General features: G+C 73.3%; 99 protein-coding genes and 1 riboswitch (2 of these 100 running past the window's edge). Of the genes, 49 read left to right on the top strand and 50 right to left on the bottom strand.

Annotated features, from left to right (window positions below):
• Positions 1-377, top strand: partial view of an LGFP repeat-containing protein gene (locus tag HS048_RS16845; protein ID WP_196467420.1) — the 3' portion only. Its footprint begins 226 nt before the window's first position; the window shows 377 of its 603 coding nt (coding positions 227-603); its start codon lies beyond the left edge, outside the window; it ends in the stop codon at positions 375-377.
• 37 nt (positions 378-414) lie between these two features.
• On the top strand, positions 415-1020 hold the full coding sequence (locus tag HS048_RS16840; protein WP_196467419.1) for an LGFP repeat-containing protein: 606 nt from the start codon (positions 415-417) through the stop codon (positions 1018-1020).
• Between the two features lie 166 nt (positions 1021-1186).
• Here HS048_RS16840 and HS048_RS16835 read toward each other — a convergent pair whose 3' ends face one another.
• The 10 genes from HS048_RS16835 to HS048_RS16790 all read right to left on the bottom strand — a co-directional run bounded on the left by HS048_RS16835 (position 1187) and on the right by HS048_RS16790 (position 11778).
• On the bottom strand, positions 1187-1678 hold the full coding sequence (locus HS048_RS16835; RefSeq protein ID WP_196467418.1) for a cupin domain-containing protein: 492 nt from the start codon (positions 1676-1678) through the stop codon (positions 1187-1189).
• A gap of 10 nt (positions 1679-1688) precedes the next feature.
• Positions 1689-2708, bottom strand: coding sequence for a UDP-glucuronic acid decarboxylase family protein (locus tag HS048_RS16830; RefSeq protein ID WP_196467417.1), 1020 nt, complete (start codon positions 2706-2708; stop codon positions 1689-1691).
• A complete protein-coding gene (locus HS048_RS16825) occupies positions 2705-3916 on the bottom strand; it encodes a glycosyltransferase family 9 protein (RefSeq protein WP_196467416.1) in 1212 nt (403 codons plus the stop codon). Before HS048_RS16825 ends, HS048_RS16830 begins: the two co-directional genes overlap by 4 nt.
• 28 nt (positions 3917-3944) lie before the next feature.
• Entirely contained in the window at positions 3945-4634 is a 690-nt protein-coding gene (locus tag HS048_RS16820; RefSeq protein ID WP_196467415.1) for an SDR family oxidoreductase, read from the bottom strand.
• 17 nt (positions 4635-4651) lie between these two features.
• Entirely contained in the window at positions 4652-6028 is a 1377-nt protein-coding gene (rfaE2, locus tag HS048_RS16815; protein WP_196467414.1) for a D-glycero-beta-D-manno-heptose 1-phosphate adenylyltransferase, read from the bottom strand.
• Positions 6025-6576, bottom strand: a complete 552-nt coding sequence (locus tag HS048_RS16810; protein ID WP_068893891.1) for an SIS domain-containing protein — start codon at positions 6574-6576, stop codon at positions 6025-6027. The genes rfaE2 and HS048_RS16810 overlap by 4 nt, the downstream gene beginning before the upstream one ends.
• 6 nt (positions 6577-6582) lie before the next feature.
• Positions 6583-7785 carry a glycosyltransferase gene (locus HS048_RS16805; protein ID WP_068893892.1) on the bottom strand — a complete coding sequence of 401 codons (1203 nt, stop codon included), beginning with the start codon at positions 7783-7785 and terminating at the stop codon, positions 6583-6585.
• On the bottom strand, positions 7782-8945 hold the full coding sequence (locus HS048_RS16800) for a glycosyltransferase family 9 protein (RefSeq protein WP_307832552.1): 1164 nt from the start codon (positions 8943-8945) through the stop codon (positions 7782-7784). Before HS048_RS16800 ends, HS048_RS16805 begins: the two co-directional genes overlap by 4 nt.
• A 158-nt stretch (positions 8946-9103) precedes the next feature.
• Positions 9104-10141, bottom strand: a complete 1038-nt coding sequence (locus HS048_RS16795; RefSeq protein WP_068893893.1) for a glycosyltransferase family 2 protein — start codon at positions 10139-10141, stop codon at positions 9104-9106.
• Positions 10138-11778: a carbamoyltransferase C-terminal domain-containing protein gene (locus tag HS048_RS16790; protein WP_196467412.1), complete on the bottom strand. Its 1641-nt coding sequence runs from the start codon at positions 11776-11778 to the stop codon at positions 10138-10140. The genes HS048_RS16795 and HS048_RS16790 overlap by 4 nt, the downstream gene beginning before the upstream one ends.
• Positions 11779-11967: 189 nt before the next feature.
• Between HS048_RS16790 and HS048_RS16785 the strand changes: the two genes are divergently transcribed.
• The 5 genes from HS048_RS16785 (at position 11968) to HS048_RS16765 (ending at position 17408) form a co-directional block, all read left to right on the top strand.
• Positions 11968-12528: an HAD-IIIA family hydrolase gene (locus HS048_RS16785; protein WP_307832512.1), complete on the top strand. Its 561-nt coding sequence runs from the start codon at positions 11968-11970 to the stop codon at positions 12526-12528.
• Entirely contained in the window at positions 12525-13484 is a 960-nt protein-coding gene (locus HS048_RS16780; RefSeq protein ID WP_196467411.1) for a glycosyltransferase, read from the top strand. The genes HS048_RS16785 and HS048_RS16780 overlap by 4 nt, the downstream gene beginning before the upstream one ends.
• Before the next feature lie 51 nt (positions 13485-13535).
• Positions 13536-13931 carry a hypothetical protein gene (locus tag HS048_RS16775; RefSeq protein WP_196467410.1) on the top strand — a complete coding sequence of 132 codons (396 nt, stop codon included), beginning with the start codon at positions 13536-13538 and terminating at the stop codon, positions 13929-13931.
• Between the two features lie 96 nt (positions 13932-14027).
• Positions 14028-14702, top strand: a complete 675-nt coding sequence (locus tag HS048_RS16770) for a DUF6766 family protein (protein ID WP_196467409.1) — start codon at positions 14028-14030, stop codon at positions 14700-14702.
• A gap of 120 nt (positions 14703-14822) precedes the next feature.
• Positions 14823-17408 (top strand): ATP-binding protein, encoded by a 2586-nt coding sequence (locus tag HS048_RS16765; RefSeq protein ID WP_196467408.1) that lies wholly within the window; start codon positions 14823-14825, stop codon positions 17406-17408.
• A 15-nt stretch (positions 17409-17423) separates the two neighbouring features.
• On the opposite strand, the gene HS048_RS16760 is transcribed toward HS048_RS16765, so the two are convergent.
• Together HS048_RS16760 and HS048_RS16755 are read right to left on the bottom strand one after the other, a co-directional pair.
• Entirely contained in the window at positions 17424-18833 is a 1410-nt protein-coding gene (locus tag HS048_RS16760) for a DUF2254 family protein (RefSeq protein ID WP_196467407.1), read from the bottom strand.
• An 86-nt stretch (positions 18834-18919) separates the two neighbouring features.
• Positions 18920-19462, bottom strand: coding sequence for a cysteine hydrolase family protein (locus HS048_RS16755; protein ID WP_191898298.1), 543 nt, complete (start codon positions 19460-19462; stop codon positions 18920-18922).
• A 100-nt stretch (positions 19463-19562) separates the two neighbouring features.
• Here HS048_RS16755 and HS048_RS16750 point away from each other — a divergent pair, with 100 nt between their 5' ends.
• Positions 19563-19979, top strand: a complete 417-nt coding sequence (locus HS048_RS16750; RefSeq protein ID WP_068893901.1) for a CBS domain-containing protein — start codon at positions 19563-19565, stop codon at positions 19977-19979.
• 248 nt (positions 19980-20227) lie between these two features.
• Positions 20228-21775, top strand: coding sequence for a cache domain-containing protein (locus tag HS048_RS16745; protein WP_196467406.1), 1548 nt, complete (start codon positions 20228-20230; stop codon positions 21773-21775).
• Between the two features lie 133 nt (positions 21776-21908).
• On the opposite strand, the gene HS048_RS16740 is transcribed toward HS048_RS16745, so the two are convergent.
• From HS048_RS16740 to HS048_RS16720, 5 genes are all read right to left on the bottom strand, one after another.
• Positions 21909-22850, bottom strand: a complete 942-nt coding sequence (locus HS048_RS16740; protein ID WP_196467405.1) for a carbohydrate ABC transporter permease — start codon at positions 22848-22850, stop codon at positions 21909-21911.
• Complete coding sequence (locus HS048_RS16735) at positions 22847-23872, bottom strand: carbohydrate ABC transporter permease (RefSeq protein ID WP_196467404.1); 1026 nt, start codon at positions 23870-23872, stop codon at positions 22847-22849. The genes HS048_RS16740 and HS048_RS16735 overlap by 4 nt, the downstream gene beginning before the upstream one ends.
• Positions 23869-25281 carry an extracellular solute-binding protein gene (locus tag HS048_RS16730; protein WP_196467403.1) on the bottom strand — a complete coding sequence of 471 codons (1413 nt, stop codon included), beginning with the start codon at positions 25279-25281 and terminating at the stop codon, positions 23869-23871. The genes HS048_RS16735 and HS048_RS16730 overlap by 4 nt, the downstream gene beginning before the upstream one ends.
• A 200-nt stretch (positions 25282-25481) precedes the next feature.
• Positions 25482-27143 carry a catalase gene (locus HS048_RS16725; RefSeq protein WP_068893903.1) on the bottom strand — a complete coding sequence of 554 codons (1662 nt, stop codon included), beginning with the start codon at positions 27141-27143 and terminating at the stop codon, positions 25482-25484.
• A gap of 184 nt (positions 27144-27327) precedes the next feature.
• Positions 27328-27720, bottom strand: a complete 393-nt coding sequence (locus HS048_RS16720) for a ChaB family protein (protein ID WP_196467402.1) — start codon at positions 27718-27720, stop codon at positions 27328-27330.
• A gap of 180 nt (positions 27721-27900) precedes the next feature.
• On the opposite strand from HS048_RS16720, the gene HS048_RS16715 reads away from it, so the two are divergent.
• The gene (locus HS048_RS16715; RefSeq protein ID WP_191898295.1) at positions 27901-28173 is read left to right on the top strand and encodes a hypothetical protein; all 273 of its coding nucleotides are present in this window, start codon (positions 27901-27903) and stop codon (positions 28171-28173) included.
• A gap of 21 nt (positions 28174-28194) precedes the next feature.
• Here HS048_RS16715 and HS048_RS16710 read toward each other — a convergent pair whose 3' ends face one another.
• Positions 28195-30483 (bottom strand): ATP-binding protein, encoded by a 2289-nt coding sequence (locus HS048_RS16710; protein WP_196467401.1) that lies wholly within the window; start codon positions 30481-30483, stop codon positions 28195-28197.
• 92 nt (positions 30484-30575) lie between these two features.
• Positions 30576-31745: an ROK family transcriptional regulator gene (locus tag HS048_RS16705; RefSeq protein ID WP_191898294.1), complete on the bottom strand. Its 1170-nt coding sequence runs from the start codon at positions 31743-31745 to the stop codon at positions 30576-30578.
• Between the two features lie 143 nt (positions 31746-31888).
• On the opposite strand from HS048_RS16705, the gene zwf reads away from it, so the two are divergent.
• From zwf to eda, 4 genes are all read left to right on the top strand, one after another.
• On the top strand, positions 31889-33373 hold the full coding sequence (zwf, locus tag HS048_RS16700; RefSeq protein ID WP_068893906.1) for a glucose-6-phosphate dehydrogenase: 1485 nt from the start codon (positions 31889-31891) through the stop codon (positions 33371-33373).
• A 65-nt stretch (positions 33374-33438) separates the two neighbouring features.
• The gene (edd, locus tag HS048_RS16695) at positions 33439-35445 is read left to right on the top strand and encodes a phosphogluconate dehydratase (RefSeq protein ID WP_230881674.1); all 2007 of its coding nucleotides are present in this window, start codon (positions 33439-33441) and stop codon (positions 35443-35445) included.
• The gene (glk, locus tag HS048_RS16690; RefSeq protein WP_196467400.1) at positions 35442-36407 is read left to right on the top strand and encodes a glucokinase; all 966 of its coding nucleotides are present in this window, start codon (positions 35442-35444) and stop codon (positions 36405-36407) included. Before edd ends, glk begins: the two co-directional genes overlap by 4 nt.
• Complete coding sequence (eda, locus tag HS048_RS16685; protein WP_068893908.1) at positions 36404-37024, top strand: bifunctional 4-hydroxy-2-oxoglutarate aldolase/2-dehydro-3-deoxy-phosphogluconate aldolase; 621 nt, start codon at positions 36404-36406, stop codon at positions 37022-37024. Before glk ends, eda begins: the two co-directional genes overlap by 4 nt.
• A 105-nt stretch (positions 37025-37129) precedes the next feature.
• Here the strand turns inward: eda and HS048_RS16680 are convergent, their stop codons facing one another.
• The 4 genes from HS048_RS16680 to HS048_RS16665 all read right to left on the bottom strand — a co-directional run bounded on the left by HS048_RS16680 (position 37130) and on the right by HS048_RS16665 (position 39440).
• A complete protein-coding gene (locus HS048_RS16680) occupies positions 37130-37462 on the bottom strand; it encodes a TraR/DksA C4-type zinc finger protein (RefSeq protein ID WP_068893909.1) in 333 nt (110 codons plus the stop codon).
• 1 nt (position 37463) lies between these two features.
• Positions 37464-37823 (bottom strand): TraR/DksA C4-type zinc finger protein, encoded by a 360-nt coding sequence (locus tag HS048_RS16675; protein ID WP_068893910.1) that lies wholly within the window; start codon positions 37821-37823, stop codon positions 37464-37466.
• 179 nt (positions 37824-38002) lie between these two features.
• Positions 38003-38371 carry a hypothetical protein gene (locus HS048_RS16670; RefSeq protein WP_196467399.1) on the bottom strand — a complete coding sequence of 123 codons (369 nt, stop codon included), beginning with the start codon at positions 38369-38371 and terminating at the stop codon, positions 38003-38005.
• Positions 38372-38522: 151 nt separating this feature from the next.
• A complete protein-coding gene (locus HS048_RS16665) occupies positions 38523-39440 on the bottom strand; it encodes a helix-turn-helix transcriptional regulator (protein ID WP_307832511.1) in 918 nt (305 codons plus the stop codon).
• A 177-nt stretch (positions 39441-39617) separates the two neighbouring features.
• Between HS048_RS16665 and HS048_RS16660 the strand changes: the two genes are divergently transcribed.
• From HS048_RS16660 to HS048_RS16650, 3 genes are all read left to right on the top strand, one after another.
• Entirely contained in the window at positions 39618-40436 is an 819-nt protein-coding gene (locus HS048_RS16660; RefSeq protein WP_307832510.1) for an SAM-dependent methyltransferase, read from the top strand.
• A 173-nt stretch (positions 40437-40609) separates the two neighbouring features.
• Entirely contained in the window at positions 40610-41209 is a 600-nt protein-coding gene (locus tag HS048_RS16655; RefSeq protein ID WP_068894384.1) for an ATP-binding cassette domain-containing protein, read from the top strand.
• 178 nt (positions 41210-41387) lie between these two features.
• A complete protein-coding gene (locus tag HS048_RS16650; protein ID WP_196467398.1) occupies positions 41388-42443 on the top strand; it encodes a PRC and DUF2382 domain-containing protein in 1056 nt (351 codons plus the stop codon).
• Here HS048_RS16650 and HS048_RS16645 read toward each other — a convergent pair.
• Positions 42440-42793 (bottom strand): hypothetical protein, encoded by a 354-nt coding sequence (locus HS048_RS16645; protein ID WP_230880855.1) that lies wholly within the window; start codon positions 42791-42793, stop codon positions 42440-42442. The genes HS048_RS16650 and HS048_RS16645 overlap by 4 nt on opposite strands.
• Before the next feature lie 20 nt (positions 42794-42813).
• Positions 42814-43266: an Lrp/AsnC family transcriptional regulator gene (locus HS048_RS16640; RefSeq protein WP_068893914.1), complete on the bottom strand. Its 453-nt coding sequence runs from the start codon at positions 43264-43266 to the stop codon at positions 42814-42816.
• Positions 43267-43379: 113 nt separating this feature from the next.
• Between HS048_RS16640 and HS048_RS16635 the strand changes: the two genes are divergently transcribed.
• Complete coding sequence (locus HS048_RS16635) at positions 43380-46952, top strand: indolepyruvate ferredoxin oxidoreductase family protein (protein WP_196467397.1); 3573 nt, start codon at positions 43380-43382, stop codon at positions 46950-46952.
• A 126-nt stretch (positions 46953-47078) separates the two neighbouring features.
• Here HS048_RS16635 and HS048_RS16630 read toward each other — a convergent pair whose 3' ends face one another.
• Together HS048_RS16630 and HS048_RS16625 are read right to left on the bottom strand one after the other, a co-directional pair.
• On the bottom strand, positions 47079-47966 hold the full coding sequence (locus HS048_RS16630; protein WP_196467396.1) for a carbohydrate kinase family protein: 888 nt from the start codon (positions 47964-47966) through the stop codon (positions 47079-47081).
• A gap of 146 nt (positions 47967-48112) precedes the next feature.
• Entirely contained in the window at positions 48113-49177 is a 1065-nt protein-coding gene (locus tag HS048_RS16625; protein ID WP_068893917.1) for a LacI family DNA-binding transcriptional regulator, read from the bottom strand.
• A 322-nt stretch (positions 49178-49499) separates the two neighbouring features.
• Here HS048_RS16625 and HS048_RS16620 point away from each other — a divergent pair, with 322 nt between their 5' ends.
• Positions 49500-50783: an ABC transporter ATP-binding protein gene (locus tag HS048_RS16620; protein ID WP_068893918.1), complete on the top strand. Its 1284-nt coding sequence runs from the start codon at positions 49500-49502 to the stop codon at positions 50781-50783.
• Between the two features lie 85 nt (positions 50784-50868).
• Here HS048_RS16620 and HS048_RS16615 read toward each other — a convergent pair whose 3' ends face one another.
• The 6 genes from HS048_RS16615 to HS048_RS16590 all read right to left on the bottom strand — a co-directional run bounded on the left by HS048_RS16615 (position 50869) and on the right by HS048_RS16590 (position 57614).
• Positions 50869-51504 carry an amino acid-binding protein gene (locus tag HS048_RS16615; RefSeq protein WP_068894385.1) on the bottom strand — a complete coding sequence of 212 codons (636 nt, stop codon included), beginning with the start codon at positions 51502-51504 and terminating at the stop codon, positions 50869-50871.
• Positions 51505-51712: 208 nt separating this feature from the next.
• The gene (locus HS048_RS16610) at positions 51713-52762 is read right to left on the bottom strand and encodes a LacI family DNA-binding transcriptional regulator (protein ID WP_196467395.1); all 1050 of its coding nucleotides are present in this window, start codon (positions 52760-52762) and stop codon (positions 51713-51715) included.
• Positions 52752-54374 (bottom strand): glycoside hydrolase family 13 protein, encoded by a 1623-nt coding sequence (locus HS048_RS16605; protein WP_068893920.1) that lies wholly within the window; start codon positions 54372-54374, stop codon positions 52752-52754. The genes HS048_RS16610 and HS048_RS16605 overlap by 11 nt, the downstream gene beginning before the upstream one ends.
• Positions 54375-54435: 61 nt before the next feature.
• Positions 54436-55302, bottom strand: a complete 867-nt coding sequence (locus HS048_RS16600) for a sugar ABC transporter permease (RefSeq protein ID WP_068893921.1) — start codon at positions 55300-55302, stop codon at positions 54436-54438.
• The gene (locus HS048_RS37210) at positions 55299-56294 is read right to left on the bottom strand and encodes a carbohydrate ABC transporter permease (protein WP_231647081.1); all 996 of its coding nucleotides are present in this window, start codon (positions 56292-56294) and stop codon (positions 55299-55301) included. Before HS048_RS37210 ends, HS048_RS16600 begins: the two co-directional genes overlap by 4 nt.
• 24 nt (positions 56295-56318) lie before the next feature.
• Positions 56319-57614 carry an extracellular solute-binding protein gene (locus HS048_RS16590; RefSeq protein WP_068893923.1) on the bottom strand — a complete coding sequence of 432 codons (1296 nt, stop codon included), beginning with the start codon at positions 57612-57614 and terminating at the stop codon, positions 56319-56321.
• Between the two features lie 362 nt (positions 57615-57976).
• Between HS048_RS16590 and pulA the strand changes: the two genes are divergently transcribed.
• Positions 57977-63889, top strand: coding sequence for a pullulanase-type alpha-1,6-glucosidase (gene pulA, locus HS048_RS16585; RefSeq protein WP_196467394.1), 5913 nt, complete (start codon positions 57977-57979; stop codon positions 63887-63889).
• Between the two features lie 74 nt (positions 63890-63963).
• Positions 63964-65733, top strand: coding sequence for a carbohydrate-binding module family 20 domain-containing protein (locus HS048_RS16580; RefSeq protein ID WP_196467393.1), 1770 nt, complete (start codon positions 63964-63966; stop codon positions 65731-65733).
• 97 nt (positions 65734-65830) lie between these two features.
• Here the strand turns inward: HS048_RS16580 and HS048_RS16575 are convergent, their stop codons facing one another.
• Positions 65831-66409, bottom strand: a complete 579-nt coding sequence (locus tag HS048_RS16575) for a Uma2 family endonuclease (protein WP_068894387.1) — start codon at positions 66407-66409, stop codon at positions 65831-65833.
• 579 nt (positions 66410-66988) lie between these two features.
• On the opposite strand from HS048_RS16575, the gene HS048_RS16570 reads away from it, so the two are divergent.
• Both HS048_RS16570 and HS048_RS16565 read left to right on the top strand, forming a co-directional pair.
• Positions 66989-68575 carry a methyl-accepting chemotaxis protein gene (locus HS048_RS16570; protein WP_230881669.1) on the top strand — a complete coding sequence of 529 codons (1587 nt, stop codon included), beginning with the start codon at positions 66989-66991 and terminating at the stop codon, positions 68573-68575.
• Positions 68572-69966 carry an ABC transporter substrate-binding protein gene (locus HS048_RS16565; RefSeq protein ID WP_230880854.1) on the top strand — a complete coding sequence of 465 codons (1395 nt, stop codon included), beginning with the start codon at positions 68572-68574 and terminating at the stop codon, positions 69964-69966. Before HS048_RS16570 ends, HS048_RS16565 begins: the two co-directional genes overlap by 4 nt.
• Before the next feature lie 190 nt (positions 69967-70156).
• Here the strand turns inward: HS048_RS16565 and HS048_RS16560 are convergent, their stop codons facing one another.
• The 3 genes from HS048_RS16560 to HS048_RS16550 all read right to left on the bottom strand — a co-directional run bounded on the left by HS048_RS16560 (position 70157) and on the right by HS048_RS16550 (position 72209).
• Positions 70157-70684: a hypothetical protein gene (locus tag HS048_RS16560; protein ID WP_196467391.1), complete on the bottom strand. Its 528-nt coding sequence runs from the start codon at positions 70682-70684 to the stop codon at positions 70157-70159.
• 89 nt (positions 70685-70773) lie between these two features.
• Positions 70774-71703, bottom strand: a complete 930-nt coding sequence (locus HS048_RS16555; protein WP_196467390.1) for an oxidoreductase — start codon at positions 71701-71703, stop codon at positions 70774-70776.
• Entirely contained in the window at positions 71700-72209 is a 510-nt protein-coding gene (locus HS048_RS16550; RefSeq protein WP_196467389.1) for a hypothetical protein, read from the bottom strand. The genes HS048_RS16555 and HS048_RS16550 overlap by 4 nt, the downstream gene beginning before the upstream one ends.
• A 119-nt stretch (positions 72210-72328) precedes the next feature.
• Between HS048_RS16550 and HS048_RS16545 the strand changes: the two genes are divergently transcribed.
• From HS048_RS16545 to HS048_RS16525, 5 genes are all read left to right on the top strand, one after another.
• Positions 72329-73312 (top strand): alpha/beta hydrolase family protein, encoded by a 984-nt coding sequence (locus tag HS048_RS16545; protein WP_196467388.1) that lies wholly within the window; start codon positions 72329-72331, stop codon positions 73310-73312.
• Positions 73313-73512: 200 nt separating this feature from the next.
• Positions 73513-73710 carry a CsbD family protein gene (locus tag HS048_RS16540; RefSeq protein ID WP_068893930.1) on the top strand — a complete coding sequence of 66 codons (198 nt, stop codon included), beginning with the start codon at positions 73513-73515 and terminating at the stop codon, positions 73708-73710.
• Positions 73711-74058: 348 nt separating this feature from the next.
• Positions 74059-76137 carry an N-acetylneuraminate synthase family protein gene (locus HS048_RS16535; protein WP_196467387.1) on the top strand — a complete coding sequence of 693 codons (2079 nt, stop codon included), beginning with the start codon at positions 74059-74061 and terminating at the stop codon, positions 76135-76137.
• Between the two features lie 173 nt (positions 76138-76310).
• Positions 76311-77237 carry a glycosyltransferase family 2 protein gene (locus tag HS048_RS16530; protein ID WP_196467386.1) on the top strand — a complete coding sequence of 309 codons (927 nt, stop codon included), beginning with the start codon at positions 76311-76313 and terminating at the stop codon, positions 77235-77237.
• Positions 77234-78583 carry a polysialyltransferase family glycosyltransferase gene (locus HS048_RS16525; RefSeq protein ID WP_196467385.1) on the top strand — a complete coding sequence of 450 codons (1350 nt, stop codon included), beginning with the start codon at positions 77234-77236 and terminating at the stop codon, positions 78581-78583. The genes HS048_RS16530 and HS048_RS16525 overlap by 4 nt, the downstream gene beginning before the upstream one ends.
• 97 nt (positions 78584-78680) lie before the next feature.
• Here HS048_RS16525 and HS048_RS16520 read toward each other — a convergent pair whose 3' ends face one another.
• The 3 genes from HS048_RS16520 to HS048_RS16510 form a co-directional block, all read right to left on the bottom strand.
• Positions 78681-81383: an ATP-binding protein gene (locus tag HS048_RS16520; RefSeq protein ID WP_196467384.1), complete on the bottom strand. Its 2703-nt coding sequence runs from the start codon at positions 81381-81383 to the stop codon at positions 78681-78683.
• Positions 81384-81599: 216 nt separating this feature from the next.
• Complete coding sequence (locus HS048_RS16515; RefSeq protein ID WP_307832508.1) at positions 81600-82943, bottom strand: DUF6716 putative glycosyltransferase; 1344 nt, start codon at positions 82941-82943, stop codon at positions 81600-81602.
• Between the two features lie 11 nt (positions 82944-82954).
• Entirely contained in the window at positions 82955-83932 is a 978-nt protein-coding gene (locus tag HS048_RS16510; RefSeq protein ID WP_307832507.1) for a hypothetical protein, read from the bottom strand.
• Between the two features lie 204 nt (positions 83933-84136).
• On the opposite strand from HS048_RS16510, the gene HS048_RS16505 reads away from it, so the two are divergent.
• The 9 genes from HS048_RS16505 to HS048_RS16465 all read left to right on the top strand — a co-directional run bounded on the left by HS048_RS16505 (position 84137) and on the right by HS048_RS16465 (position 94471).
• Positions 84137-84964 (top strand): aldo/keto reductase, encoded by an 828-nt coding sequence (locus HS048_RS16505; protein WP_196467381.1) that lies wholly within the window; start codon positions 84137-84139, stop codon positions 84962-84964.
• A gap of 194 nt (positions 84965-85158) precedes the next feature.
• Positions 85159-85294, top strand: a riboswitch (cyclic di-AMP (ydaO/yuaA leader).
• A 19-nt stretch (positions 85295-85313) separates the two neighbouring features.
• The gene (locus tag HS048_RS16500) at positions 85314-86123 is read left to right on the top strand and encodes a CHAP domain-containing protein (RefSeq protein ID WP_196467380.1); all 810 of its coding nucleotides are present in this window, start codon (positions 85314-85316) and stop codon (positions 86121-86123) included.
• Between the two features lie 425 nt (positions 86124-86548).
• On the top strand, positions 86549-87901 hold the full coding sequence (locus HS048_RS16495; protein WP_196467379.1) for an ABC transporter substrate-binding protein: 1353 nt from the start codon (positions 86549-86551) through the stop codon (positions 87899-87901).
• Positions 87902-87985: 84 nt separating this feature from the next.
• The gene (locus tag HS048_RS16490; RefSeq protein ID WP_068893938.1) at positions 87986-88966 is read left to right on the top strand and encodes a carbohydrate ABC transporter permease; all 981 of its coding nucleotides are present in this window, start codon (positions 87986-87988) and stop codon (positions 88964-88966) included.
• Entirely contained in the window at positions 88963-89844 is an 882-nt protein-coding gene (locus HS048_RS16485; protein ID WP_196467378.1) for a carbohydrate ABC transporter permease, read from the top strand. The genes HS048_RS16490 and HS048_RS16485 overlap by 4 nt, the downstream gene beginning before the upstream one ends.
• Positions 89841-91265, top strand: coding sequence for a GH1 family beta-glucosidase (locus HS048_RS16480; protein ID WP_068893940.1), 1425 nt, complete (start codon positions 89841-89843; stop codon positions 91263-91265). Before HS048_RS16485 ends, HS048_RS16480 begins: the two co-directional genes overlap by 4 nt.
• 31 nt (positions 91266-91296) lie before the next feature.
• Entirely contained in the window at positions 91297-92304 is a 1008-nt protein-coding gene (locus tag HS048_RS16475; protein ID WP_068894391.1) for a LacI family DNA-binding transcriptional regulator, read from the top strand.
• A gap of 267 nt (positions 92305-92571) precedes the next feature.
• Positions 92572-93495, top strand: coding sequence for an aldose 1-epimerase family protein (locus HS048_RS16470; protein ID WP_196467377.1), 924 nt, complete (start codon positions 92572-92574; stop codon positions 93493-93495).
• A gap of 4 nt (positions 93496-93499) precedes the next feature.
• Positions 93500-94471, top strand: coding sequence for a phosphotransferase family protein (locus HS048_RS16465; protein ID WP_068893942.1), 972 nt, complete (start codon positions 93500-93502; stop codon positions 94469-94471).
• A 148-nt stretch (positions 94472-94619) separates the two neighbouring features.
• Here HS048_RS16465 and HS048_RS16460 read toward each other — a convergent pair whose 3' ends face one another.
• A complete protein-coding gene (locus HS048_RS16460; protein ID WP_229798094.1) occupies positions 94620-94895 on the bottom strand; it encodes a hypothetical protein in 276 nt (91 codons plus the stop codon).
• A gap of 178 nt (positions 94896-95073) precedes the next feature.
• Here HS048_RS16460 and HS048_RS16455 point away from each other — a divergent pair, with 178 nt between their 5' ends.
• Together HS048_RS16455 and HS048_RS16450 are read left to right on the top strand one after the other, a co-directional pair.
• Positions 95074-96027: an EamA family transporter gene (locus HS048_RS16455; RefSeq protein ID WP_196467376.1), complete on the top strand. Its 954-nt coding sequence runs from the start codon at positions 95074-95076 to the stop codon at positions 96025-96027.
• Between the two features lie 187 nt (positions 96028-96214).
• Positions 96215-96643, top strand: coding sequence for a cellulose binding domain-containing protein (locus HS048_RS16450; protein ID WP_196467375.1), 429 nt, complete (start codon positions 96215-96217; stop codon positions 96641-96643).
• Positions 96644-96664: 21 nt separating this feature from the next.
• Here HS048_RS16450 and HS048_RS16445 read toward each other — a convergent pair whose 3' ends face one another.
• Entirely contained in the window at positions 96665-97240 is a 576-nt protein-coding gene (locus HS048_RS16445; RefSeq protein WP_196467374.1) for a GNAT family N-acetyltransferase, read from the bottom strand.
• A 156-nt stretch (positions 97241-97396) separates the two neighbouring features.
• Here HS048_RS16445 and HS048_RS16440 point away from each other — a divergent pair, with 156 nt between their 5' ends.
• Complete coding sequence (locus HS048_RS16440; RefSeq protein ID WP_196467373.1) at positions 97397-98665, top strand: FAD-dependent oxidoreductase; 1269 nt, start codon at positions 97397-97399, stop codon at positions 98663-98665.
• A 10-nt stretch (positions 98666-98675) separates the two neighbouring features.
• A complete protein-coding gene (locus tag HS048_RS16435) occupies positions 98676-100007 on the top strand; it encodes a class II 3-deoxy-7-phosphoheptulonate synthase (protein WP_068894393.1) in 1332 nt (443 codons plus the stop codon).
• Positions 100008-100293: 286 nt separating this feature from the next.
• Here HS048_RS16435 and trxA read toward each other — a convergent pair whose 3' ends face one another.
• Positions 100294-100665 carry a thioredoxin gene (gene trxA / locus HS048_RS16430; RefSeq protein WP_068893946.1) on the bottom strand — a complete coding sequence of 124 codons (372 nt, stop codon included), beginning with the start codon at positions 100663-100665 and terminating at the stop codon, positions 100294-100296.
• A gap of 308 nt (positions 100666-100973) precedes the next feature.
• Here trxA and HS048_RS16425 point away from each other — a divergent pair, with 308 nt between their 5' ends.
• Positions 100974-101330 carry a helix-turn-helix domain-containing protein gene (locus HS048_RS16425; RefSeq protein ID WP_068893947.1) on the top strand — a complete coding sequence of 119 codons (357 nt, stop codon included), beginning with the start codon at positions 100974-100976 and terminating at the stop codon, positions 101328-101330.
• A gap of 27 nt (positions 101331-101357) precedes the next feature.
• Here the strand turns inward: HS048_RS16425 and HS048_RS16420 are convergent, their stop codons facing one another.
• From HS048_RS16420 to HS048_RS16410, 3 genes are all read right to left on the bottom strand, one after another.
• Positions 101358-101948 (bottom strand): ClpP family protease, encoded by a 591-nt coding sequence (locus tag HS048_RS16420; protein ID WP_068893948.1) that lies wholly within the window; start codon positions 101946-101948, stop codon positions 101358-101360.
• Complete coding sequence (locus tag HS048_RS16415; protein WP_068893949.1) at positions 101945-102571, bottom strand: ClpP family protease; 627 nt, start codon at positions 102569-102571, stop codon at positions 101945-101947. Before HS048_RS16415 ends, HS048_RS16420 begins: the two co-directional genes overlap by 4 nt.
• A 180-nt stretch (positions 102572-102751) precedes the next feature.
• Positions 102752-105130 carry an ExeM/NucH family extracellular endonuclease gene (locus tag HS048_RS16410; RefSeq protein ID WP_196467372.1) on the bottom strand — a complete coding sequence of 793 codons (2379 nt, stop codon included), beginning with the start codon at positions 105128-105130 and terminating at the stop codon, positions 102752-102754.
• A 231-nt stretch (positions 105131-105361) separates the two neighbouring features.
• Here HS048_RS16410 and HS048_RS16405 point away from each other — a divergent pair, with 231 nt between their 5' ends.
• Entirely contained in the window at positions 105362-106042 is a 681-nt protein-coding gene (locus HS048_RS16405) for a permease prefix domain 1-containing protein (RefSeq protein ID WP_307832505.1), read from the top strand.
• Between the two features lie 126 nt (positions 106043-106168).
• On the opposite strand, the gene HS048_RS16400 is transcribed toward HS048_RS16405, so the two are convergent.
• Positions 106169-106498, bottom strand: coding sequence for a PadR family transcriptional regulator (locus HS048_RS16400; protein ID WP_068894395.1), 330 nt, complete (start codon positions 106496-106498; stop codon positions 106169-106171).
• Between the two features lie 95 nt (positions 106499-106593).
• Here HS048_RS16400 and HS048_RS16395 point away from each other — a divergent pair, with 95 nt between their 5' ends.
• The 4 genes from HS048_RS16395 to HS048_RS16380 are packed head-to-tail and all read left to right on the top strand — an operon-like array spanning position 106594 to position 112456.
• Positions 106594-107775, top strand: coding sequence for a cytochrome ubiquinol oxidase subunit I (locus HS048_RS16395; protein ID WP_068893951.1), 1182 nt, complete (start codon positions 106594-106596; stop codon positions 107773-107775).
• Positions 107776-107785: 10 nt separating this feature from the next.
• Positions 107786-108646, top strand: a complete 861-nt coding sequence (locus tag HS048_RS16390) for a cytochrome d ubiquinol oxidase subunit II (RefSeq protein WP_196467371.1) — start codon at positions 107786-107788, stop codon at positions 108644-108646.
• 7 nt (positions 108647-108653) lie between these two features.
• Positions 108654-110696 (top strand): ABC transporter ATP-binding protein/permease, encoded by a 2043-nt coding sequence (locus tag HS048_RS16385; protein WP_196467370.1) that lies wholly within the window; start codon positions 108654-108656, stop codon positions 110694-110696.
• Complete coding sequence (locus tag HS048_RS16380) at positions 110693-112456, top strand: amino acid ABC transporter ATP-binding/permease protein (RefSeq protein WP_196467369.1); 1764 nt, start codon at positions 110693-110695, stop codon at positions 112454-112456. The genes HS048_RS16385 and HS048_RS16380 overlap by 4 nt, the downstream gene beginning before the upstream one ends.
• A gap of 19 nt (positions 112457-112475) precedes the next feature.
• Here the strand turns inward: HS048_RS16380 and HS048_RS16375 are convergent, their stop codons facing one another.
• The 3 genes from HS048_RS16375 to HS048_RS16365 are packed head-to-tail and all read right to left on the bottom strand — an operon-like array spanning position 112476 to position 114377.
• On the bottom strand, positions 112476-113687 hold the full coding sequence (locus HS048_RS16375) for a sigma-70 family RNA polymerase sigma factor (protein WP_307832504.1): 1212 nt from the start codon (positions 113685-113687) through the stop codon (positions 112476-112478).
• On the bottom strand, positions 113684-114028 hold the full coding sequence (locus HS048_RS16370; RefSeq protein WP_068893955.1) for a YciI family protein: 345 nt from the start codon (positions 114026-114028) through the stop codon (positions 113684-113686). The genes HS048_RS16375 and HS048_RS16370 overlap by 4 nt, the downstream gene beginning before the upstream one ends.
• 7 nt (positions 114029-114035) lie before the next feature.
• Positions 114036-114377 (bottom strand): YciI family protein, encoded by a 342-nt coding sequence (locus tag HS048_RS16365; RefSeq protein ID WP_068893956.1) that lies wholly within the window; start codon positions 114375-114377, stop codon positions 114036-114038.
• Positions 114378-114623: 246 nt separating this feature from the next.
• Here HS048_RS16365 and HS048_RS38875 point away from each other — a divergent pair, with 246 nt between their 5' ends.
• The gene (locus tag HS048_RS38875) at positions 114624-115250 is read left to right on the top strand and encodes a hypothetical protein (protein ID WP_196467368.1); all 627 of its coding nucleotides are present in this window, start codon (positions 114624-114626) and stop codon (positions 115248-115250) included.
• Positions 115247-115343, top strand: partial view of a transcriptional regulator gene (locus HS048_RS38870; RefSeq protein ID WP_068893957.1) — the beginning only. The gene runs 221 nt beyond the window's last position; only the first 97 of its 318 coding nucleotides appear in the window; its start codon is at positions 115247-115249; its stop codon lies beyond the right edge, outside the window. The genes HS048_RS38875 and HS048_RS38870 overlap by 4 nt, the downstream gene beginning before the upstream one ends.

Below are 115343 nucleotides of genomic sequence, written 5' to 3'. Positions count from 1 at the left end.
AGCAGGGCTCCTGGCAGCGCTTCCGCAACGGCAAGATCGTCTGGTCCCCGAACCTCGGCGGCGGCACCCTGGTCCGCGTCTACGGCAAGGGCCAGAACATCGTCTTCAAGTGGAGCGGACTGGGCCGCGACTGGGACTTCTTCAACGTCCGCTGGAGCAAGGACGGCGGCCGGGCCACCCAGGTCCAGGTCCGCAGGCTGACCCCGTGGAGCGGCCAGTACGTGATGTCCCCCTACGTCAAGGACGGCATCGGCACGACGACCAACGGCCACGAGGTGAACAGGTTCGCCTTCGTCGTCCAGGGCTGCGACCGCGGCACCTTCGGCTCCGACTGCGGCCCGTGGAGCATCCCCACCTCCATCGACCTCGCGCACTGACCCCCGACCGCCACCAGGCACGAGAAGGAGCCCTCCGATGCCCACCGCCCGCACCCTGCTCGCCACCGCCGCCGCGGCGGTCGCGGGCCTCGCCCTCCTGGCCCCCGCCACCGCGGCGCGGGCCGCCACCGCCCGCGCCGCGTGCGACGCCTCCCTCGTCGCCCCCGCCGGCAGCCTCATCGGCGATCTGTGGCGCTCCAACGGCGGCCAGAACAGCGCCTACGGCTGCCCCGTCACCAAGGAGTACGGCTACGCCGGCAAACGCGGCTCCTACCAGGGCTTCCGCAACGGCAAGATCGTCTGGTCCCCGAACCTCGGCGGCGGCGCGCTGGTCCGCGTCTACGAGTCGGGGAACAGGATCGTCTTCCGGTGGAGCGGCCTGGGCCGCGACTGGGACTTCTTCAACGTCCGCTGGAGCAAGGACGCCCACCTGGGCAACAGGACCATCCAGGTGAAGGTCGCCCGGCTGACCCCGTGGAGCGGAGCCCTGTCCCTGCCCAAGAACGTGGCCGTCGACTACGACGACACCGTCAGCCACGGCAGGGCGACGGACCGGTGGGCCTTCACCGTGCAGGGCTGCGACCGCGGCACCTTCAGCTCCGACTGCGGCCCGTGGAGCATCACCAACGCCTACGTCGACTGACGCCCCTCCCCTGCGGTCCTGGATGTCGCCGGGTGTTGTGGAACAATCGCCGTATGCCACGCTTCAAGCTCCTCACCATCGAGGAGGCACGGACGCTGAGCCGGGGAATCGGGAGCAGGACCCGCGGCACGACGGCGGTTCCCCTCGTCCGTCCGGCGAACCGCTGTCAGACCCAGTAGGTGTCGTGCCGGATGAAGAACTCCGTCATCTCCTCCTCACCGGGCCGTCCCGAGACCGCGAACTCCGCCAGGCCCTCGAAGTAGCCCTCCCGCGGCGCCCCGGGCGCGAAGTGCAGGAGCATCGAGGCCGGCTCGCCCGACTCATTGCGGAAGGCGTGCACGCCGCCCTCGGGGACGTGCACGTAGTCCCCCGGGACCGTGTCGATCCAGCGGGCGCCGTCGAAGATCCGCACCGTCCCGGAGAGGATGTAGAACGACTCGGAGATCGACCGGTGGAAGTGCGCGTCCGGCCCCGAGGGGTTCGGGCCCATGTCCCACCGGTAGAGGCCGAACCTCCCGCCCGTGGAGGCCCCCGTCGCCAGGTAGTGCACCACGGTGCCCCCGTTGGGATAGGTCAGCTCGGGCTCGTGCCCGGCGGGCCGGAAGGTCGCGTTGACCTCGCCTCCGTCGCCGAGATACCGCGGATCCGGATATGTCATGATCTTTAATTTACCGGTGCGCCCTGCCCCGGGACACCGGCTCGGGCCGGCGGAGCTCCTCGGTGAACCAGGCGATGGTACGGCGCAGCCCGTCCAGGACGTCCACCTCCGGCCGCCAGCCCAGCCGGGACTCGGCCAGCGAGGTGTCGGGCCGCCGGACGGCCGGGTCGTCGGCGGGCCGTTCCACGAACTCGATCGGCGAGGACGATCCGGTCAGGTCGCGGATCGTCTCGGCGAGGGCGAGCATGGTCAGCTCCGCCGGGTTACCGATGTTGACGGGGCCGGCGAAGTCGCTCTCCGCCAGGGCGAGGATGCCCTCGACCGTGTCGGTGACGTAGCAGACGGAGCGGGTCTGGCCCCCGTCGCCGGCCACGGTGATCGGTTCGCCGGACAGCGCCTGGCGGATGAAGGTGGGGATGGCGCGGCCGTCGTGCGGGCGCATCCGCGGCCCGTAGGTGTTGAAGATCCGCACGATCGCCGTGTCGGTCCCGTGCGAGTTGCGGTAGGCCGTGGTCAGTGACTCGGCGAAGCGTTTGGCCTCGTCGTAGACGCTGCGCGGCCCGACCGGGTTGACGTTGCCCCAGTAGCCCTCCCGCTGCGGGTGCTCCAGCGGGTCGCCGTACACCTCGCTGGTGGAGGCGAGCACGAAGCGGGCGCCCTTGTCCTTGGCGAGGCCGAGGGCGTGCAGGGTGCCGAGGCTGCCCACCTTGAGCGTCTCGATGGGGTGGCGCAGGTAGTCCACCGGGGAGGCCGCCGAGGCGAAGTGGAGCACGAGGTCGACGTCTCCGGGCACGTGCACGAAGCCGGTTAGGTCGCACTCGACGAGGCGGAACTCCGGCCGGCCCATCAGGTGCGCGACGTTGTCCGGCGAGCCGGTCAGGAAGTTGTCCATGCAGATCACCTCCGTCCCCCGCTCGATCAGCCGCTCGCACAGGTAGGAGCCGAGGAAGCCGGCTCCGCCGGTCACCACGGCCCGGCGGGCGCCCCGCCGGGCGCCGTCATCGTCTCGCCGGTGGGTCGGAAGACTCATCGGACGTTCACCTCCAGTCGGTCGAGTGCGGCGTCGAGGACCCGCGGGACCTCGATCCGCAGCAGCCCGGGATCGGGCCGCTCTCCATGGGGGTCTCCACGCGACCCGGCCCACAGCGCGGTGTGCGGCCCGCCGGGCGGCGGCCCCCACAGGGCGGGCGGGACGGGTCCGAACAGCACCACGGACGGGGTGGCGAACGCGCTGGCCAGGTGGGCCACGCCGGTGTCGCCGCAGACGACCAGCCGGGCGCGGGCCACCAGGGCGGCCAGCTCCGGCAGGCCGGTGCGCCCGGCCAGGACCCGGTCGGCGGGCAGCCCGGCGAGGGCGGCCACCCGCCGCGCGAGGCCGCGTTCCGCCGCGCCGCCGGTGACCGCCACGTCGTGGCCGGCCTCGCGCAGGCCCGCCGCCACCCGGGCGAACCGCTCCGGCGGCCAGCGCCGGGCGGGGTACGCGGCCCCGGGATGGACCAGGACCGGGCCGGTCCGCTCTCCCGCCGGTGCCGGTCCCGCCGGACCTGACGGACCGGGCAAACCTGACGAGTCTGGTGAACCGGGTGAACCGGGCAGACCAGACGTACCCTGCGAGCCGGGTGGACCAGACGTACCCGGCATACGGGACATACCAGGCGGACCCGGCAGACCGGGCGGGGAAGCGGGACCGGCCAGCAGCAGGTCGGCCGGGTCGGCGGGCAGGCCGTACCAGCCGAGCAGGTCGCACCAGCGGCGCACCTCGTGCACCTCCTCGCGCCACCGCGGGCCCTCCACCCCTGGAATCTCCGGGTGCGCGTGGGCCAGGAGCCGTCCCGGCCCGGTGCGCAGCAGCGCGGCGGTGCTCTGCGGGCCGCGGCCGTGCAGGTTGACCGCGACGTCCGGGGCCTCGACGGGGACGCGTTCGGGGACCGGGTCCGGTCCGGGCACGTCGCACAGCTCGTCGACGGCGCCGATCAGCGGCACCAGCCCGGCCAGCGCCGCCGGGGCCGCCAGCGTGATCCGGTGGCCGGGGAAGGCGCGGCGCAGCGCCCGCAGCGCGGGCACGGCGGTGAGCAGGTCGCCCAGCCCGAGCGCGCGCAGCGCCAGCAGCACGGGCCGATCGTCGCCGTCCCCTCCCGGCCGGCCCCCGCGCTCCGCCGTCCCGGCCCGGCCGTCGCCGTCCCCTCCTGCCCGGCCGTTCCGGTGCTCCGCCGTCCCGGCCCGGTCCAGCCCGCTCATCGCGGTCCGCGCGCGGCCGGGGCCCCGGTCAGGGCCACGACGTCTCCGTGGACGGGCAGACGACGAGTTCCCTGACCTCGCAGCCCTCCGGCTGGCCCAGCGCGAACACCACGGCCGCGGCCACGTCCTCCGGCCTGTTGAGCCGCGCGTCGGGCCCCGGCTTGTACCGCGGGTCGCGGTCGTCGAAGAAGTGGGTCTGCATGCCGCCGGGGATCAGCAGGGTCACGCCCACCTGCCCGGCGAGCTCGGCCGCCAGCGCCCGGGTGAACCCGACGACGGCGAACTTGGACGCGCAGTAGGCGGTGGCGTCGCTCAGCGCGCGCAGGCCGAGCGTGGAGGCGCAGGTCACGACCCGCCCGCGGGAGGCGGTCAGGTACGGCAGCGCGGCGCGGACGACCGAGGCGGTGCCGAGCAGGTTGACCTGGATCACCCGCTCCCAGCGGTCGGCGGGCACGTCGGCCAGGCGGCCGCAGGCGTCGGTGCCCGCGGCGGTGACGACCCCGTCGAGCCCTCCGGCCCGCTCCGCCAGCTCGGTGACGGCCCGCTCCGCCTCGCGGCGGTCCGACAGGTCGGCCACCACGTGCTCGACGTCGTAGGCGGGGACGTTCACGTCGGCGACCAGCGGCCGCCCGCCGGCCTTGGCGACGGCCTCGGCGCAGGCCAGGCCGAGGCCGGACGCGCCGCCGGTGATCAGGATGTTCCCCAGTGTCGCAGGCATTGCCGTTCCTCCAGGTCTCACAGCGCCGCGCGGGCGGCGGCGATCAGGTTGGTCGTGGACTGCCCGGGGACCAGGGGGAGGATGACGGTCTCGCCGCCCGCGCGGCGGACGACCTCGGCCTCGGGCAGGTCGGACTCGGTGTAGTCGCCGCCCTTGACCCACACGTCGGGGCGGAGCCGTTCGATCAGCGCGGCGGGGGTGCTCTCGTCGAAGACCGCCACGGCGTCGACGCACTCCAGCGCGCGCAGCACCTCGGTCCGGTCCTCCTCGCCCACGACGGGGCGCCCGGCCCCCTTGAGGCGGCGGACGGAGTCGTCGGAGTTGACGCAGACGATCAGCGCGTCGCCCAGCGCCCTGGCCCGCCGCAGCAGGCTGACGTGGCCGGCGTGGAGCAGGTCGAAGCAGCCGCCGGTGGCGACCAGCCTGCCTCCCGCGGCGCGGACCACCCGGGCGACCTCCAGGGGCGTGCGCGGCCGGTCGCCCAGGCCGGGGAGCCGGCCGCCGGGCGCCGGGTCGGGCAGCCGGACGGCGGCCGCTCCCCCACCCTCCACGAACCGGCCGGCCTCGCGGGACGCCGCCGCGACGGCGTCCTCGGCGCGCGCGCCGTCGCGGAGCGCCAGCGCGGCGGCCCCGGCGAACCGGTCGCCCGCGCCGCACGCGTCCGTTCCCGCCGCCACCTGGGGCGACGGGACCCGGACGACCGCGCCGCCGCGGCGGGCGACGGCCGCGCCCCGGGCGCCCAGGGTGACGGCCACCGCCTCGGCGGCGAACGCGCGGGCCAGGTGGCGGGCCGCCTGCTCGGGCGAGGTGTACGGCTCCGGCGCGCACAGCAGCCGGGCCTCGGCCTCGTTCGGCGTGACGAGCGCGCAGCCGGGGGCCGGGACCGGCCCGCGCGGGTGCGGGTCCCAGACCACCGGCGCCGGAGTCAGCGCGGTCGCCTCCCGCAGGGCCTCCGCCGTGCCGAGGCCGTAGTCGGAGACCAGGACCGCGCCCGCGCCGCGGAGCGCCGCGGCGGCCCGGCGGGCGTCGAGCCCGAGCGGATGCGCCCGGCCCTCGCCGGTGTCGAGCCGGAGCAGGGTCTGGCCCCGGGCCCGGATCCGGGTCTTGGCGACGGTCCCGCCCCGCAGCGGCAGCCCGACCACCTCCATCGAGCCGGAGAGCGCCTCCCGCAGCCATCGGCCGGGTTCGTCGTCGCCGAGCGCGGTGACCAGGACGACCTCCGCCCCGGCGCGGGCCGCGAGCAGGGCGGCGAGACCGGCCCCTCCGGGGCGGCGGTTGCGGCGGCCCGCGGCCACCACGGGGACCGGCGCGTCGGGGCAGAGCCGTTCGGCCTCTCCCTCGACGTCCACGTCGAGCAGCGTGTCGCCGACGACGACGAGCGGTCCCGGTCTCATACGGCGGCCTCCTCGAGCGCGTGGCAGAGCATGTGGATCACCGCGAGGTGCACCTCCTGGACGGTCGCGGTGTCGGCGGCCGCCACGGGGAGGGCGTCGTCGCAGAGGTCGGCGAGGGGGTTGGGCGCCGGGCCGGTCAGCGCCCAGGTCGTGAGGCCGCACTCGCGGGCGGCGAGCGCGGCGGCCAGGACGTTCGGGCTGGAACCGCTGGTGGACAGGCACATCAGGACGTCCCCGGGGCGCCCGTGCGCCCGTACCTGGCGGGCGTAGACCTCCTGGGCGCCGAAGTCGTTGGCGATCGCGGAGACGCTGGAGGTGTCGGCGTGCAGCGGGATCGCCGCGTACGGCCGGCGGTCGTCCCGGAAGCGGCCGACCAGCTCCGCGGTGAGGTGCTGGGCCTCGGCGGCGGATCCGCCGTTGCCGCAGGCGAGCAGGCGGCCGCCGCCGGTGAGCACGGCCGCGAGCTTCCGCCCCCAGCCGGCGATGGTCTCGGTCTCGTCGTCCACCGCGGCGAGCGCGGCGCTCAGGCGTGACAGGTGTGGGTGCATGGTTCTTCAGCCTCCCGCGGCGGCGGCGATCCGGCCCCGGGTCCGGTGGCCGGTGATCACGTCCAGGTAGACGGCCTCGGTCCGCTCAGCGATCCGGGGCCAGCCGTACCCGGACCTGGCGCGGCGCTCGCCGGACAGTGCGAGGGCCGCGCGCAGGTCAGGACGTTTCAGCAGGTCGCTGAGGGCCCGGGCGAGGGCCCGGGGACGGCGGGGCGGGACCAGCATGCCGCAGCCCGCCACCGTGTCCAGGTGCCCGCCGACGGAGGAGGCGACCACCGGGACCCCGCAGGCCATGGCCTCCACGACGGCGATGCCGAACGGCTCGTACCAGGGCACGCTGACCACGACGTCGGCCGAGCGCATCAGGGCGGGGACGTCGGCGCGGCCGACGCTGCCGACCACGCTGACCCGGTCGGAGAGCCCGTGGGCGGCGGCCAGCCGCTCCAGCCGCCGCGCCTCCTCGTCGTCCGGCGCGCCGCCGGCGATCACCAGTTCGGCGCCGGGCAGGGCGCGCAGGGCCTCGACGACGGTGCCGACGCCCTTGCGCGGCACCATGCGCCCGATGCTGAGGATGCGCGGCCGCCGCCCGCGCGGCGCGGCCGGGCCGTCCGGGTGGAACAGTTCGAGGTCGACGCCGCACGGCACGATGGTGACCCGCTCGGCGGGCACCCCCATCGCGATCAGCTCGTTCACCTCGTCGGTGCAGGTGGCGACGGTCAGCTGGGCGCCGCGCCCGATGGCGGTCTCGGCGGCGATCCGCTGCGGCGGGCTGGTGTCCGCCGTGCCCTGCCAGCGCCGCTTCACCGTGCCGAGGGCGTGGAAGGTCTGCACGACCGGCACGCCGAGGGGCCGGGCGGCCTCCAGCGCGGCCAGGCCGCTCATCCAGAAGTGCGCGTGGACCACGTCGGGCCTGCTGCGCCGCCAGCGCCGCCGCAGGTGCGCGGCGAAGGCCGGCATGTACGGCGGCAGCAGGTCCTTGGGCACGGGCGCGGCGGGACCGGCCGGGACGTGCTCCACGGTCACGCCGGGGCAGAGCGCCACCGCGTCGGGGGCGCCGGGGTCGTCGCGCCGGGTGTGCACGACGACCTCGTGCCCCCGCTCGGCCAGCGCCGCCGCCAGCGCCGCCACGTGGACGTTCTGCCCGCCGGCGTCGACTCCGCCGATGGCCGCGAGCGGGTTCGCGTGCTCGGACACCAGAGCGATTCTCATACGGTTGCCTCCCTTGGCGCGGCCACGCGGCCGACGGCCTCGGCGACCGCCTCGGCCGGGACGGACGACAGGCAGGGGTGGCCGGGGATCGGGCAGTTCCTGGCCCTGCTCCCGCGGCAGGGGGCGTGCTGGTCGCCGAGGACGACGGACGGCACGCCGTACGGCGCCCAGCGGGCGGCCGGGACGACGGGGGCGAACAGGCTGACGACGGGGGTGCCGACCGCCGCGGCCAGGTGGGCGGGGCCGGTGTTGGCCGCGACCACCGCGCACGCTCCGGCGATCACCCCGGCCAGTTCGGCGAGGTTCGTCCGCCCGCCGAGGTCGAGCACGCTCCCCGGCCCGGCGGGCGCCCGGTGCCCGGGGGTGAGCCCGTGCGCGGCGGCCCCGGGGGTGAGCCCGTGCGCCACGGCCCCTGCGGTGAGCGGGTCCGCGGCGGGCCGGTCGGCGGGCCCGGCGGCGGGCCCGGCGACGCTCGCCGTCAGCACCCGCTCGCCGGGGCCTCCGGTCACCACGACCCTGCGGCCCTCGGCGGCGAGCAGCCGGACCAGCCGGGCCCAGCTCTCGGCCGGCCACGCCCGCGCGGGCGCCGAGACGCCCGGATGCACGACCACGTATCCGGGCGGCCCGGTCAGGCGGCCGACATCGGGCAGCGGCCGCCGTACGGCGAGCCGGCCGTCGTCGCCGGGGGGCAGGTCGAAGTCGGCCTGGCGGGCCAGGCCCAGCATGCGCTCGGCCTCGGGCACGTCCGCGTCCTCGCCGTCCTCGTCCACGACCCGCCGCACGTCGAGCAGCGAGCCCGGGTAGTCGGTGCTGATCGCGGCGATCCTGGGCGTGCCCGCCAGCCGCAGCAGCAGCGCGAGCGGGAGCGGCGACTGGTGGAAGGAGGTGAAGATCAGCGCCTGCTCCGGCGCCAGCCGCCGGATCTCCCTGATCAGCCGGGTGACGTGGGCTCCGGACACCGGCGGCGGCTCGGGATCGATCCACGGGGTGCGCCACTCCAGCACCCGCGACACGCCGGGCAGGAGTTCGCCCGCCGCGCGGCCGTGCGGGCCCGCCAGCAGGACGACCTCCCGGGCCCGGGCGGCGACCGCCCGGATCGCGGGCCCGGCCAGCAGGACGTCGCCGGCGTTGTCGGGCCGCGCCACGAGCACGGTCCCCACTCGCGGGCCCGCCCCGCCCGTGCCGTCCGTCCGGCCGGTGCCGTCCACGCCGTCCGTCCGGTCCACGCCGTCCGCTCGGTCCGCCCCGTCCGCCCGGTCCACCCGGTTCGCGGCAGGCCGATCGGGCGGGCCCGGCTCCGGGCCCGTGCAGGCGTCCGTCATCGGCGCGCCCTCAGCTCGCCGCGGAGGCGGTGCGCGCAGGCCACCGGGGGGATGAGCGCACTGGTGACCGCCATCCGCCGGATCTCCTCGGGGGTGCGCGGGCCCGGGGCGATGCGCGCCCAGGCGAACTCCGCGGTCAGCAGCGCCCACGCCGCCGCCGCGGCGGCGGCCGTCCGCCGCCGCCCGGCCAGCCCCGCCCCGGCAGCCAGCAGGCCGAACCCGGTGACGAGCGCGTGCCGGCGGAGCCGGCCGGGCGCGCCGCCGAGCATCGCCCGCCAGCCGGGGCCGTGGACGCGCCGCATCAGCGCGTCGTCGGCGTTGCCCCGCTGGAAGCGCACGCTGGCCCAGAAGCCGTCGTCGCGGACCGGGTGCCGGGTGACGCGCTCCCCCTTGACCAGCCGGTATCCGGCCGCCTGCACGCGCAGCGCGAGGTCGGCGTCCTCCCGGTAGGCGCGCGGGAATCGCTCGTCGAAACCGCCGGTCCGCTCCAGGGCCTCGCGCCGGTAGGCCATGTCCGCGGTGATCCAGTCGGCGTCGGCCAGCCCCGCGGTGTTGCGCTCGGCGTCGGTGGGCCTGCGGCCGGCCGGGAGCGGCACCTCGATGCGCCCCTGGCTGCCGCCCACGTCGGCGGGCAGGTCCTCCAGGTCGGCGCGGACGGCCTTGTCCCAGCCGGGCTCGGGGATCACGTCGTCGTCGAGGAAGACGATCCACGGCGTCGACGCCGCCCGCCACCCGGTGTTCCTGGCGGCGGCCGGTCCCCGGCCGCCGGAGCGCAGGACCGTGACCCGCCCTCCCGCCGCGCGTACGGCGGCCAGCACGTCGGCGTCGGTGCCGAGCGAGGCCGGGCCGACGAAGGGCGGGCCGCCGGGCGCGGCGGCGGGCCCGTCCGGGGGGACGCCGTCGGCCTCCCAGCCGTCGCCCGCGAGCGGGTCCGGGCGGTCGTCGACCACGATGACGTCGGTGCCGGGGTCCAGTGCCGCCAGGGTGGCGGTCAGGGTGGGGCGGCCGATCGTCGGAACGACAACGGTGATCATGACGCGAACACCTTCCCCCGGTGGATCAGGTACGGGCCGAGGACGAGCAGGTCGACCGGGGCCGAGCCGAAGCACTCCAGCGCGTCGCGGGGATCGTCGACCATGGGCCGCCCGGCGGTGTTGAGACTGGTGTTGACCACGACCGGCAGCCCGGTCCTGACCTCGAACTCCTGCAGCATCCGGGCGAGCAGCGGATCGCCGGCCCGGTCCACCGTCTGGATCCGGGCGGTGCCGTCGACGTGCACGACGGCCGGGATGCGGTCGCGCCACTCGGGGCGCACGTCGTGGACGAAGAGCATGTAGGGGCTGGGGATCGGTCCCCGCTCGAAGATGTCGGCGGCCCGCTCGGCGAGCACCATCGGCGCGATCGGGCGGAACTGCTCGCGGCCCTTGACGTCGTTGAGCCGCTCGGTGTTGGCGGCCCGGCCCGGGTGGGCCATCAGGGAGCGGCGGCCGAGCGCGCGCGGGCCGTACTCGCTGCGCCCCTGGAACCAGGCGACGATGCGGTCGGCGGCGAGCTCGGCGGCGACCGCCGCGGCCAGGTCGGCGGGGCGCTCGTACGGCACCCGCGCCGCGTCGAGCCACGCGGCCAGCTCCTCGTCGGTCCAGCCGCGGCCGAGGTCGGCGCCGGGCATCGGCGCGGCCGGTTCCCCGGCCGCCTGGGCCAGGTGCAGCGCCCCGCCGAGCGCGGTGCCCGCGTCGCCCGCGGCGGGCTGGACCCAGAGCTCCTCGAAGGGGCCCTCGGCCAGCAGGCGCGTGTTGGCGACGCAGTTGAGCGCCACGCCCCCGGCCATGGTCAGCCGCCGTTCGCCGGTGCGCTCGTGCAGCCACCGGGCGAGGTCGAGCAGGACCTCCTCCAGCCGCCTCTGCACGCTGGCGGCTAGGTCGGCGTGGTCCTCCGACCAGGGCTCCCCCCGGCCGAGCCGCTTGGCGTAGCCGGCCCAGTCCACCGGCTCGACGCGGAACCCGCCGTCGCCGGTGGCGCGGATCAGCTCGCGCAGCTCGCCGAGGAAGCGCGGTTCGCCGTAGGAGGCCATGGCCATGACCTTGTACTCGTCGCTGGAGCGCATGAAGCCCAGGTGCTCGGTGACCTCCTCGTACATGAGGCCGAGCGAGTGCGGGAGTTCCTGGGCGGCCAGGACGGTCAGCTCGCCGTCGGCGTAGCGCCCGGCCAGGTGCGAGACCGCCTCACCGCGTCCGTCGCAGACCAGGACGGCCGAGTCGCGGTACGGCGCGGCCAGCCCGGCCGAGGCGGCGTGCGCGACGTGGTGGGGCACGTAGCGGACCTGCGCCGGGTCGAGGCCGGGCAGCGCGGTGGCCAGGAAGTTCGGGGCCCGGCGGGCGTAGGTGGTGCGCAGGTCCTCCCAGCGCTCGTCGAGTCCCTGCTGACCGGGCCGGACCAGCGCGGGGTCGTAGGAGTAGGCGACGCCGTCGAGGTCCTCGGGCTCGAGCCCCGCCCGGGCCAGGCACCAGGCGGCCGCCTGCTCGGGCAGCTCCCAGGCCGAGAAGGGCACCGGGCGCTTGCCGTGCTTGCGCCGGCTGAACCGCTCCTCCTCCGCGGCCGCCACCACTTCGCCGTCGACGACCAGGGCCGCCGCCGGGTCATGAAAGATCGCATTCAATCCAAGGAATTTCATGCATTCGCCTCCCGCAGACACCTAGTCACTACCGAGAGGAGCGCTTCTCAAACACCGTACTCCGATAGAAGTGCAGCTAGACGGCTTGCAACCAGCACATTGTCACTCTAAGTAGTTTTTTTCTCGGTTAACCCCCGAGCAAACGGGAAGTAGGGGAAAGCAAGGGACGAAGCATTCGGGAGGAATGAAGTGCCGCACGACGAACGACCAGCCGCCATTCTTTTCGACCGTGACGGCACACTCGTGAAAGACGTTCCGTACAACCGCCGGCCCGAGCTGGTCGAGCCGGTCGCCGGCGCCCGGGAGGTGCTCGACCGGCTCCGCCGCGCGGGCGTCCGGGTCGGCGTGGTCACCAACCAGTCGGGGGTGGCCAGGGGGCTGATCGGCGCGGAGGAGCTGGCGGCGGTCAACGCCCGCGTCGAGGAGCTGCTCGGCCCGTTCGACGCGTGGGCGGTCTGCCCGCACGACGACGCCGACGGCTGCGGCTGCCGCAAACCCGCCCCCGGGCTGGTCCTGCGCGCGGCGGAGGAGCTCGGCGCGGACCCCCGCGACTGCGTGGTGATCGGGGACATCGGCCGGGACGTCGAGGCGGCCCGCGCCGCCGGGGCGCGCGGCATCCTGGTCCCGACGGAGGTGACGCTGCCCGAGGAGGTCGCCGCCGCCCCGGAGGTCGCCCCGGACCTGGCCGCCGCGGTCGCCCTGGCGCTCGGCTCCGCCGTGCCCGTCCCCGCCCGGGGGGCGGCGTCGTGAGGATCCTGCTCTGGCACGTGCACGGCTCGTGGACCACGTCCTTCGTCCACGGGGCCCACGACTACCTGGTCCCCCTCACCCCCGACCGTGGCCCCGACGGGCGCGGCCGGGCGCGGACCTTCCCGTGGCCGGAGACCGTGCGGGAGGTGCCGGCCGACCGGCTGCGCGAGGAGGAGGTCGACCTGGTCGTCCTGCAGCGCCCGCACGAGGCCGAGCTGGCCGAGCGGTGGCTGGGCCGGCGCCCGGGGCGGGACGTGCCCGCCGTCTACGTCGAGCACAACACGCCCAGGGGCGAGGTCCCGGCCACCCGGCACCCGCTGGCCGACCGCGACGACGTCCCGCTGGTCCACGTGACCCACTTCAACGCGCTGTTCTGGGACAACGGCCGGGCCCCCGTACGGGTGATCGAGCACGGCGTCCTCGACCCCGGTCCCCTCTACACCGGCGAGCTGCCCCGGGCCGCCGTCGTCGTCAACGAGCCGGTCCGGCGCACCCGCGTGGCGGGCACCGACCTGCTGCCGCGGTTCGCCGAGGAGGCGCCGCTGGACGTGTTCGGCATGAAGGTCACCGGGCTGGCCGGGCACCTGGGGATCCCCCTGGGCGCCTTCGAGGACCTGCCGCAGGCGGTGATGCACGCCGAGCTCGCCCGCCGCCGGGTCTACCTGCACCCCTACCGGTGGACCTCGCTGGGGCTCTCGCTGATCGAGGCCATGATGATCGGCATGCCGGTCGTGGCGCTGGCCGCGACCGAGGCCGTGGAGGCGGTCCCGCCGGAGGCGGGCGTGATCTCGACCCGGGTGTCCGTGCTCGCCGCCGCCCTGGAGGCCTTCACCGGGGAGCCGGAGCTGGCCCGGCAGGTCGGCAAGCACGCCCGGGCCGCCGCCCTGGCCCGCTACGGCCTGCCCCGGTTCCTGTCCGACTGGGACCGCCTGCTCGGCGAGGTGGCCGGGGGCTGATCCGATGATCTCCCCTGGTGACTTATGTGATCGCCGGGGCAGGGGGCGGGGATGAGAACGAGAGTGATCCTGGCGGCCGCGGTGGCGCTGGCCGCCGGAGCGGCGTCGGCGGGCTGCGCGTCCGCCGACCGGGAGCCGGCCCGGTCCGCGGCCGAGTCGTTCTACGCCGCGGTGACCGCCGGGCAGGGCGGGCGGGCGTGCGCGCTGCTGGCCCCCGAGGCCGCCGAGAGCCTCCGGTCCGGCGGGCAGGGGTGCGAGCATGCCGTGCTGGAACTCGACCTGTCCGGCGGAGCGCCGGGCGGAGCCGAGGTCTGGGGGGACGAGGCCCTGGTACGGCTCGCCCGCGACACCGTCTTCCTGCACCGCTTCCCGCAGGGCTGGCTGGTGCGCGCGGCGGGCTGCCGGCCGCGCGGCGCGCTGCCGTACTCGTGCGAGGTGGAGGGGTGACCATGCGGGTGATGTTCGCCGTGACCGTCGTCGTCATCGTGGCGGGCCTGGCGTACGTCTTCGCCATCGGCCTGCTGCACCGGTAGGAGGAGGACCGTGAGACGTTTCGTCAGGGACAACGCCCTCAGCCTGTTCTTCCTGGTCCTGTTCGCGCTGGCGCTGGCCGGGCAGTCCGTGGCCGGGACCGCGGCGTACAACGACCGGCAGCTCGCCGAGGGCGGGGCTCCGGTCTCCTGGGCCGGGTACGTCACCTCCTCGGACTTCGCCGTCGACGTGGCGGAGAACTGGCAGTCGGAGTACCTGCAGTTCCTGCTGTTCATCCTGGCCACCGTCTGGTGGGTGCAGCGCGGCTCGCCGGAGTCGAAGAAGCCCGGCAAGGAGGGCCCGGAGAGCGACGCCGACCAGCAGGTCGGCCCGCACGCCCAGCCCGGCAGCCCGGCCTGGGCCAGGGCGACGGGCCTGCGGCAGACCCTGTACGGCAACTCCCTCGGCCTGGTGATGGGGCTGGTCTTCCTGCTGTCGTGGCTGGCGCAGTCGGTGGCGGGGCTGGCGGCCTGGAACTCCGAACGGCTCTCCCGGTTGCAGGACCCGCTGAGCTGGTGGGGGTACGTCACCTCGGCCGACTTCTGGAACCGGACCCTGCAGAACTGGCAGTCGGAGTTCCTGGCGGTGCTCTCGATGGTCGTGCTCTCGGTGTACCTGCGCCAGCGGGGGTCGCCGGAGTCCAAGCCGGTCGGCGCGCCGCACGGTGCGACCGACGTCGAGGGCTGAGCCGGGACGGTCGAGGAATGCGCCATAACACCAGAAAAAGGTATTTTTAATAAGATAACGGGCATAAGGGTCTTAACCACCTAGAGCCGGGTAGGGAGCGATGCTCGGGGAGGTGGGAGTGTGAAGACCGTGGACCGCGTCGGTGACGCGCGACGGCTGGAGGCCCTGCAGGCCACCGGCCTGCTGGACGCCCCCCGGTCGCCGCTGCTGGACCGGGTGACCCGGATGGCCGCCCGCCTGCTGGACGTGCCCATCGCCCGGGTCTCGCTGATCACCGAGGACCGGCAGGTGGTCGTCAGCGCCGAGGGGACCAGCCCGTCCCTGTCCGAGCGGCAGAGCCCCCTGTCCCAGTCCGTCTGCCGCCACCTGGTCCTCGACGACGCCCCGCTGGCGGTGGCCGACACCCGCGGCGACGAGCGGTGGCGCGACATCGTCGCCGTGGCCCGGGGCGAGCTGGCCGCCTACGCCGGCGTCCCGGTGCACGAGCCCGGCGGCCGGCCCCTGGGCACGCTCTGCGTGATCGACCACCGCGCCCGCTCGTGGAGCCCGGAGGACCTGGAGACGCTGGAGGAGCTGGCCGCGACGGCGGAGGCGGTGATCGCCTCGCAGTCGGGCTTCCAGGAGGTCCGGCGGGAGCTGGAGGAGGAGCGGACGTTCCTGTCCGCACTGCTGGACAGCCTGGACGTCGGGGTGGCGGCCTGCGACGCCGACGGCCGGCTGGTCCGCTTCAACGAGCCGATGCGCGAGTTCGTCCAGGCGCCGGAGCAGCCGGTGGACATGATCGCCTGGCCGCGGGTCTACCACCTGTTCGGCCCCGACGGCAGGACCCTGCTCTCCCCCGAGGAGGCGCCGGTGGTCCGGGCGCTGGTCAGCGGGCGCTTCGACGGCAAGGAGGTGGTGGTCCGCGCCCCGGGCAGGCCCCCGCGCCGGTTCACGGTGAACGGGCGGCCGATCGAGACCGCCGACGGACGCCGGCTGGGGGCGATGTGCACCGGCCGGGAGATCACCGACCACCACCGCATCCAGGTGCTCCGCGACGCCCAGTACGCCGTGATCAAGGCGCTCGCCGAAGCCGGCTCCGTCGAGCGCGCCGCCTGCGGCGTGATCGGCGCGATCGCCGGCGCGTTCGGCTGGAGCTGCGGCGAGTACTGGCAGGTCGACCCCGGCGGGGAGCGCATCTCCCGCACCGGCTCCTGGGTCGAGCCCGGCCGCGACCTCTCGGAGTTCACCGGTCCGGAGCTGATGACCGTCCGGCCCGGGGAAGGGCTGCCCGGCCGGGTGTGGGCCTCCGGCCGCCGGTCGTGGACACCCGACCTGCGTGACGAGCCGGGCGGCTTCCTGCGCACCCCGCACGCGCTGCACGCGGGCCTGCGCACCGCAGTGGGGCTGCCGGTGCGCAGCGGCGAGCGGGTGCTGGCCGTACTGGCCTTCTTCACCGAGACCGTCGAGGAGCCCGACGACGACCTGCTCTATCTGCTCGACGGCGTCTGCGCGCACGTCGGCCGCTTCATGGAGCGCCGCCGCGCCGAGGACCTCGCCCTGGCCCTGACCGCCAGCCGGCGCCGCTTCGACGAGGTCGTCGCCCAGCTGGACGACCTGGTGTGGACCGTCGAGATCGACGACGAGGGCCACGCCCGCCGGACGTACCAGAGCCAGAGCACCGCCGGGATCCTCGGCGGCCACGTCCCCCTCGGCGTCGACGCCGCCGCCTTCACCGAGAGCCTCGTCCACCCCGACGACCTCGAGGCCTTCTGCGGGCTGCACGAGGCGGTCGCCTCCGGCAGGCCCGCGCAGGCCGAGTACCGGGTCGTCGGCTTGGACGGCGTCACCCGCTGGATCTGGACCCGCGCCGCCCCCCGCCGCGAGGGCGGCCGCCTGCTGGCCGACGGCATCTGCACCGACGTCACCGAACGACACCGGATCGCCGAGGAACGCGAACGCCTCCTGGAAAGGGAGCAGGAGCAGGTGCGCCGGCTGCGCGACCTGGACCGGATGAAGGACGAGCTCGTCGCCCTGGTCAGCCACGAGATCCGCTCCCCCGTCGCCGTCATCCGCAGCTACGCCGAGATGCTCGCCGACCTGCCCGAGCTGACCGACGAACCCCGCATGTTCGCCGACGTCATCGACCGCAAGACCGCCCACCTGCAGCACCTGGTCGACGACCTGCTCGACCTGGCCCGCCTGGACGCCGGCCACATCACCGTCGACCCCAGGCCCGTCTCGCTGACCCGGCTGGTGCGCCAGGCCGTCGACGAGCACCGGGCCGCCGCCGCGGCCAAGCACCTGACCCTCACCACCGACCTGGCCCTGCACCTGCCCGCCCGCGCCGACCCGGTACGGCTCCGCCAGGTGCTGGACAACCTGCTGTCCAACGCGGTCAAGTACACCCCCGAGCACGGGACCGTCACCGTCACCGCCGGCTGCGACGGCGGCCACGGGGACGAGGGGTGCACCAGCGGGACGGTCGCGGTGACGGTGGCCGACACCGGCATCGGCGTCCCGGCCGAGGAGTACCCCCGCCTGTTCGACCGGTTCTTCCGCGCCTCCACCGCCCGGCGGGCCGGCATCAAGGGCACCGGCCTGGGCCTGGCCGTCACCAAGGCCATCGTCGAGGCGCACGGCGGCACCGTGACCGCCGCCCCCGGCGAGGGCGGCGGCACCGTCTTCACCGTCCGCCTGCCCGCCGCGGGACCGGGGCGGCGGTGACCCCGGCCGGCCCGGTCAGCGGAAGCGGAACGGCCGGGGCCCGGTGATGTCGTTGTCGTCGAGGTGGTCGATGAGGTCGTCCTCCAGCCCGCTCTCCCGGACCAGCCTCGGCCCCATGTCCCGGACCTGGTCGGCCATGTCCTCCCGGCCGATCGTGTCGAATGCGGCGCGCAGCCTGGCCAGGCCCCGGCCCATCTCCACGCTGGCCACGTGGGAGAGGGTCGCCGGGAGCGCCCGCTGCAGGCTCTTGACCGCCAGGTCGCGGTCGCGGTCCGGCAGCTGGGGCAGGATCTCCGCCAGGGTGGACAGCGCCACCGCGCAGGTCTGGTGCTGCCGGGACGAGGTGCTGACCACCACCAGGTCCACCAGGGCCGCCACGATCCGCCGCTGCAGCGCGTCGTCGTAGACCACCGGCAGCGGTCCTCCGTACGCCTCGGCCTCCGGGACGCCGGCCGCGGCGCACCGGGCCGACAGGTCGCGCAGGGCGCCGACGGAGGCCAGCGCCACGTCGGGGTTCTGCCGGGTGGAGGTGGCCGCCCAGGCGATGTTGCCGAGCTGCTCGATGGCGTGGTCGGGGTCGACGTCGGCGTTGCGGACCCGGTCGATCGTCACGCAGTCCAGGACGTCGTCGGCGATCCGGCGGCGGGACTCCTCGTCTCCCCCGCGGATGCGGGCGACGGTGTCCCCGTAGGCGAGCAGGTCCCCGATCCGCACCTGGAAGGCGACCTCCACGGCGTTCCCGGTCGGCGCGAGCAGCTTCTCCAGGCGGGCGGTGCTGATGTCCACCACGTACCCGGTCGCCCGGGTGGTCACCGGGAGGGAGTCGCCGTCGACCACCGGCCTCGTGCGGGAGCGGGCGAGCAGGGGGAGCTGGCGCAGGCGCGCGCTGAAGGCCAGATCCTGGATCGAGCGGACCACGGAGGTCGGCCGCATCTGGTCGATCATGACGTAGGCCATGAACACCAGCAGGACGAGCGCCCCGGCGGCCAGCACGACGGCCAGCAGCGCGCCCACCCCGGCCCAGCGGGGGCGGGAGACGGCCATGACCAGGTAGGTGTAGGTGGCGCAGCCCGCGACGTAACCGAAGTACGCCTGGTTGGCACGGCGCCGCAGGAACTGGTCGAACACCACCGGCGCGACGGTCGTGGCGGTGTGCGAGATCGCCACCAGCAGAGCCGAGATGGTGAGCGTGGTCACCGTGACCAGCCCGGTCGCGATCACCCGCAGCATCCCGACCAGGTTCTCGTGCGGGAACAGCCGCAGGAAGAGGTTCCGGACGTCCGGGGACCAGCCCGGCGACGACATGTCCACCAGTACGGAGCCCAGCGCCAGGGCGACCGCCCCGAGCACCATGAGCAGGGGGGTGAGCAGGAACTCGGTGACGGACAACCGCAGCCGGACCCGGAGGTCCTGCCGTGCGGGCACATAGCGCTGTAATCGCGATATCTCAGACACCGCGCCCGGCTACCCGCGATCCCCGGCCGGGAAACGGCGTGCGCGATCTCCGCCGGTCAGCCGGTCAGGCAGCGGTCGGAGCCGACGATCTCCGCCCCCATGTTGCGCTCCATCATCCGCAGGGCCGCGTCCCCCAGGTCGGGATGGATGTGCGCCACGCAGTCGCGCGGCACCCTGATGGAGAAGTGCCGCACGTAGGCGTCGAGCGCGCTGTACAGGACGCACTGCTCGGTCACCTGCCCCGCCAGGATCACCGTCTCGACGCCCCGCTGGTTCAGCAGGTACTCCAGCGAGGTGCCGTAGAAACCGCTGTGGCGCACCTTGGCCAGGAAGGGGCTGTCGTCCGGCGGCAGCACCGGCTCGACCAGGTCGGGCCGCCTGCCCTTCAGCGCGAGGGCCGCGATGTCGTCCCGCGTCGCGGTGAAGTCGCCGTGGTTGTCGTTGACGAAGACCAGCTCGACGTCCTCGCTGCCGCGCGCCCGGCCGACGAGGTCCGCCAGCGGTTCCACGATCCGCTCGACGCTCTCCGCCAGGAGGTCGGCGTCCTGGTGGTCGTACGGGTTCAGCATGTCCATGACGATCAGTGCCGCAGTGCTCATCCATCCCTTCTATCCCCGTGCTCACCCTTCATGCCGGACCGGTTTCATCCGGCCCGCGGCGGGAAGCCGCAGGATTCCGAAACCGTCGAAAGGAGCGAGGATGACGACCGCACGGGAGATCATGACTCCGAACGCGGAATGTGTGAACGCGGACGAGACGGTCATCGACGCCGCCGGGAAGATGGCGCGCCTGGGCGTGGGGTCGCTGCCGATCTGCGGCACCGACGACCGGCTGAAGGGCGTGCTCACCGACCGGGACATCGTGGTGAAGGTGCTCGCCCGGGGCAAGGACCCCAAGTCCTGCCTGGCCGGTGAGCTGGCCCAGGGCGAGGCCGTCACCATCGGCGCCGACGACGACGCCGCCGAGATCCTCCGGACGATGGCCTCGCACCAGGTGCGCAGGCTCCCGGTGATCGACGGGCACAAGCTCGTCGGCATCGTCGCGCTAGCGGACGTCGCCCGGGCGCTCCCCGACCGCCCGGTCGGCGACCTGCTCGACGCGCTGAGCACCGACTGACGGGTCCCGCCCGGCCGCCGGGGCCGCTCCCGAGTCCGGGGGGCGGCCCCGGCGGCCTTTCCGGCGGACCGGCCCGCCGCCGGAGGGCCGTCCGTCATCGGGAGGCGGCCCGTCACCGGGAGGCGGCCGGTCACCGGGATGTGACCCGTCGCGGGGATGTGCCCGTCGCGGGGATGTAACCCAAATCACTCAGCTCGTGGGACCTCCGGCCGATCAGGAGCGCACAGCAGCCCTGAGAGGTGACCGCCATGCCGAATCTGCGCAACATCCCCATCCTGGCCAAACTGGCCGTGCTCGCGACAGTCGCCGTCATCGGCGTGCTCTCCGTGGGCGCCATCCGCTTCGCCGACGTCGAGCCCACCGAACTGGCCGCCCGCAAGGCGAAGGTGCAGAGCCTGGTGGAGACCGCCCACTCGGTCATCGCCGGTTACCACCGGCAGGCGGAGGAGGGCTCCATGACCGACGAGCAGGCGCGGGCCGCCGCGCTGACCGCGGTCAAGGCGATGCGCTACGGCGAGGGCGACTACTTCTGGATCAACGACATGCGCCCGTTCATGGTCATGCACCCGACCAAGCCCGAACTGGACGGCAAGGACCTGTCCGCCAACGCCGACCCGAACGGCAAGCTGCTGTTCGTCGAGTTCGTCAAGACGGTGCGCGCCTCCGGAGCGGGCTTCGTCGAGTACGAGTGGCCCAAGCCCGACGAGGACGAGCCGGTCACCAAGCTGTCGTACGTGGCCGGTTTCGAGCCGTGGGAGTGGGTGGTCGGCACCGGCATCTACGTCGGCGACATGCAGGAGACCATCCGCGACAAGCAGCAGGCCACGATCCTGCAGACCGGCATGGTCGTGCTCGCCGTCCTGGGCGTCCTCGCCGTCGTGGGGCTCAGCATCTCCCGGCCCGTGCGGGCGCTGACCGCCGCCACCCGCAAGCTCGCCGACGGCGACCACGAGGTGGCGCTGCCGCCGGTGTCACGTGACGAGATCGGCCGGATGGCCGGTGCGCTGGGCGTGCTGCGCGACAACCTCTCCGGTAAGCAGGCCCTGGAGCACGAGCACGAGGAGCTGCGCGCCAGGGCGGAGGAGGAGCGCCGCCGCTCGGTGGAGACGCTGGCCGCGCAGCTGGAGGGCACCGTCTCGGCGGTGGTCGCCCGCCTCGACGAGGCCGTACTGGCCATGCGCGACGGCGCGGAGGAACTGGGCTCCGCCACCGGCGGACTGGTCGAGACCGTCCGGGAGATCTCGCACCTGGCCGAGCAGTCGACGACGACGGCCGCGCAGGCGGCCACCGAGACGACCAGTGCCAGCGGTACGGTCAACGGTCTCACCACCGCGGCCGAGACCATCGGGGGCGTGGTCGAGGTGATCCGCAGGGTCGCGGCGCAGACCAACCTGCTGGCGCTCAACGCCACCATCGAGGCGGCCCGGGCCGGCGACGTCGGCAAGGGCTTCGCCGTGGTGGCCAACGAGGTCAAGGAACTGGCGCAGCAGAGCTCGCAGGCCACCGACGAGATCGCGCGGGAGGTGGAGGCGATCCAGAACACCTCGCAGGGCGCGGCGGAGGTCATCGACCGGATGGCCGGGGTCGTGCGCAGCCTGGGCACCAGCACCGAGGAGGTCGCCGCGGCGATCGCCGGTGACGGCGGCGGTGTGCGGGGGGTGAGCGTGCGGCGCTCGGCCGAGGCGACCGGGCAGGTGGCCGCGCGGATCGCCGGGCTCTCCCAGGACCTGTCGGCTGAGGCCGCCCGCATGCAGGCCGACTTCGCCGAGCTCCTCACCCGGATGCGGGAGGGCTGAGGCCGGGGCGGCCCGCCTCCTCCGGAACTCCCCGACCGCCCGGCGCCCTCCGGCCGGCCGGGATCACCGGGGACCGCCCCGCCCGCCGGCCCCGGCGGGCGGGGCGGTCCCGTGCGGGGGCGGCCTCCGGGCGTCACCCGCGGCGTCCCGTGGTCGCGATGCCCTGGACGAAGTACCGCTGGCCGAGGAAGAAGACCACGATCAGCGGGAGCGTGGTGACGACGCTCGCCGCCAGCACGATCTCCCACTTGGGGTCCCCGCCCTGGTAGAACTGGTCCACCACCGCCTTCAGCCCGCGGGGCAGCGTGTAGAGCGCCGGGTCCTGCAGATAGATCAGCGGCTTCATCAGGTCGAACCAGCTCGCCTTGAGCTCGAAGACGAAGGCGATGATCAGCGCCGGTCGCGCCAGCGGCAGCGCGATCCGCCGGAACAGGTCGAGATACGACGCGCCGTCCACCCGCGCGGCCTCGAAGACGTAGCGCGGCACGCCGAGCAGGAACTGCCGGAGCAGGAAGATGTAGAACGCCGAGCCGAACAGGTTCCCCGCCCACAGGGGCACCTGCGTGCCGGTCAGTCCCGCCGCGTTCCAGATCAGGTAGGTCGGCACCAGCGTGACGACGCCCGGGAGCATCATCGTCGCCAGCACGCTGCCGAAGAGCAGGTTCCTGCCGGGGAAGCGGAAGTAGGCGAATCCGAAGGCCACGAAGGCGCTGGACAGGGTGACCGCCAGCGCCGCCGCGACCCCGACGACCACCGTGTTGACCAGCCAGGCCAGCATCGGGGCGGCGTCCCAGACCGCCGCGTAGTTCTCCGGGCGGAAGGGGTCCGGCCAGGGCGTGAAGGGGTCGGAGAACGTCCGGTCCCGGGGCTTGAGCGAGGCCGTGACGAGCCAGACGAACGGGTAAAGGAAGATCACCGAGGCGGCGGCCAGCAGGGTCAGGAACAGCACCTTCCGCGTGCCCCGGGCCGCCGGGTCCACCGGGAGGGAGGCCCCGCGCCCGGCAGCCCCGGAAACCCCGGTGGACCCGGCGGCCCCGGCGGATCCGGTGGGTTCGGTGGGTTCGGTGGCCGTCATCCCGCGTGCTCCTCCGCCTCGTAGTAGACCAGCCGGTTGCCCACCTTCACCTGGACCAGCGTGATGAGCGCGATGACCCCGAACAGCGCCCAGGCCAGCGCCGAGGCGTAGCCCATGTGCAGGAACTGGAACGCCTGCTGGAAGAGGTAGACGACGTAGACGAGCGCCGCGTCCCCGTGCGACTGCTGGGCCACCTGGTTGCCGAAGAACATCGTGTAGACCTGGTCGAACATCTGCAGCGACGTGATCGTGTTGATGATCACCACGAAGAAGAGCGCCGAGCTGATCATCGGCAGGGTGACCGCGCGGAACCGCTGCCAGGGGCCCGCACCGTCGATCATGGCGGCCTCGCTCAGCTCGCGCGGCACGTTCCGCAGCGCCGCGAACAGGATGATCGTCGTCGAGCCGAGGTTCCACAGGGACATCAGCACGATGCCCGGCAGCACCCAGTCGGGGTCGGTCGTCCACTGCGGCCCCTCGATCCCGAACAGCGCCAGGAACTCGTTGACCATCCCGGCCTGGCCGTTGAGCAGGAACAGGAAGAGCACGCCGACGGCGACGTGCGGGGTCATGGAGGGCAGGTAGAAGATCGTCCGGAACACGCCCGCCGCCCGCCCGGTGACCCGGTTCAGCAGCAGCGCCAGTCCCAGGGCGAGCGCGACCGCCAGCGGCACGTGCAGGAGCGTGTAGACGACGGTGTTGCCGATGGCGCGGGCGACCTTCGGGTCCTCCGCCATCCGCGCGTAGTTCTCCAGTCCGGCGAACTCGGGGGCGCCGATCAGGTCGTAGCGGGTGAACGACAGCACCAGGCTGGCGGCCATCGGCCCGAGCTGGAAGACGAGCAGGCCGATCAGCCACGGGAGCAGGAAGACGTACGCCCAGCGGGTCTCCGGCCGCAGCCGCCGCACCGCCGCCGTCATCCCGCCGCCCGTCTTACCGCCGCCCGTCTTACCGCCCGCCCCGGCGCCCGTTTCGCCACCCGCCGTGCCGCCCGCCGTGCCGTTCCGCGGCGGGCGGGTCACGACGCCGCCCCGTCGATGGCCTTCTGCGCCTCCGTGTGCGCCCGGCCGAGCGCGTCGGCGGCGCTCCGCTCCCCCTGGAGGACCCGGACCGCGGCGTCCTCCCATGCCTTCTTGAACTCGGCCGCGGCGCCCGACTGCGGCACCGCGAACCCGGCCTCCTGCACCGAGCGGATCACCTTGACCGCCTCGTCGTAGGCCTTGTGCCCGCTCGGCCGGACGACCTCGGAGAAGATCACCTCGTCGGCCCTGGCGTTGCCGGTGTAGGTGCCGGTGTAGACCTTGCCCTCCTGGGCGCGCTTGGCCGCGCGCGCCCGGGCCGCCGCGACCCAGGTGTCGGCCGCGGTCATCGTCTTGATCCACGCGCAGGCGGCGCCGGGGTTCTTCGCGCCCTTGGGGATCACCCACGCGTTGCCGCCCACGTTGTTGACCGGCCTGCCCTGCCGGTCCTTGAACGGCAGCACGGTGATCTCGGCGTCCGGCGTGGTCCCGGCCATCGCGGTGACCACGAACTGCTCGGTGAGCATCGCGCCGATCTGGTCCTTGACGAACGGGTTGCCCTCACCGAAGTAGTCGAAGGTCTCGGTGAACGCCTTGAGCTTCGTCCAGCCGCCCTGCGCCTCGACCAGCCGGCTCGCGTAGTCCAGGGCCTCGGCGACCTTGGGGTCGTCCAGCTTCGAGACGCGGCCGTCGGCGCTGAGGACGTCGGCGCCGTTGGCCTTGGCCCACAGTGGCAGGAACTCCGGGAGCTTGGGGTAGAAGCCGAACCGCTCGATCCGGCCGCCCTCGGTCCGCGTCATCTTCTCCGCCAGCTCCGCCAGCCGGTCCCAGTCGGAGGTGTCGATCTCCGCCGGCTCGACCCCGGCGTCCCTGGCGGCCCTGTCGTTGACCAGCAGGACGATCGAGTTGTAGAACTCCGGCACGCCGTACCACCTGCCGTCGTAGCGCACCTGTTCGCGGGCCGCCGGGTAGAAGTCGTCCATCGGGATCGCCTGCCCGGTCACGCAGCCGTCCAGCGGCTGGATCGCCCCCCGCGCCGCGTAGCTGCCGATCCGGTCGCGTCCCAGGTAGACGACGTCCGGCGGGTTGCCGCTCGCCACCGCCGACAGGAACGCCTGCTCGTCGAACTGCCCCTGGTTGATCGTGAGCGCGGTCCCGGGGTGCGCCTTCCTGAACGCGTCGACGCGGACGGTGGCGATCTCGTCGGGCAGGCCGAAGCCCATCGTGGTCAGCGACGCCGCGCCGCCCTTCCCGCCGTCGTCCGCGCCGTTCGCGCCGACCCCGCCGCAGGCGGCCAGCGCCGCGGCCAGGAGCGCCGCGGCTACCGTACGGCGGGCCGGCACCGTACGGCGGGCGGAGGTCGTGCGGCGGGCGGAGGCGGTGCGGCGGGCGGGCACGGGACTACGGAGCATGGGGGTCCTCCTCGCAGGTCGTGGCGGCCCGATGCGGATCGCGCATCGACGCCGCACCCCGCGGGAGGAGGCCGTGCGGCGGTCCTCCGCGCGGGACGGCGGGGCCGGACGCCCGACTGCCCCGCGCGGACACGTTGAATCCCCGGCTCCGGCGGAGCCGGGGATCCGGCGCGGACGCCCGCCGCGGGCGGGAGTCCGCCTCAGCCGCGGGTGACGACCGCCCGCTGGTTCGGGACGCAGTGGGTCATCTGCAGGCCGTCCACGTCACGCGGCCCGTTCTTGCCCAGCCTGGACAGCCGCTCGCGGTCCTCGTCGGTGAGGTCCTGGCTGGCCAGCGGCTCCAGGTGCGAGACGTCGTCCGGGGCGATGCCCAGTCCCTCGCCGACGCGCAGGCCCAGGTCGTCCTCCACCAGCAGGAAGTGCCAGACCATGCGCTCCTGGATGGGGCGGTCGCACTGCGACAGCAGCGTGACGAAGTTGTGCACGAGGTCGTCGCGCTCCCACTGCTCCATCAGCAGGTAGCGCTGACCGGCCTGCTTGTAGTCGTTGGTCCGAGGGATGCGCTTGCGGGTCAGGCGCCCGGTGATCACGGGCCCCTGCTCGTCGTGCGTGGGGAACCGCCCCTCCCGCAGGCCCCCGTTGATGGACGGCTCGTAGTTGACGTGCGGGTTCTCCCCGGCGCCGTCCACGTGGTAGGTCATCAGGCCGTCGCGCTGGTTGGTGCGCACGTCGGCGTTCTTGGCCTGGTTGACCGGGAGCTGCAGGTAGTTCGGGCCCACCCGGTAGCGCTGGGTGTCGCTGTAGGAGAACGTCCGGCCGACCAGCATCTTGTCGTCGGAGAAGTCCAGCCCGTCGACGAGGACGCCGGTGCCGAACGAGATCTGCTCGTTCTCCGCGAAGTTGTTCTGCACGTTCCGGTCGAGGACCATCCGGCCGACGGGCCGCGCCGGAAACTGGTCCTCCGGCCAGACCTTGGTGTCGTCCAGCGGGTCGAAGTCCAGCTCGGCGTGCTCCTCGTCGGTCATGATCTGCACCAGGAGCTCCCACTCCGGGAAGTCGCCCCGGTCGATGGCCTCGTGCAGGTCCTTGGTGGCGTGCCCCAGCTCGGTCGCCTGCACGGCCGACGCGTCCTCGACGGTCATGCTCCGCACGCCCTGCTTGGGCATCCAGTGGTATTTGACCAGATGCGTCTCTCCGTGCTGGTTGACCCATTTGTACGTGTTCACGCCGAAGCCCTGCATATGCCGGTAGTCCGCCGGGATGCCGCGCGGACTGAAGAGGTTGACCAGCATGTGCATGCACTCGGGCGTCTGCGACATGAAGTCGAAGATCCGGTTGGGCTCCTGGCGGAACGTCACCGGGTCCGGCTTGAGAGCGTGGATGACGTCGGGGAACTTGATGGCGTCCCGGATGAAGAAGACGGCCAGGTTGTTGCCGACGAGGTCCCAGTTGCCGTCCTCGGTGTAGAACTTCACCGCGAAGCCGCGCGGGTCGCGCGCCGCCTCCGAGGAGTCCCGGCCGCCGATCACGGTGGAGAACCGCACGGCCACGTCGGTGCGCTTGCCCGCCTGCTGGAAGAGCTTCGCCCGGGTGTAGCGGCTGATCGGCTCGTCCCCGAGGTAACCGGTGGCCTCGAAGAAGCCGTAGGCGGTGACCCCGCGGGCGTGCACCACCCGCTCGGGGATGCGCTCCCGGTCGAAGTGGCTGATCTTCTCCAGGAACTGGTAGTTCTCCAGCGTGGCCGGGCCCCGGGCGCCGACCGTGCGCTGGTTCTGGTTGTCGTATACCGGATGGCCCTGCCGGTTGGTCAGCACCGGACGCTCGTCACCCGGCTGCGGTCCCATGCTCGACACGTCCGTCATGATGACGCTTCCCTCCCTGCTGCGTTCGCTTCCGGCGTTTCCTATCCGCTGCCGACCGGCTTATAGCGAAGGCGGGGAGAATCTTCGGAAAAATGCCGCGTTCCAAACACCGGGCGCCGCCGTCCGGCGTCCGACGCGGGGCCGGCCCCGGGACCGGCGGCCGCCGGGCCCGGGGCCGCCCAGGTCAGCGGGCGTCCGCCGTGCGCTTCCTGTTGGCCTTCTTGATGGCCTCCACGAGCTGCCCCTTGGTCATCGCCGACCGCCCCCTGACGTCCAGGCGCCGGGCGATGCCGTACAGGTGCTCCTTGGACGCGGACTCGTCCACCCCCTCGGCGGTCCTCCCCGCCCGGGGGGTGCTCTTGCGCGCCTGCGCGTCGGAGGGCCCCTTCTCCTGCTTCGGCTCCCAGTGGTCGCCGACCTTCTCGAAGGAGTGCTTCAGCGCGGAGAACGCCGTGCGGTGCGCCCGCTCGCCCTCCCCGTAGGTCTCCACCGCCGAGTCGTGCGCCTTGATCCAGGTCTCCTGCGCCTTCTTGGGAGAGCGCCGCAGGGTCGACGGCAGTTCCTCGCGTGCCGGCATCGCGCGATCACCTCTTTCCGCTCGTCCGTGTCCTCGTGCCCGTCGCCCCTTCCCGCCCCGCGCGGGAACATTCGCCGGAGCCTCCCACCGCCGCGCGGCCGTACGGCCCTGCCGGCGGGAGGGCGCATGGGAGGGGTCGCCGTGGGTACGGGAGCGGTCTGATACGGAGGAGGGTGCGATATGACTCACGAACCGCAGCGTCCGGAGCAGACGTCCAGGACCGGCAAGACGATGGTCCCGGCGACGCCCCGCGACGTGGTCCATATCCGGCTGGGCTCGTTCGCCATGATCGCCGCCATCGCCATCGGCGTGCTCAGCTTCGCCGCGGGTCTCGTCTGGATAACCGCGGTGATGGCCGTGCTCGCCGTGGTGGCGGCCGTGGACATGGGGATGGCCGTCCGACGGCAGAACCGGAACCGCGAGCAGCGCGGGGGGATGACCGAGGCGGGCTGACCCCGCTCGGAACGGTACCGCTCAGGACGGCCCTCCGGGCCGGTCCTCGGCACCGGGTCCGTGCTCGACGGCGGGTTCATCCTCGGCGGCGGGCAGGGTGAAGCGGAACCGGGCGCCGCCGCCCGGGTTGTCCTCGGCGGTGATCTCACCGCCGTGCCGCTCCACGATCCGCTCGCAGATGGCCAGGCCCAGGCCGGTCCCGGTGTAGCCGCCGACCGCGCGGTGGAACCCGGAGAAGATGGCCTGGTGCTGGCCCGGCGGGATGCCGATGCCCCGGTCGGCCACCTCGATCCGCACCCGCCCCGGCGGGGCCGGCAGGGATCGGACCTCCACCTCCGCGCCCTGCCCGGGCCGGACGTACTTGACCGCGTTGCCGATCAGGTTGTCGACCAGCTGCCGGACCAGCGGCGGATCGGCGTGCACGGCAGGCAGCGGGCCGACGCCGATCCGGGGCGCGGGCCGGCCGGGTTCGGCCGCGGCCGCGGTCAGGTGCTCGGCGGCGACCTCCCGCACCAGCGCGTCCAGGTCGACCTCCCTCGGCTGGAGCGCGGCGTCCCGGGCGGTGGCGTACGCCAGCAGGTCGTCGATCAGGCCGGCCATCCGGGCGATGCCCGCCAGCGCCTGGTCCAGGTGGCGCACGCACTCGCCGGCCACGGCCCGCACCGCCGGCTCCCGCGCCCCTCCGGCGCCGGCCGCCCCGGAGGGCTCACGGGAGTGCTCGCCGGCCAGTTCGTCCAGCTCGTCGCGGACCAGCTCGATGAACCCGCGCATCGCGGTCAGCGGGCGGCGCAGGTCGTGGGCGACGACTCCCGCGAACGCGGCCAGCTCGGCCTCGTGCTCGCGCAGCGCGGTGATGTCGCGGAAGACCGTCACCGCGCCGGACTGCCCGCCCGACGGGTCCAGCGGCTGCGCCGAGACGGAGAGGACGATCCCCTCGGGATGGGCCCGGTTGCGGATCATCATCGGCACCTGCTCCACGCGCCGCCCGGCCAGCGCCTGCGTCATCGGCAGGTCCTCGACGGGGAACGGCGCGCTGCCGTCCGGCAGGAGGATGCCGTAGTGGTCCTGCCAGCTCTCCGGCCCTCCAGCGGCGGGCGGGACCCCGAGGATCTCCCCGGCCGCGGGGTTGTTCATCAGGAAGCGGCCCTGCCCGTCGACCACGCCGACGCCGTCGCTGACGCTGTCGAGCACCGCGGCCAGCAGCCCGGCCTGGCGGCGGGCGTCGGCCTCGGCGGCGCGCAGCCCGGCGGTGGCCGCCACGACCTGGGCCCGGGCCCGTGCCCTGCCGCCGCCCAGCGCGGACACCAGGGCGGCCAGCAGCAGGCTCAACGCGGTCCCCGCGACCGTGGCGGTGAGCGGCAGGGGACTGTGCGCGCCGGGCAGCAGCGCGGAGGCGGCGGCGATCTCCAGCTGCCAGTGGCGCTGGGCGACCTGCACCGAGGTGGTGCGGTGCAGGTCCCGGGGGACCTCGCGCGGGGCCCTGCCGCGCAGCTCGGCGATCGGCACCAGGGAGCCGTCCCCGTGCCGGGCGAGCAGCCGCACGTCGCTCAGCCCCTGCGCGGCGCGCCGCAGGGTCGCGCCGATGAAGTCCTGGCCGCGCACCCCCATCAGCACCCAGCCGACGAACGGCCTCCGGTCGCCCTCGACCGGCCCGTAGACCGGTGCGGTCAGCACGATCGAGAGCTGCCTGCGCTCCGGCGGCAGGTAGCGGTCGCGGATCAGCCGGTAGGTGTCGGACACCGTGACCTGGCCGCTGCGGCGCGCCTCGGCCAGGGCGCGGGCGGACTCGGGGGCCTGGCTGGCGTCGACGCCGATCGCCGTCCGGGTGGACCCGTCCAGTGACCGGCTGAGGACGGAGAAGACGTGCTCGCGCTCGCGCCCCTCGGCGTTCAGGACGAGGTCCGGGACGCCGCGGCGGCGCCAGAACTCCTGCACGCGCGGGATCTGCTCGGCGGTGGCCGGCACCATGAGGGCGATCGAGGTCGCCCCGGCCAGCCGCATGTCCTCCAGCACCCGCGTCGTCTGGTCGAACTCGGGCTTCGTCAGCCGTGCGTGGGACCCCAGCGCGGCGGCCAGCAGGCGGAGCGTGTCGGCGTACCGGCCGCTCTCTGTCGCCACCGCGTCGGTGACCAGGGCCGTGCGCCGGTCCAGCTGCTGCTCGGCGCCGTGCTGCTGGGCCTCCCGCAGCGCGGCGCCGACCCAGACCGACAGGGCCGTGCCGGTCACGGCGACGAGCAGCGCGATGAGGACCACCAGCGCCATCCCCGTCCGGGAGGCCCGGCGGAACCGCTCCCCGAATCCGCTCCGCACGACGTCCACTATCAATGCACCCTGCCCCGGATCCGGGCACCCCACGCCGTCGCGCGGGCACGGTGCGTGCCGGGGCGCCGTGCCCCCGCGGGTCAGGGCGGGGAGTCGACCGCCTCCGGGGAGAGGACGTGGTCGAGGACCATGTGGGCGCAGCCGACGATGCCCGCGCCGGGGCCTAGGCGGCTGCGCTCGATGCGGAGGTTGCGGGTGGACAGCGCGGTCGAGCGGCGGTAGACGACCTCGCGCACCCCCGACACCAGCGGCTGGAAGGTCTCGGCGACGTCGCCGCCGAGGACGACCACGGCCGGGTTGAGGATGTTGACCGCGCTGGCGACGACCTCGCCCAGCATCCGGGCGGCGTCCCGGATCACCGTCATCGTCTCGGCGTCCCCGCCCCGGACCAGGGCGACCACGTCGGCGAGGGTCTTGACCTCGTATCCCCGGGAACGCAGCCTGCGCAGGATCGCGGTGGCGCTGGCGACCGAGTCCAGGCAGTCGGTGTTGCCGCAGCGGCAGAGCACTCCCCCGCCGTCGCGGACCGGGATGTGGCCGATCTCCCCGGCCGCGCCCAGCGCGCCGCGCAGGATCTCGCCGCCCGCGATGACGCCCGAGCCGATCCGGGTGGAGACCTTGATGAACAGCAGGTCGTCGGCCTGGCCGGCGTAGACCGCGCGGTGCTCGCCGATGGCGATGACGTTGACGTCGTTGTCCAGGAAGACCGGCACGGGGAAGCGCTCGGCGATGATCGGCGGAATGGCCACACCGGTCCAGCTCGCCATGATGCGGGCGCTCTCGGTACGGCGCGCGGCGAACTCCACGGTCGCCGGGACGCCCAGGCCGACGGCCCGGATCAGGCTCGCGGGGCGGTCGCCGAGAAGCTCCTCCCAGGTCCGCATGACCAGGGGCAGCACGACGTCGGGCCCTTCCTCCACGTCGACGGCGAGGTCGGCGCGGGCCAGCTCTCCGGCGGCGAGGTCGCAGACGGCGATCTGCGCGCGGCTGGCGCCCAGCGAGGCGACCAGGACCACGCCGCCGGCGGCGTTGAAGGCCAGGCGGGTGGGCGGGCGCCCGCCGGTGGAGGGGCCCTCGTTGTCCTCCACGATCAGACGCCGGTCCAGCAGCTCGGTGACGCGCAGGGAGACCGCGGGCCGGGACAGGCCGGTGACGCGTCCGATGTCCGCACGGGTGACGGCTTCACCGGTGCGGATGAGGCGGAGCACCTCGCCGCTCGTGGCGAGCGCGGCTGCGGGACGTCGAGGCATCGGCCAAGTGAACCACACCCCCTTTGGAAATGAAAGGTTCCGACTTTCTCATCTCAGATGACAAAACTCCGCTTGTGTAAAGCACAAGACACGGCTAGTGTCCGATCTATCCTCAAACCGGAAGATCACCACGGAGCTCCCTCATGTCCGAGACCCCCAAGACCGCCGACCTGATCGTCTTCGGCGGCACAGGCGACCTCTCCATGCGGAAGCTGCTCCCCGCGCTCTACCACTGCGACCGCGACGGGCTGCTCGCCCCCGGAACCCGGATCATCGCGATGTCCCGGGGCGGGCTCGACGACGCCGACTTCCGCGGCAAGGTCGACGCCGAGGTCCGCTCCTCGGTACCGGTGGACGACGCCGGGGACCGCGGCGTCTGGCAGCGGTTCCTCGACCGCCTGCACCACGTCACCATCGACATCTCCGGCGAGGACCCCACCGGCTGGCAGCGCCTCGGCGCCCTGCTCGCCGGCCACGAGGAGCGGGACCGGGTATTCTACCTGGCCAGCCCGCCCATGACGTTCGGCCCGTTCTGCCGCGAGGCGAACCGCGCCGGCCTGGTCACCCCCGCCTCGCGGGTGGTGCTGGAGAAGCCCCTCGGCCGCGACCTCGCCAGCGCCCGGCACATCAACGACGAGGTCGGCGAGATCTTCCACGAGCGGCAGATCTTCCGCATCGACCACTACCTGGGCAAGGAGACCGTCCAGAACCTGCTCGTGCTCCGCTTCGCCAACGCGTTCCTGGAGCCGATCTGGAACTCCCTCTGGATCGACCACGTCCAGATCACCGTCGCCGAGACCGTCGGCACGCCGGGCCGCCGGGGCTACTACGACCACGCCGGCGCCCTGCGCGACATGGTCCAGAACCACCTGCTGCAGCTCCTGTGCCTGGTCGCCATGGAGCCGCCGGCGCGCAACGACCGCGAGTCCATCCGGGACGAGAAGGTCAAGGTCCTGGAGTCGCTGCGGCCGATCACCGGCAGCGAGGTCGACCGCTTCACCGTCCGCGGCCAGTACACCGCCGGCGAGTCCGGCGGCGTGCAGGTCCCCGGCTACCTCGACGAGCCCGACGGCACCCCTCCCACCGAGGCCTCCCACCGGGTGGAGACCTTCGCGGCCATCCGCGCCGAGGTGAAGAACTGGCGCTGGGCCGGCGTGCCGTTCTACCTGCGCACCGGCAAGCGCATGCCGTACCGGTGCTCGGAGATCGTGATCCAGTTCAAGGACGTGCCGCACTCGATCTTCCCGGGCAGCGCGCCCAACCGGCTGGTCCTCCGGCTCCAGCCGAGCGAGGGCATCCGGCTGCACATCATGGCCAAGGAGCCGGGCGCGGGCGAGGTGGCGCTCAAGCCGGTCCCGCTGAGCCTGAGCTTCGCCGAGACCTTCTCCGGCCGCGTGCCCGACGCCTACGAGCGGCTGCTCATGGACGTCCTGGCCGGCAACCCCACCCTGTTCATGCGGCGCGACGAGGTGGAGGCCGCCTGGCGGTGGATCGACCCGATCCTGCGCGAGTGGGAGTCGCAGAGCATGCTGCCCGAGCCGTACCCGGCGGGCACCTCCGGCCCGGCCGGAGCGCACGAGCTCGTCGACCGCAGCGGCCGCGCCTGGCACGAGGAGGACCCCGCGTGAACGACGGCTCCGCCCCGACCGACCCGACCGAGCGAACCGACACCCACACCGATGGAGGAGGCCGGATGAACCGCGTCGTCCAAGAGGTCACCGACCGCCTGATCGAGCGCAGCCGCGCCAGCCGCGGCGCCTACCTGGCGCGCCTGGAGGCCGAGGCCGAGGCCGCCCGCGGGCGGGGCCCCGCCCGCTCCAGCCTGGGCTGCGCCAACCTCGCCCACGGCTTCGCCGCCGCCGGGATCGACAAGCCGGCCCTGCGCGCGAGCGTCAGGCCCGGCGTGGCGATCGTGTCCAGCTACAACGACATGCTCTCGGCGCACCAGCCGTACGAGACCTACCCGGCGGTCCTCAAGGACGCCGTCCGTACGGCGGGCGGCGTCGCCCAGTTCGCCGGCGGGGTCCCCGCGATGTGCGACGGCATCACGCAGGGCCGTCCCGGCATGGAGCTCTCGCTCTACAGCCGCGAGGTCATCGCGATGGCCACCGCGATCGCGCTCTCCCACGACATGTTCGACTCCACGCTCATGCTGGGCGTCTGCGACAAGATCGTGCCCGGCCTGCTGATCGGCGCGCTGCACTTCGGCCACCTGCCCGCGGTGTTCGTGCCCGCCGGGCCGATGACCTCCGGCCTGCCCAACAAGGTCAAGGCCCGCACCCGGCAGCTGTTCGCCGAGGGCAAGGTCGGCAAGGACGAGCTGCTGGACGCCGAGTCGCAGTCCTACCACTCCCCCGGCACCTGCACGTTCTACGGCACCGCCAACTCCAACCAGGTCATGGTCGAGGTCATGGGCCTGCACCTGCCGGGCGCGACGTTCGTCAACCCGCGCACGGAGCTGCGCGAGGCCCTGACGAAGGCGGCGGGCCGGCGGGCGGTGGAGATCACCGCGCACGGCGACGAGTACACCCCGGTCGGGAAGGTCGTCGACGAGAAGGCGATCGTCAACGCCTGCGTGGCGCTGCTGGCCACCGGCGGCTCGACCAACCACACCATGCACATCGTCGCCATCGCGGCGGCGGCCGGGATCGAGCTGCTCTGGGACGACCTGGCCGCCCTGTCGAAGGCCGTGCCGCTGCTGACCCGGATGTACCCCAACGGCCAGGCGGACGTGAACCACTTCCAGGCCGCGGGCGGCATGCAGGTGCTCATCGGCGACCTGCTCGACGCCGGGCTGCTCCACCGCGACGTGCTGACCGTCGCCGGACACGGACTCGACCACTACCGCTCCGCGGCCGAGCTGAAGGACGGCGAGCTGGTCTGGACCGAGCGCACCGAGGGCAGCGGCGACCTGGACGTGCTGCGGCCGGTGAGCGACCCCTTCTCGCCCGACGGCGGCACCCTAATGCTCGACGGCAACCTGGGCCGCGCGGTCATCAAGGTCTCGGCCGTCAAGCCCGAGCACCTGGTGGTCGAGGCCCCGGCGAAGGTCTTCGACGACCAGCTGGAGCTGCTGCGCGCCTTCGAGGCGGGCGAGCTGGACGGGCAGGACTTCGTGGCGGTCATCCGCTACCAGGGCCCGAGCGCGAACGGCATGCCCGAGCTGCACAAGCTCACCCCGCCGCTCTCGGTCCTGCTGGACCGCGGCCAGCGGGTGGCGATCGTCACCGACGGCCGCATGTCGGGCGCGTCGGGCAAGGTCCCGGCCGCCATCCACCTGTCGCCCGAGGCCGCCCACGGCGGTCCGATCGCGCTGGTCCAGGACGGCGACCCGATCCGCCTCGACTCCACGGCGGGCACCCTGGAACTGCTGGTGCCGGCCGGCGAGCTGGCCGCCCGCACCCCGCAGGGCGCCCCGCTGACCGACGCCCAGTGGGTCGGCACCGGCCGCGAGCTGTTCGCCGCCTTCCGCGCCGCGGCGGGCCCCGCCGAGCGCGGCGCGGGCATCTTCGCCCTCAACGGCCGCGCCGAGAGCCTCGCCCGCTCCGCCGGGGGCGCCTCGGACGCCGGATCGGCCCCGGGCACCGTGGACGCCACGGGCACCGTGGACGCCACGGACGCCGGGAACGCCGGGAACACCGACACCGGGGGCGCCGAGGACGCCGGGAAGGCCGTTCCGTCCGACGGAGGGGACGCATGAGCCACCCCTGGCTCGTCGCCGACATCGGCGGCACCAACGCCCGGTTCGGGCTGGTCACCGAGCCCGGTGGCCGGCCGGAGTCGGTGGCCGTGCTGGCCGGCCGGGACCACGACGGGCTCCCCGAAGCCGTAGCCGCCTATCTCGCAGACCATGCGGGCGGAGTTCGGCCGGGAGCGGCCTGTCTGGCGATCGCGGGCCCGGTGGACGGCGACCGCTACCGGCTGACCAACGCCGGGTGGTCGGGTTCGGTGCGCGATCTGGGGATCCCGCACGTCGAGCTGCTCAACGACTTCGAGGCGCTGGCCGCGTCGCTGCCGCACCTGGCCGGCGACGACCTGGTCTCCTTCGGCGGTCCCGAGCCGTCGCACGGGGTCAAGGCGGTGCTCGGCCCGGGGACGGGCCTCGGCGTCGCGGGCCTGGTGCCCGCGGCGGAGGGATGGATCCCCCTGCCCGGCGAGGGCGGGCACGTGACCGTGCCGGTCCTGGACGAGCGGGACCGCGAGATCGTCCGGGCGCTGCACTCCGAGGGGGCCCGCCACGTGGTGGCCGAGCACCTGCTGTCGGGACCGGGCCTGACCCGGCTGCACCGCGCCCTGGCGCTGGTGCGCGGCGTGGACGCGCCGCGCCTGGCCCCCGCCGACATCGTGGACCGGCTCGACGACTCCCTCTGCGCGGAGACGGTCGACGTCTTCTGCGGCCTGCTCGGCACCTTCGCCGGGAACGTCGCGCTGACGCTGGGCGCCCGCGGCGGCGTCTACCTCGGCGGCGGCGTGCTGCCCCGTATCGTGGACCGGGTCCTGGCCAGCGACTTCCGCCGCAGGTTCGAGGCCACCCCGACCCTTGACGACTACCTGTCCGCCATCGCCACCACGCTGATCGTGGCTCCGCAGCCCGCCCTCACCGGCGCGGCGGCCTGGCTGGCCCAGCGCCTGGCGAACACGTCCAACCTGGAGTACGCATGAGTCTGCTCGACATCGCCCCGGTCGTCCCGGTCGTCGTGATCGACGACCTGGAGACCGCGGTGCCCCTGGCCCGCGCCCTGGTGTCGGGCGGCCTGCCGGTCATCGAGGTCACCCTCCGCACCCCCGCCGCGCTGGAGGCGATCAGGCGGATCGCCGCCGAGGTGCCCGAGGCCGTGATCGGCGCGGGGACCATCCGGACCGCGCGCGACGTCGCCGCCTCGGTGGAGGCCGGCTCGAAGTTCCTGGTCAGCCCGGGCAGCACGGCCGCGCTGGTGGACGCCATGGAGGGCAGCGGCGTGCCGTTCCTGCCCGGCGTCGCGACCGCGTCGGAGGTCATGACGCTGGCCGAGCGCGGGCTGACCGAGATGAAGTTCTTCCCGGCCGAGGCCGCGGGCGGCCTGCCGTACCTGAAGTCGCTGGGCGGTCCCCTGCCCGACGTGCGCTTCTGCCCGACGGGCGGGATCAAGCTCGCGACGGCTCCCGACTACCTCGCGCTGCCGAACGTCGGCTGCGTGGGCGGGACCTGGCTCACCCCGGCCGACGCCCTCGCCTCGGGTGACTACGCCCGGATCGAGAAGCTCGCCGCCGAGGCCGCCGCGCTCCGCCCGGCCGCCTGAGACCGCCGGGCATCCGTCCGCCCCGCCGTCCGCGGCGGTCATGGGCCATCTCCGTCTCCGGCGTCACCGGCGTCACCGCGGCCGCGGTGACGCCGGTTCAGCGGTTCAGCGGGTCTCGTGGCTGCGCTGGCACTGCACGCACAGCCGTGCCAGCGGCCTGGCCTTCAGCCGCTCGTAGGGGATCGCAGAACCGCAGCCGTCGCATCGGCCGTAGGTCAGCCCGGTGATCCCCGCCAGGGCGTCGCGCACCACGGCGGCGTTCCGCTCCGCGGAGACGATGTCGGCGAGCAGCTCCGCCTTCTCCGACACCTCCACCGCGTCGCCGTTCACCGCCGCCTCCAGTTCGGCCAGCCGCTTGTTCCACCGGAACAGCTGCTCCTCCAGTTCCTCCCGGATCGTGCCGAGCTGGACGCTGCTGAGATGGGTCCCGACGGTCATCTCACTTCCTCCCGTCGTCGCAGGCGGCGCAGCGGCGGGTGTGCGGGACGCTCCGCAACCGCTCCAGCGCGATGAACGTCCCGCATCGGCCGCAGGTGCCGTAGACCCCGAAGTCCAGCCGCTCGATCGCCGCCTCGATCTCGGCGACGGCCGTCCTGGCGCGCTCGGCGCGCCCCCAGGCCAGCGGGACCGGCCCGTCCCCGGCGGGCCGCTCCGGCCCGCGCCCGCCCTCGGTGAGGGCGCTCCACTCCTCCCGCGCGGCGGTGAGCCGCTCGTGCAGAAGCGCGCGCAGTTCCTCCAACTGCGCGGTGTGCCGCTGGTACTCGCCCAGCAGCCTGCTCGCCGATCTGATGTCACCCATGACGACACCGACTCCTTGCATGGTTCGCTGACGGCTCGGGCCGGTCGCGGCCCGTCACCGTGGGATCCGGTCCCGGCCGGCGGCGGACGCGCGGAACCGCGCGGGACGCACAGCCGGGAGACCCCCGTCGAGGCCGCGTACGGCGGGCTCGGCGGAGGTCCGGGAAAGGACGGAGAACGCTAGGGCAGTGGTGGGCTGCGCGGGGTGACGACCCGGCGGGCGCAGCGCCGGGAACCCGTCACCGGGCCCGCGCCCAGCAGGATCAGCGGCAGCAGGACGAGGAGCGCGGCGGGTTCTCCCACGGCGGGCAGGGAACGCAGCTGTCCCGGCGTGGGCAGGTGCTCGGCGCCGCCCGCCAGCACCCTCGGGGCGGTCGACTGGTGCGTCCCGCCGGTGTGGGGGATCTGCAGGCTGGTCCCGGCGTCGGCGGACCGCCGGCCGGTGGACCAGGAGGAGGGGGCGACCGCGAAGAAGAGGACCACGAAGACGAGGCCCACCACGGCCGCTACGGCAGTGGGCCTGCGTGTGCCCCACCGCGGTTCCCTCATCGCCTCCGACCATAGCCCAACTCCCCGCGGAAAGGGACACTCCGCGCAGGCCGCCGGGCTCCGGCGGGTCCGCGGCCGGGTCGCGGCGAGCGCGGCGGGTACGGCCCGCCGCGCGGAACCGGCGGGGGCCGGGCTCTCGACGGCGGCGGGCTCAGCCGGACTGGTCGGTCTCCGCGAGGATCCGGTGCAGGATCTCGGCCGTCTCGGACGGCTGCCCGGCTTCCACGCTCAGCCGGTTCATGACGTACCGGTAGCGCGCGGTGTCGGCCTCCTTGTCCAGGTAGACGGCGCCGGAGAGCTGCTCCAGGTAGACCACGTCGGGCAGTTCGCCCTCGGGGAAGCGCAGGACGGTGATCGGCCCGGCGGTCTCGGCGTGGCCGATGGCGCCGAACGGCATGATCTGGATGGTGACGTGGGGCAGCTCGGCGAGCTCGATGAGCCGCTCGATCTGGGCGCGCATCGTCGCGCGTCCCCCGATCAGACGGCGCAGCGCCACCTCGTCGATGACCGCCCAGAACCTGGGCGGATCGGGCCGGTGCAGCAGCCGCTGCCGCCGCATCCGCAACGCGACCCGGCGTTCGATCCCCTCCGGGGAGGCGTCCCGGGAGGAGGAGGCGATCACCGCGCGGGCGTAGTCCTCGGTCTGCAGCAGGCCGGGGACGAACTGGAGCTGGTAGGTGCGGATGACGCAGGCGGCCTGCTCCAGGTCGAGGTAGGCGTCGAACCAGTGGGGGACCGCGTCGCCGTACTCGTGCCACCAGCCCGGCGCTCCGGCCCGCACCGCCAGCGCGAGCAGGGTCTCCCGCTCGGCCTCCTCGGTGACGCCGTAGAGGGTGAGCAGGTCGGCCACGTCCCGCTGCTTGAACCCGGTGCGGCCCAGCTCCAGCCGGCTGATCTTGGAGTCGGAGGCCCGGATCGCCCTCCCCGCCTCCTCGCGGGTGATCCCGCACGCCGTGCGGAGGCGGCGCAGGTGCGCGCCCACCAGCATCCGCAGGACCGTGGGACCCGACTGCCCGCGCTCGGAGGCGTGGTCCTCGGTGTGGTCGCCTACCGACGGAACTGTACGCAAGCCCGCTCCCTCCACGGCAAAACCGCCCCATCCGGCCGGGTCAAGTTTTCCACGCCTGCACGGCCGCGTCAGCCGTACCGCGCAGGATCGGGACGAGCAGCGCGAGCCGGGCCCCATAAGCAGACAATTCACTATCATCATCATGATCGACGAAGGCACGGACGCCGAGGAGGGCGTGTGGAGGAGGACGAGCGGGCCCCCATCGGGCCGAGCGGGCTGAACCCCGGCGTCGCGCACAACGCCCGGGTCTGGAACTACTGGCTGGGAGGCAAGGACCACTACCCCGCCGACCGCGAGGTCGGCGAACGGGTCTTCGGCATGTTCCCCGGCATCGTGCACGTCGCGCGCGCCGACCGGGCGTTCCTGGGCCGGGCGGTCCGCCATCTGGCGGGCGAGGCGGGCATCCGCCAGTTCCTCGACATCGGCACCGGGCTGCCCACCGTCGACAACACCCACGAGGTGGCGCAGCGGATGGCACCGGACGCGCGGATCGTCTACGTCGACAACGACCCGATGGTGCTGGTGCACGCCCGGGCCCTGCTCACCAGCACACCCGAGGGCGCCACCGACTACGTCGACGCCGACGCGCGGGACACCGGCGCGATCCTGAAGGCCGCCGCCGGGACGCTGGACTTCGACCGGCCGGTGGCGGTCATGCTGCTGGGGCTCCTCAACTTCATCCTCGACACCGGAGAGGCCCGGGGGATCGTGCGGCGGCTGATGGACGCCGTGCCCTCCGGCAGCCACCTGGTGCTCACCCATCCCACCCTGGAGCTGGGCGGGGAGGCCAACGCCGAGGCCATGCGGTTCTGGAACGAGCACGCCACCCCGCCGATCACCGCCCGCGGCAGCCGGGAGATCGCCGGCTTCCTCGACGGCCTCGAGGTGCTGGAGCCCGGCATCGTGTCGTGCTCGCGCTGGCGTCCCGAGTTCGCCGACCTCGGCGAGGCCCCCTCCGAAGTGGCCCAGTTCGGCGTCGTCGCGCGCAAGCCGTGACCGTGGGCGGCGCCCCGGCGGCCTCTGCGGGCCTGAGACCCGGTGCCGGACGCGCGGCACCGCGCGTCCGGCACCGCACGTCCGCAGAGGTCTCCGGCCGTTCACCCGCACATGGACGCGCCCCGGCACGCATGATGGGAGGACGTCTCCCGACCCCCTGCGAGGTGCACGCGATGGCCGCCACCCCGGCCTGCCCCCCGTCCGTCCGGGACCTGGCCTATCCGGCGGGTTCCCTGGTGCTGCTCACCGGCCTGCCCGGCGCGGGCAAGAGCACCCTGCTGGACCGGCTGTACGGCCTGCGCGGCGACGAGACGGGGCCCGTGGCGGCGGGAGGCGCGCAGGTCATCGACTCGCGCCAGTCCCGCGCCTGGTGGGCGCCCCGCCTCTCGTCGCTGCCCGTCCGCCTGCGCACCCCCGTCGTGCACACCACCCACATGGCCCGCATCGTCCGCGCCCTGCTCGCCGGTCACGCCGTCGTCGCGCACAGCCGGGGCACCTGGCCGCACATCCTGTACGGCCTGGCCTGGATCGCCCGCCTGAACGGCACCGGGCTGCACCTGATCATGCTCGACGTCGAGCCGAAGACCGCCCGCGAGGGGCAGGTCACCCGGGGGCGGGTGGTGGCCGGACCGCTCTTCGCCCGGCACTGCCGCCGCTGGCGGACGCTGGTCGCGCGGGCCCGGACCGGTGCGCTCCCCCCGGCGGCGAGCGTCACGATCCTGGACCGCCCCGCGGCCGACCTGCTCCGGGCCATCCGCTTCGACGCGCCCTGACCCCGGGGCGGGGCGGCACCGTCCCTCGCCCTCGCCCTCGCCCTCGCCCTCGCCGACCGGCGTATCCCGGCGCCGGCTCGCCGCCCGACGATCCTCCGGCCGGAGAGGTTTCTCTCCGACCGACAGTGGTATGGCCCTCCAACGAAAGGGACAAAAAGGGCAATCGAGGAGAAAATCCATGATCACTCTGGAGCAGATCAACACAGTGATCGACCAGACCGTCTACGACGCCAACGGCGACAAGATCGGAGACGTCAAGCACGTCTACCTCGACGACGCCACCGGCCGCCCCGAGTGGCTCTGCGTGAAGACGGGCCTGTTCGGCACCAAGGAGACCTTCGTCCCGACGCGGGCGGCCGACGTGGTCTCCGACCACATCGAGGTCTCCTACGACAAGGACCGCGTCAAGCACGCTCCCAACGTCGACGTCGACGCCGGCGGCCACCTGTCGGCCGAGGAGGAGCGCGAGCTCTACCGCTACTACGACATCGACTGGGAGCGCTCCTGGCAGGAGGCCAACCGGCCGGGCGAGAGCGGCTGGGCGCACTCCGGCGGTGAGCGCGAACGCGAGCGCCTGGGCCTGGGCCTCACCGAGGACGAGCGCCGCGGCGCGGGCGGGTCCGCGGGCTCGGACCTGCGCGGGGACGAGACCCTCGGCCGCTCCGGAACCACGGGCTCGGACCTCCGTGGAGACGAGACCCTCGGCCGCTCCGGAACCGCGGGCTCGGACCTGCGCGGGGACGAGACCCTCGGCCGCTCCGGAACCACGGGCTCGGACCTCCGTGGAGACGAGACCCTCGGCCGCTCCGGAACCGCGGATTCGGACCTCGGCGGCCGGGACGACGCGATGACCCGCTCGGAGGAGCGGCTCGACGTCGGCACCGAGACCCAGGAGACCGGCCGGGCGCGGTTGCGCAAGTACGTGGTCACCGAGGAGCAGCAGATGAGCGTGCCGGTGACCCGCGAGGAGGTCCGCCTGGAGCGCGAGCCGATCACCGACGCCAATCTCGACGAGTCGCTGAGCGGCCCGGAGATCAGCGAGGCCGAGCACGAGGTGACCCTGCACGAGGAGAGGCCGACGGTGGAGAAGAAGACCGTCCCGGTCGAGCGGGTCCGCCTGGGCAAGGAGCAGGTCGCCGACGAGGAGGCCGTCTCCGAGCAGGTCCGCAAGGAGCGCATCGAGTTCGAGGGCGACCGCGGCGACCGGGGCGAGCCCGGCCGTCCCTCCTACTAGGATCCCGGCCGCTCCGGCGCGCCGCCCCCCGTGGTGACGTGCATGGCGACCGGCCGGTAGACCAGGCCGTCGGTCCAGGCCACCGACTCGGGTGCCCCGGCCAGGCGCAGACCGGGGCGCCGGGCGACCAGGGCCCTGACCGCCCCGGTGAGCTCGACCCTGGCGAGGGCGGCGGCCAGGCAGCGGTGCGGGCCGTACCCGAACGCCACATGCGGGTGGGGAGGATGCCCGGCGAAGCGGTGGATGTCGAACCGGCCGTCAACAGGCGGAACCGGACCGGCCCGCCCGGGGCGGCCCGCGGCGGGCGGGGCCGCGGGGGGCGGGGCGGCTCCGAGCGCGACGGTCCTCACAGCGGCCCTCGCAGCGGCCCTCACAGCGGCAGGACGCCTCCCGGCTTCAGTGCCTTCATCGCGATCTGCGAGGTGAGCTTGTCCAGGCCGGGCAGGCGTCCCAGCCGCTCCAGGCGGAGCCGGCTGTACGCCTCCATGTCGGGCACCGCGACCCGCAGCACGTAGTCCGGGTGGCCGAACATGCGCAGGCACTCGACGACGTCGTCGATCTCCATGACGGCAGCCTCGAAGGCGGTGACCGTCTCGGCGTCCTGGCCCTGCAGCTCCACGTAGGCGAGGACCTGGAAGCCCCGCCCCACCGCGGCCGGGTCGACCACGGCCCGGTAGCCGGTGATCACCCCCGTCTCCTCCAGGTTCCGGACCCGGCGCAGGCACGGGGAGGGCGTCAGGCGCACCCGGTCGGCCAGCTCCAGGTTGCTCAGCCGCCCCTCCACCTGCAGGTGGCTGAGAATTGCGCGGTCCGTTGCGTCCATGGCGAATGATGCTAATCGAGGCGTTGACCACCGCGAATGTTGGCATCGGATTCCGGTCCCTCTGACATAACCTTGCCGCAATCCAAGCGGGGCCGACAGACGGGACCACCAGCATGACGATCTTCGCCGATCCACGCGAGATCACTCCCGACGACCGGTACCTCCTCGACGAGGGCCAGGTCTTCATGACCGGCACGCAGGCACTGGTGCGGGTGATCCTCGACCAGATGCGCGCCGACCGCCGCGCCGGACTCGACACGGGCACGATGGTGTCCGGCTATCCGGGCTCCCCGCTCGGCGGCTTCGACCTGGAGCTGGCCCGCTCCCGCGAGCACGCCGAGCCGCTCGGCGTGGTGCACCGCCCCGGGCAGAACGAGGAGCTGGGCGCCACCGCCGTCTGGGGCAGCCAGCTCGTGCCCACCCTCCCCCGCCCGCGCAGGGCCGGCGTGCTGGGCGTCTGGTACGGCAAGGCCCCCGGCGTGGACCGCGCGGCCGACGCCTTCCGGCACGGCAACTTCGTCGGTGCCCACCCGCTGGGCGGCCTGATCGCCTTCTGCGGCGATGACCCGACGTGCAAGTCCTCCACCCTGCCCTCCGCCACCGAGAGCGCGCTCGCCGCCCTCGGCATGCCGATCGTCCACCCTGGCAGCGTCCAGGAGCTGCTCGACCTGGGCCGCCACGCCATCGCGGCCTCGCGGGCGAGCGGCCTGTGGGTCGCGGTGAAGGCCGTCTCCAACGTCGTGGACGGCACCGCCACCGTGAGCGTCGGGCATGACCGGGTCGTCCCGGTCATGCCCGGCGTCAAGAACGACAACGGTGTCGAGTACGGCGTCGAATACGAGGGCAGGCCGTACCGGCACATGCCGAACGGCACGCTGCTCACCCCGTGGTCGCTGGAGATGGAGCGCACCCTGGTCGGCCCGCGCACGGAGCTGGCCCGCGCCTACGCCCGGGAGAACGGCCTCAACCGGATCACCGCCGACCCCGCGGGCGCCCGGTTCGGCATCGCCGCCTCCGGCACCGCCTACCACGACGTGCGCGAGGGCTTCCGCAAGCTCGGCATCACGCCGGAGGAGGCCGGCGTCCGGCTGCTGAAGATCGGCATGCTCTGGCCGCTGGAGCCGGAGATCGTCCGGGCCTTCGCCCGCGGCCTGGACGAGATCATGGTCGTGGAGGAGAAGGGCCCCCTGCTGGAGACCCTGGTCAAGGACGTGCTGTACGGCACCGCGGACGCCCCGCGCGTCCTGGGCAAGCTCGACGAGAACGGCGCCCGGCTGATCCCGCAGGCGGGCGGCGTGGACGCCGACCTGGCCGCCAAGGCGATCGCCTTCCGGCTGCGCCGCAGGGGCGTCGCCACCGAGCAGGACCCCTCCGACCTCGGCGACCGCGTGTCCCGGAGCCTGGCGGTGATCTCCCGGCCTGAGCCGCTGAAGCTGCTCGCCGCCCAGCGCACCCCGTTCTTCTGCTCCGGCTGCCCGCACAACCGCTCCACCGCCGTCCCGGACGGCGCACCCGTCGGCGCCGGCATCGGCTGCCACACGATGGTGGTGCTCAACCCCGAGGGCAAGGGGACGCTCACCGGCCTGACCCAGATGGGCGGCGAGGGCACCCAGTGGATCGGCCAGGCGCCCTTCACCGACACCCCGCACATCTTCCAGAACCTCGGCGACGGCACCTTCCACCACTCCGGCTCGCTCGCGGTCCGGGCCGCGGTCGGCGCGGGCGTCAACATCACCTACAAGATCCTCTACAACAGCGCGGTCGCGATGACCGGCGGGCAGACCATCCAGCCGTCCCTGGCGGTGGCCGACCTGACCCGCTGGCTGGAGGTCGAGGGCGTGCGCCGGGTGATCGTCACCACCGACGAGCCGGGGCGCTACCGGGGCGTCCGGCTGGCGAAGATCGCCGAGGTGCGCGACCGGAGCGCCCTGGAGGACGCGCAGCGCGAGCTGGCCGCGATCCCGGGTGTGACGGTGCTGGTCCACGACCAGCAGTGCGCCGCCGAGAAGCGCCGGCTGCGCAAGAAGGGCGCGCTGCCCGACCCGGCCCGGCGGGTGGTGATCAACCAGCGGGTCTGCGAGGGCTGCGGCGACTGCGCGAAGAAGTCGGAGTGCCTGTCGGTGCTGCCGGTGGAGACCGAGTTCGGCCGCAAGACCGAGATCCACCAGTCGTCCTGCAACAAGGACTACTCCTGCGTCGAGGGCGACTGCCCGTCCTTCCTGACGGTGGTGCCCGCGAAGGGGAAGGCGAAGCGGCGCGCCGTACCCGCTCCCCCGGCCCTGCCCGAGCCCGAGGCCCGCACCGGCGAGACCACCGTCCGCCTGGTCGGCATCGGCGGCACCGGCGTGGTCTCGGTCGCGCAGGTCCTCGGCACCGCCGCCCTCCTGGACGGCAAGCGGTCCCGGGGGCTCGACCAGACCGGCCTGGCGCAGAAGGGCGGCACCGTCGTCTCCGACGTCGTCATCTACGGCGGCGAGGGCACCGGGGAGGACGGGGAGCGGTCCGGCCGGGCCAGCGCGGCCAGCGTGGACGCCTACCTGGCGCTGGACCTGATCGGCGCCACCGACCCCCGCCACCTGCGCGCCGCCGACCGCGACCGGACCGTGGCCGTGGTCTCCACCAGCCTGGTCCCGACCGGCTCCATGGTGCTCGACCCGGCGACGAACCTGACCGACACCGCCTCGCCGATCGGCGCGCTCGAGGCGCGGACCCGCCGCGAGCTGAACGTCTACCTCGACGCCGAGCAGGTCGCCCAGGCGTTGTTCGGCGACCACATGCCGGCCAACACCATCGTGGTCGGCGCGGCCTGGCAGCGCGGGCTCATCCCGCTCAGCCTCCGGTCGATCGAGCGGGCCATCCGGGCGGGCGGCGGCAGGTCGGCCGAGAAGACGGTGGCCGCCTTCCACTGGGGCCGGGCGGTCGTCGCCGACCCGGAGGCGGTGGCGCGGGCGACCGGCGCCGTCTCCGGTGACGCCTCCGCCCCGCCGGCGGGCCCCGGCGCCCCCGACGGCCCCCTCGGCGACGCGGTCCGGCGGCTGGTCGAGTCGGTCGGCGCGGCCGAGGGCGGCGAGCTGCACCGGATCCTCACCGTCCGGGTGCCGGACCTGGTCGCCTACCAGGACCTGCGCTACGCCGCCCGGTACGCCGACGCGGTCCGCGAGGTCCTCGCCCGCGAGACGCCGGACCGCTGCCCCGTCACCGAGGCCTACGCCCGGCAGCTGCACCGGCTGATGACCTACAAGGACGAGTACGAGGTCGCGCGCCTGCACCTCGACCCGGCCGAGCGGGCCAGGATCGCCGCCGAGTTCGGGCCCGGCGCGAAGATCTCCTACAACCTGCACCCCCCGGTCCTGCGGGCGATGGGCATGAAGCGCAAGATCCGCCTGGGCTCCTGGTTCGACCCGGCCTTCCGCCTGCTGTACGGCATGCGCAGGGTGCGCGGCACGAGGCTGGACCCGTTCGGCGCGGCCGGGGTGCGCAGGGTCGAGCGGGAGCTCGTCGCCGAGTACACCCGCGACGTGCACCGCGCCCTGGCGGGCCTGACCCCGCAGACCGAGGACCGGGTCCGCGAGCTGGCCGAGCTGCCCGAGGTGATCCGCGGCTACGAGGAGGTCAAGCTCGCGGGGGTCGCCTCCTACCGGGAGAAGGCCGCCGCCCTGCTGGCGGAGCTGGGCTCCTCGCGCTGATCGCTCCGGCCCGCCCCGGCCGCCGGCCCGTCCGGCCCGGTGCGCGGCCGGGGTCCGGCGCGGCCCGCCCGCGGCGGAGCGCGCCGCCGCGGCCCTCCCTTCCTCGTGGGACCGCGGCGGCGCCCGCTACGCCCGGTCGAGCAGGGCCTTCTCGGTGATCGGGTCCTCGTGGGTGCCCGTCACCGTGCAGGCGTGGGCCCCCGCGACCGCGCCGAGGCGTACGCACTCCTCCACCGGGCGGCCGTGCAGCCTGCCGTACAGGAATCCGCTGACGAAGGCGTCGCCCGCGCCGTTGCTGTCGGCCACCGGTCCGGGCAGCGGCGCGGCCGCGAAGTGCCTCAGCCCTCCGGAGTCGAGCACGTGGCAGCCGTCGGCGCCCGCCGTGCAGACCACGGTCTCGGCCCGGCCCATGGCGAGGATGGCGCGCATGACCTCCTCCCGCCGGTCCCCCAGCGCGGCCGCGGACAGGAAGACCAGCCCCGAGGAGCGGGCGAAGTCCCGGTGGTGGTCGTTCTCCCCGTCCCAGTCGTGCAGGTCGGTGGAGATCGTGGCGGCGGGGCGGCCGGCCAGGTCGGGGTAGACGTGCCGGGAGAAGTCGGTGATCGACACGTGGACGTGCCGGGCGTCGCGGACGGCGTCCAGGTAGAGCTCGCGGGGGAGCCGCTCGCCCGGTTCGGCGCGCGGGTCGAACAGCGAGGTGCGCCGCCCGTCCGGGCCGACGAGCAGGACGCTGCGCCGGGTGCCCTGGGGGGCGGTGGCCCAGCCCGCGTCGACGCCCCGGGCCGCGAAGTGCTCCCGGATGAGGCGTCCCTGCGGGTCGTCGCCGACCAGGTCCACGATGCGCACCCGCAGGCCGAGCGCGTGGCAGCCGAGCGCGACGCCGCTGCCGGTGTTGCCGATCCGGTCGACCACCGGCGGGACGGCGTAGGTGTCGGCGTAGGGCAGGGGCAGGGCGGGCACGTAGGCGGTGGTGTCCACGCCCGTCCCGCCGATCACCACGACGTCGTGGGTCATCGGTTCACGATCCTTGTCCGGAGGGGCCGGCCGTACGGAGGGGGCCGGAGGCGGTGAGGGCTCCGAGGCGGTGGGCGGCCGGAGGCCTGGGGCTCGGAGCGGGTGGAGCGGAGGGGCCGGCGGTCGGGCCGACGGTGGTGGAAGGGTCAGCGGTTGACCAGCGGGCCGGAGCCGGTGGAGCGGCGCACGACCAGCTCGGGCTGGAACATCAGCTCCATGTTCTTGCCCGGCGCGCCGTTGATCTCCTCCAGGAGCGTCTCCACCGCCGCCGAGGCCATCGCGCCGATCGGCTTGCGCACGGTGGTCAGCGGCGGGTCGGTGAAGGCGATCAGCGGCGAGTCGTCGAAGCCGACCACCGACACCTCGCCCGGGACCGACAGACCCCGGTCCCGGCAGGCCCGGATCGCGCCCAGCGCCATCAGGTCCGAGGCGCACACGATGCCGGTGCAGCCGCGCTCCAGCAGCTTCACCGCCGCGGCCTGGCCGCCCTCCACCGAGAACAGCGAGTGCGAGATCAGCTCGTCCACCTCGGTCGTCCCGAGCAGCTGGGACATCGCCTGCCGGTAACCCTCGATCTTCCGGACGACCGGCACGAACCTGCGCGGGCCGAGGGCCAGGCCGATGCGCTCGTGCCCGAGGTCGACCAGGTGCTGCACGGCCAGCCGCGCGGCGAGCCGGTCGTCCGGCGAGATGAAGGGCGCGTCGATCTGGTCGGTGTAGCCGTCGAGCAGGACGATCGGGAGCCCCCGGTCGATGAGCCGGGTGTAGCGGTCCATCCGGGCCGTGGTGTCGGCGTGCAGCCCGGAGACGAAGACGATGCCGCTCACCCCGCGATCCATCAGCAGCTCGGTGAACTCGTCCTCCGGCGCGCCGCCGGGCAGCTGGGTGCAGAGCACGGGCGTGTAGCCGTGCTGGGTGAGCGCCTTCTCGATCGCCTGCGCGAAGGCCGGGAAGATCGGATTGTCCAGCTCCGGCGTGACCAGCCCGATCAGGCCATTGCTGCGCTGGCGGAGCCGCTGCGGCCGCTCGTAGCCCATCAGGTCGAGCGCCGCCAGCACCGCCTGCCGGGTCGCCGCCGAGACCCCCGGCTTGCCGTTGAGCACCCGGCTGACCGTCGCCTCGCTCACCCCCGCCTGCACGGCGATGTCGGCCAGACGGGTGCCGGCCCCGTCGGCACGCGAGCGCGGGATCTGCGTCACTTCACCGTCCATCGGAACCCACCTCACCATGCGGGCGGAGGAGACGGCAAGCCGGGCGGCCCGCCCCGGCCCGTTGTGAAATTTCTTACGTAAAGTTTCCGAAAATACTAACATCCCACCGGGTCCGGCGGGTGGGACGACGGCGAAATGTCCGGAATCGGCGGCACGAATCAGTCCGGCTGACGAGACGGGAACAAGGCGGTGACAGAGTTGTGACCTGCGGATGTGTGATTTCTGGTGGCATCTATGGACACAAAGCCACATCGCGCGATGTACTACCTCATCAATCACACGGCTGGATCCGGGCATCCTCGTCCGGGAGGAACGAGCGCGCATGAGTACCGTCGTCCTCGACAACGTGACCAAGGTGTACCCAGGGGGGTACCTCGCGGTCGACCGGATGAACCTGCGGGCCGAGGACGGGGAGCTCCTGGTGCTCCTCGGACCGTCGGGCTGCGGCAAGTCCACCCTGCTGCGGATGATCGCGGGGCTGGAGGACGTCACCTCCGGCGACCTGTGGCTCGGCGGCAGCCTGGCCAACGACCTGGCCCCGCGTGACCGCGACGTCGCCATGGTCTTCCAGAACGGCGCGCTCTACCCGCACCGCACCGTCCGCGGCAACCTCTCCTTCCCGCTCGAGATCGCCAAGGCCGATCCGGAGATGGTCCGGGAGCGCGTCACCGAGCTGTCCAAGGCGCTGCACATCGACGAGACCCTGGACCGCCGCCCTGGAACGCTCTCGGGCGGCCAGCGGCAGCGGGTCGCGATGGGCCGCGCGATCGTCCGGCAGCCCTCGCTCTTCCTGATGGACGAGCCGCTGTCCAACCTGGACGCCGGCATGCGCACCGAACTGCGCATGGAGATCGGCTCGCTGGTCCGCTCGCTGGGCGTCACCACCATCTACGTCACGCACGACCAGGTCGAGGCGCTGACCCTGGCCGACCGGATCGCCATCATGAACCGCGGTGTGCTGCAGGACGTCGGCACCCCCGGCCAGGTCTACAACGACCCGGCCACCGCCTTCACCGCGGCCTTCCTCAACTCCCAGCAGCTGAACCTGCTCTCGGCGGTCGTGCGCACGCCGCAGAACCAGTTCATCCTGCTGGACTTCGGCCCGCACCAGATCACCATCCCGTGGAGCGATCCGCGCGCCTACGCCATCTCCCAGCACGTCGGCAACCAGATCATCGTCGGCCTGCGCCCCGACTGCCTGGCCCCGGTGCCGGACACCTTCGAGGGACCGGTCTTCCTCGGCCGCGTCCGGGCCCTGGAGTACCACGGCCACGAGTGGATGGCCTACGTCGAGTCCGGCATCACCTCGGTGAGCGTCCCCGAGCCCCCGGACCCCCGGCTGCACGCCCGCGGAGCCGACCCCGCCCAGGGCGGCCGGATCCGCGCGATGATGCGCCGGCTGCTGTCGAACGGCGAGGACCAGGCCGAGCCCCAGTACCAGGCGCAGGACCAGTCCAGCGGCACCCACCGCCGGGCCGACCTCATCGTCCGGGTCGGCTCCCGCCCCGTCTGGCGGGCCGGGGAGCCCGCCCGCGTCGGCGTCGACGCCACCCGCCTGCTGCTCTTCGCACCCGACGGCTCCCGGATCGACCCGCCGCACCGCTGAGCCCGCTCCACCGCCGGACCGGACGAGCACGCCGTACCCCGTCTCCTGGAACGTGACAGCCCTCTGGAACGTGACAGGGGCGGGGTCAGAGGCCGGCGATGAGGGAGACGAGTTCGACGACCCGGCCGGCGCGGTCCACCTCCGCGCGGTGGAACGACGGGCCCGCGGTCCGGGCCAGCACCAGGTGGATCCGCGCGGCGGGGACGGGCAGGCTCATCAGCTGGTGGGAGCCCGACGCCAGGGCGGCGGGACGCAGCGAGGCGAGGTCGGCGAGCTTGACGCCGGCGATGCCGCCGCCCTCGTCGAGGGAGGGCGGGGCCTGCCAGCTCCGGTGCACCAGGCCGTCGCCGTCGGAGGAGAGGGCCACCGCCCATTCGGCGCCGACCAGGTCGGGCACGGCGTCCACGAGCGTGGCGAAGGCCCGCGAGGGGTCGGTGGCGACGTGGCGGAGCAGGTCGTAGTCGGGAGCGGCCCCCGGGACCTCGCGGGTCGGCCAGACACCCTCGACGCGGATCCCCGGGACCGCGGACAGGCGGTCCCGCACGGTCGCGGTGTCCGGCGACCCCGGCCAGGAGACCACGAAGTCGTCCACCGCCCGGCCGGTCTCCCGCTCCAGGACCGTCACCTGGAGGATGTCGGCGCCCAGCGTGCCGAGCACCCGGGCGACCTGCCCCAGGGCGCCCGGCCTGTCGGGGAAGGACACCCGTAGCCGCAACATCATCCCGATCACCTCTCTCTGGCCCCCAGGGTGTCCTGGACAGGTTTCACAGATGTTCGGAGGAGATGTCCAGGATATGTCCTGTGGTACGGAAACCCCGGAGGGGGCGTCCGGAGACGCCGGGGCGTCCGGAGAACCGCCCGGGAGAACCGCCCCCGCCCTCCCGGGCACGGAGTCCCGGGAGGGCGGGGGCGGACGGGGGCGGGACGGGTCAGCGCACGATCTTCGGGCCGGAGCCCGTGGAGCCGCGGACGATGAACTCCGGCTGGAAGATGAGCTCGGAGTGCTGCCCCGGGGTCCCCGCGATGGCCTCCAGCAGGGTGTGCACCGCGGCCGTCACCATCGACTGCACCGGCTGGCGCACGGTGGTCAGCGGCGGGTCGGTGAAGGCGATCAGCGGCGAGTCGTCGAAGCCGACCACCGACACGTCGCCGGGCACCGACAGGCCCCGGTCCCGGCAGGCCCGGATCGCGCCCAGCGCCATCAGGTCAGAGGCGCACACGATGCCGGTGCAGCCGCGCTCCAGCAGCACCCCGGCCGCGGCCTGGCCGCCCTCCACCGAGAACAGCGAGTGCGAGATCAGCTCGTCCGCCTCGGTCATCCCGAGCAGCTGGGACATCGCGCGCCGGTAGCCCTCGATCTTCCGGATGACCGGCACGAAGCGGGCCGGCCCGACCGCCAGGCCGATGCGCTCGTGCCCGAGGTCGACCAGGTGCTGAACGGCCAGCCGCGCCGCGGCCCAGTCGTCCGGTGAGATGAACGGGGCCTGCACGTCGCCCGAGTGCCCGTTGAGCAGGACCAGCGGCACGCCCTGCCCGAGCAGCCGGGTGTAGCGGTCCTGGTTGGCGGTGGTGTCGGCGTGCAGCCCGGAGACGAAGATGATGCCGCTCACCCCGCGCTCGACGAGCAGCTCGGTGAACTCGTCCTCGGCGGCGCCGCCGGGCAGCCGGGTGCAGAGCAGCGGCGTGTAGCCGTGCTGGGTGAGCGCCTTCTCGATCGCCTGCGCGAAGGCCGGGAAGATCGGGTTGTCCAGCTCCGGCGTGACCAGCCCGATCAGCCCGTTGCTGCGCTGGCGGAGCCGCTGCGGCCGCTCGTAGCCCATCAGGTCGAGCGCCGCCAGCACCGCCTGCCGGGTCGCCGCCGAGACCCCCGGCTTGCCGTTGAGCACCCGGCTGACCGTCGCCTCGCTCACCCCCGCCTGGGCGGCGATGTCGGTCAGCCGGGCCGTACCGGTGCCGAAGGAGGCACCGTTATGCGTCATCGCGTCCCCACCAGACGGCGGAGTCCGGCGCCAGCCGCACGGTGCCGCCGGTGACCTCCACCTCGGCGCTGGCCAGCAGCACCCGGCCGGGCGCGGGCAGTTCGACCGGCTCGCCGGTCAGGTTGACCGTGACGGCGAAACCGTCGCCCCGGGTGAAGGCGAGGGTGCCCGCCGGGGAGTCGAGCCAGGTCAGCGACTCGTCCCCGAGGCAGGTCAGGTCCCGCCGGATCCGCAGCGCCTCGCGGTAGAGGCTCAGCGTGGAGGCGGGGTCGCGCAGCTGGGACTCGACGCTGAGCGGCCCCCAGGAGGCGGGCATGGGCAGCCACGTCTCCTCGATGCCGGGCAGGCTGAAGCCGAAGTGGGGCTCCACGTCGGCCCACGGGATCGGCACGCGGCAGCCGTCGCGCCCGTCCTCGGGGTTGCGCAGCCGCTGCGGGTCGGTCAGATACTCCTCCGGCAGGTCGAGCACCTCCGGCAGGCCGAGCTCCTCGCCCTGGTAGACGTAGGTGGAGCCGGGCAGGGCCAGGGTCAGCAGGGCCGCCGCGCGGGCCCGGCGCAGGCCGAGCTCGCCGTGGCCGTAGCGGGTGACGTGCCGCTTGACGTCGTGGTTGGACAGCACCCAGGTCGCGGGCGCGCCGACCGCGCCGGAGGACGCCAGCGACTCGTCGATCACCTTGCGGAACCGGGCGGCGTCCCACGGGGTGGTCAGGAAGTGGAAGTTGAACGCCTGGTGCATCTCGTCCGGGCGGACGTAGTTGGCCAGCCGGTCCAGGGACGGCACCCACGCCTCGGCGACGCCGATGCGCATGCCAGGGTAGGAGTCGAGCAGCCGGCGCCAGGCGCGGTGGATCTCGTGCACGCCGTCCTGGTCGAAGAACGGCACCACCTCGGTGCCGATCATCTTGACCTGGTCGGCGTGGCCGACGTCCGGCAGCCCCTCGGCCTTGACCATGCCGTGCGAGACGTCGATGCGGAAGCCGTCCACGCCCAGGTCCAGCCAGAACCGCAGGATCGACTCGAACTCGGCGTGGACCTCGGGGTTCTCCCAGTTGAGGTCCGGCTGCTCGGGGGCGAACAGGTGCAGGTACCACTGTCCGTCGGGCAGCCGGGTCCAGGCCGGCCCGCCGAAGACCGACTCCCAGTCGTTCGGCGGGAGCTCCCCGTCCGCGCCCTTGCCCTCGCGGAAGATGTAGCGCTCCCGCGCGGGCGTGCCCGGCCCGGCCGCCAGTGCCTCCTGGAACCAGACGTGCTGGTCGGAGGTGTGGTTGGGCACCACGTCGACGATCACCCGCAGGCCGTGCCGGTGCGCGTCGTCGATCAGCGCCTTGGCGTCGGCCAGCGAGCCGAAGATCGGGTCCACGTCCCGGTAGTCCGCCACGTCGTAGCCGAAGTCGGCCATCGGCGAGGTGTAGAACGGGTTCAGCCAGATCGCGTCGACCCCCAGGTCGGCGAGGTAGCGCAGCCGGCTCCGCACGCCCAGGAGGTCGCCGATGCCGTCGCCGTTGCCGTCGGCGAAGCTGCGCACGTAGACCTGGTAGATCACCGCGTCCCGCCACCAGCGGCCCGTGGCCTCGGTCTCGGCGGCACGGTCCGCGTGGACGAGCTCGGTCATATTTGTCCCCCGATCAAATGACATGTCAGGACGTGATCAAAATTGTGGTACGGCAGTGGTGTCACAGCTTCGTGGCACCGGCGGTGAGGCCGGCCACGAGGTTGCGCTGGACCAGCAGGAAGACGACCGCCGCGGGCACCGCGATGAGCACGGCCGCGGCCGTCAGCAGGCCCCAGTCGGCCCAGTACTGCCCGACGAACTGCTGCAGGCCCGCGGCCAGCGTCCGCGTGTCGTCCCCCGTCATGAAGACCGTGGCGTAGGCGACCTCGCCCCAGGCGGTCATGAAGGAGTAGAACGCGGTGACCGCGAGGCTCGGCCGGGCCAGCGGCAGGATGACCCGCCAGAAGGTGCCGAACGGCGAGAGCCCGTCGATCATGCCGGCCTGGTCGATCTCGCGCGGGATGGAGTCGAAGTAGCCCTTCATCATCCACGCGCAGAACGGCACCGCCACGGTCATGTAGGCGATGACCAGGCCCGGGATCTGGTTGAGCAGCCCCAGGCCCGCCATCAGGTTGTACAGCGGCACGATCAGGATCGCCACCGGGAACATCTGGGTGACCAGCAGCATCCACATGATCCCGCGGTAGCCCGGGAAGCGGAAGCGGCTGATCGCGTACCCGGTCGTCGAGGCCAGGAAGACGCCGATGACCGTGGTCAGCCCCGCGATGATCACGGAGTTGAGCAGCCAGCTCGGGAACTGGGTCTCGGTCAGCACCCGGGTGTAGTTGTCCAGGGACGCGCCGTCGAAGAACTTCAGCTCGGTGGAGAGCCAGCCGTCGCGCGGCTTGAGCGAGGTCAGGACGAGCCAGACGATGGGGAACAGCGAGATGAGGGACGCGACGATCAGCGTCCCGTGCAGCAGGAGCGAGCCGGCGAGACTGCGCTCGTCGCGGCCGCGGACCCTCCTGCGGGTGGTGACGGCGCTCACCAGACCTCCCCTTGCTTGCGCAGCGCGCGGCGGTAGACGACGGCCATCACGACGAGGAGCAGCAGGATGAGCACGCCCCAGGCCGCCGAGCCCGAGTAGTTGCGGATTCCGGTGAAGGCCTCGCGGTAGGCGTAGGTCACCAGGATCTCGGTGGAGCTGCCCGGGCCTCCCCCGGTGATCAGGAAGATCAGCGGGAACATGTTGAACGTCCAGATCGTGCCCAGCAGCAGGACGGTGCTGGAGACGGTCCGCAGGCCGGGGACGGTGACGAAGCGGAAGCGCTGCCACGGCGTCGCGCCGTCCACCTCGGCCGCCTCGTAGAGCTCCCGGGGGATCGACTGCAGGCCGCCCAGCATGGCCAGCATCATGAAGGGGACGCCGATCCAGACGTTGACCGCGATGACGGCGATCTTCGCCGTGGTCGGGTCGTCGAGCCAGCCCACCGTGCCCAGGCCGGCGGACCTCAGCATCGCGTTGATCACACCGAAGTCGCTGTTGTAGAGGTAGCGCCAGATGAACGCGGCGACGAACGGCGGGATCGCCCAGGGCAGGACCAGCATCAGCCGGTAGGCCGAGCGGAAGCGCAGCCTGCGGTTGAGCATCAGGGCCAGACCGAGGCCGAGGCCGTAGTGGAGCGCGACGCAGGCGACGGTCCACAGCACCGTCCAGGTCAGCTTCTCCCAGAACAGGCCGCCGGTCAGGATGTCGACGTAGTTGTCCAGCCCGGTGAACTCGTAGGTCGAGGGGATCACGTTGACGCCGATGGTGCGGCCCATCGTGGCCTCGGTGGCGTCGGTCAGGGACAGGTAGACGCCGCGGACCAGCGGCCAGCCGACCAGCGCGGCGGTGACCACGACGACCGGGGCCACCATGGCCCAGGCGTACCAGTACTGCGAGACCGCCCGCCGGACGGGGCCGGGCTGCTCGGGGCGGCCCCGGCCGCGGGCGCCGTCAGCGGCGCCCGCGGCCCGGTCCCTGGTCGTGCCGGTCACACGTCCAGTGGAGGTCGCCACGGATCAGCTCCAGTCCTTGAAGATGCCGCGGTACTTCTGGTCCACCGTCTTGAGCATGTCCTCGGGCGAGGTCTTGCCGCCGACCAGGGACTGGTAGCCCTCCAGGAGCGGCTGGAAGAGCTGGCCGCCCTCCGGGATCCACGGACGCGGGGTGGCGGTGTCCATGATCGGCTTGAAGACGGCGACGTCGGGGTTGCCCTTGACGTCGGCGCTCTCGTAGGCGGAGGCGCGGGTCGGCAGGAGGCTGATCTCCTTGGCGACCTTGGCCTGGGCCTCGGGGGTGCTCATGAAGCGGATGAACTCGTAGGAGGCGTCGATGTTCTTGGAGCCGGCGTAGATGGCGTAGTTCCACCCGCCGGTCGGGGCGCCGGCCTTGACCGAGCCCGCCGGGACCGGGGCGATGCCCAGGTTCTCCTTGTCCTTGAACTCCTTGCCCTGGTAGAGCTCGGCCAGCGCCCACGGGCCGTTGTAGATCATCGCGGCCTTGCCGTCCTTGAGGACGGTCATCGCGTTGGCGTAGCTGTCCTGGATGGCGGGCTTGGACGCGGCGCCCGAGGTGATCAGGTCGGAGACGACGCCCATCGCCTTGGCGTTCTCGGGCGAGTTGATGGTGATCTTCTTGTTCTGCACGTCGAGCATGTCACCGCCCTCGCCGTACATGAAGGGCAGCAGGAAGTAGGCGTCGACGTTGAGCGCGAGGCCGGCCGCGCCGGTCTTCTCCTTGACGTCGAGCGCGGCCTGCTTGAGCTCCTCCACCGTGGTGGGAGCCTTCTCCCAGCCGGCCTCCTTGAGCAGCTTCTTGTTGTAGATCAGCGCCAGGGTGTCGGTGACCTGCGGCACGGCGTAGGTCTTGCCGTTGTACTTGGTGCTGCTCAGCGGCCCGGGCAGGAAGTCGGACTCGTTCTCGACGGCGCGGGTGCCGTCCAGCGGCTGCAGGTAGCCGAGCGAGGCGAACTGGGAGGTCCAGGCGACCTCCGAGCGGATCACGTCGGGCGCGCCGCTGCCGGCCTGGGCCGCGGTCTGGAACTTGTTCTGCGCCTGGTCCGAGGGGACGTTGACGTAGTTGACCTTGATGTTCGGGTACTTCGCCTGGAATTCCTTGATCAGGGCCTGGAACGTCGGGCCCTCGCTGTCCGGGCGGACCGTGTCCCACCAGGTGATCTCGCCGCTGATCTTCGACGGGTCGGCGGGCGCGGACTGGGCGGGGGCCGCCGTCGAACCGCTGTCGCCGCCGCCACAGGCGGAAACCGCCAGGGCGAGGGCCGCGACGATAGTCGCGGCCGAGAAGGCTCGCCGCATGATTTCTCCTCATAGCTCAGGGGGCCGGTCCGGGCCCGCGGGCCGCCGACCGGTGTGGAGTACGCCGGACGTTACGCCGACGTGAAGCCCAGTGGAAGAACTTGCTGCAAGAGTCTGCAAACTTGTTACATGCGCAGCCAACCTCGCGAACCCCGACAACCCATCCACCTCGTGCGAAACGCAGGATATCCGCAGTTCACAAGGGTTTAGCAGCACTGAGGCCACCATCGTCGAGGTCGCGCGCCCTGTGCGGGAGCCGTCTCTCCATCACGATTCAGAAAGTTGCGGCAAGGGATTGCACAGATCATGTCCAGTGAGTAACTTCCGGGCAACACCCCCGAAACAACTCCGTGGAGGCCCCGGTGGTCTGGCCCCTCCCCCCACGGCGCGCGAGATCGGCTCCCCTGGCAGGCGCCGCCCTCGCGGCCGTCCTGGTCGCCGCCCCCCTCGCCGTCGTCACCCCGCCCGCCGCCGCGTCGGCGGGACCCGCCCCCGGCGCCGCGGCCCGTACGGCCCCGCTCACGATCTCCCCGGCACCGGTTCCGGCACCGGCCCCGACCGATGCGGCCGGTGCGGCCGCGGCCGGGCCGGTCGTCTCGGCGCTGAGCCGTACGGCCGGGCCCGCCGACCGGGAACTCGCCCGCGACGCGCTGCGCACCGACCTGAGCCGTGAGCGCTTCTACTTCGCGATGACCGACCGGTTCGCCAACGGCGACCCCGGCAACGACACCGGCGGCCTGTCCGGCGACCGGCTCGCCACCGGCTTCGACCCCGCCCACAAGGGCTTCTACCAGGGCGGGGACCTCAAGGGCCTGATCGGCAGGCTCGACTACGTCAAGAACCTCGGCAGCACCGCGATCTGGATCACCCCGGCGTTCGCCAACCGCCCGGTGCAGGGCACCGACGAGAACGTCTCGGCCGGCTACCACGGCTACTGGATCACCGACTTCACCCGGATCGACCCGCACCTGGGCACGAACGCCGACATGAAGAAGCTGGTCCGCGAGGCCCACAGGCGCGGGATGAAGGTCTTCTTCGACATCATCACCAACCACACGGCCGACGTGATCGACTACGCGGAGAAGACCTACTCCTACCGGTCCAAGGGCGCCTATCCCTACGTGGACGCCTCGGGCACCCCGTTCGACGACCGCGAGTACGCCGGCGGGAAGGCCTTCCCGAAGGTCACGGCCGACTCCTTCCCCTACACGCCGGTCGCGCCGGAGAAGGCCAAGACGCCGTCCTGGCTGAACGACCCGACGATGTACCACAACCGGGGCGACTCCACCTTCAGCGGCGAGAACTCCGAGTACGGCGACTTCTTCGGCCTGGACGACCTGTGGACCGAGCGTCCCGAGGTCGTCGAGGGCATGACCGACATCTACAAGACGTGGGTGCGCGAGACCGGCATCGACGGTTTCCGCATCGACACCGCCAAGCACGTCAACATGGAGTTCTGGGAGAGGTTCTCCCCGGCCCTGCGCGGCTACGCCGCCAAGCTGGGCAACGAGCGCTTCTTCATGTTCGGCGAGGTCTACTCCAGCGAGCCGTCCTTCACCAGCCGCTACTCCACCCGCGGCGGGATGAACGCCACCCTGGACTTCCCGTTCCAGGAGGCGGCCCGCTCCTTCAGCGGCGGCACGGCCGGCGCGGCGCGCCTGGCCGCGCTGTACGCCGGCGACGACCACCACACCGACGCCGACTCCAACGCCTCCTCGCTGCCGACGTTCCTCGGCAACCACGACATGGGCCGCATCGGCAGGTTCCTCGCCCAGGACAACCCCGGGGCGCCCGACGCCGAGCTGCTCAGGCGCGACCTGCTCGCCCACGAGCTGATGTACCTCACCCGCGGCCAGCCGGTCGTCTACTACGGCGACGAGCAGGGCTTCACCGGCCCCGCCCAGGGCTCCGGCGGCGACCAGGACGCCCGGCAGTCCATGTTCGCCTCCAAGACCGCGAGCTACCTGTCGAACGACCTCATCGGCACCGACGCCACCCACGCACAGGACAACTTCACCCCCTCGCACCCGCTCTACCGGGGCATCTCCGCGCTGGCGAAGCTCCGCGACGCACACCCCGCGCTGGCCGACGGCGCCCAGATCGAGCGGCTGGCCGCGGGCGGCGTCTACGCCTTCTCCCGGATCGACGCGCGCGCCCAGGTCGAGTACGTCGTGGCGGTCAACAACGCCGAGCAGGCGGCGACCGTGCAGGTGCCGACCTTCTCACCGGGCATGGCCTTCACCCGGGTGTACGGCCCCGCCTCCACCGCGCCCGACGCCGCGGCCTCGGGCGCGGACACCAGGCTCGCGGTGACCGTCCCGGCGCTGTCGGCGGTGGTCTACCGGGCCTCGGCGAGGCTCGCGACCCCGGCGGCGGCCCCGGCCGTCTCGATCGCGCTGCCCGGCGCCGAGATCCGGGGCACCGCCGAGGACGACCGGGTCCCGGTCACCGCGACCGTCCCCGGCACCGGCTTCGACCAGGTCACCTTCGCCGCCAGGATCGGCGACGGGAGGTGGCGGGTGCTCGGCACCGACGACGCGCCCAACACCGCCGGCGGAAGCCGTACGTTCCGGGTCTTCCACGACCTGAAGGGCGTCCCGGCCGGCACGAAGGTCGCCTACAAGGCCGTGGTGAAGGACTCCGCGGGCCGCTTCGCCTCGGCGGCGGCCGAGGCGGTCGTCGGCGCCGAGCCCGAACCCGCCGAGCCCGGCGCGGTCAGGCGCGACTGGCTCGTCGTGCACTACCAGCGCGCCGACTACGACGGCTGGGGCCTGCACGTCTGGGGCGACGTCGAGAACCCGACCGACTGGGCGAAGCCGCTCCCGCTGACCGGCCAGGACGCCTACGGCCGGTTCGCCTGGATCAAGCTCAAGCCCGGCGCGCGCGAGGTCGGGATCATCGCCCACAGGGGCGACGAGAAGGACGGCGGCGACCGGATCGTGGACCCGGCCAGGACCGGCGAGGTGTGGCTGGCCGAGGGCAGCCCGGTGACGCACGCCTCCCGCGCCGCCGCCCAGGGCTACGCGACCGTGCACTACGACCGGCCCGACGGGGACTACGACGGCTGGGGCCTGCACCTGTGGGGCGACGGGCTGGCCGACGGCGCGGCCACCGAGTGGGCCGCCCCGCGCCCGCCGGACGGCACCGACTCCTCCGGCGTGTTCTGGAAGGTCCCGCTGAAGAACGCCTCCGTCCCGGTCAACCTCATCGTGCACAAGGGCGACGCCAAGGACCCCGGCCCCGACCAGTCCTTCACCCCGGCCGCTCAGCCGGAGGCCCACATCGCCTCGGGCGTGGCGAAGGTGCACGCCACCCGCGCCGCGGCGGAGAACGTCGCGATCCTGCATTACCACCGGCCCGACGGGAACTACGACGGCTGGGGCCTGCACCTGTGGGGGGACGTGGCGGCCCCCACCGAGTGGGCCGCGCCGCTGACGCCCGCCGGGAAGGACGGCTTCGGCGTCTTCTTCCGCGTCCCCCTCGCCGAGGGGGCGAAGAACGTGAGCTACATCATCCACAGGGGCGACGAGAAGGACCTCCCCTCCGACCAGGCGCTCGACCTGACCGCCTCCGGCCACGAGGTGTGGCGGGTCGCGGCCGCCGAGGGCCACGTGCTCCCGCAGTCCGCGGCGCGCGGCGCCGACGCCGACCTGTCCAAGGCCGCCGCGCACTGGATCGACCGGTCCACCGTCGCCTGGAAGGTCCAGCCGTCGGCCTCGCTCCGCCACTCGCTGGCCTTCTCCGCCTCCGGCGACATCGCCGTCGCCAAGGGCGACCTGACCGGTTCCCACCGGGTGATCCGGCTGAACCCCGGCACGCTCACCGACGAGCAGAAGGCGAAGTGGCCGCACCTGGCCGGGCACGCCGCGTTCACGGTGGACCCGCGCGACGCCGACCTGGTCGCCGAGGCGCTGCGCGGCCAGGTCGTCGCCGTCGAGCGGGACGCCTCCGGCGCGCTGCTCGCCGCGACCGGCGTGCAGATCCCCGGCGTGCTCGACGACGTCTACGCGAAGGCGGCCGCGGCCGGGCTCGGCCCGGACGCCTCCGGCGCGCTGCCCCGCCTGTCGGTGTGGGCGCCGACCGCGCGGAAGGTGGAGCTGGCGCTCTACCGCGACTCCGCCGGGGAGGGCAGGACCGTGCACGCGATGCGGCGCGACGACGCCACGGGCGTCTGGTCGGTGCGGGGGCTGCCGTCCTGGAAGGGCCGCTACTACACCTTCCTGGTCACGGTCTTCTCCCCCGCCGCGGGGAAGGTCGTCACCAACGAGGTGACCGACCCCTACAGCGTCTCGCTGGCCGCCGACTCGGTCCGCAGCCAGCTCGTCGACCTGTCCGACCGCTCACTGCGGCCCGACGGGTGGACCTCGCTGGCCAAGCCGCCCGCCGTACCGCAGGAGAAGGCGTCGGTCTACGAGCTGCACGTGCGCGACTTCTCCGTCTCGGACGCGACCGTCCCGGCCGGGCGGCGCGGCACCTACGCGGCGTTCGGCGGCGACTCGGCCGGGATGAGGGAGCTGCGCTCCCTGGCCGCCGACGGCCTGACCCACGTGCACCTGCTCCCGGTCTTCGACATCGCGACCATCCCGGAGAAGAAGGGCGACCGGGCCGAACCTGACTGTGATCCGGCCGAACTGGCCGCGCTGCCCGCCGACTCCGAGCGGCAGCAGGAGTGCGTGGCGAAGACCGCGGCGAAGGACGGCTTCAACTGGGGCTACGACCCGCGGCACTACACCGTGCCGGAGGGCTCCTACGCCTCCGAACCGGACGGCTCCGCGCGGATCAGGGAGTTCCGCGGCATGGTCGCCGGCCTGAACGGCGCGGGCCTGCGGGTGGTCATGGACGTGGTCTACAACCACACCCACGCCGCCGGGCAGGACCCGACCTCGGTGCTCGACCGGATCGTGCCCGGCTACTACCACCGGCTGCTCGACGACGGCTCGGTGGCCACCTCCACCTGCTGCGCGAACACCGCGCCCGAGCACACGATGATGGGCAGGCTGGTCGTCGACTCCATCGTCACCTGGGCGAAGCAGTACAAGGTGGACGGCTTCCGGTTCGACCTGATGGGCCACCACCCGAAGGCGAACATCCTCGCCGTCCGCGCGGCCCTCGACGCGCTGACCGTGGAGAAGGACGGCGTGGACGGGAAGTCGGTCATCCTGTACGGCGAGGGCTGGAACTTCGGCGAGGTCGCCGACGGCGCCCGCTTCGAGCAGGCCACCCAGGCGAACCTGGCCGGGACCGGGATCGGCACGTTCAGCGACCGGCTCCGCGACGCGGTGCGCGGCGGCGGCCCGTTCGACGCCGACCCCCGGGTCCAGGGCTTCGGCTCGGGCCTGGCCGGCGCCCCCAACGGCTCGCCCGCCAACGGGAGCGCCGAGCAGCAGCGGGCGCGCCTGCTGGCCTACCAGGACCTCGTCAAGCTCGGCCTGGCCGGCAACCTGCGCGACTACCGGTTCACGGCCACCTCCGGCAGGGAGGTCAAGGGCTCGGAGGTGGACTACAACGGCTCCCCCGCCGGGTACGCCGCCGCGCCGGGAGAGACCGTGACCTACGTGGACGCGCACGACAACGAGACGCTGTTCGACGCGCTGGCCTACAAGCTGCCGCAGGCCACGGCCATGGCCGACCGGGTGCGCATGCAGTCGCTCTCACTGGCGGCGAGCGTGCTCGCGCAGGGCACCGCGTTCGTCCACGCGGGCAGCGAGCGGCTCCGCTCCAAGTCCCTCGACCGCAACTCCTACGACTCCGGCGACTGGTTCAACCGCCTGCTGTGGGACTGCGCGCAGGGCAACGGCTTCGGCGCGGGACTGCCGCCCAAGGCCGACAACGAGGACAAGTGGCCGTACGCCAGGCCGCTGCTCGCCGACCCGGCGCTCCGGCCCGACTGCGCCGCGATCGGCGCGGCCCGGGCCCGGTACGGCGAGCTGCTGAAGATCCGCTCCTCCTCCCCGGTCTTCGGGCTCGGCTCCCTGGCCGAGGTGCAGAAGCGGCTCTCCTTCCCGACCGGCGGCACCGCGGAGACCCCGGGTGTCGTGACCATGCACCTGGACGCCTCCGGGCTCGACCCGAAGTGGAAGTCGATCACCGTCGTCTTCAACGCGACCCCGCAGGAGCAGCCGCAGACCGTGGCCGCGCTCAAGGGCGGCCAGGTCACCCTCCACCCCGTCCAGTCGAGCGGCGACGACGACGTCGTCAAGCGGTCGGGCTTCGACCCGGCCACCGGCACGCTGACGGTCCCGGCCCGCACGGTCGCCGTCTTCGTGCAGTCCTGAAGACCGCCGGGCCGGGTGTTGCAGCACCCGGCCCGGCACGGGAACCCGTCCAACTCTCCTGGAGGCCCCCCGCCATGCGATCCTACAAACCCCCCACCCCCCTGACCGCGGCCGCGCTGAGCGTGCTGGCGGGCGCGGCCCTGCTCGCGCCCGTCGTGCTCGGCTCCGCCTCCTCCACCGCCGCCGCGGCCCAGGCCGCTCCCCCGGCCGGCACCGGCCCCATCGCCAAGCTGTGGAGCTGGAACTGGAACTCGGTGGCGCGCGAGTGCACCGACGTGCTCGGCCCCGCCGGGTACGGCGCCGTCCAGGTCTCCCCGCCGCACGACTCGATGAGCAAGGGCGGCTCGGTCTGGTGGGACGTCTACCAGCCCGCCCGCTACACGCTCACCAGCAAGTTCGGCGACGAGAACGCGTTCAGGAACATGATCCGGGCCTGCCACGACGCGGGCGTCAAGGTCCACGCCGACGCGGTGATCAACCACATGACCGGCCAGGGCAGCACCAGCTACGGTGGCCACTCCTTCGGCAAGTACAGCTATCCCGGCCTCTACTCCGCCGCCGACTTCCACACCTCCCCCACCTGCACGATCAACGACTCCGACTACAAGAACGACGGCTGGCGGGTGCAGAACTGCGAGCTGGTCGGCCTGGCCGACCTGGACACCGGCTCCGAGTACGTCCGCGGCCAGATCGCCGGCTACCTCAACCGGCTGACCTCCCTCGGCGTGGACGGCTTCCGCATCGACGCGGCCAAGCACATCCCGCCGGGCGACCTGGCGGCGATCAAGGCGAGGCTGACCGGCTCGCCGTACCTGCACCTGGAGGTCATCCACGGCGACGGCGAGGCGGTCCAGCCGGGCCAGTACACCGGGATCGGCGACGTGCACGAGTTCGTCTTCGGCCGGAAGATGAAGGAGCAGTTCACCGGGCGGATCCACTGGCTGGAGACGTTCGGGCAGAGCTGGGGCCTGTCGGTGCCGGGCGACAAGGCCGTGACGTTCGTCGACAACCACGACACCGAGCGCAACGGCTCCACCCTCAACTACAAGTACGGCGACGCCTACCGGCTGGCCAACGTCTTCATGCTGGCCTGGCCGTACGGCACGCCGCGCGTCTACTCCGGCTTCACCTGGAGCGACAAGGAGGCGGGCCCGCCGTCGGCGAACGGGGGCTTCGTCACCGACACCGACTGCGGCGACGGCCGCTGGACCTGCTTCCACCGGCGGATGACGGGGATGGTCGGCTTCCACAACGCCGTGGCGGGCACCCCGGTGGCCCACTGGTACGACGACGGCGACAACCTGATCGCCTTCAGCCGCGGGAGCAAGGGCTGGGTCGCGATCAACAACGGGACCGGTTCGGTCACCCGGACCTTCACCACCGGCCTGCCCGCCGGCACCTACGCCAACGTCGCCGGGAGCGGCTCGGTGAGCGTGGCCGCGGACGGCACCGCCTCGGTGACCGTGCCCGCCAGGGCCGCGGTCGCGATCCGCACCGGGAACGGGCCCACCCCGACCCCGACGCCCAGCCCCTCGCCCACGGCCACCTCGGACAAGGTCGCCACCTCCTTCAACGCGAACGTGACGACCACCTGGGGGCAGAACGTCTTCGTCGTCGGCGACGCCGCCGAGCTGGGCTCGTGGAACCCGGCGGACGCGGTGGCGCTCTCGTCGGCCGCCTACCCGGTCTGGAAGGCCACGGTGAACCTGCCGGCCGGCCGGACGATCGCCTACAAGTACATCAAGAAGAACCCGGACGGCTCGGTGACCTGGGAGAGCGACCCGAACCGGTCCTTCACCACCCCGGCGGGCGGCACCGCCGCCCGAAACGACGCCTGGCGCTGACCACCCGGTGCCGCCGGCCCGACCGGGCCGGCGGCACCCGGCAGGCGGACCTCACCACCTGGGCGGACGCCGCGCGATGAAACCCCGGGCGTGAACCTCAGAGCCCGTCGATCTCCGTGAGGTCGACGTCCATCTCGAACGGGACCGTGAGCCGCAGCTTGTCATGATGGATCCCCATCGGGGAGTAGGAACCGACGGCCGGGTCCAGCTCGTAGACGTAGACCGTCGCCCTGCCTACGTTCTGCTCCACCCGCCAGAAGTGCCGGATCCCGGCCGCCGCGTAGAGCTGCGGTTTGCGCTCCCGGTCCCGCGTCTCGGAGTCGGGGCTGACGACCTCGATCACGAGCAGCACGTCCTCCGCCCTGTACGCGGTGATGTCGGGCCCCGAGGGAACTCCGGCTCGGAGGATCACGATGTCCGGCTCCGGACGCTGCCGGGGCCCCAGGACGACGCTCATCTCCCTGCGCACGCGGAGCCCCCGGGGTGCGCACCGGCGCAGGGCGGCGACGAGCACATCGATGATCACCGAATGGAAGTCCTTCTGGGGGCTCACGAAGACCAAGCTTCCATCTATCAGCTCTGTGTGCGCAGGCAGATCCGGAAGGTGATCGAGATCTTCGGCGAAGAACCCCTCGGGCGGCGGGACCAGCCAGTCGGGAATCGGCGATCCTGTCATCGTTTCGCTCCGGACCTGGACTGTCATGCCCTCACGCTACCAACCGTGTCTCTTCCCCTCGGGGCTTTGCCGCATGCTTCTGAGATCACAAGCCCCTGGCCGACGACCGCGATGTTCGCCGCATGCTCTCCACCGTCCGATCACCGCGGATCCCCGTTCCCGGCCGAGCCGGGTGAGACCGGGTCCCCGCCCCGGAGAGGCGGCCCGCCTCGGGCCGGAACCATGGACGCGGCCGCGCCACCACGCGACCGCGTCCACTGAAACACCCGGATCCGTACCGGCGCCCGGGTGCCTCCTCTCCCCTCGGTGAGTGCCACTCCCCGGGGAACCGCCCTCCAAACACGTTCCCGCGGCGATCTTCCCGGCGGGCTCCGGTCCCGGCGGGCGCGGGATCCCCTCCGGGCCCTCCCGCCTGCGGGTCCGCTCCGGGACCGGCCCGCGGGCGCCTCCGCGACGGGAGCGGAGAAGAGATCTCCCTGCCGCCCCGGCCCGAATCCCTCGCCTTTCCCCGGTGCGCGCCGATCAGACCGCCGAGAGGCGCCGAAGGGCGGCGCGGCGGAGAAGGACGGACCTGTGAGCATGCGACTCTGGCGAGATCTCGGCGTACGGCCGAAACTCCTGTTGACGACGGCCGTCGCCGGCCTGGCCATGGCCGGTGTCGGCGCGGTCGGCATCGTCCAGCTGAGCGCGGTCGCCTCCACGGCCGGGTCCATCTCCGACTACCGGATGGCCCAGGCGCTCAGCCTCAACGAGGCGCGCACCTCCCTCCTCCAGGAGGACACCATCCTGCTGGAGCACATCGCGCTGACGGACGACGTCTCACGGCGCCAGGCCGAGGCGGACATCCAGAAGAACGACGCCGTCTTCGACCAGGCCTGGAAGCGCTACAAGGAGACCGCCGGCGACCGCGGGGCGATCGGCACCATCCAGGCCACCGACATCGCGATCGCGCAGTACCGCGTCTTCCGCGACGACACCATGCTGCCGGCGAGCAAGGCCGGGGACGAGACGGCCTTCCGCGACACCCGGCTGGCCCAGGGGACCGCGCTCTCCATGGCGAAGGCCAACCTCGACGAGCTGACGGCCGCGGAGACCGCCGCGGTGATCGAGGGCGGCAAGGAGATCCAGGACGGCAAGACGGGAGCGATCCGGCTCGTGCTGGTGGTGCTCGTCACCGGCCTGCTGCTGACCGCCGCCATCGCCCTCGTCGTCGCCGGGGCGATCGTCCGGCCCGTCCGGCGCGTGCAGGCCGCGCTCGCCGCGATGGCGGGCGGTGACCTGACCGTCGCCGCGGAGGTGGACTCCGCCGACGAGGTCGGCCGGATGGCGGCCGGCTACGAGAGCGCCCGCCAGGCCGTACGCGACACCGTGGCGGCACTCGTCGAGGCCGCCGAGTCGCTGGACGACGCCTCGGGGCGCGTCTCGGCCTCCGCCGCCAGGATCGACACCTCCGCCGCGACCGCCGCCGGGCAGGCGTCCTCCGCCACCGACTCCGCGAGCATGGTCTCGCAGAACGTCGAGGCGCTGGCGGCCGGAGCCGAGGAGACGGACATCGCCATGCGGTCCATCGCCCAGAGCGCGAACCAGGCGGCGCAGACCGTCTCCCAGGCCATCGCGGTGGTGGAGAGCACCACGAGCACCGTCGCGGAGCTGGGCACCTCGTCGGCCGAGATCGGCGACGTCGTCAAGGTGATCACCGCCATCGCCAAGCAGACCAACCTGCTCGCGCTGAACGCCACCATCGAGGCCTCGCGGGCGGGGGCCGCGGGCCGCGGCTTCGCCGTGGTCGCGAGCGAGGTCAAGGAACTCGCCCAGGAGACGGCGAAGGCGACCGAGGACATCTCGCGCCGGGTGGAGTCGATCCAGGGCACCAGTGTCGGCGCGGCGAACGCCATCGCCGACATCAACGGCATCATCGCCCGGATCAACGAGCACCAGCTCGCCATCGCCGCCGCCGTGGAGGAGCAGAGCGCCACCACCAGCGAGATGAGCGGCAGCATCAGCAAGGCCGCGCTCGGGACGCGCGACATCGCCGGGACCATCGACGAGCTCGCCGGCGCGACCCGCACCACGGCCGAGGACGGCCGGGCCGCCCAGGCCGCGGCCCAGGACCTCTCGGCCACCGCCGAGCGGCTCCGCACGGTGGTGCGGAGGTTCCAGGCATGAGCCCGCGCGACACCACGACCGCACCCCAGCCCGCCTCCCGGGAGAGGAAACCGATGAAGAGCAAGTCACGTTCCGGCCGGACGGCCGCCGCCGGCGCCCTCGGCGCCCTGTCCTGCCTGCTGCTGGCCGCCTGCGGCACCGCGGACGCCGCGCAGGAGACGGAGGCGGGCCGGGCGGCCGCGTGCGCGCCGTACGCCGCCTACCGGGGGCACGAGGGGACCACCGTCAGCGTCCTCATGACCGGCAACCTCGACGGCGTCAGGCTGGCGCAGGCGCTGCGGCGGTTCTCCGACTGCACCTCGATCCGGATCGACATCGAGGGCAACACCTCCGTCGAGGACGAGGTGAGGAAGCGGGCCGGGACGGGGGACGCACCGGATCTGGCCATCATCGCGCAGCCGGGTCTCATCGCGGAGCTGGTCGGGAGCGGCGATTTCAAGCCGGTGCCCGATTCGGTGGCGAAGCTCGCGAAGGAGAACTGGGCCCCCGGCTGGCTGGAGTACGGCTCCGTCGACGGCGCCCTCTACGCGGTCCCCTACGACTCCAGCGTGAAGTCCTTCGTCTGGTACTCCCCCGCCGCGCTGAAGAAGGGCGGACACGCGGTCCCGGAGACCTGGGACGAGATGATGGCCGTCAGCGAGAAGATCGCGGCCTCCGGGGGCACCCCCTGGTGCGTGGGCTTCGAGTCCGGCGGCGCGACCGGCTGGCCCGGCACCGACTGGCTGGAGGACGTGATGCTGCGCGTGCACGACCCCGAGGTCTACGACCAGTGGGTGGCCCACGCCATCCCCTTCGACGACCCGAAGGTCGTCGAGGCGGCGGACCTGGCGGCGAAGGTGCTCAAGAACGACAGGTACGTCAGGGGCGGGACCGCCGGCATCGCCAAGACCTCCTTCACCAAGGCCGGGCAGCCGGTCCTGGAGAACCGGTGCACGTTCTACCGGATGGCGTCCTTCTACGCCGGCAACTGGCCGCGCGGCACGAAGGTGGCCGCCGACGGCGACGTGTTCGCCTTCCAGATGCCGGCCGTCGACCCGGCGAAGGGCAAGCCCGCGCTCGTCGCCTCGACCTTCGTCGGAGCGTTCGGCGACCGCCCCGAGGTCGTCGCCGTCCAGGAGTACCTGGCGTCGGCGGACTTCGCCGGCAAGCGGGTCGCCGCCGGCAGCTGGACCACGGCGAACAACAAGGTGGACCTGGACCTCTACACCGGCGACATCGACAAGCTCTCCGCGGAGATCATGCGCGACCCCGGCACGGTCGTGCGCTTCGACGCCTCGGACATGATGCCGGCCGCGGTCGGCGCCGGGTCCTTCTGGACCGGGATGACGGACTGGGTCGGAGGCAAGGGCACGAAGCAGGTGCTCGCGGAGATCGAGAGGTCCTGGCCCTGACGCGGCGCCGCCGCGCTCCGGGTCACCGCGGGGGCGGCCCCCGGCCGTCCCCGGCCGGGGCGCCCAGCCGTCCCCGCCTGTGCCGCCCGCCCGCGGCGCCCGGCCGTCCCGGGCCGGGACGCCTGTGATGCCTGTGCCGCCCGGCCGCCCCGCCCGTGGCGGGCCGGGTGGCCGGGCGGCCGTCCCGGGCCTACCGCCCCTCGCCGAGCCTGCGGGCGAGGTCGGCGGCCTCCTCTCGGGTGAAGGAGCCGGCGATCTGCATCCGCCCGCCGGTGATCGCCTCCGCCACGACCGGGGCGGAGAGCACCTCGCCGTCCACGACGACGGCGAGCCGGTTGCGGGGCCCGGGTTCGGCCGCGATCTTCCTGGTCATCTCGGCGAAGGCGGCGGCGTCGTCGGGCCCCAGCGCGACCTCGACCGTCCATCCGCCCGCGCCCTCCGCGGCCTCGGCCGCGGCGACCTCCTTCACCGTCACCCCGTTGGCCAGCCGGAGGCACTCCGTCCCCCCGGGGTCCGGCAGGTCCGTGCCCGCGCAGGGCGCCGCCGCCACGGCGAGGACGGGCTGGAGCCGGAAGAGCGGCAGGGACTCGCCCCGGTTGGCGTACTGCAGGGCGATGGGGATCACGACGGCCACGGCCGCGAGCGCCGCCAGGGAGGCGATCACCACGACCAGCGGTCGTACGCGCCGGGAACGGGAGGGGGATGTGTCCGGAGTCATCCGCCCATGATCCAGCCAAAAGGGCGGTACGGCACCGCGAAAGGGCGGGAAAGACGGAACCCGGCGGGGTCCGCGCCGGGCGCCGCAGGTCAGGCGAGCCCGTCCAGGACGGCGACGTCGTCGGCGGTCAGGTCCAGGCGGGCCGCGGCGAGGTTCTCCTCCAGGTGGGCGAGGGAGGCGGTGCCGGGGATGGCGAGGGTGACCGGTGAGCGGGCGAGCAGCCAGGCGAGCGCCGTCTGGACGCGGGTCGCGCCGTACCGGGCGGCGATCTCGTCGAGGGTCCCGAGCTGCCCGGCGGTGGGGGCCATGCCGGGCGGGGCCTGGGAGAGGTCCAGCCCGGGGCGGAGCATCCCGGCGGCGAGGGGGAAGTAGGCGGTGAACGCGATGCCGTCGGCCTCGCACGCGGCCAGCACGTCGGCGCTGGAGCGGTCGAAGACGTGGAAGCGGTTCTGCACCGCCGCCACCGGCGCGATCGCGCGGGCCTCGGCGAGTTGTGCCGTGGTCACCCCGCTGAGCCCGAGGTTGCGGATCAATCCGCGTCGGCGCAGGTCGGCGAGGGCTCCGAAGGACTCGGCGAAGGGCGTCTCGCCGGGGAACAGCAGCCCGTCACCGCCCACCCGCAGGTAGACCAGGTCCAACCGGTCCTTCCCGAGCCGGACGAGGTTCTCCTCGACCTGCCCGCGCAGCTGCTCCGGTTCGGCCGCGGCGTCGAAGCCCTTCCACTCGTCGCGGACCACGCCCACCTTGGTGGCGATCACCAGGTCGCCGGGGTAGGGGTGCAGTGCCTCCCTGATCAGGTCGTTGGCCACGTGCGGGCCGTAGAAGTCGCTGGTGTCGATGTGGGTGACGCCCGCCTCCACCGCCCGGCGCAGGACGGCGAGCGCCGTGCCGCGGTCGCGGGGCGGCCCCCATACTCCGGGGCCGGGCAGCTGCATCGCGCCGTAGCCGAGCCGTCCGACGGTCGGTCCGTCCGCCAGGCGCAGGACCCCGCCGGTGGGGGTGCCGGTGGGAATGGTCATTCACGGTCTCCTCGTGTCGTCCGCGGGCCGGTCGCCGCGCGGGGTGAGAGGCGGGCGCGGATCGACTCGGTGGTGACCGCGCCGTCCGGGGTGCGGCCGAGCTTGCCCCGCCGCATGAGGTCGTGGACGCCCTGCCGGGTGATGCCGAGCATCGCCGCGGCGACCGAGACGGTCACCGCGGTCGCGGCCGGGTGCCCGGCGCGCCTGGCGACGGCCCGGCCCAGCGGCGTGGCCCACCAGGCGGCCGGCGGGTCGAACGGCGCGTCACCCGGATAGAGGGTGCTCACCAGGCGGATCGCCAGGTGGGCGGCCGCCCGGTCGTCCTCGCCGAGCAGCACGTCGGCCCAGGTCCGGCTCTTCACCTCCAGCCGCTCGCGCAGCCGCTCGTCCGCACCGGACGGCTCGTCCTCGCCGAACAGGATGTCCAGCGGGTCGAGCACCCTTCTGCCGACGATCCTCCGGAGATCCTCGGCCAGGGCGCGACGCTCGTCCGCGCTCGGTTCCACACCCGCCTCCCTTCTACTTGACGTTGAGCATCAAGTACTTGTCGTTATATGTAAAGTAGACAGCCTACATATTGCTGACGGCTTCCCGTGATCGTGGCGGCGCGCCAGGATGGGGCGGTATGAACCGTAAGGCCGTACGCCTGGGTGTGATCCTGCTGGCGGCGCTGGCGGTGGCCGCCGTCTCGCTGACCCTGCTGACGCCCTTCTCCCCCGGCTCCCCCTCCGGCTCCTCCCACAGCGCCTCCCCCGGCGGGGGACGCGACCGGACCCCGTCCGGCGTGCGGGTGGAGCGGCTGGGCGAGCGGGACCACGTGCTCACCTTCGCCTCGGCCGCGCTCGGCCGCGAGGGCAGGGTCCGGGTGCTGCTGCCCGCGGGCTGGAAGCCGGGCTCGGGCCCGTGGCCGGTGCTGTACCTGCTGGACGGCTGCTGCCAGCCCGCCCCCGACTCCTGGGTGACGGAGGGCGACGCCACCCGGCTCACCTCGCCCTACCCGGTGATCACGGTCATGCCGGAGGGCGGCGCGGTCGGCTTCTACTCCGACTGGCGCCGGGGCCCGAAGTGGGAGACCTTCCACCTGACCGAGGTCCGCGCGATCCTGGAGCGCGACTACGGCGCCGGGGACCGCCGGGCGGTGGCCGGGTTGTCCATGGGGGGATTCGGCGCGGTCTCCTACGCGGCCCGCCATCCGGGCATGTTCCGGGCGGCGGCCTCCTTCTCCGGCGTGCTGGACACCACCGAGAGCGCGCCCTGGCTGCTGGAGCGCCACGGCGAGGACCCCCGCGACCTGTGGGGCCCGCCGGGCGGCTCCGAGCAGGCGGCGCACAACCCGGTCGCCCTCACCTCGAAGCTCGCGGGCGTGCGGCTCTACGTCTCCTGCGGGGACGGCGCCCCCGGTCCGCTGGACGACCCGTCCGCGGCCCGGGACGACGGCGAGGCCACCCTGCTCACCCAGTCGCAGGAGTTCGCCCGGCGGGCCGGGAAGGCCGGCCTGGAGGTCACCACGGACTTCTACGGGCCCGGCACCCACAGCTGGCCGTACTGGCGGCGCGCCCTGGAACGCTCGCTGCCCCTGCTCATGGACGCGGTCGGCGCCTCCCGCTGAGCCGGGCCGCGTTCACGGGCGCACGGACGACGCGCCGCCCTTTTCTCTGGATTCGGTCGGCGCTCCCCCTCGAGGCGGGCGATCGATCATATGCGTGCGGTGTTCCTCGCCCTAAAGATCCTTAGATCACGATTAGTACCGCGATTGTCCGGTTATGACTTCCACCGACAACCTGTCATTTCAACGGGGGAAGGCACAAAATGACTAACTTCGATCAGATGCGGGGCAAGGCCAAGGAGGCCGCCGGCAAGATGACCGGCAACGACAGCATGGCCAACAAGGGCCGCGCCGAGCAGTCCAAGGGCAAGGCGAAGGAGACCGCCAAGAAGGCCAAGGAGACCGCTCGCGAGACCGCGCGGGACGTCGCCGACCGCGCGCGGGACAGCTACAACCAGTAGGAACCCGCGTCGGATCACCGGCGCCGCGGACCGGATCCACACCGGCCGCGGCGCCTTTCCGTGCTCTCCGGCCTTTCCCCGGATCCCCTTCCCTGCATTTCCCGCACCCCCCTTCCTCACAAGTCCCCCTTTCCGGATAAATCGGAAATTTCATTTCCATTCGCGGGAGGATTCGCACCCGGACCGCACCTCCGGCACGGTCCCCCCGCGTGGTCCCCCGCCGTCCGGAAAGTTAAGCCGGAGGACTCTGGACGTTCAGCTCGGACACCCCTCACCGGTCACCCCCGTGGCTAGCGTTCCGGAAAGACCCCGGCTCAGGGGTGCTTGTCGGAGGTAAGAGGAGTCACCTTGCGAGTCCTGGCCGTCATCCCCGCCCGCGGAGGTTCGGCGGGCGTGCCGCTGAAGAACCTGGCCCCCGTGGGCGGCACCCCGCTGGTCGCCCGCGCGGTGCGGGCCTGCGTCCGGGCCGAGCTCGTCGACCGGGTCGTGGTCAGCACCGACCACCCGGGGATCGCCGAGGCCGCCCGCACCGCCGGGGCCGAGGTCGTCGACCGGCCCGGCGAGCTGAGCGGCGCGGAGGCCACCAGCGAGTCGGCCGTGCTGCACGCGCTCGACCGGCTGCCCGAGGCCCCCGAGGTCGTCCTCCTCGTCCAGTGCACCAGCGCGTTCATCGACCCGGCCGACCTGGACGCCGCGATCGCGAAGGTCCTCGGCGGCGAGGCCGACGTGGTCTTCTCCGGACTGGAGACCCACGAGTTCCTGTGGGACGCCGCGGGCGCCGGGGTGAACCACGACCCGTCGTCCCGCCCGCGCAGGCAGGACCGCGAACCGCACTACCGCGAGACCGGCGCGTTCTACGTGATGCGCGCCGGCGGCCTGCGCGAGTACGGGCACCGCTTCTTCGGCCGGGTGGCCGTGCAGCCGGTCCCGCCGCGGCACGCCGTCGAGGTGGACACCCCCGAGGACCTGGAGATCGTCCGGGCGCTGGCCCCCTTCACGGACCTGCCCGAGCCGATCGACGTGGACGCGGTGATCACCGACTTCGACGGGGTGCACACCGACGACCGCGCCTACGTCGGCGAGGACGGCCGCGAGACGGTCGCGGTGAACCGCTCCGACGGCATGGGCGTCTCCCTGCTGCGCCGGTCGGGCGTCAAGATCATGATCATGTCCACCGAGCAGAACCCGGTGGTCTCGGCCCGCGCCCGCAAGCTCGGCGTCCCCGTCCTGCAGGGCCTGACCGACAAGCGGACCGTGCTGCGCGACTGGCTGGCCATCGAGGGCCTGGACCCGGCGCGCGTCGCCTACGTCGGCAACGACGTCAACGACCTGGGCCCGATGAGCGACGTCGGGTGGCCCGTCGCGGTCCCCGACGCCCACCCGAGGGTGCGCGCCGCGGCGCGGGTCGTGCTCACCCGGCCGGGCGGGGCGGGAGCCGTACGGGAGCTGTGCGACCGGGTGCTGGCGGCCCGCCCCGAGGGCGCGGCGGCACCGGCCGCGGTCGCCGCCCCGGCGGCGCCGGCACCGCGGGCGGAGCTCCGCCTGGTCGCCTCCCCCCGGCCGGTCCCGATCGGCGACGCGCTGGTCGGCCCCGGGCAGCCGGTCTACGTGATCGCCGAGATCGGCATCAACCACAACGGCGACCTGGACATCGCGCGGCGGCTGATCGACGTGGCCGCGGAGGCGGGCTGCCAGGCCGTCAAGTTCCAGAAGCGCACGCCGGAGATCTGCGTCCCGCTGGAGCAGCGCGACCAGATCCGGCAGACGCCGTGGGGCGCGATGACCTACATGGAGTACAAGGTCCGGACCGAGTTCGGGCACGCCGAGTACGCCGAGATCGCGAAGTACTCCGCCGAGCGCGGCCTGCACTGGTTCGCCTCTCCCTGGGACGTGCCGTCGGTGGAGTTCCTGGAGTCCATGGACGTCGTCACGCACAAGGTCGCCTCGGCCGGCGTGACCGACCTGGAGCTGCTGCGGGCGCTCGCCGCCACCGGCAAGCCGGTCATCCTGTCCACCGGCATGTCCACGCTGGAGGAGATCGACCGGGCGGTGGAGATCCTCGGCACCTCCGGGCTGGTGCTGATGCACGCCACCTCCACCTACCCGCTCCCCCCGGAGGAGGCCAACCTCCGCGCGATCACCACCCTCCAGGAGCGGTACGGCGTGCCCGTCGGCTACTCCGGCCACGAGCGCGGCCTGCAGATCTCGCTGGCGGCGGTCACGCTGGGCGCGGTGACCGTGGAGCGGCACATCACCCTGGACCGCACGATGTGGGGCTCCGACCACGCCGCCTCGCTGGAGCCGGCCGGGCTGGAGCACCTGGTGCGCGACATCCGCATCATCGAGACCGCGCTCGGCGACGGCGTCAAGCGGGTCTTCCCCGGCGAGGAGGCCCCCAAGGCCCGGCTGCGCCGCGTCACCGTCTAGTCCCGGCCCCGGCCCGGTGCGCGACCGCGCCCCGGGCCGGGGCGTGCCGGGGGCCGCCCGGGACACGGACCCGTCCCCGGGCGTTCACCGTCGCGTCCCGGCGCGTTCGGCCCGGGCACCGCGATGACCACTACCGTCCGGGACGACCGCGCCCGGAACCGTGAGGGGAGACCTTGATCAAGCTGTCGGTCGTCGTCCCGGTGCGGGACGCCGAGCCCTACGTCTCCGACGCGCTCACCTCGCTCGTGCGGAACGCGCGCCCCGACTTCGAGTTCGTCGTCGTGGACGACGGATCGGTGGACGGCACCGGGCAGGTCGTCGAGGACTTCCGCGACGACCTGCCCGGTCTCGTCGTGCTGCGCAACGAGACCCCGGTGGGCCTGGCCGAGGCCCGCAACCTCGGGCTCTCGCTGGCCTCCGGCCGCTACGTGAGCTTCATGGACGGCGACGACTGGCTCGCCCCCGGCTACCTCGCCGACCTCGTCGGCGCGATCGAGCACCTCGGCTGCGACTTCGTCCGGGTGGACCACGTCCAGGCGGAGGGGCGCAGGCGGGTGACCCACCGGGCGCCGCTGGCCGTACGGAACACGGTGTTCAGGCCGCGCGAGCACATCCTGCCGGCCCGGTCGAAGACCATGGTCGACTACCCCTACGCCTGGGCCGGGATCTACCGGCGCGACCTCGGCGACCTGCTGACCTTCCCCGGCCGGCTGCACACGGCCGAGGACCGGCCGTGGATCTGGCGGCTGCACCGCGAGGCCGCCTCGTTCGCGGTGGTCTCCCTGGCCGGGGTGTTCTACCGCCGGATGGTCTCCGGTTCCCTGACCCAGGTCGGCGACGAGCGCCAGCTGCACTTCTTCGACGCCTTCGACCTGGTCTTCGCCGACCTTCCCGAGGAGTTCGCGCCCAAGGCGGTCCGCCAGTTCCGCGCGCTGCTCGCCCACCACCTGGAGCTGGGCGGGCGCTTCGCGCCCGAGCTGCGGGCCCGCTTCGAACGGCGCGGCGCCGAGGCGCTGCGGCGGCTCCCGGCGGACCTGCCCGGCGTCGGGCTCGACCCCGAACGCGACGAGCTCCTGCGCCGCCTTCTGGAGACCCGATGACCGCGAGGACCCAGCTGTTCTACGCTTCCACCCTGTTCGGCGCGGCGACCCTGGCCGCCGCGCTGGACGAGGGCGCGTTCGGGCCGCGCGACGGCCGCCGGATCCTGCTGGTCTCCAACAACGCGGCCGTCCCGGAGATCACCCCGGCTCTGGACGAGGCCCCCGGCTTCGCCGCGCTGCGCCCGCGCTTCGACGAGGTGCGGTCGTGGAACGAGATCGTGGCCCCGATGCACCCGTCGGACTGGCGGGCCCGCGTCGTCGAGGTCCCGATGACGGGCCGGCTGCTCCGCTCCCACCTGTCCCTGGGCGACGGCCCGGACGAGCTCGTCGTCGAGTCCGTCGCGGTGCCCCCCGCGCGGACCCTCGCGGGGCTGCTGCGGGACTGCCCCGTCACCGTCTACTCCGACGGGCTGATGAGCTACGGCCCGACCCGCGACCCGCTGCCCGCCGAGATCGCCGGCCGGATCACCCGCCTGCTCCACCTCGACCTGGTGCCGGGCCTGACCCCGCTCCTGCTCTCGGAGTACGGCGTGCCGGCCCGGACCGTCTCCGGGGAGTCCTTCCTCCGCGTCCTCGGCGGGATCCCCGGGCCGGAGGACGGCGCGGTGGGCGGTACGGCGGGCGGCGGATCCGCCGGGCCGGCGGGCGGAGAGGCGGGGACGGGCCCCGCGATGATCCTCGGGCAGTACCTGTCGGCGCTCGGCGTCGTCACCCCCGAGGAGGAGGACGGGCTGCACGCGGACATGCTGCGCGCCCTGGCCGCCCGGGGCTGCGAGTCGGTGCTGTTCAAACCGCACCCGGCCGCCGGGCGGCGGCACGCGCGCCGGCTGCGCGAGGTGGCTGCGGGACTCGGCGTCCGGCTCTCCGTGGCGGGCGGGACCGTCCCCGCCGAGTCGTGCTTCGCGGCGCTCCGCCCGGAACTGGTGGTGGGCTGCTTCTCCACCGCCCTGCTCACCGCCCGGCGCCACTTCGGCCTGGCGGCGGCCACCGTCGGCGGAGAACTGGTCCTGGAGCGGCTCATGCCGTACGAGAACAGCAACCGCGTGCCCGTCACGATCACCGACGCCCTCCTGCCCCGGCTGCGGCCGGACGGGACGCTGGAGCAGCCTCCGCCGGTCGACGTCCGGGCGCTGGTCCGCGCGGTCGGCTACTGCATGCAGAGCGAGTCCTACCCGGAGCTGCGCGCGGAGGCCGCCGCCTACCTGGACGCCCACGGCCCGGACCGCTACTTCAAGCGGCAGCGGCTGACCGCCCTGGGTCTGCCGCCCGCGGGCCAGGCCCGTCCCGGTCCCGGCTCCGGGACGCTGGGCAGGCTGCGCCGCCGGTTGTCCCGGGCGCTCTCCTGACGGGAGGGCTCGGCTCTCCCGGGCTCAGCCCTCCCCCAGGCTCGGCGCGGCCCTCCCGGACTCGGCTCCCCGGGCACGGCCCTCCCCCGGGCCCGGCTCAGCTCTCCGGGGCCGGTCCCCCGGCGGGCAGGCGGACGGTGAAGACGGTGCCGCCGCCCTGGCGGGGGGCGGCGGTGATGGTGCCGCCGTGCGCCTCGACGACGGCCTTGGTGACGGCCAGGCCCAGGCCGGTGCCCGTGATCCCGGCCCGCCGGGCGGTGGAGGCGCGGAAGAACCGGTCGAACAGGCGGGGGTACTCCTCGGCCGGGACGCCGATGCCGGTGTCGGCGACGGCGATCACCGCCTCGGCGCCCTCGCACCGGGCGGTGACGGCGACGGAGCCGCCGACCGGGGTGTACCTGACCGCGTTGGACAGCAGGTTGTCCAGCACCTGGCGGAGCCGTACCGGGTCGGCCCGCACGGGCAGGCGGCCGGGCGCGTCGGCGGTGACGGTGAGCCGCTTGACGGCGGCCGCGGGCCGCTGGTCGCCGACGGCGTCGCGGACCAGGCCGGACAGGGAGACCGGCCGGAGGTCGACACCGACCCGGCCGGCGTCGAAACGCGCCAGGTCCAGCAGGTCGTCGACCAAGCGCTGCAGGTGCTCACTCCTGCGGTCGATCACTTCGGCGAACGACCGCCGTTCGCCGGCCAGGCCGGGATCGTCCAGCAGCATCTCCGTGTAGCCCCGGATGGCCCCGATCGGGGACCGCAGCTCGTGGCTGACCACGGCCACCAGCTCGTCCTTCATGCGGTCCAGGTCCTCGAGGCGCTCGACCCGCCGCTGCTCCTCCTCCAGCAGGCGCTCGCGCTCCTCCTCCAGCAGGTAGTGCTCGGTGACGTCGCTGGAGATGCCGTCGACGAACAGGCGGCCGTCCTCGCGGCGGGGCCTGGCGCGGAGCCAGAGCCAGCGGGTGGCGTCGTCGAGACCGAGGACGCGACACACGACCTCCTGCGGCTCCCCGGACGCGAGTCCGCCCAGGTAGGCATGCACCGCCGCCCTGTCCTCGGGATGGACGCGGGTGAGCGCGAGTTCCAGCACGTCGGCGTCCTCGGGCGGCTGGACACCGAATATCCTGCTGGCGTCGGGGCTGGTGTACACCGGGCGGAACGTGCCGTCGGGATCGATCTCGAAGGTCCACACGTAGTCGTCGAGCTGGCCGATGATCCGGTCGAAGCGGCGGCGGCCGGCCTCCAGCGCCAGGGCGAGTTCCTCGGCGCGGCGGCGTTCGAGGTGGTGCCCCAGGTGGGCGCGGACGCCGTCGAGCAGGGCGACCAGTTCTGCGTCCGGTTCCTCGACGGTCTCGGCGAAGAAGGCCAGCACACCCAGCGGTTCCCGGCCGCTGCCCACCGGCAGGCCGACGGCCGCGTGCAGCCCGGCCCGCGCCGCGGCCTCCCGGCGGGCGAACCCGAGGGGGTCGGACGGCAGGTCGCGGACCCAGACCTCCCTGCCGGTGGCCCACACCAGGCCGGGCAGGCCGACACCGGAGCGGAACACGACCCGCTCGCCGCCGGTGAACCCCGACAGGTCCCGCCCCGGCGCCGTCCACGAGGCGGTGCGGACGATGGCGTCGCCGTCGACGTGCCAGTACTCGCCGCAGGCCCAGCCCAGTCCCCGCGCGACCGCGGCGACCACGCAGCCGGCGGCCTCCTCGCCGGAGGACGCGTCGGCCAGCGCCTCCGCGACGGCCCGCTGGACGTCGCGCAGGACCTCGGTCCGGTGCCGGCCGGTGATGTCGTGCATGACCGCCACCGCACCCAGCCGGCTCCCGTCGGAGGCGTCGATCGGCCGGCCGTTGACCAGGAACCGGCGTGGCGGGAGGCCCGGCGTGGAGACCACCACCTGCGCGCCCTCGACCCGCTCGCCGGCGAACGCCCGCGCCAGCGGCACCTCCTCCGGGCGGAGCGGCGTGCGCCCGTCCGGGGCCGTCAGGTGGTACGTCCCGGCCCACTCCCGGGCGTCCACCGGCTGCTCGGAGGCCCTGAGCACGGCACGCAGCGCCCGGTTGAACAGCGCCACCCTGCCGTCGGCGTCGCAGGCGACCACCCCGGCCTCCAGGCTGTCGAGCAGCGCCGCCAGGAAGGTCCGCTCCCGTTCCAGTTCCTCCTCGGCCGTGCCGTCCCTCGCCGCGACCTCGGCGCCCTCGGCATCCGCGGCGTCCTCAGCGCCCGCGGAGACGAACGCGTCGCGGGCCCGGTCGAGGGCCGTCCGCAACCGGCGCTCCGCCAGCAGGGCCTCGCCGCCGGCCAGTCGCGACGCGATCTCCGCCTCGGCCATCGCCGCGATGTCCCCGGCCGTGTCCAGCTGGGCCGCCGGCCACCGCCTGGGCCCGGCTCCGATCACCCCCAGCGCCCCCAGCACCTCGCCGTCCGGCGCGCGGAGCGGGAACCCCGCGCAGGACCCCGCCTCGAGGCCGGGGAGCGCCGGATCACCGCGCCACCGCCCTCCCGTCCGGGCGTCGTCCCGGACATCGGGCACGACCAGCGGCGCGCCCCGCGCCACGACGCGCCCGCACAGGGAGTCCCGCAGCGGGGCCCGCCGCGTCCCCGGCCGTGCGGCGGGCCCCGCCGCACCGAGGACCACCTGCTCCTCCGCGGCCGCCAGGGCCACCAGCACGGCGGGCACGTCCAGCAGTGCGGCCGCCAGGCCCGCCAGCCGGGTCAGGGAGGGCACCTCGGGGGCGTCGAGCAGGCCCGCGGCGCGCAGCGCCGCCAGCCGCGGCGCGTCACCGGCCGCCGGGAACGCCGGGAACGCCGAGCACACGGTCCGCCACCTCCATGGTCCCTTCCCCGAGGTCACCCGGTGCGTGGGCCTGCCACTACCGAGTCAATCACCCTCTCCCGGCAGCCGACCGGCGCCCCCCGCCCAGTCACCGCCTTCCCACGCCCGGAGGCGGTCCGGCCGTCCTGAGGCGCGTGGAGCGGTGCCGGCGCGCGGAGTGATGCCGGCGTGTGGCCTCGTGCCGGTCCGGGGCCCGTGTCAGCCCAGTGCCCTGAGGTAGCGGCGCATCCGCCGCTTGGCCCGGTAACCGACCCGGAGCACCTTGGGCGGCACCTCCACGCGCAGCCGGGCGCGGCGGCGGGCGGCGGCGTACCCGGGCCCGTCGAGCAGCGAGACCGCGGGCGCGAGCCGCCCGGAGCGCGCCTGCCCGACCAGGGAGACCAGGTGGCCGGTCCAGTCGCTCTCCCCGTCGCCGTGGAAGTAGTTGGCCTTGCACCACGCCTCGTCGGGGGTGCGGAAACGCCCCGCGGACAGGTCCTCCAGGGTGCCGAGGACCCCGCTCCCCTCGAAGACGAGGTTGATCATCTCGGCGCTGACCCCGAAATCGGACAGCACCAGCAGCGGCACCGAGCAGGCGATGGCCTCCAGCGCGGCGGTCGAGCTGACCGTGACGAACCCCGCCGCCCTGGCCAGGTGATCGTGCATCGGGCCGGCCTCGAAGCGGAGGGCGCCGGAGCGCCCGCCGAGCTCCTGCCACAGGTTCTGGTAGTGGTGGCGCTCGTTGTGCGTCTGGCGCTCGTCGGCCAGGGCCCGGAGCTTGACGACCACGTCCAGGTCCGGGCGGCGCCCGGCCAGGTCCGCCAGCGCGAGCAGGATGCGCTCGCGGTCCTCGCGCCGCCTGGGCACCTTGGCCTGGGTGGCGAACACCACCCGGTCGCGCGGCCGCGCCGGGGCGGCCGCGTCCTGCCGTGCCACGGGGGCGCCGGGGCCGCCGGAACCCGCGCGACCTCCGAGGCCGCCGGGACCGGCGGGACCACCTGGACCGTCAGAGCCGCCGGAACCCGCGCGCAGGAAGGGCAACCGGGCCAGCCCCACCCGCCCGCCCCCGCCCAGCCTCCGGCCGATCTCCGAGAACTCCTCGACCTCCCGCCCGCTGTGCAGCACGAACAGGTCGCACCCGCTCCGGAACAGCCAGGCCTTCTCGGTGGCCGGGACGGAGATCCCCGGCAGGCCGGTCACGAACACCGGCCGCGGGGACAGCCCCGCGAGCACTTCGGCGGTCAGGATGTCCACCACGGGCCCGGTGCAGGCGACCAGCACCGCGTCCGGCCGGAACCGCTCCGCCGTACGGCGCAGCCCCCGGGCCGACAGCACCGGCGGGCCGGCCGCCGCACCGGGCACCGAGCCGGACGCCGCACCGGACACGGGGTCGAATGCGGGGCCGGGCTCGGGGCCCGACACCGCACCGGAGACCGCCGCGCGGATCTGGGCGGGGGACGGCGTGATGGGCGTGCGGACCACCGCCAGCTCCGTCGTGCAGCCTGCGGGGAGGCCGGCGAGCAGGCAGGCCGCCCACTTCAGGTAGGAATCCGAGTCGGCCACGGCCAGGACCTTCAACGAACCGCTCCAGTGTCGTGATGGGCGAACATCGAAAGGTGGGAGCGGAGCGACGGCGCCGCCCGGGAGGTCCACCACTCGTCGGGGACCCGCACCGTCTCCACGGTCACGCCCCGCGCCGAGAGCAGGACCCGCAGGGAGGTGACCGCGGTGGAGGGCAGGCTCAGCACCCGCTGCTCCGCGGCCAGCCCGCGCAGGGTCATCTCGGCGGGGCCCCCGCCGTCGTAGACGGTGATCCCGGGCTGCCGCCCGACCCGGGCGAGGTCGTCGGGGTCCTCCCGCCGGTGCGGGAAGTAGGCGACCGGCCCGGCCGAGCCGAGCCCGGACAGCCAGGTGAAGTAGCGCTCGCGGTGGATCAGGCCGTTGCGGACCAGCGAGGTGCCCAGCACGACGGTGCGCTCCCGCGGGCCGGGGCCGTGCAGCGGCTGGCCGCGCAGCCAGGTGAAGTCGTGGGCCACCAGCTCCGCTCCGGTGCTCCGTACGGCCGCGGCCAGCTCGTCCGGGACGGGCAGCGCGGTGAAGACCGTCAGCCGGCCGGACCGGGCGGCGGCGCGGAGCCGGAGGGCTGCGGCCGTGCCCAGTGCCGCCCGGAGCGCGGAGCGCAGCGCCCCGCCGGCGGCGCGGGCCCGCAGCAGCGGCGTGCCCGGCCGCCGGGTGAGCAGTTCCAGGAGCCTGACGGTGGCCAGCCCGTCGTCGACGATCACGACCCGGCGCGGGAAGGCGGTGAGCCAGGCCAGCTGGACCCGGCCGGAGAAGGCGTCGCCCACCACCCAGGCGGCGCCGCGCTCCGGGCGCGGCATGTCCGGCTCCGGTCCGGCCAGCTCCAGCCCGTCCGGCAGGCCGAGCCGGTGCAGCTCCCGGCGGGTGACGGCGAGCGGGCGCAGCCCCGCCCGGGACACGACCCGGGTCCGGGTGCCCAGCAGTCCCGCGTGGTGGGCCTCCACCGCGCAGAGCATCTGCAGCGGGGACTCCACCCAGGCTACGGCCGAACACTGATCCCGCGCGTGGTCTCGACCGTCCTGCTCCACGCCGGGCGATGACCCGTTCACGACCGCCCCAACGTAACGCGGCGGTCTTACGGGACCGGGAACCCCGGGTGAACAGCCGACCACGCCCAGCGAGAGGTAAAGCACCGTTCCAACCGGTTCGTCCGGGTATGGATGGGAGATCATGAATGCATGGAATTCGTGACTCTCAACAACGGCGTCCGCATGCCCCGGCTCGGTTTCGGCGTCTGGCAGGTGCCCGACGACGAGGCGGCCACCGCCGTGGCCACCGCCCTCGAGGCCGGCTACCGGAGCATCGACACCGCCGCGCTGTACCGCAACGAGGAGGGCGTGGGCCGGGCCCTGCGCGCCTCCGGCGTGCCACGCGAGGAGGTGTTCGTCACGTCCAAGCTCTGGAACGACGCCCACGGCTACGACGCGGCGCTGCGCGCGTTCGACGCGAGCCTGGAACGGCTCGGCCTGGACTACCTCGACCTCTACCTGATCCACTGGCCGGTCCCGGCGCAGGACCTGTACCCGGAGGCCTGGCGGGCGCTGGAGAAGCTGTACGCCGACGGCCGGGTGCGGGCCGTGGGGGTCAGCAACTTCACGGTGGAGCACCTGGAGCGCGTGCTCCAGGAGGGGAGCGTCGTCCCGGCCGTCAACCAGATCGAGCTGCACCCGCAGCTCCCCCAGGCCGAGCTGCGCGGCCACCACGCCGGGCACGGCATCGTCACGGAGGCGTGGAGCCCGCTCGGCCAGGGCCGGGGGCTGCTGGAGGAGCCGGTGCTGGCCGAGGTCGCGGCCCGGCACGGGGTCACCCCGGCCCAGGCGGTGCTCCGCTGGCACCTGCGGCTGGGCAACGTGGTGATCCCCAAGTCGGTCACGCCCTCGCGGATCGCCGAGAACCTCGACGTGTTCGGGTTCGAGCTGGACGACGAGGACATGGCGGCGATCGCCTCGCTGGACGCGGGCCGGCGCCTCGGCCCGGACCCCGCGACGTTCAACCAGGTGAGCTGAGCACCGCTCGGCGACCGTTCGAGGGCCGCCGTTCCCGGGCAGGGCTCGCCGACGGGCGAGCCCTGCCCGGTTTTTCGCATTTATCAATATTTTCCCCGATCGATACCCTGCTCCGGCTTCCCGCCCGCACCCCCATCCCGCCTTGACCGGACTTTGCCGGGACGTGACTCAACCCGCCCGGCCTCCTCCCGATGAGGTCATGGACGCCGAATCCGCGACCCCGCGGAACCGGGGACCCACCTCCCCTGGGGTGAATCAGCGCCCGCGCGCTGTAGGGCACTTCCTGGCCCGAACCCGTCAGCTAACCCGGTAGGCGGCACGGAAGCCGAGCAAGGAGTCGAACCCCCGCATGGGCAAGCACCGCCGTACCTCCCCCGTGAAGCGCACTTCCCCGGTGAAGCACCGCCGCACCTCCCCCGCGAAGACCGGCGGCTCCTCCACCGCCTCCCCCGCCTCCACGAGGGGGCGCCGCCTGACCCACGCCCTGCTGGGCGCGTCGGTCACCCTCGCGGGCGGCGCCGTGGCGAGCCCTCCGGCCCACGCCGAGGCCCCCCTCCGGGCGTCGGCCGGCGCCCTCACCGCGGCCGCCGGGATCTCCGGGGGCCTGCCCGCCTCCGCCGCGTCCGCCAGGACCCCCCTGCAGCTCATCGCCGACGGGCTGCCCCGGGTCTCGGCCGAGGATGTGCTCTCCATCGCCGAGGGCCAGATCGGCGTCAAGGAGAACGACCGGGGCGGCGGCACCAGGTTCCACCGGTGGTACATGGACTCCTACCGCGCCGCGGAGACCGTCGAGCGCGACGGCGGCGCGATCCGCGGCTACGCCAACGCGCCCTGGTGCGCGATGTTCGTCTCCTGGGTCGGCGAGCAGGCGGGCATCCGGCCGGTCTTCGGCTGGGACGCCTACACCGTGACCTACGCCCAGTGGTTCCGGGCCAACGGCCACTGGGGCACCACCGCCAAGCCCGGCGCGGTCGTCTTCTTCGACTGGAAGCGGGGCGACAGCCTCTACGGCATCGACCACGTCGGCCTGGTCGAGGAGGACAACGGCGATGGGACCATCACCACGATCGAGGGCAACACCGGCAACGGCAAGGTCGAGCGGCGCGTCCGCCCCAAGGCCGAGGTCGTCGGCTACGGCTACCCGGTCTACCGGGGCTGATCCGCGCCGGACGGCGCTCCGGAGGGGTACGGCCCGGCGGGCCGTACCCCTTTTCCTGCCGCCGGGCACGGACCCCGCTCCGGCGGCCGGCTCCACCCTCCGGGACCGGGGTTCCGCCGTCCGCGAACGGAGGGTTCTCCCCTCCCTGCTCCGGAAGGGGCGGGACACATGTTCGCGTGATGGGAGCGCTCCCAACAGCCTATCTGAGGCTTATCTCCCGATAAACCGCTATATGTCCTAGGTTTAAGTCCGAGATGTAACGGTTGAGTTTCGGCATATTGACGTTCCGGTTGCCTATCGTCCACTCTTCGTGGGAGCGCTCCCAAAGCATGTTGCAGAGCAGCCAGCCTCGGTCCGGGTTTGTCGGGGACCGGCCGCGGCTGCACCTCCCACCGATTCGGGCGACCACCTGAGAGGGGTCCGGAATGTTGAACACCAAGCGGCAGGGCAAGCTCGCCGCAGTAGCGGTCATGGCGGCCACCGCCCTTGCGATCACGTCCTGCGGTTCGAGCGAGCCCACGCCCGCCGCCGGCGGCGACGGCGCGTCCTCGGCCGCGGCCGCGCCGGTCACCATCACCGTCCACACCTTCGGCGGCGGCGAGAACTTCGGTTACGACGAAGCCGTCAAGAAGTGGAACGCCGAGCACCCGAACATCCAGGTCAAGTACCAGAACCTGACCGACCGGTTCGAGGACGTCTTCCTCCCGCAGCTGCTGCAGAAGCTGCAGGCCGGCAGCGGCGCCGCCGACATCGTCGGCATCGACGAGGGCGCGATGGGCCTGATGAAGGCCCGCCCGCAGTTCTTCGCCGACCTCGGTCAGTTCGGCCTGGAGAACCGCAAGGCCGACTTCCCCGCGGCCAAGTGGGAGAACGGCGTCAACAAGGACGGCAAGCTCTTCGCGCTGGGCACCGACATCGGCGGCATGACCATGTGCTACCGCAAGGACCTGTTCGAGAAGGCGGGTCTGCCGACCGAGCGCGAGGAAGTCGGCAAGCTCTGGCCGGACTGGGCCGCCTTCATGGAGGCCGGCAAGAAGTTCCAGGCCGCCAACCCCGGCAAGGGCGACCCCAAGTTCCTCGACGGCCCGAACACCCTCTACAACGTGGTGCTCTCGCAGGAGGGGCCGAAGAACGGCAACATCGCCTACTTCGACACCAACAACCAGCTCGTCATCGACAAGAACCCGGCCGTCAAGACCGCGTTCGACACGGTGAAGTCCTTCAGCGAGGCCGGCCTGACCGCCAAGCTCGCCTCGTTCACCCCCGAGTGGAACGCCGCCATCAAGAAGGGCGGCTTCGCCACCATGGGCTGCCCGGCCTGGATGCTGGGCGTGGTCTCCGGCGCGGCCGGTGAGGAGAACAAGGGCAAGTGGGACGTGGCCTCGGTCCCCGGCGGCGCTGGCAACTGGGGTGGCTCCTACCTCGCGATCCCCGCGCAGAGCAAGCACCAGAAGGAGGCCGCTGAGGTCCTGAACTACCTCACCGGCAAGGAGGGCCACATCGCGGCCTTCAAGGAGGCCGCGGCCTTCCCGAGCTCCCTGCCCGCGCAGCAGGACCCGGCCGTCGCCGACCTGAAGAACGAGTTCTTCAACGACGCGCCGACCGGCCAGATCTTCGGCGCCTCGGTCAAGGACCTGCTCCCGCTCTTCCTGGGTGAGAAGCACGCCCAGGTGAAGACCGCGGCGGAGAAGGTCCTGGAGGGCATGGACAAGGGCTCGATCCCCTACGCCGAGGCCTGGACCAAGTTCGTCGAGGCCGGCACCAAGGCAGCGGGCTGATCCCCCTCCCGTTCGGCACGGGCCCGGCGGCGGCTACCCCCGCCGCCGGGCCCGTCGCCTGCCCTTGAGCTGAAAGGCTGACCGATGACCCTCAACGTCGACACCCCCGCTCCGGCGCGGCGGGAAGGCCCCCGCCGGTCTTCCGGGCCCCGGAACCCGGGACGCGGCGGCAGGGGACTCGCCCGGTTCGACCTCCGGGCGACCCCGTACTTCCTCGTCTCCCCCTACTTCCTGCTCTTCGCCGTCTTCGGCCTCTTCCCGCTCGGCTACACCGCCTGGGTGTCCCTGCACGACTGGGAGCTCGCCGGGGACAAGACCTTCACCGGACTCGACAACTACACCGAGCTGATCGCCGACGGAGCCTTCTGGAACGCGGTGCTCAACACGGTCGGGATCTTCGTCATCGCGACGATCCCGCAGCTGGTCCTGGCGCTGATGCTCGCCAACGCGCTCAACAAGCGCATCCGGGGCCGGCTCTTCTTCCGCCTCGGCATCCTGCTCCCCCTGGTGACCTCCGTCGTCGCGGTCGCCGTGGTCTTCACCCAACTCTACGGGCGCGACTACGGCATGATCAACTGGTTCCTCAGCCTGTTCGGCGTAGAGGCCATCGAATGGCAGAACCAGAGCTGGAGCGCGTGGATCGCGATCGCCACGATGATCGACTGGCGCTGGACCGGCTACAACGCGATCATCCTGCTGGCCGCCATGCAGACGATCCCCAAGGACCTCTACGAGGCCGCCTCCCTCGACGGGGCCTCGGCCCGGCGGCAGTTCTGGCAGATCACCGTGCCGATGCTGCGCCCGACGCTCATCTTCGTGGTGTTCGTCTCCACCATCGGCGGCCTGACCCTGTTCGCCGAACCGGTCATGTTCGAGGGCAACCCGACGATGGCCGGCGGCGCCACGGGCCAGTACCAGACGGTGGCCATGTTCATCGTCAAGGAGGCGTTCCGCGACTTCGACATGGGCTACGCCTCGGCGGCCGCCTGGCTGCTGTTCGCGCTGATCCTCATCGGCATCCTGATCAACTACTCCTTCACCCGCCGCATCGGGGGTAAAAAGTGACGGCGATCCAAACCCGGCGGCGCCCGTCGGGTCCCGCATCCTCGGCGAACCGCATCTGGGACGCGGGCCCGCTGACGAAGGTGACCCTCGCCTTCGCCCTCGTGCTGTCGGCCTTCCCGATCTACTACATGTTCATCATGGCCACGCGGACCAACGACGAGGCGCTCGACACCCCGCCGCCGCTGCTCCCCGGCGGTCACCTCGGCGAGAACGTCGGGCGGCTGCTGGCCACCGAGGACGCGTACTTCGCCACCGGCCTGATCAACTCGATCATCATCTCGACCACCGTGACCCTCTCGGTGGTGATCATCTCCACCCTGGCCGGCTTCGCCTTCGCCAAGCTGAGGTTCCGGGGCAGCAAGATCCTGCTGGGCTCGATCCTGCTGACCATGATGGTCCCGCTCCAGCAGATGGGCATCGTCCCGCTCTACGAGATGATGGTGAACCTCGGCTGGACCGGCCAGATCCAGGCCGTGATCCTGCCCTTCCTGGTCAACGGGTTCGGGGTCTTCATGATGACCCAGTACACCACCCAGGCGGTGCCGGACGAGCTCGTCGAGGCGGCGCGCGTCGACGGCGCCTCGACCATGCGCATCTACGTCAACGTGATCCTGCCCGCGGTACGGCCCGGCATGGCGGTTCTGGCGCTGCTCACCTTCATGCAGAACTGGAACGAGTTCCTGTGGCCGTCGATCGTGCTGAACCCGGACAACCCGGTGGTCCAGACCTCGATCGCGGCGCTCAACCAGGCGCACGGCACCGACTACGTCATGCTCTTCACCGGCACGGCGGCCTCGGTCCTCCCGCTCGTCATCGTTTTCGTCATGTTCGGCCGGCAGATCGTCGGCGGCCTCATGGAAGGTGCGGTCAAGGCGTGACAACGCAAGAGACGCAGGTTCAGGTCCCGGATCTGGTGTTCCCGACCGGCTTCGTCTGGGGCGCGGCCACCTCCGCCTACCAGATCGAGGGAGCCGTCTCCGAGGACGGCCGCGGTGTCTCCATCTGGGACACCTTCGTCCGGCAGCCCGGCCGGGTGGTCAACGGCGAGAACGCGGACACGGCCATCGACCACTACCACCGCTACCGCGAGGACGTGGAGACGATGGCCGGCCTCGGCCTCGGCGCCTACCGGTTCTCCATCTCCTGGCCCCGGATCCAGCCGGACGGCACCGGCCCGGCCAACGCCAAGGGCATCGACTTCTACAGCAGGCTCGTCGACGAGCTGCTCTCCCGGGGCATCGACCCGTGGGTGACGCTCTACCACTGGGACCTGCCGCAGTCGCTGGAGGACGCGGGCGGCTGGCCCTCGCGCGACACGGCGCAGCGCTTCGCCGACTACGCGGCCCTCGTGCACGACGCGCTGGGCGACCGGGTCCGCAACTGGAGCACGGTCAACGAGCCGTGGTGCGCCGCGTTCCTCGGCTACGCCTCCGGCGAGCACGCCCCCGGGCGGCGCGAGCCGGCCCAGGCCCTGCGCGCCGCGCACCACCTGCTGCTCGCGCACGGCCTGGCCGTGGAGGCGATGCGGGCCCAGCGCTCCGACACCCGGATCGGCGGCTGCGTCAACCTCTACGCCATCTCTCCGGAGACCGAGTCCGAGGCCGACCTGGACGCCGCGCGCCGCATCGACGGCCTGCAGAACAGGTTCTTCCTGGACGCCCTGCTCAAGGGCGCCTACCCCGCCGACGTGCTGGAGGACTTCGGCGCGATGGCGGACTTCGCCCAGGACGGCGACCTGGACGTGATCTCGGCCCCGCTGGACATGCTGCTGATCAACTACTACAGCCGCTTCACCGTCTCGGGCAAGCCCGGCGGCGCGGCGTCGGCGGCGGCCGCTCCCACCGACAGCGGCTCCCCGTGGGTCGGCAGCGAGCACGTCTCGTTCGTGCAGGGCGGCCGCCCGGTCACGGCCATGGGCTGGGAGATCGACGACTCCGGCCTCTACGAGCTCCTGGTCCGGCTGGCCCGGGAGTACCCGGCGGTCCCGCTGGTCATCTCCGAGAACGGCGCCGCCTTCGACGACGTCATGACCGGCGACGGGACCGTGCGGGACTACGAGCGGCGCGACTACATCGCCGCCCACCTGCGCACCTGCCACGCCGCGATCGAGGCGGGGGTCCCGCTCGAGGGATACTTCGCCTGGTCGCTGATGGACAACTTCGAGTGGGCGTGGGGGTACGGCAAGCGCTTCGGTCTCGTGCACGTCGACTATGAGACCCAGGTGAGAGTTCCCAAGGAGAGCGCTCTTTGGTATGCCGAAACCATCAGGCGCGGAGGCCTGAGCGGTCCGGCAGAATAAGGGCAGCACATTACCCATGGGGGCGAAGCACATGAACGGCGATCGTCGTCCGACTCTCGAGGCGGTCGCGGCTCTGGCCGGCGTCGGCCGCGGCACGGTGTCGCGGGTCATCAACGGCTCGCCGAAGGTGAGCGAGAAGGCCCGCGACGCGGTGCACCAGGCGATCCAGGAGCTGGGCTACGTTCCCAACCGGGCCGCACGGGCGCTCGTCACCCGGCGGACCGACACCGTCGCGCTGGTGGTCTCGGAGTCGGAGCTGAGGGTCTTCGACGAACCCTACTTCGCCGGGACGATCCGCGGCATCGGCTCGGCCCTGTCGGAGACCGGGCTGCAGCTGATCCTGGCGATGGCCCAGTCGCAGCAGGACCACGAGCGGCTGGAGCTCTACCTGACCGGCCAGCACGTCGACGGCGTGCTGCTGATCTCGCTGCACGGCGCCGACCCGCTGCCGGGCCGGCTGGAGGCGATGGGCGTGCCGACCGTCATCGGCGGCCGCCCCATCGGCCTGAACCCCTACAGCTACGTGGACGTCGACAACCGGGCCGGCGCCCGGCAGGCGGTGAAGTACCTCCTGGCCAAGGGCCGCCGCCGGATCGCCACCATCGCGGGCCCGCAGGACATGGGCGTGGGCGTCGACCGGCTCGCGGGCTACCGGGACGCCCTGCTCGCCACCGGCGTGCCGGAGATCGTGGCCTACGGCGACTTCAGCGAGGAGAGCGGCATCCTCGCCATGCGCGGGCTGCTGGCGGAGAATCCGGACATCGACGCGGTCTTCACCGCCTCCGACCCGATGGCGCTCGGCGCGATGCGAGTGCTGCGCGAGGAGGGCCGGGAGATCCCCGGCGACGTCGCGGTGATCGGCTTCGACGACTCCCCCGCCGGGGCCCACTCCTCCCCCAGCCTCACCACGGTGCACCAGCCCACCGAGGCCATGGGCCGTCAGATGGCCCACCTGCTCGTCGCCCGCATCAACGGCGAGCACCTGGAGCAGCCCGTGGTGATACTCGACACCCATCTGGTCGAGCGGGCCTCCGCCTGAGGAGCCGTCCGGGTGCTCCGGGCCCGCCTTCGAGAGCGGAGACGACGGGCCGGTTCGCCCGCAGCCGGGTGTCCGGTGATTACCTGGACACCCGGCTGCTTAAATCACGACTTAGTTGACCGAATGAATAAGCGTCTCTAGCGTGCTCTCCCGGGAGCGATCCCCTAGAGACCGGACAGACCGTCGGACGACCGGAACGGGGAAGACGAAGAGCGACACACCGGTTCATGCCGGCTCTCCCACCCGGTCACGCGAAAGGACTCCCCCTTGTCCCGGCAGTTCATCCTCCGCAGCGGCACGCTGCACGCCGAGATCACCGAGCGGGGCGCGGCCCTGCGGCTGCTCCGCCACGGCGGGCGCGACCTGGTGACGAGCTGGCCCGCCGGCGGGCCGATGCCCTACTACAGCGGCTCCCTGCTCGCGCCGTGGCCCAACCGGGTCGGCGGCGCCTCCTACTCCTTCGGCGGCGAGACCCACCGGCTCCCGGTCAACGAGGAGGACCGCGGCCACGCTCTGCACGGGCTGGTCGCCGACGCCGTCTGGGAGGCGGTGGAGGACGATCGCGACCCCGGCGACCCCGGCGACCCCGGCGACTCCGGCGACTCCGTACGGCTGGCGCACACGGTCGGCCCCGTCCCCGGCTACCCGTTCACCCTGTCCCTGCAGGTGCTCCACTCCCTCACCCCCGACGGGCTGACGACGACGCTGACGGCGGAGAACACCGGCGACACCGCCGCGCCGTACGGCTGCGGCCCGCACCCGTGGCTGCTGGCCGGCGGGGACGTCCGGGAGTACGAGCTGCACCTGCCCGCCGAGCGGGTGCTGCTCGTGGACGACCTGCTGCTCCCCCGCTCGCTGGAGGACGTCTCCGGCACGCCGTACGACTTCACCTCGCCCCGCCCGGTCGGCGGCACCGCCGTCGACCACGCCTTCACCGGGCTCCGGCCCGGCGCCGACGGCCTCGTGCGGGTCCGGGTGAGCGGCCCGGACGGCGGAGTCGAGATGCGCTGGCAGGCCGCGGAGCTGCCGTGGGTGCAGGTGTGCACCGGCAGCGCCCTCGACCACGCCGGGCTGGCCGTCGAGCCGATGACCTGCCCGCCCGACGCCTTCAACTCCGGCACCGACCTGATCGTGCTCCAGCCCGGGGAGAAGGCCGAGGCCTCCTGGACGATCTCCCCGCTGGGAGGATAGGGCGATGGAGAGCAGGACCAAGCGCCGGCTCGGCCCGGCCGAGCTGGACGCGCTGCTGCGGCGGTCCCTGGGCGCCGGGGTCGTCTCCTCCGCCGAGCTGAGCGACGGGTTCGCCAACGCGGTGTGGCGGCTGACCCTGGACGACGGCCGCGAGGTGGTGCTCAAGCTCTCGCCCCCGCCCGAGCTGGAGCAGCTGCGCTACGAGCGCAACCTGCTGCGCGCCGAGGCGATGGTCTACCGCACGGGCTCGCTGCCGGGTCCTGAGCTGCTGCACGCCGGGTTCGACGACCCGGTGCTCGGCGGCGACCACCTCATCCTGTCCGTGCTGGACGGCACGGCCTGGAACCGCGCCGGGGAGGTGCCCGACGGGCCGCTCTGGCACCAGGTGGGCGCGCACCTGGCCCGGCTGCACGCGGTGACCGGCGAGACGTACGGCTATCCGCACGCCGGGCTGACCGGCCGCACCTGGCGCGAGGCCTTCCCGGCGATGGTCGGCGCGGTGCTGTCGGACGCCGGCCGCCACGCCGTCCCGCTGCCCGTCCCGGCCGCGGCCGTCGCCGCGGCGGTCGAGGCCGCGGCCGAGGTCCTGGAGGAGGTGACCACGCCCCGCCTGGTGCACTTCGACGTCTGGCCGGGCAACGTCTTCGTCTCCCTGGAGGGCGGTCCCCGCGTCCAGGCGATCATCGACCACGAACGCGCGTTCTGGGGCGACCCGCTGGCCGACTTCGTCACTCCGACGATCTTCGGCGAGCTGGCCGAGGACGACCCGATCGTGGCCGGCTACCGCGAGGCGGGCGGGGTCGTGCCCTTCGACGACGGCGCCCGCGTCCGGATGGCGCTCTACCGCATCTACCTGGACCTGATCCTGCTCGTCGAGAGCGGGCCCCGGCAGTATCCCGAGGAGGAGTACGCCCCGATCCGCGACGGCGCCGTCGCGGATCTCGCCCGTGCCCTGGACGTCGTCTCGGCCCGCTGAACCGCCCGGCCCGCCGGGATCCGGGCGGCCCGGGCGCGGACCGGCGAGCACGGACAGGCCGGCTCGGACAGGCAAAAGCGGACGGACAAGGGCGGGCCGCCCCTTCCGAGGAAGGGGCGGCCCGCCCGCCGGCATCCGCCGCCGGGGTTCAGACCCTGGCGTGCGAGGGCATCCTGCCCTCGGCGTAGGTGCCGTCGAGCATCTCGCGCTCCCCGCCCTGCGAGAGGTCGCGGTGCGTCTCCTCGATGCGGAGCGCGACGCCCATGGCGAAGAAGGTCGGCGCCCACTCGCCCACGAAGATGCCCCAGCGGTCCGCCCGGTCGAGGCCCGCGTTCTCCTTGTTCTTCGAGGCCCACCACGTCGCGAACGACAGGCCGATCGACGCTATCCCGGCGGTGTACATCATGCCGGACTTCACACCCATCCTGTGAAGCATGCTGATCATTTCTCATCCCCCCGATGACGGTTCGTTCTTAGCGTTACCCCCTCGTAACGAGGTGTAACCGACTATCCGCACGATCTGACACCTCGGCAGACGTGCAGGTCGCAGGCGCGGAGCGGCGGAGGCGATACGCCACAATGATCCGTCGGAGGTGACGGTGATGACACGGCGGGGCGTCGCGGCGACGCTGGTGTCCGCGGCGGCGTTCGGGCTCATGCCCGTCCTGGCGTCCTACGCGTACGGCACGGGCATGTCGGTGCCGACGCTGCTGGCCCTGCGCTTCGCGATCGCGGCGGCGGTCTTCCTGGCCTGGCTGGGCGCGCGCGGCCGGCTGGAGCGGCCGACCGCGCGGCAGTGGGCCGTCCTCGCACTGCTGGGCGGGGTGATGTACGCCGCCCAGTCGCTGCTGTACTTCACGGCGGTCGAGCGCATCGCCCCGGCCCTGGCCGTACTGCTCCTGTACCTGTATCCGGCACTGGTGTCCGTCGTCTCGGCGGTGGTCGAGCGGACCCGTCCCGGCCTGGCCGTCCTCGGCCCGATCCTGGTCTCCCTCGCCGGGCTGGCGCTCGTCGTGGGGCCTCCGGGCGCGGACCTGGACCTGCTCGGGGTGCTCTCGGCCGTCGGCTCCGCCGTGACCTACGCCCTCTACATCGTCGTCGGCACCCGGGTCTCCGCCGCGCTGTCCCCCGCCGTCACCACCGGCTACCTGTCGATGTTCGCCGCGGGCTCCTTCGTGCTGCTCGGGTCGGCGGCCGGTGCGCTGGACCTCGGCTTCGCGACCGCGGGATGGGGCTGGGTCACGGTGGTGGCGGTGCTGTCGACGGTGCTCGCGATGTCGCTGTTCTTCGTGGGGTCGGCGGCGCTCGGCCCGGTCCGCGCCTCGCTGCTCAGCATGTTCGAGCCCCTGGTCGCGGTGGTCGCCACCTGGCTGCTGCTGGGCGGGACGCTGTCGTGGCCGCAGCTCGCCGGCGGCGCCGCCGTACTCGCGGGGGCGGCCTGGGGGGTGCTGGCGGCCCCGGCGCCGGGACGGCCGCCGCGCGGGGGCCTCCGTGAAACGTTCATCGGCGCCCCGCCGCCCGGTGCCTCCGCCCGGCGCCGGGCGGCTCCCCGCTGACCTCCCGCAACACCGGCCGGCGCCGGGCGGCGGGTGGACCGCGCCCCGGCCGGGCGGAGTCCGCCGGCCGTGACAGGATCGTGATCCTTGCCCACAATCCGGGTGACGTTCATTCGGCAGAGCCGCGTGCGGCCCGGCCCCGCCCGGCGGGCGGGACCGGGCCGGATCCGCGGTGGGAGGGGACGACATGACAGAGCAGCGAGCCCGGTCCGGCACACGGCGCAGGTTGACCGTCTGGTCCGCCGCCGCGTTCACGGCCCTCGCCACCGCCGTGGCCGGCTTCCCCGGCCAGGCGCACGCGGACGGGCCGTCGTGCTCGTTGGCGGTCGAGAAGGGCGTGGAGTGGCGGGGCGGGTTCAACATCCCGCTCAGGGTGGTCAACACCGGTACGGTCCCCCTGAACGGCTGGCGGGTGACCTGGACGTTCACCGGCGACCAGAAACTCCACGCGATCACGAGCAGCCGGTGGAGCCAGACCGGGCGGCAGGTCACCGCCGGTAACGCATTCTGGAACGGCAACCTCGCGCCGGGCGCCCAGACCGGCCAGCTCTCGGCGAACGGCAGCTCCAGCGTGCCGTTCGGCCCGCTGCTCGACCTGACCTGCACGCCGCTCTGAAGGTGCCGGGCACCCGGGCGATCACTCCGGATTGAGGTCTTCGGCGAGGCGTCGAGCCGCTCCGGTCCCGATCGGACCGTGCGGCTCGACATCCTCCCCGGACAGGCGGAACAGCTCCGCCTCCAGGTCGAAGAAGCGCCGGGTCCGCCCGAGGTGGCTCATGCCCAGCCTGCGGCACACGGCCATGGACGCCTCGTTGCCCGGCATCGTCAGCGCGTACACCTCCGGCAGCCCGGCGGCGAATCCGCGCCGCACGGCCCCGCGGGCGGCCTCGGTGGCGTAGCCGTTCCCCCAGGAGTCGGGGTGCAGGTGCCAGCCCACCTCCACCTCTCCCCCGCCTCCGGGGATCGGCCGGAACAGCACGGTCCCGGCCACCGCCCCGGTGGCGCGGACCTGCACGGCCCAGGAGCCGTACCTGCGGTCCCTCTCGTGGAAGGCCCGCCAGTTCTCCACCGCCCGGGCCGCGTCGAAGCCGTCGAAGGGCGGCAGCCAGCGGGTCACCTCCTGCCGCGTGTAGATGTCGGTCACCCGGTCGAGGTCGTCCTGCGCTCCGGTCCACAGGCGGACGATCAGCCGTTCGGTCTCGTAGACGGTCATGCCGGACACTCTCCCGCAGCGTGCCCGCCCCCGCATCACCCGCGGGACGGATCCGGCCGGGTCCCCCGCCCCGCGCCGCGTGATCGGCGCGCCACCGGGGATCCCGGCCTTCTCCCCGCGCCCGGCCCGTGTCATAATTTCAATGGGTGATGAATTATGAGTCGAACGACATGTGTGATCGCCGGGGGCGGCCCGGCGGGAGCGGTGCTCGCCCTCCTGCTGGCCCGCTCCGGCGTCCGGGTGACGCTGCTGGAGAAGCACGCCGACTTCCTGCGCGACTTCCGGGGCGACACCATCCATCCCTCGACCCTGCAGGTCCTCGACGAGCTCGGCCTGGCGGAGGAGTTCCACCGGCTCCCGCACCGCAAGGCGTACCGCATGACGATCAGGACCGACGACGCCGAGATCCCGGTCGCCGACCTGTCCCGGCTGAAGGGCCCCTACCGCTACATCGCGTTCGTCCCGCAGTGGGACTTCCTCGACCTGGTCACCTCCGCGGCCGCGCGGTACCCCGGATTCGAGCTGGTCATGAACGCGGAGGTCACCGATGTGATCCGGGAGGGGAACACGGTGCGCGGGGTCCGCTACCGCGACCCGGGGGGCGAGCACGAGCTCCGGGCGGCCCTCACCGTCGCCGCCGACGGCCGCCGCTCCGACGTCCGCCGGGCCGCCGGGCTGGTCCCCGCCGAGTACGGCGCGCCGATGGACGTCCTGTGGTTCCGGCTGCCCCGGGAGCCGTCCGATCCCGATGAGACCTTCCTGCGGGCCTCCGCCGGCCACTTGGTGGTGTCGATCGACCGCGGGACCTACTGGCAGCTCGCCTACGTGATCCCCAAGGGCGGTTTCGACGCCCTGCGGGAGCAGGGGATCGACGCGCTGCGCCGGCCGGTGGCCGCGATGCTGCCGCACCTGTCCGGCCGCGTCGGCCTGATCGAGGGCTTCGACGACGTCAGCGTGCTGTCGGTGGCGCTCAACCGGCTGCGCCGCTGGCACCGGCCCGGCCTGCTCGTCATCGGCGACGCCGCGCACGCCATGTCCCCGATCTTCGGCGTCGGCATCAACCTGGCCGTGCAGGACGCGGTCGCCGCCGCGAACCTGCTGGCCGGGCCGCTGCTGGCCGGGGGCGAGGTCCCCGAGTCGCTGCTCGCCCGGGTGCAGCGGCGGCGCACGCCGCCGACGGCGGTCACCCAGTTCGCCCAGCGCCTCGTCCAGAACCGGTTGATACGGCCCGTCCTGTCGGGACCCGCCCGGCCGGTACGGGTTCCCGCCCTGGCCCGCATCCCGCTGGCCGGTGCCGCGGCCCGCCGTTTCATCGGCCTGGGCGTGCTTCCCGAGCACGTGAGGATCCCGGCCGCGTCTCACCAGGAGGAAAGACCTTCTCAGTCCGTGGACATTACGGCCAGTCCGCCCGACCGCTTGCAATAGCCTGGTGGGCGTGAGCATCAACCTGGATTCCTGGCGGCGGCTGCCCGCGGCTCAGCAGCCCGAATGGCCCGACCGCGACGAGCTGAAGAAGGTCGTCGCCGAGCTCGAAGGGCTGCCTCCCCTGGTGTTCGCCGGGGAGTGCGACAGCCTCAAGGCGCATCTGGCGGCGGTGGCGCGGGGCGAGGCCTTCGTGCTCCAGGGCGGAGACTGCGCCGAGACCTTCGCCGGCGCCACCGCGGACGACGTGCGCAACAAGCTGAAGACCCTGCTGCAGATGGCCATCGTCCTCACCTACGCGGCGAAGGTGCCCGTGGTGAAGATCGGCCGCATGGCCGGGCAGTTCGCCAAGCCGAGGTCCAAGGGCACCGAGGTCCGCGGCGGCGTGGAGCTGCCCGCCTACCGCGGCGACATGGTCAACGGGCTCGACTTCACCCCCGAGTCCCGCATCCCCGACCCCTGGCGGCTGCTGCGCGCCTACCACTCCTCGGCGGTGACGCTGAACCTGGTCAGGGCCTTCACCAAGGGCGGCTACGCCGACCTGCGCCAGGTGCACGCCTGGAACCAGGACTTCGTGGCGGAGTCCCCGGCCGGCAAGCGCTACGAGCAGCTCGCCCGCGAGATCGACCAGGCGCTGGCGTTCATGCACGCCTGCGGGGCCGACCCCGAGGAGTTCCACACGGTCGAGTTCTACTCCTCGCACGAGGCGCTCATCCTCGACTACGACCAGGCGCTCACCCGGATCGACTCCCGGACCGGCCTGCCGTACGACGTGTCGGCGCACATGGTCTGGATCGGCGAGCGCACCCGCCAGCTCGACAGCGCGCACGTGGCGTTCTTCGCGAGCATCCGCAACCCGATCGGCGTGAAGCTGGGCCCGACCACCACGGTCGAGGAGGCCCTCACCCTGATCGAGAAGCTGAACCCGGACAACGAGCCGGGCCGGCTGACGTTCATCACCCGGATGGGCGCGTCGAAGATCCGCCAGCACCTGCCCGAGCTGGTGGAGAAGGTCACCGCGAGCGGCGCCCAGGTGGCCTGGATCTGCGACCCGATGCACGGCAACACCTTCGAGGCTCCCAGCGGCCACAAGACCCGCCGCCTGGACGACGTGCTGGACGAGGTGGTCGGCTTCTTCGAGGTGCACCGCGCGCTCGGCACGCACCCCGGCGGCATCCACATCGAGTTCACCGGCGACGACGTCACCGAGTGCGTGGGCGGCGGCCACGAGATCGCCGAGGGCGACCTGGCCCTGCGCTACGAGACGGCCTGCGACCCGCGCCTCAACCGGAGCCAGTCGCTGGACCTCGCCTTCCGCGTGGCGGAGCTCTACCGGTCGCTCTGAGGCACCGCACCGGTCCCGGCCACCGGCCCGAAGTCCCCCGAGCCTCCCTCGGATTCTCACTTGGAAAGTCCGAGGGAGCGGCACATGACCATCTCCCAGGCGGGATCATGGACGATCGGGAGGCCGACGGCAGACGAGACCTCGGTCGTGGACGGGGCCGATCCCGACGATCCGGTCTCCGGCACCCGGCTGCGCGGGCGTCGGCCGCCTCCTCTGACGGCGGGCTCCGCCGCCCGGTCCGGCCGGCACGGCAGGGCGGCCCGGGCGGGCGCCCGCCTTCCGCCCGTCAGTTCTTCTGGGCGCCCAGCTCGCTGGCGAGCTCGGCCCGGATCTCGTCCATGTCCAGCGCCCGGACCTGGGTGATCAGGTCCTCCAGCGCCGGCGCGGGCAGCGCACCGGGCTGGGCGAAGACGACGATGCCGTCACGGATGGCCATGACGGTGGGGATCGAGGTGATGTCGAAGCCCTGCGCCAGCGCCTGCTCCGCCTCGGTGTCGATCTTGCCGAACGTGATGTCGCCGTGCTTCTCGGAGGCCTTCTCGAAGATCGGGCCGAACGTGCGGCACGGCCCGCACCAGGCCGCCCAGAAGTCCAGCAGAACGATCCCCTGGTCGGCGATCTCGTTGAAGTTCTTCTCGGTTACCTCGATGGTCGCCACCACTGGCTCCTCTTGTGTCTGCGTCTGTACGGCTCGCATAACTGCGTACCCGCGCTGAGCATTCCATCCCTCCGGACTCCGGGGAAACCGGCCTGCCGGGTGCGGGCCGGGGTGCCCGGGCACGTGGCGGCACCGTCCGCGGCGCCCTCCTCACAGGAACGGCCGTCGGCACCACCGGACGATCTCCGCCACGGTGGCCACCCGGCGGACGCGCGATCCGCCCTCGGACGGACCGGAGAAGATGGGGAGGATTCCGCTCTGCGCGGATCCGGCCGGACTCGAACGCGCCGTCTGCCTAAGGTGAGGCCATGGCCTCTTCCATCCCGCCGCTGCGCCCGGCGACCGATCGGACCGCCTCCAAGCCGTCTCCCGCTCGCGAGCCGCTGTGGCGGCACGCGCTCGGCGAGTGTCTCAGAGGCCTCCGTCACGAGCGGGGCGAGAAGCTGAGCGAGACGGCGCGCCGCGCCGGAGTCTCGCCGCAGTATCTCTCCGAGATGGAGCGGGGCGTCAAAGAGCCGTCGAGCGAGATGATCGCCGCGGTCGCCGGTGCGCTGGACGTGACCCTGGTCGACTTGACCCTCGCCGTCACCGAGAGCCTGCGGTCCGCTCAGCGCAGCACCTCGAGCGGCGCCACCTGCTCGGCGGCGTACGCCCTGGCCGCGTAGCGTGATCGGCCAGGATCATCCGCCGGCCTACGGACGCTCCTCGATGATCTGGTCGAGGAGCCCGTACTCCAGGGCCGCCGTCGCGGTGAACACGCGATCGTGATCGGTGTCGGCGCGCAGGGTCTCGATCGTCTGGCCGGTGTGCCGTGACAGTATGCGCTCGATGTCCGCCCGGACGCGGACGACCTCGTCGGCCTGCAGGATGAGGTCGGGGATCGCCCCCCGCCCCTGAGCGGCCGGTTGGTGCAGGATCACTCGTGCGTGCGGGAGAGCCGCGCGTTTCCCCTCGGCGCCCGCGGCGAGCAGGACGGCGCCCACCGCGACGGCCTGCCCGACGCAGGTCGTCGAGACCCGCGGACGGATGTGGCGCATGGTGTCGTAGATCGCGAGCATCGCGCTCGGATCCCCGCCTTCGCAGTTGATGTAGAACTGTATTTCGGCGTCGGGGTTGTCCGACTCCAAGAAGATCAGCTGCGCGATGAGCGCGTTCGCGACGCCCGCGTCGATCGCGGTGCCCAGATAGATGATCCGCTCGGTGAGCAGGTGCGAGTAGACATCCATGATCCGCTCGCCGCGCGAATTCTGGGTGATGACGTTCGGAATCGTGTACGTGCTCACTGGCCGGCCCCTTCGGTGACGTCGAATCCGAGCCGCGGGCGGTTGCGCGGCGCGATCTCGTCGAAGTCCTGCACGATCGCGTCCACGAAGCCGTAGTCCAGCGCCTCCCGCGCCGTGTACCAGCGATCGTGCAGGGAATCCTCGAATATGCGCTCGACGGGCTGCCCCGTGTCCTCGGCGATGAGACCGAGCACCGTGTCGCGAGTGTGCCGGAGGTCGCCGGCCTGCAATTCGATGTCGACCGCGGTGCCGCCGATCCCCGCCGAGCCCTGGTGCATCAGGACGCGTGAGTGCGGCAGGGCCCGGCGCTTCCCGCGGGCCCCCGACGACAGCAGGAACTGCCCGGCGCTGTAGGCGATGCCCAGCACGAGGGTCGAGACGTCACAGGGGATGAGCCGGATGATGTCGCGGATCGCGAGCATCGAGGGGACCGAACCGCCCGGCGAGTGGATCCACAATGCGATGTCCGTCGACGCGTCGTGCGCGGCGAGCGCTATCAGCTGCGTGGCCAGCAGTGTCCCGTTGTCGTCGTCGAGAGGGCCGTCGAGGACGAGGACGCGCTGGTCGTAGAGTTCGCGCCGCACCCGCGCGTCGAACAGGGGAAGATTGGATTCTCCGCTCATGCGCCCATCATGCGCGGCGGCCCGGACCGGCGTCGACGCGATCCGCCTGGGGCGGATCCGCTCTGAGCAGCGGGGACCCGGTTGCCGGCCGGGGCCCCGGGACCGCCGGGAGCGCGGAGGGCCCGCCCCGCCGGTACGGCGCGGGACGGGCCCCCTCAGTGACGCCGGTGGGCGTCCCGGTCAGCGCCTGCCGCCGGGCAGGGTCAGGCCGATGACCACGGGATCGTGGTCGGAGGAGCGGAACGCGTCCGGCCGGTAGAGGCCGGGCGGGTTGTACTCCGTGTTGTAGTCGAGCGCCCTGGCCTCATCGGAGTTGATGTGCCAGATCGTCGCGCCGGTGACCCGCTTGAGCAGCTCCCTGCCGACCAGCGCGTGGTCGAGCTCGCCGACCTGGCCCTCGAACAGGTAGCTGTAGCGCAGCGGGGCGGGGACGAACCTCTTGGTCACGCTGGTCAGGCCGCCGGCCTCGAGCGTGTCGATCGGGTCCTCCTCGCCGTAGGCGTTGAGGTCGCCCAGCACCAGCGGGCCGGGCAGGTCCAGGCTGTCGATCAGGCCCAGCGTGGCCTGGGCCTGGCGGACGCGCTCGCCGTTGTAGCAGCTCTGCCCGTCACCGGCGTCGGCGTCGGCGCCGGTGGCGTCCTCGTCGCAGCCCTTGGACTTGAAGTGGTTGACCAGGACGGTGAACGACTGGCCGCCCTGGGGACGGCGGAAGGTCTGGATCAGCGGAGGCCGCCGGAAGACCGGGTCGGTCGAGGACTGCGCCGCGCCGACCGGCCGGACCCTGGCCGGCTTGTAGATCATCGCCACGTGGATCACGTCGGTGCCCGGGTAGGGGTGGGCCAGCGCCGCGTAGGTGCCCGCGCCGACCTCGGCGTTGAGCGCGTCGACCAGGGCCTGGACGGCGGTCTGGCCGTTGTTCTCGACCTCCATGAGGCCGACGACGTCGGCGTCCATGCCCTTCAGCGCGGCGACCAGCTTGGCCAGCTGCCGCTGCTGCTCCTCGGCGGTGTTCGCACCGCGCGAGCCCAGGGTGGTGAACCAGTTGAGGGTGTTGAAGCTGGCCACCCTGACGTTCCCGAGCACCGGGAACGGCTTGGGCAGGCGCGGGTTGGTGCGCAGGAACCTGACCGGCTCGGTCGGCTGGAGGCGGTACTTGCCGAAGCCGTACCCCATCACGCCGGTGACGCCGAGCGTGGTGTCGCCGAGCCGGACCGCGCGCGGGTCGGTGTGCGGGACGACCGGCGGGTTCTCCGCGCCGGAGCCGTCGTCCACGAGCAGGGTGCGGCGCGCGTTCAGCGCGGCGCTCACGCCCGGCCGGTCGGTCGGCTGGTAGATCCGGCCCTCGGAGGAGAGGTTGATCTCGCCGTAGCGGGCCAGGTTGTAGTGGTCGCTGACGGTGAGCGGCTCGGGGAAGGTGACGAGCATGTTCTCGACCCGCTCGAAGGTGGCGCCCTCGGGGCGCGGCAGGCTCTGCCGCGCCGGAGCGATCGTGCCGGTGCCGCAGACGTCCACGGCGGTGACCGGCGACAGCTCGGTCCAGCCGTTGAACTCCACGGCCCTGCCGGTGACCAGGACCCGGTCACCGACCTTGACGTCCTTGAAGGACGAGCGGGCGAAGGCGAACAGACCCTCGGAGGTGGCCGGGTCGGCGTCCGGGGTCGGGTCCTGCAGGAAGAACCCGCTGAGCTGGTTCGCCTCCTGGAAGTCCGCGGTCACCACGCCCTCGACCCGGACCGTCTGGCCGGCGAGCGGGCTCGCGTCGCCGCTCCCCTGCACCTGGGCGATCTGGTGGGTGGCGGGGGTCTCGCACGGCGCGGCCGTCGGCGTCGGGGACGGCGTGGCAGTCGGGGTCGCGGTCGGGGTGGCCGTCACCGTCGGGGTGGGCGTGGGCTCCGCGTCGCCGCAGGGGGCGGGGGCGGTGGCCCGGTTGCGCGGCGCGGGGGCGGCGGTCTCGATGTCGGCGGCGTTGACGTCGGTGTCGGCGCAGCCGTGGTCCTTGCGGAGCCCGGCCGTGCCGTTGGACAGGGCGGGGGCCGCGGCGCCCTCGGCGTAGTTGGCGGTGCCGTAGCCGACAAGGTCGGCGATGAGCGCCGTCTGCTCGGGGGTGCAGGGCACCGAGCCGCCGTTGCAGGCGAGGCCGTCGGCCGAGCGGGCCAGGACTACCTTGCCCGCGCTGCCGCTCATGTTGACGGTTCCGGTGCCGTCGGGGGCGGGCAGGGCGGCGCCGGTCGCGCCGCCGGCGAGCTGGAGCAGGTGGTACTGGCCGGGCGCGAGCGTGCCGGACAGGGGCACCAGGTTGGAGCCGAAGGTGCCGGTGCCGGTGGCGCTGCCGTACTGGACGGACCAGCCGTCCAGGGAGACGGGCGCCGCGCTGCGGTTGAACAGTTCGACGAAGTCGTTGGCGAACGGCGCGCCGCTGTTGCCGCCGCCGCCGTAGACCTGGCTGATGACGACGGTGCCCGGCGCGGCCAGGGCCGGGGTCGTGGTGAGGGTCGCGACGCCGGCGGCGGTGACGCCGACGGCCGCGAGGGCGGCGAGCGCCCGGGATAAAGCACGCATGGGCAGGAGCGTAGAGGTCTTTTGATCCCTCAGCGTCCCTCTATAGGTGGACGAATGATGAAATGAGAAAATGTTGGCAGATGGTGTCGAGTGGTTCACGGCAACACTGGCTGCCCTTGGTCTGGATCCGGGGACGCATCAGGGTCCTCCCTGATGCGCGGGCGCCGGGCAGGGGTCATGATGGGCGCCGGACACCCCTGGGACGGGGGACCGCGCGAGCAAGGGGAGAGAGTGGACGCCGGAGTCATCGACGACTACGTCGCAGAGCTCGGCCGTACGCTCCGCGGGCCGAGGGGGCTCAGGCTCGACCTGGTCGCCGAGGCCCGCGACAGCCTGCTCGACGCCGCGGAGGCCCTGGAGGACGGCGGCCTGGAGCGGGCCGAGGCCGAGCGGGCCGCGGTCGAGGAGTTCGGCGCCGTCCACGAGATCGCCCCGGGCTACCAGGAGGAGCTGTCCGTAGCCGCGGGCCGGAGGCTGGCCGCCCTGCTCTTCCTCGCCGTACCGCTCACCGCGGTCATGTGGACCCTGATCTGGAAGCTGTTCCCGACGGCTCCGGTCGCCTACGACGCCCGGCCTGGCTGGTTCGTGCCGGTGGCCCGCGCCGTGGACGTCACGCAGATGGCCATCGGGATGCTCGGCGCGCTGGCGCTGCTCGCGCTCGGCCGGGGACGGCGCCGGATCCGGCGGCCGTGGCTGGTCGCCCGGGCGCTGGCGCTGTTCGTCTGGGCCATGATGCCGGTCATGCTCGTCATGTGCTGGGCCCTGATGTACGGCTCGAACCGACCGGCCGGTTTCTCCGACTATCCTCCCGGCCTCGCCGCCTCGGCGGTGAGCTACGGGTTCTGGGGCCTGCAGCTCTACTGCGCGACCCGCTGCCTCTCGCTCACCCGGAGACGGCTCGCGGCCGCGTGAGAGAGGACCGGGCGACCGGCGCACGCCCCGCCGCCCGAGACCGCGCGCACCCGTACAGCCGAAACCGCGCACCACCGCACACCGCCGCACGGCCGAAACCGCGCACCGCCGCAGAGGCCGGTGCGCTCACTTCGTGGCACGCGGCTCCAGCACGCTGCCGATGACGCCCGCGAACTCCCGCCAGGCCGAGCGCTCTCCGGCCAGGGCCGTGCGGCCCGCCGAGGTCAGCCGGTAGGTGCGCCGCTTGCGCCCGCCCACCGTGGCCCACTCGCTGGCCAGGTATCCCGCCTGCTCCAGTCTGCGCAGCGCCGGGTAGACCGTGCCCGTCGGCACGCTGAGCGCACCGCCGCTGCGCGCCTGCAGCGCCTCGATGATCGCGTATCCGTGCAGGGGCTCGTGTTCCAGGACGGAGAGCAGCAGGGCGTCCATGTGCCCGCGGAGCGCGTCGGTGTTCACGCCCATCACCTTACCTCTCGCATAGGCAACCTACATGTAGGCTCTCTACATGTAGAGTGTCTATAGGTAGACAGACATGTGATGGAGGCAGCGCCATGGACGTACTCGACCTGGCCCGGGCGCAGTTCGCGGTGACGGGGAGTCTCCACTTCCTGTTCGTCGTGCTGACGCTGGGCCTGGCCCCCCTCGTGGCGGTCATGCAGACCCTCTGGACCTTCGGCGGCAAGCCGGTCCACGAGCGGATGACCCGCTTCTGGGGCCAGATCTACTTGATCAACTACGCGCTCGGCATCGTCACCGGCCTGGTGATGGAGTTCCAGTTCGGCCTGAACTGGAGCGGGCTGTCGCACTACGCCGGCGACGTCTTCGGTGCGCCGCTGGCGATCGAGACGCTCGTCGCCTTCTTCCTGGAGTCCACGTTCCTCGGTTTGTGGATCTTCGGCTGGCACCGGATGTCCCGCCGGCTCCATCTGGCGTGCATCTGGATCGTCACGCTGACCGCCTACGTCTCGGCGTTCTGGATCATGGCGGCCAACGCGTTCCTGCAGAACCCGGCGGGAGCGGTGGAGCGGGGCGGCAGGCTCGTGGTCGAGGACTTCGGGGCGGTGCTGGCCAACCCCCTGCTCACCATGGCCCTGCCCCACGTGATCGGTGCCGGGTTGTGGACCGGCGGCTTCGTGCTCATGGGCGCCAGCGCCTACCAGCTGTTCCGCAGGACCGCCGAGCAGGTGTTCTTCACCCGCTCCCTGCGCCTGGGCGTGGTCGTCGCGGCCGTCGGCTCCGTGATCACGGTCGGCTTCGGATACGCGCAGTTCTCCCCCGTGTCGGAGTTCCAGCCGGACAAGTTCGGCGGCGCGCCGCTGGCCGGGGTGGGACTCGGCTTCATGATCATGATCGGGCAGCTGCTCCAGTTCGTCGTGCTGTTCGTGCTGCTGCCCGTCATCCGCTGGCTGCCGCGCTGGCGGTGGGCGCACCCGATCGTGATGCTGATGACCCCGCTGCCGTTCCTGGCCGCGATCCTCGGCTGGCTCGCCCGCGAGGCCGGCCGCCAGCCGTGGCTGGTGTACGGCAGGCTCACCGTCGCCGACGCGATGTCCCCCGGCCTCACTCCGGCGATGATCACCACGTCCCTGGTGGCCTTCACCGGTGTGCTCGGGCTGCTCGCGGTCGTCGACTACCTGCTCATCGCCCGCCTGGTACGGCGCGGCCCCGCCGCCGCCACCCTGGGCGCCGCCCCGCTCCCGCCGCCCGAGCGCACCCCCGCGCTGAGCCTGTAAGGAGACACCGATGGACATCCTCTGGTCCGTGCTCTTCGCCGTCCTGCTGATCGGCTACTTCGCCCTGGAGGGCGCGAACATCGGCCTCGGCATGCTGCTGCCCGTCCTCGGCCGCACCCAGGAGGGGCGGGACCGGATCGTCGCCGCGGCGGCGCCGTTCGTCCTGGCGGGCGAGGTGTGGCTGGTGGCCGTGGCCGGAACGCTCTTCGGCGTGTATCCGCAGGCCGAGGGCGAGGTGCTGTTCGGCCTCTACCCGCTGGTGGTCTGCCTGCTGGTCTCCTGGATCGTGCGCGACGCGGGGCTCTGGTTCCGCCGCAGGGCGGACGGCCCCGCCTGGCGCGCCGGGTGGGACCGGATGATCTGCCTGGGCTCCTGGGGACTCGCTCTCTCCTGGGGCGCGGCCCTGACCGCCCTGGCGACCAGCCTGTCGATCACTCCGGCGGCCCTCGCGGGCGCGGCGGCGCTCGCGGCGCTGCTGGCCTTCCACGGCCGGGCCTTCGCTTCCTGGCTGCTGCCCGGCGGCACGGCCGGGACCGCCGGGGCGGCCGGCGAGCTCTCCGGCGCCGCGCCGGGTGGCGCGGCCGGTCCGGCGGTCCGCCCGGCGGCCGGACGGCTTCCCGGCCCGGCCGCGAGTGCGGGCCGCGGCGCGGCCGCGCTGGCCGTCTCGGCCTGCCTGGCCGCCGCACCCGCCGCGGCGCTGCTGGCCGGCGCCGCTCCGTGGCTCCTGGAGCACACCGCCCCGGCGGATACGCTGAATGTGCTCAGTCTCATGATCCTGCCGTGCGCGCCGCTCATGGCGGGTGCGCAAGTATGGGTGTGGCGCACGTTCGGTCCCCGGCGTGCCGCCGACCGGTTCCCCTCGTTCTTCTAGGGCTCACATGCACAAGGATCTCCTGCGGCTGGTGCGGGGCGAGCGAGCAGTCCGCCGCCATCTGGCCCTCTGCCTGGCCGCGGCGGTCCTCGCCGGGCTGCTCGTCCTCGTCCAGGCCGAGCTGCTCGCCGGCGTCCTCTCCGGGAGGCTCGAGACCCCGGCGCTGGCCCTGCTGGCGGTGGTCGTCGGGGTCCGGGGGCTGCTCGGCCTCGCCCAGGGGATCGCCGCCGGTCGCACCACCACCGCGGTGAAGTCGGTCCTGCGCCACCGGCTGCTCTCCCGGCTGCGGGACCTGGGCCCGGCCCGGCTGACCTCCCACCGCTCCGGCGAGCTGGTGACGCTGACCGGGCGCGGCCTGGACGCGCTCGACCCCTACCTGAACGGCTACCTCCCGGCGGTCGCGGTGGCGGGCGTCGTACCGGTCGCCGTGCTCGCCCGGCTGGTCTTCGCCGACCTGCCCAGCGCGGTGATCGTGCTCGTCACGCTCCCGCTCATCCCGGTCTTCGGCGCGCTGGTCGGCATGCACACCAAGGCCGTCACCGAGCGCCAGTGGCGGGCCCTGTCCCGCCTCGGCGGGCACTTCCTCGACGTGGTCCGCGGCCTGCCCACGCTGCGCGCCTTCGGCCGGGCCCGCTACCAGGCGGAGGTGATCCGGCGGGTCACCGACGCCCACCGGAGCGCGACGATGCGCACGCTGCGGGTGGCCTTCCTGTCCTCGCTGGTGCTGGAGCTGGCCGCCTCCCTCTCGCTCGCGCTGGTCGCGGTCCCGATCGGCCTCCGGCTGCTGGGCGGGACGCTCGACCTGCCCGCCGCGCTGCTGGTGCTGCTGCTGGCCCCGGAGGCCTACCTGCCGCTGCGGAACATGGGCACCAGGTTCCACGCCGCGATGGAGGGGGTCACCGCCGCCGACGACGTGTTCGCCGTACTCGACGGGGAGCCCGAGCCCCGGTCCGCCGAGCCTCGGTCCACCGTGTCCCGGTCCGCCGAGCCCCCGTCCGCCGATGGCGGAGCCCTCGACCCGGCCGGCCCCGCGGCGGCGCCGGAGATCCGGCTGGAGAACGTGACGGTGCGCTATCCGGGCCGGACGGAGGCGGCGCTGGAGGACGTGTCGCTGGTCATCGCGCCGGGCGAGCGGGTGGCGCTGGTCGGCGAGAGCGGCGCGGGCAAGAGCACGCTGCTCCACCTGCTGCTGGGTTTCCTCACCCCGGAGAGCGGCCGGGTCCTGGTCGACGGGGTGGAACTCTCCGGTCCCGCCTCCGGACCCGCCGCAGCGGCCTCCGGAGCCGAGGGGGCCGGAGACGCCGGAACCGAGGGGGCCGGGGAGACGCGGGACGGCGGAGACGCCGGGAGCGCGGAAACCCGGGTGGCGCGCGACGCCGGTGACGCCGGGATCTCCGAGGACGCCGGGGCGCGCTGGGAGGCCTGGCGCGGGCGGCTGGCGTTCGTGCCCCAGCGCCCCCACCTGTTCGCCGCCTCGGTGGCCGACAACATCAGGCTCGGCTCCCCCGGGGCGACGCTCCAGCAGGTCCGGGCGGCGGCCGGGGCCGCGCACGCGGACGGCTTCGTGACGGAACTGCCGGAGGGCTACGACACGGTGCTCGGTGAGCGCGGTGCGAACCTCTCCGCCGGCCAGCGGCAGCGGATCGCGCTGGCCCGCGCCTTCTGCCGGCCCGCGGCGGACCTGCTCCTGCTGGACGAGCCGACGGCCCGGCTCGACGGCCGGAGCGAGGCGGCGATCGTCGCCGCCACCCGCGAGCTGGCCGAGGGCCGGACCGCCGTGATCGTGGCCCACCGGCCCGCGATGATCGATCTGGCCGGCCGGGTGGTCCGGATCGCCGGCGGCCGGGTCGTGTCCGACAGCGGCTCCCCCGGTGCGCCGGCGGCACGCGGCGAAGCCGCCCCTCCCGGCGGCACGACCGGTCCCGGCGGCACGGCGCCCCCTGACACGACCGGTCCCGACGGCGCGGCGGCTTCCGATGACACGACGGCTTCCAGTGACGCAGGGGCTTCCGGCGACACGGTGGCGACGGGTGCCGGAGGGACGCGATGAGACGGATGAGCGGGCGGATCGCCCTGGCGGCGGCGGCCGGGGTCGCGGCGGAACTCGCCGGACTGGCCCTGATCGGGTCGGCCGCATGGCTGATCACCAGAGCGGCCGAGCAGCCGCCGCTGGCGGCGCTGAGCGTGGCGATCGTCGGGGTGCGCGCGTTCGCGACGAGCAAGGGCGTCCTCCGGTACGGCGAGCGCCTGACCGGGCACGACGTGGCGCTCCGCGCCCAGGCGACGACCCGGGAACGGCTCTACCAGGCGCTCGTCCCGGCCGGTCCGCCGAGCCAGAAGGGCGCCGACCTGCTCAGCCGGATGGTGGACGACACCGACGCCGTGCAGGATCTGCTGGTCCGGGGTCTGCTCCCGGCGGTCGCGGCGCTGGTGACCGGGGTCGCGGCGGTCGTGCTCGGCCTGTTCCTGCTCCCGGCGGCCGCGCTGGTGCTGACGGCCGGCCTGCTGACGGCGGGCGTGGTGCTGCCCGCCGGGGTCGCCGCCGTCACGCGGCGCCGGGCCGCGCTGATCGCCCCGGCCCGGGCCGAGCTGGCCGCCCGGGTGGCCGACCTGCTGCACGGGGCGGCCGACCTGGCCGCCTACGGAGCGGGCGACCGGGCCCTGGCCGCCTCCGCCGGAGCGGACGCCCGGCTGGCCGCGCTGGAGCGGGCCCAGGCCCGCACGGGCGCCGTGGCCACCTGTCTGGGCGTGCTCGCCCAGGGACTGACCGTCGCGGGGGTGGTCCTGGTCGCGCAGGGAGCGGGCGCCGGTTCGGTGGCGACCGCCGTGCTCGCGCTGACCTCCCTGGTCTCCTTCGAGCCCCTGCTGCCGATGATCACGGCCGCCGAGCGCATGACCGGGGTGTCCGCCGCCCTGCGCCGGCTGCGGGAGGTCCGCGCGACCCCGCCCGCCGTCGCCGAGCCGGCCCGGCCGGCGGCCGTCCCCGGCGGGCCGCTCACGGTCGAGGTCGAAGACCTGGTCGTCCGCCACGCGGCGGACCGCGCCCCGGCGCTGAACGGCGTCGCCCTCACCCTCACTCCCGGTAAGCGGGTGGCGGTCGTCGGCCCCAGCGGGGCGGGCAAGAGCACCCTGCTGGCGGCCCTGATGCGCCTGGTGGAGCCGGAGTCCGGCGCGATCCGGCTGTCCGGCTCCGGCCCCGCCGGCCCCGGCCCCGGCGCCGACGGCGACGCGCCCGGGACCGAGGCCGGGACCGAGGCCGGGACCGGGAAGACCGTCGATCTGCGCGACCTGCCCTCGGACGAGGCCCGGCGGATCATGACGGGCCTGACCCAGGACCCGTACGTGTTCCAGGCCTCGTTCCGCGACAACCTCCGGCTGGCCGGGCCGGAGGCGGACGAGGCGGCGCTGGCGGAGGCCGTACGGCGGGCGCGGCTGGAGGAGTGGGCGGAGCGGACCGGGTGGGACACCGTGCTCGGGGAGGACGGGCGGACGGTCTCCGGCGGGCAGCTGCAGCGGCTCGCCCTGGCCCGGGCGCTGCTGAACGACCCGCCCGTGCTGCTGCTCGACGAGCCGGCCGAGGCGCTGGACGAGGAGACCGCCGACGCGCTCATGGCCGACCTGCTGGACGCCACCCGGGGGCGCACGACCCTGCTGGTCACGCACCGGCTGCGCGGCCTGGAGGAGGTGGACGAGATCGTCGTGCTGGAGAACGGCTCGGTCCTGCAGCGGGGCACCCACCGGGAGCTGGTGGAGGTCCCCGGCTACTACCGCGACCTGTGGCGGTCGGAGGCCATGGTCTCCCGGGCGTAGCACCGCTCCGGGACCGGGCTCAGCGGGCGGACAGCTCTTCCCTGCGCGACAGCAGGAAGGCGCGTTCCGGATCGGTGCCGACGGCCTCCAGCGCCCGGCCGTAGGCGTCCAGGGCCTGCCGGTCCTGGCCCAGGCGGCGCAGCAGCTCGGCGCGGGTGGCGTGGAGCAGGTGGTGGTGGCCCATCGCCCCGTCCAGCCCGTCGAGGAGCTCCAGTCCGGCCTCGGCCCCGTCGGCCTCGGCGACCGCCACGGCCCGGTTGAGCCGGACCACCGCCGACCCGGTGACCTCCTCCAGCCTGCCGTACAGCCGGGCGATGGCGGGCCAGTCGGTGTCCTCGGCCCGCTCGGCGACCGCGTGCTCGGCCGCGATCGCGGCCTGCAGCAGGTAGGGGCCGGGGAACCCGCCGGTGCCGTCCGGGCGCACCGCCTCCAGCAGGGAGAGCGCCTCGCCCGCCTCGTCGCGGTGCCAGCGCGAGCGGTCCTGGTCGGGCAGCCGGACCAGCTCCCCCGACGGGCCCAGCCGGGCGTCCCGGCGGGCGTGGTGCAGCAGCATCAGCGCCAGCAGCCCGTCCGCCTCCGGATCGGCGGGCAGCAGCTCGCGCAGCATCCGGCCCAGCGCGATCGCCTCGGCGGCGAGCTCGGCGCGGATGAGCCGGTCTCCCCCGGTGGCGGCGTACCCCTCGGTGAAGACGAGGTAGACCACGGCCAGCACCCCGTCGCGCCGCTCGGCCAGTTCCGGTCCGGCCGGGATCCGGTAGGGGATGCCCGCCTGGGCGATCTTCTTCTTCGCCCGGGTGATCCTGGCGGCCATGGTGGTCTCGGAGACCAGGAAGAGCCGGGCGATCTCGCGGGTGGTCAGGCCGCCCGCGCAGCGCAGCGTGAGGGCCACCCGGGCGTCCATGGACAGCGCCGGGTGGCAGCAGGTGAAGATCATCCGTAGCCGCTCGTCGGGGATGGCCGAGGGGTCCGGCGGGTCGTCGACGACCAGCAGCGGCAGCTTCCTGGCCGCGACGGCGTCCCGGCGCAGCCGGTCCAGCGCGCGCCTGCGGGCCGTGGTGAGCAGCCAGGCGGGCGGGTTGCCGGGCTCCGGCGGCCAGGCGGCGACGGCCGCGGCGAAGGCGTCCTGCAGCGACTCCTCGGCCAGGTCCAGATCGCGCAGCTCGGCGGTGAGCAGGGCGAGCAGGCGCGCCCAGTGCCGCCGGTACGCCTGCTCGACCGCTGTCACGCTCACCCCTGGTATTCGACCACGGGACGGATCTCCACGATCTCCTCGGGGCAGGCCGTGGCGAACTCGATCGCCTCGTCCAGGTCCCGGGCCTCCACGAGGTAGAAGCCGCCCAGGTGCTCGGCGGTCTCGGCGTAGGGGCCGTCGGTGTGCAGCGTCCGCCCGCCGCCGGTGCGCACGGTGACGGCGGTCGTGGACAGGTCCAGTTCCTCCCCGCCGAGATAGGCCCCGCGGGCGGTGAGCATGTCCGTGAACCGGCCGTGCGCGGCGGAGAGCTCCTCGATCTCGGCCTCGGTGGCGGCGGCCCACCTGCGCTCGTCCCCGTAGAGCAGCAGTGCGTACTTCACCGCGCCGTCACCCCCGGTCCGGGACGGGCCGGATCTCCACGACGTCGGACGGGCAGGCCTCGGCGAACTCGATCGCCTCCTCCATGCTCGCGACCTCGATCGTGACGTACCCGCCGATCTGCTCGACCGCCTCGGCGTAGGGGCCGTCGGTGACGACCACCTTCCCCCCGGTCTTCCTGACCGTGGTGGCAGTGCCGGAGTGGGCCAGCTCGTCGCCGCCCCGGCCCGCGTTCCGGGCCGTCAGCATCTCCTCGAAGCGGCCCCACCGGGCGTAGACCTCCTCCCGCTCGGCCGGGCCGGCCTCCGCCCAGGGCCTCTCGTCCCCCGCGGCCAGCAGCACGTATCTCATGGTTCTCCCTTCCGGTGCCGTCCGGCGGATGCCGTACGCACTCCAATGACGTACGGCGCCCGCCGGAATCGACAGGTCCCGCCGAAGAGATTCTCGCGGGCGGGGCCGGCGCCCCCGGACGGCCGCCCGGTCCGGGCGGGACCGGATTGGTACGGCCGCGGGGATTGAGTTGGCGGAGCAATGTGGTTTACAGTTCAAACCAAGAGTTTGAAACACAAACCGGTTTGTACCGACAAGGAGAAAGCCGTGGAGGAAGACGATCGAGCGCTGAGCCCGGAGGAGATGCTCCGGTTGATCGACCGGCAGGACTCCGCGGCCGTCCGCCGGTTCGTGCCCGACACGTCGTTGCTCTATCTGCCGTGGGGGCTCGCCTGGCTGGTCGGGTTCGGCGCGCTCTTCCTCCATCACGGCCTGTCCGGCAGGCCGTACGCACCGATCTCCATAGACGTCGCACTGGCGGTGCTCTTCGGGGCCATGCTGCTGGCCGGGGCGGTCAACGCCTTCGTCCTCTGGCGGACCGGCAACCAGGTCCGAGGTGCCTCCCAGCAGCGCGGCATGATGTACGGCCTCGCCTGGCCGACCGGATTCCTCACCATGTCGATGATCGCGGAGCGGTTCGCCGCCCAGCTCCCCGAGGCGGAGCGGAACCTCCTGTGGGCGAGCATGTCGATCATGCTGGTCTCCGTTCTCTACATGGCCGGTGCCGCCGTCTGGCACGACTGGCCGATGTTCGCCGTCGGCATCTGGACGGCCGTGCTCAACGCCGTGGGAACGGCCGCCGGGGCGGGCTGGCACGCGCTGCTGATCGCGGTGGGCGGCGGAGGCGGGTTCATCGTCGTCGGCCTGGTTTTCAGCAGGAGGGCCCGCCGGTGACCCCCGAGCTCGACCCGGTGATCCACGCCCAGGCCCGGCTCCGGGTGGTCGTCACGCTCAACGCCCTGCCCGAAGGGGACCAGATCACCTTCC

Source organism: Planomonospora sp. ID91781, from assembly GCF_015711595.1.
GTDB lineage: Bacteria > Actinomycetota > Actinomycetes > Streptosporangiales > Streptosporangiaceae > Planomonospora > Planomonospora parontospora.
The sequence above is the reverse complement of the archived record's forward strand: the minus strand, read 5'-3'. Positions and strand labels throughout refer to the sequence as shown.

Excerpts from the sequence above, each read along its gene's own strand:
- HS048_RS16380 (WP_196467369.1), top strand. The coding sequence starts at position 110,693 with ATGAGACGGATGAGCGGGCGGATCGCCCTGGCGGCGGCGGCCGGGGTC.
- HS048_RS16570 (WP_230881669.1), top strand. The coding sequence starts at position 66,989 with ATGCGACTCTGGCGAGATCTCGGCGTACGGCCGAAACTCCTGTTGACG.
- HS048_RS16555 (WP_196467390.1), bottom strand. The coding sequence starts at position 71,703 with ATGACCATTCCCACCGGCACCCCCACCGGCGGGGTCCTGCGCCTGGCG.
- HS048_RS16790 (WP_196467412.1), bottom strand. The coding sequence starts at position 11,778 with ATGAAATTCCTTGGATTGAATGCGATCTTTCATGACCCGGCGGCGGCC.
- HS048_RS16505 (WP_196467381.1), top strand. The coding sequence starts at position 84,137 with ATGGAATTCGTGACTCTCAACAACGGCGTCCGCATGCCCCGGCTCGGT.
- HS048_RS16810 (WP_068893891.1), bottom strand. The coding sequence starts at position 6,576 with ATGCACCCACACCTGTCACGCCTGAGCGCCGCGCTCGCCGCGGTGGAC.
- HS048_RS16730 (WP_196467403.1), bottom strand. The coding sequence starts at position 25,281 with ATGCTCCGTAGTCCCGTGCCCGCCCGCCGCACCGCCTCCGCCCGCCGC.
- HS048_RS16445 (WP_196467374.1), bottom strand. The coding sequence starts at position 97,240 with ATGACCGTCTACGAGACCGAACGGCTGATCGTCCGCCTGTGGACCGGA.
- HS048_RS16565 (WP_230880854.1), top strand. The coding sequence starts at position 68,572 with ATGAGCCCGCGCGACACCACGACCGCACCCCAGCCCGCCTCCCGGGAG.
- HS048_RS16825 (WP_196467416.1), bottom strand. The coding sequence starts at position 3,916 with ATGAGCGGGCTGGACCGGGCCGGGACGGCGGAGCACCGGAACGGCCGG.
- HS048_RS16560 (WP_196467391.1), bottom strand. The coding sequence starts at position 70,684 with ATGACTCCGGACACATCCCCCTCCCGTTCCCGGCGCGTACGACCGCTG.
- HS048_RS16540 (WP_068893930.1), top strand. The coding sequence starts at position 73,513 with ATGACTAACTTCGATCAGATGCGGGGCAAGGCCAAGGAGGCCGCCGGC.
- HS048_RS16605 (WP_068893920.1), bottom strand. The coding sequence starts at position 54,374 with ATGACCGAGCTCGTCCACGCGGACCGTGCCGCCGAGACCGAGGCCACG.
- HS048_RS16415 (WP_068893949.1), bottom strand. The coding sequence starts at position 102,571 with ATGAGCGGAGAATCCAATCTTCCCCTGTTCGACGCGCGGGTGCGGCGC.
- HS048_RS16620 (WP_068893918.1), top strand. The coding sequence starts at position 49,500 with ATGAGTACCGTCGTCCTCGACAACGTGACCAAGGTGTACCCAGGGGGG.
- HS048_RS16680 (WP_068893909.1), bottom strand. The coding sequence starts at position 37,462 with ATGACCGTCGGGACCCATCTCAGCAGCGTCCAGCTCGGCACGATCCGG.
- HS048_RS16410 (WP_196467372.1), bottom strand. The coding sequence starts at position 105,130 with ATGCGTGCTTTATCCCGGGCGCTCGCCGCCCTCGCGGCCGTCGGCGTC.
- glk (WP_196467400.1), top strand. The coding sequence starts at position 35,442 with ATGAGCCACCCCTGGCTCGTCGCCGACATCGGCGGCACCAACGCCCGG.
- HS048_RS16525 (WP_196467385.1), top strand. The coding sequence starts at position 77,234 with ATGACCGCGAGGACCCAGCTGTTCTACGCTTCCACCCTGTTCGGCGCG.
- HS048_RS16580 (WP_196467393.1), top strand. The coding sequence starts at position 63,964 with ATGCGATCCTACAAACCCCCCACCCCCCTGACCGCGGCCGCGCTGAGC.
- HS048_RS16545 (WP_196467388.1), top strand. The coding sequence starts at position 72,329 with ATGAACCGTAAGGCCGTACGCCTGGGTGTGATCCTGCTGGCGGCGCTG.
- HS048_RS16655 (WP_068894384.1), top strand. The coding sequence starts at position 40,610 with ATGGCCGCCACCCCGGCCTGCCCCCCGTCCGTCCGGGACCTGGCCTAT.
- HS048_RS16715 (WP_191898295.1), top strand. The coding sequence starts at position 27,901 with ATGACTCACGAACCGCAGCGTCCGGAGCAGACGTCCAGGACCGGCAAG.
- rfaE2 (WP_196467414.1), bottom strand. The coding sequence starts at position 6,028 with ATGAGACCGGGACCGCTCGTCGTCGTCGGCGACACGCTGCTCGACGTG.
- HS048_RS16805 (WP_068893892.1), bottom strand. The coding sequence starts at position 7,785 with ATGAGAATCGCTCTGGTGTCCGAGCACGCGAACCCGCTCGCGGCCATC.
- HS048_RS16830 (WP_196467417.1), bottom strand. The coding sequence starts at position 2,708 with ATGAGTCTTCCGACCCACCGGCGAGACGATGACGGCGCCCGGCGGGGC.
- HS048_RS16705 (WP_191898294.1), bottom strand. The coding sequence starts at position 31,745 with ATGCCTCGACGTCCCGCAGCCGCGCTCGCCACGAGCGGCGAGGTGCTC.
- HS048_RS16835 (WP_196467418.1), bottom strand. The coding sequence starts at position 1,678 with ATGACATATCCGGATCCGCGGTATCTCGGCGACGGAGGCGAGGTCAAC.
- HS048_RS16465 (WP_068893942.1), top strand. The coding sequence starts at position 93,500 with ATGGAGAGCAGGACCAAGCGCCGGCTCGGCCCGGCCGAGCTGGACGCG.
- HS048_RS16425 (WP_068893947.1), top strand. The coding sequence starts at position 100,974 with ATGGCCTCTTCCATCCCGCCGCTGCGCCCGGCGACCGATCGGACCGCC.
- eda (WP_068893908.1), top strand. The coding sequence starts at position 36,404 with ATGAGTCTGCTCGACATCGCCCCGGTCGTCCCGGTCGTCGTGATCGAC.
- HS048_RS16610 (WP_196467395.1), bottom strand. The coding sequence starts at position 52,762 with ATGACGCATAACGGTGCCTCCTTCGGCACCGGTACGGCCCGGCTGACC.
- HS048_RS16450 (WP_196467375.1), top strand. The coding sequence starts at position 96,215 with ATGACAGAGCAGCGAGCCCGGTCCGGCACACGGCGCAGGTTGACCGTC.
- HS048_RS16725 (WP_068893903.1), bottom strand. The coding sequence starts at position 27,143 with ATGACGGACGTGTCGAGCATGGGACCGCAGCCGGGTGACGAGCGTCCG.
- HS048_RS16455 (WP_196467376.1), top strand. The coding sequence starts at position 95,074 with ATGACACGGCGGGGCGTCGCGGCGACGCTGGTGTCCGCGGCGGCGTTC.
- HS048_RS16720 (WP_196467402.1), bottom strand. The coding sequence starts at position 27,720 with ATGCCGGCACGCGAGGAACTGCCGTCGACCCTGCGGCGCTCTCCCAAG.
- HS048_RS16390 (WP_196467371.1), top strand. The coding sequence starts at position 107,786 with ATGGACATCCTCTGGTCCGTGCTCTTCGCCGTCCTGCTGATCGGCTAC.
- HS048_RS16440 (WP_196467373.1), top strand. The coding sequence starts at position 97,397 with ATGAGTCGAACGACATGTGTGATCGCCGGGGGCGGCCCGGCGGGAGCG.
- HS048_RS16490 (WP_068893938.1), top strand. The coding sequence starts at position 87,986 with ATGACCCTCAACGTCGACACCCCCGCTCCGGCGCGGCGGGAAGGCCCC.
- HS048_RS16750 (WP_068893901.1), top strand. The coding sequence starts at position 19,563 with ATGACGACCGCACGGGAGATCATGACTCCGAACGCGGAATGTGTGAAC.
- HS048_RS16650 (WP_196467398.1), top strand. The coding sequence starts at position 41,388 with ATGATCACTCTGGAGCAGATCAACACAGTGATCGACCAGACCGTCTAC.
- HS048_RS16385 (WP_196467370.1), top strand. The coding sequence starts at position 108,654 with ATGCACAAGGATCTCCTGCGGCTGGTGCGGGGCGAGCGAGCAGTCCGC.
- HS048_RS16635 (WP_196467397.1), top strand. The coding sequence starts at position 43,380 with ATGACGATCTTCGCCGATCCACGCGAGATCACTCCCGACGACCGGTAC.
- HS048_RS16740 (WP_196467405.1), bottom strand. The coding sequence starts at position 22,850 with ATGACGGCCACCGAACCCACCGAACCCACCGGATCCGCCGGGGCCGCC.
- HS048_RS16755 (WP_191898298.1), bottom strand. The coding sequence starts at position 19,462 with ATGAGCACTGCGGCACTGATCGTCATGGACATGCTGAACCCGTACGAC.
- HS048_RS16475 (WP_068894391.1), top strand. The coding sequence starts at position 91,297 with ATGAACGGCGATCGTCGTCCGACTCTCGAGGCGGTCGCGGCTCTGGCC.
- HS048_RS16630 (WP_196467396.1), bottom strand. The coding sequence starts at position 47,966 with ATGACCCACGACGTCGTGGTGATCGGCGGGACGGGCGTGGACACCACC.
- HS048_RS16575 (WP_068894387.1), bottom strand. The coding sequence starts at position 66,409 with ATGACAGGATCGCCGATTCCCGACTGGCTGGTCCCGCCGCCCGAGGGG.
- HS048_RS16365 (WP_068893956.1), bottom strand. The coding sequence starts at position 114,377 with ATGAGATACGTGCTGCTGGCCGCGGGGGACGAGAGGCCCTGGGCGGAG.
- HS048_RS16625 (WP_068893917.1), bottom strand. The coding sequence starts at position 49,177 with ATGGACGGTGAAGTGACGCAGATCCCGCGCTCGCGTGCCGACGGGGCC.
- HS048_RS16775 (WP_196467410.1), top strand. The coding sequence starts at position 13,536 with ATGAGAACGAGAGTGATCCTGGCGGCCGCGGTGGCGCTGGCCGCCGGA.
- HS048_RS16670 (WP_196467399.1), bottom strand. The coding sequence starts at position 38,371 with ATGAGGGAACCGCGGTGGGGCACACGCAGGCCCACTGCCGTAGCGGCC.
- HS048_RS16795 (WP_068893893.1), bottom strand. The coding sequence starts at position 10,141 with ATGATCACCGTTGTCGTTCCGACGATCGGCCGCCCCACCCTGACCGCC.
- HS048_RS16395 (WP_068893951.1), top strand. The coding sequence starts at position 106,594 with ATGGACGTACTCGACCTGGCCCGGGCGCAGTTCGCGGTGACGGGGAGT.
- HS048_RS16500 (WP_196467380.1), top strand. The coding sequence starts at position 85,314 with ATGGGCAAGCACCGCCGTACCTCCCCCGTGAAGCGCACTTCCCCGGTG.
- HS048_RS16675 (WP_068893910.1), bottom strand. The coding sequence starts at position 37,823 with ATGGGTGACATCAGATCGGCGAGCAGGCTGCTGGGCGAGTACCAGCGG.
- edd (WP_230881674.1), top strand. The coding sequence starts at position 33,439 with ATGAACCGCGTCGTCCAAGAGGTCACCGACCGCCTGATCGAGCGCAGC.
- HS048_RS16840 (WP_196467419.1), top strand. The coding sequence starts at position 415 with ATGCCCACCGCCCGCACCCTGCTCGCCACCGCCGCCGCGGCGGTCGCG.
- HS048_RS16460 (WP_229798094.1), bottom strand. The coding sequence starts at position 94,895 with ATGGGTGTGAAGTCCGGCATGATGTACACCGCCGGGATAGCGTCGATC.
- HS048_RS16590 (WP_068893923.1), bottom strand. The coding sequence starts at position 57,614 with ATGCGGCGAGCCTTCTCGGCCGCGACTATCGTCGCGGCCCTCGCCCTG.
- HS048_RS16640 (WP_068893914.1), bottom strand. The coding sequence starts at position 43,266 with ATGGACGCAACGGACCGCGCAATTCTCAGCCACCTGCAGGTGGAGGGG.
- HS048_RS16820 (WP_196467415.1), bottom strand. The coding sequence starts at position 4,634 with ATGCCTGCGACACTGGGGAACATCCTGATCACCGGCGGCGCGTCCGGC.
- HS048_RS16745 (WP_196467406.1), top strand. The coding sequence starts at position 20,228 with ATGCCGAATCTGCGCAACATCCCCATCCTGGCCAAACTGGCCGTGCTC.
- HS048_RS16495 (WP_196467379.1), top strand. The coding sequence starts at position 86,549 with ATGTTGAACACCAAGCGGCAGGGCAAGCTCGCCGCAGTAGCGGTCATG.
- zwf (WP_068893906.1), top strand. The coding sequence starts at position 31,889 with ATGTCCGAGACCCCCAAGACCGCCGACCTGATCGTCTTCGGCGGCACA.
- HS048_RS16615 (WP_068894385.1), bottom strand. The coding sequence starts at position 51,504 with ATGATGTTGCGGCTACGGGTGTCCTTCCCCGACAGGCCGGGCGCCCTG.